Here is a 113439-nt window from a genome sequence, read left to right as displayed (position 1 = left end):
TCAGCGACGCTGAAGACCGCTGGCTGCGCGAAGCCTGCATCCTGTTCCTGCTCGACAAGCACCTCACCTGCCTGCCCGGTGTCGAGCTGGACGACGAGCAGCGCCTAATGCTGGCCGCCCAGGCACAGTTACCGCTGCTTCACCTGGGTGAGCTGAACTGGTACCAAGGCTTCCACGAAATCATCCTGTACCCCGACGACTTCAAGAGCCCCCAGCGCCACCGCGATGCCAGTGGCGTGGAGCATGTGTGGGACGGCGAACACAGCGGCGAAGCCTGGCAACAGGGGCCGATCATCCTGGCCTGGAACGGCGTGCAGGCCAGTGGTGGCTGGGAGGCTTACAACCTGGTCATCCATGAGCTGGCGCACAAGCTCGACATGCTCAACGGCGATGCCAACGGCCTGCCACCGCTGCACAGCGGCATGCCCGTTGATGAGTGGGCGAGCGCCATGCAGCAGGCGTACGACGACCTCAACCAGCAACTGGACGCCAACCCCGACGCCGAAACTGCCATCGACCCCTATGCTGCGGAAAACCCGGCAGAGTTCTTTGCCGTTACCAGCGAGTACTTCTTTAGTGCCCCTGACCTGCTTCATCAGGCTTATCCAAAGGTCTACCACCAGTTGTCGCTGTTCTACCGGCAAGACCCGCTGGCGCGCCTGTGCCGGCTGCAGGCGGAACACCCCGAGTACCGCGAAAGCCACGCCTGACGGGCCCGCACATCAGGCCAAGCGTGGCGTGCCCCGGCAGAATGTGCCTATAATCGCCGCCACTTTTTGGTCAAACACGGGGGCACTGCCCAATGAGCTACAGCAAGATTCCGGCGGGCAAAGACCTGCCGAACGACATCTACGTCGCCATCGAGATCCCGGCCAACCACGCGCCGATCAAATACGAAATCGACAAGGACAGCGACACGCTGTTCGTCGACCGTTTCATGGCTACCCCAATGTTCTACCCAGCCAACTATGGCTTCATCCCGAACACCCTGGCTGACGACGGTGACCCGCTGGACGTGCTGGTGGTTACCCCTTACCCAGTGGCCCCAGGCTCGGTTATCCGCGCCCGTCCGGTTGGCGTGCTGAACATGACCGACGACGGTGGCGGCGACGCCAAGGTCATCGCTGTTCCTCACGACAAGCTGTCGCAGCTGTACGTTGACGTCAAGGAATACACCGACCTGCCAGCCCTGCTGATCCAGCAGATCGAGCACTTCTTTGCCAACTACAAAGATCTCGAGAAGGGCAAGTGGGTCAAGATCGAAGGCTGGGAAGGCGCCGACGCCGCCCGTGCCGCGATCACCAAATCGGTCGCTGCCTACAAGGGCTGATTTCGACTGCAGGGAAACCCCGCTTTGGCGGGGTTTTTCATGCCTGAATGGAACGCGCTCACTGCTGGGAACAAATCCTACACAGTCCTACACCAGCATCCTACAAACAGCCTCTTTTCGTACAAATCCCGTCAACACCCGGTTCATTTCCTTACTGGCAACCCGCCGCTACACTCGCCGCCATGAACACTTCCGGCGACCGCCTCAGAGCCCTGCTCCACGAATGTGGCCTGACCCCTTCCGATTTCGCCGCCCAGCGCAGCGTCACAGCACAGCACGTCAACAACTGGTTCAAACGCGGTGTGCCTTTGGCCCGACTGGACGAACTGGCCGATCTGTTCTGTGTGCACCGGCGTTGGCTGCGCACCGGTGAAGGCCCCAAACACCCCAATCCACTCCTGCGCAACGGCCGTCCACGGCCAGCGCCCGCCAACCCGCTTACCCCGCTGTCGGAACATCGTGGCCGGGTATTGAAGGTGCCCTACTACGAAGTGCGCAACGGCTTGCTGTCGCCGGTGGGCAGCAAGCACCTGCGCTTGCCGGCAAAAGCCCTGAAGGGCTTGGGTGTGCAAGCCGGCAACGCAATCTGCCTGGCAATGCCGGCCAGCAACATGCTCCCGCTGATTCCGCTGCAAGCTACCCTGGCCATCGACCTGGGCATGACCCAGGTGGTCGAGGGCGAAACCTATGCCCTGCTGCAAAACGGCATGCTCAGGGTAAACAACCTCAGTCTTGGCCCGCACGACACCCTGTACCTGCACAGCCATGACCGGCGCAACTACACGGTCGAACGCTACACCGCTGCTCAGCGTCAGGCGCAGGGCCTGGAAATTCTTGGCTGGGTGTTCCACTGGTCACATTTCCGCCAGCAGCGGCCCAGTTGAAGCACTCTGGGCAATTTTTTGCTGGGCATCCTGCGCCCGCCCTTGTATGCTACGCCGCACATTAAGCCCCGACCGGCGCGAGCCGCGTTCCAGAGGGCTCGGCGATATCCCACACGGGCATCTGCCATCTCTTTCAGGCCCTTGATGGCCACACAGTTAAGGCGATTGCGGCTTACCATAAATTAGTCGGAAGCGTCCCCGAGAAGCCGGCCACAAGCCGGCTTTTTAATGCTCTACTGAAAGCCATTCTCATCCACTAAAACCCTCTGCAACCTTGCTAGATCAAGGGTTTCAGCCTATTTTTGTTCCAGCGACTTCTTTTTTAATCCACCGGCTTCCACGACAAAGTGGGGGATCAAATGGGGGATTGGAGAGCGAAAATCATGGGAAAGCTGACCGCAAAACTAGTCGAAAATTTGGCTGAACCCGGCACCTATGAAGACGGTGATGGATTACGCCTGGTCGTGACCTCCACTGGCCGGAAAAATTGGGTGCTGAGATTTCAGCTCCACGGCAAACGCAGGGAGATGGGCCTTGGCGGGTATCCTAGTCTCGATCTGAAAAAAGCACGTGCTGCGGCATTCGAAAATCGCATTCAGGTCCTGAAAGGCGATGACCCACTCGCCAAGCGACAAGCTGAGCAGGCCGCCCAGAAAGAAGCTGAACGCCGTGAACAAGCGAAGCAGATTACCTTCGAAACACTAGCCAACGACTACCGTGATGCCCACGGCTCAAGTTGGTCGGAGAAGTGGCGCAAAGGCTGGCTTCGCAAGTTGGAACTCTATGCCTTTCCCTATTTAGGGAAACTTTCAGCTGATGACATCGAGACCAAGCAGGTTCTCAAAACTTTGCAGCCGATCTGGTCGACCAAAACACGCACGGCAGATGAGGTGCGCGGGCAGATTGAACAGATTCTAGATGCCGCCAGATCGAGAGGGCTGCGGGTCGGTGAAAATCCGGCTCGCTGGCGTGGCCATCTGGAAAATCTGCTGAGCCGCCAGGAAAAGAAGAAAGCTCGCAAGCGTATTCACCACCCTGCCCTCGCATGGCAGGATCTACCAGAACTCATGCAGGCACTACGTAACCTCCCCTCCGCCGTATCGATAGCCGCTCAATTCTTAATCCTTACCGGCGCCCGTAGCCACATGGTGAGATTTGCTCAATGGGACGAGTTCGATCTGGAATCAGGCCGATGGTCCTTGCCCGCAGAGCGGATGAAAACGCGCGAGCCATTCGCTATCCCCCTCGCCCCTGAGGTCGTCGTGCTGGTGAAAACCCTGCCGCGAATTCGAGTACGAAGCCCCTACCTCTTTCCTGGTAACGGCCGTAGCGGCGTGATGCACGCTAACGGCATTCGCAGTCTGCTGCACGAATTGGGCTATGAGCACATCACTCGCCATGGTTTCCGCTCGACATTTCGAGACTGGGCCGGAGAGACAACGGCCTTCCCACGCGAGATCTGTGAACTTGCCCTCGCTCACGACGAACGAGGGGAAACTGAAAGCGCGTATTCCCGATCAGACTATTTCGACAAGCGAAGAGAGTTGATGAACGCTTGGGCGAAATATGCCACATCGCAGCCCAAGCAAAAGCCAGGCGATGCTGACACTTGAGTGTTTGGTGAGCTAATCGGTTTGGATAGCCACATCCGCCCTGCTGGCGACAGCGGCGACACCGGCGACAACCCGCGTAACAAAAGGCCTGCAGCATGGCGACAGAGGTGGCGACTGTCGCCATTGCAGGCTTCGCTCTTGGAGTTTTTTCGGCCAAGCCCATGCGAGCGGGAAGGCTCCGCATTCCCACTCGTATGGGCTCACATTAAAAACCGACGAACGACCACCCGGCCATGGAAAACCACCGGCCTCCAAGGTCTTCCAACGCTACCGATTGGCGCAAGACCCGCCCCCAAAATACGGTTGACCGCGATCAGAGCAAGCGTTACACCAGAGCCTTACAAGCGCTGTCCTCGACAGCACCCAGGTAGCCAGAACCTTTGAGGCTACGCCATTAACATGGTGGTTCTCTCCAGTGCGGTTAGCGTCCGTCGACTCGCACGATCACTACCCATGTGATGGATGCCCACTTCTCCCAGAGTGCCCATTGCGGCAACTCATACCCGTTCATTGCTGTTCTTCTGCAGCAACCTATCCGCTTGGCCATTTCACTGCGCCAACCTGCGCCCGTCTCTTTCCCCCCCGAAAGAGACGGGCGCATCTCACACCGCTGCAGCCCTATTCGTACGGGCCTTTGCGGCTTTCCCCCTCGTGACAATCGGCGTGACAAACACCGAATGCTCACTCGCCACAGCGATGCCGATGATGGTGCCGCAGCCCACTGAATGGACTGCACCTGACTGACAGTCAGGCATGCCCTGGTCATCGCATCGCTGCCTTCACCCGACTCAGGATCTCGCGGCACCGGTCTCGTCAGCCAGTGCAGCTTCCACCCGCCCACCGCTATCGGTGTTCAGGAGGCCAGATCATGAGATGCCCAAGCTCTCGGTCGTAAGGAGCCGTCAGTCCCGCGTCAATGGACACCCCTCACAGGTCGCAGGGGCCTTGATCCCTGATAACACTCAGCATTCTTGGCGGGATGACGTGAGGAAGGTTTTAAAAGTTTTGGTTTCGAGAAAAGTTCGATCATGGCATTGGTCGGTAGACGGGATGGGCGCAATTTTGGCTATGGCCGGCAATTGAGCTATGCCGGGCCGCAAGCGCTGAAAGATCTGTTTGGCGGAGGGCATTACGGGACGGTCATAGCGCACAGTGATCGCTGGCAGGCGTTTGTTCAGTGGTGTCGGTCGGAGGATGGACCAGGATTTAACGATGCGCGGAAGATTAATTGGCAGACCTTGCTGGACTACGCCGGACATCTGCGCCAACAAGTTGAACGAGGTGAACTGGCCATCGCGACTGCGCAAAACCGGTTGTCCAGTGTAAATCGGACCATGGCCGCGCTTCGCGGTGATCAGTATGTGAAAGCGCCGAGCCCGAGTAAGGCGCTAGGAATGCAGCGCACCAGTGTTCGTCGCTCGGTGCCGCAAGGCCAAGACCGCGAACACGTGAAGCGGGTCGTAGACGTGCTCTCCGGACATCAGCAGTCGCGTGCGGCGGCCATCGCGCAGTTGGCACGCGCCTGCGCGAGGCGATCCTGGCTGACCTGCCACGCCTAAAACGCGAAGCTGAACACCAAGAACTGGCTGTGTAATGGACTGAAAAACAAAACCCCGGAGGTTGGCCCGGCCGGGGGTTTTATAGATGCCTGACATTGGATAAAGGTAAGAAAGCTCCCCCCTAGTGCTGGCTATGAAAGGCCGAATCCGACTGCGTAAGACGATAAAGTCCAGACTTATTTCTGGCCAGCGGTGGCAAGGTAGTCGAGGCACGTGTCTACCGTTTCCACATCGGCAAACTTGGCGTCGATGTCAAACAGGTTCCAGGCCACGGCACCCGGTACACGGTCACCAATGCATTCTTTTACCGCGATGGTGCGGAACCCTTCCGCCAGGCCGTCGCACAATGTTGTCCGAACACAAGCCGAAGCGGTCACACCGGTGACCAGGATAGTGTCGACACCAGCCGAACGCAGATAGCCAGCCAGCGAGGTACCGCTGAAAGAGCTGGCGCGCTTTTTCAGCAGGACGAATTCGCCATCGATCGGCGCGATGCGCGAGTCGATGGCCCAGAGATTCTCATCACTCTGATTAACCACATCCACCGGGATCTTGTTGTGCCATTGGCCCATGTCGGTGTTGGGGTCATTGCGATCGGTATTCTGGTAGCAGGTGGTCACATGCACGATTGGAAACTTGTTGGCGCGGAACGCTTTCATCAGGCGCTGCACGCCAGGGATGATTTCGTCATCGATTTTGTCACAGGTGAACGGGTTACCCGGACGGGTCCATGCGTTTGCCAGATCGACGTTGATCAGTGCCGGGCGTTTGCCAAAACCGATACGGCGCTGAAAGCCTCTCTCCTTGTACAGCTTGGTGGATTCTTCAAAAGCGCGCTCAAGCATGGCCATCAGTTCTTGCGACATAAGTAAGTCTCTCCGCTGCTTTAGGAAAAAGGTCGGCATTTAAGGTTTGCCTTGACCTGGGACTCACGATAATCTGCGGCATAAATTACATCCAATTCATTATTTGGCATTATTGATACCAATATGAGCATTAATGTCCGTTTCGATCTTAAGCAGATGAAAGCCTTCGTAGCGGTCGCGGAACACCTGCATTTCAAACGTGCGGCGGACGTGTTGTTCATCACTCAACCGGCGTTGAGCCGCCTGATCAAAGGGCTGGAAGAAGAGTTGGGCGCGGAGTTGTTCAAACGCACCACCCGGCAGGTAGCGCTCACGGAAGCGGGTCGTCTGTTCCTGCAGGAATGCAATCAGGCGTTCCGGCATATCGAACGTGGTGTCGATTTAGCACACAGCGCAGCGGCTGGTGACATTGGCCAACTGACAGTCGCCTACAACGATTTTGCAATCAATGGCGCTTTACCCGGCATTCTTGAGCGCTTCAAGGAGCTGCATCCGGACGTCACCGTAGAGTTGCTCTACATGCCGTCCCACGAGCAGTACAAAGCCATAAATGACTTACTGATCGACGTCGGTTTCCTGTTGGGCCCGGTGTCCGTGGCAGGGATTGACTCGCTGCCCGTGGCCGAAGAAAGAATGGTGGTCATTCTTCCTGCACGGCACCCGTTGGCCGGACATGCCAGCCTGCGGGTCGAACAACTCAAGGACGAGCGTTTTATTTTCGGTGCGCAAAGCGGCTGGAGCCTGTTCCGCGAACAGTCATTCCAACTGTGCCAGCGCTTTGGATTTACGCCGAACATCATCCAGGAAGCGACCACCAGCATCGGCATCTTTGGCCTGGTCGCCGCCAACATGGGAGTGTCCATTTACTCGGAATGCGCCTACAAAATCCAGCGCGAAGGCGTGATCATCGTCCCGTTGGCGAATGACCACCCGCGGGTGCAAACCATCGCAGCCTGGAACGAGGATTACGAAACCCCGACGGCACGACGGTTCAAGGCATTACTGCGAGACGTGACCGCCTAGGCGGCTGGACTTTGCGATCCCGACACGCCGGTCTCAGTCGGGTTGTTGACCGCCGTGCGGTGAAAGCTGTCGGTGTGCCGATCATAGCTCCAGTTCATCCCGACGCTGGTCGCCAGCAGATCATCACTGTCGGGCCTGAGCAATTCGAGTTGCGGATAGCGCTTGACCACCCAGTACTTCATTAACACGGCGTAAATCACCAAGCCGCCGATAAAGCCAGTCACAAACGCCCAATCCCCGGAAAAAAACGCTAATGCGCTGGAAATGCCCCATGCCAGCAACCCTGCCGGATTGAAGCCGCGCCAGTAGAAAAACTGCCCCTGCACTTCATAGAGTGCAGGAACGTTCAGGCGCCTGCATCTCAGCAAATAGTAGTCAGCGATCATGATGCCACCGATCGCCGATAGAAATGATCCATAGGAAAACAGGAAGGCAAACAGATTATCTAGGATGGCCCAAGGCATGGAAAGCGTGCCAATGATGCCGGCGATCACCACGGCCACGGGGTATTTCACATACGGCGCGCCCGCGTTGACGAAGGTCAGTGCCGCCGGAATCAGATTGGCCGCCGTGTTGGTTGACCACTGTGCCAAAACGACCAGCAGCATCAGTACGATCAGACTGATACCCGTGCTTTGCGCCTGGATAACATTGATCGGGTTCCAGTCGCCAGCCGCGATGAACGATACCGCGCCGATCAGGGCAATCCAGGTCTGGGTCAATGGCAACGCGAGCAACTGGGCGAGCAGCACATGTTTATTGCGCTTGAAAAAACGCCGGGAATCCAAGGGTGTCTTGAGATAGCGCGTGATGTTCGGAATATCGATGGCCAGGGTTGACCAGAACGCCACGTTAGCCAGAAACAGCGTGGTCAATGTCAGTTGCCTGTCACCGACAAAGGTCCAGATATTCAAACCCTTGGTGGACGCGAGTACATCCAGGGTCAGGTACATCCATACCGAGATGGCGATGATCGCAGGCGCCGCAATCGAGGAAAGAAACTCCACGGCCTTGATACCCATCGCCGTGTTGATGATCTGCACCGTGGCAAAGATCACATACCAGAGAGGCCAATTGTCGAACCCCGTCAGGTATTCGATAATGCCGCTCAAGGCCAGCGCGCCGAGATAGGTCTGGATCCCGAACCAGATCGCCGCAATCACCCCTCTAAACAGCGAAGGGATATGCGTGCCGTAGATGCCGAAGGGTGCGCGTAAGTAAACCGCAAAGGACAGGCCATGCTCGGTGCCGATATCTGCCGTCAGCGTCATGAGCAAGGCCAGCATGAAGTTGGCCAGCAGAATGACCAGCACCACCTGGATCAGTGAGAGGCCGGAGACTCCAGTGGCGCCTAACTGAAAGGTCGCGATCATGAATGCGATACCGATCCATATCCAGGTGAACCCCAGCGTTCCGATCGAGCGTTGTTGCCGTTTGATCGGCAGAATCGCCGGCTCCAACAGGTTTTTGCGGGACACAGCAGCATGGCTGATCGGTGATGCCAAACCAGCCGCGGTTTCAGTTGCATTGGCGGTCATTGAAACTACCTCTCCGTGAGTTCTAGGCGCACAGCGGTGCTGGCCTCGTCGAAAGAGACCAGGCCGTGCAGGGGGTCTTCAGGGAAAACTGCGCTGGGTCCGTTCGACCTCGCCCGGGCCAACGGGTTACCGGGCGAGTCGGGCTCTAGCGCCTCAAGCCGTGCGAGCCATCAGCTGTGCGCGTCGCTGTAGCGTGGCGTCGAGATCCAGTTGCACGTGCTGGTCGAGCACCACTCCGTAGACTTCATAGGCCTGTTCCAAGCTGCAGAAGTCGTCCAGTACGTCTTCCACCACTTGGTGTGCGCTGCGCTCGAGCGGGTTGCCATAGCCGCCGCCGCAGGGCGAGTAGTACGCCATGACGTCACCCGCCCGTGAGGTATGGCCGGAAAATTTCGAGGGCATCGAGACAATGTGGTCCGGGGTCGCGACATTATAAATTTCGGTCTTCCCGACCACCCCATCGCAGCCGCCAAAAATCCCCCAGGGCACGTCGAAATGGCGTTCGCTTTCGTGGGTGATAAAGCCGTCGGTCAACACCCGCTGAGCTTTCACCACGCCGATGCCACCACGGTATTTACCGGCGCCGGGCATGACGTCATCGCGCAACTCGTAGCGGTCGCAGATCATCGGCAAGTGCATACCCAAGTCTTCAATCGGATTGTTGCGCGTGTTGGCCATCAGGTTGTCGATGGCATCCGGGCCATCGGATTTCGGCCGCCCCCCATAAGCCCCTTCGTTAACCTCCAGAAACACCCAGTAATCGCCTCCGGGCTTGATACCGGAGTACGCGGCAAACGATATCGACGCCGAACTGCCCGCGATAATTCGTTCTGGCAGTACCGGTGCCAATGCCTTGATGATCAGGTCGATCATGCGGTTGCACTGGGTAAAACGCGCCTCTGCCGCCGCCGGAAAAATCGGGTTGAATATGCTGCCTAGCGGTGCGACGACATTAATCGGGCGGAATGAACCTTCGTTAGACGGAACCGGACTTTGCGTCGTGTAGGCATCAAGCAGAATCTTGCGAAACGCGGCAAACGCCGCCACTTTGCACGAGCCTTCGAACGGTACGTTGTAGGCGGTCAGCGTCTGCGGCGCCGAGCCCGTCAGGTCAACGATGACCGAGTCGCCTTGCACCTTGACCGTCACCACCACTGGCAAGCGTTGATCGCGATGGCGACCGTCGTCATCGAGAAAACCCTCGGCGCGATATTCGCCGTCCGGAATCTCCTGGATCTTCTGACGCATGATCGTTTCGGAGTAATCAATCAACTGGTTGATCGCGTCAAAGCTGAAATCCTTGCCATAACGCTGGAGCAATTCCTTGAACCGTTTTACCCCCAGTTGCGCCGACGCGACCTGGGCTTCGATATCACGAATCAACTGCGTGGAGGCGCGGCTGTTGTACTTGAACATCTGCACCAGCGCTTCGTTGCGAACGCCCTTCTCGTACAGTTTCAGGCCCGCCATCAGCATGCCCTCGGCGTAGACATCGCCGACATCGATGATCAGGCCCGGCGTCGCTGCGCCAATATCGATGTGGTGCGCGGTATTACCGGAAAAGCCCACCAGTTCACCGTCATGGAAGATCGGAATGATGATGGCCAGGTCAGGGCTGTGGCTGGAGCCGTGATAGGGATGGTTGTGCACGACCACATCGCCTTCATACCAGGCGCCGCCCTGCAGCGTGGCTTCGATACCGCGCAAGTACGCGGGGATCGAGCCGATGTGCATCGGCGTCGACTCGGATTCGCAGATGGTCTGGTAACGGGTATCGAACAAACCAGCCCCCATGTCCTGGGACTCGCGAATGATCGATGAAAAGGACATGCGGTACAGCACGTGACCCATCTCTTCGGCGATGGTTTTCAACGCACCATTGATAACTTGCAGGGTAATGGGGTCAACCTTTTGCTGGCTCATGGCTTGCTCCTCAATGATTACGAACGGGAAATGATCAGGTTGCCGTATGCACTCACTTTGGCGATCCAGCCGGGGGGCACCAAGGACGTAGAGTCGTGCTGCATCAGCATCGCCGGGCCTTCGATGTATTGCCCCGCGCGCAACTTGCTGCGGTCATAGCGTGGCGTCGGCAGACGCTGGCCGTCATCGAAACAGGTCGTGCGCTCATAGAGGAAAGCCTGCCGGGTGTCGCTGTCCTGCGCCTGCGGCAACGGTTGCCACTCCAGTTTTCGCGAATGCGAATGGCCTATCACCCGCAAGCTGACGACCTCGACCGTGGCGTCTTTAAAGCAGTAGCCGTAGTCTTTTTCGTGCTCGCGATGGAACTGCGCCATGACCTCCTCGATCGCCCCACGGTCGACAGCGCCGCTGGGTACCCGCGAGCGCAACTCGAAGCCTTGCCCGTCATAACGGCACTCGGCGATGCGTATCAGCTGCATGTCGGACTCGTTGACGCCATCGTTTTCCAGCTGCTTGCGAATGTCGGTTTCAAGCCCCTGCAACGCCTTATCGATGCGGCCCATGTTCAGCTCGCTGATGTCGTTCAGGTTGCACAGCAGCGACCTTAGCGCCTCGTATTGCAGATCGGTGGTCAGCAGCCCCGCGGCGGCGGTGATGCCTGGCGCCGGAGGAATCAGTACCGACTTGGCATTGACCTCGTCGGCCAGCGCCGGGCCATGCACGGGACCGGCGCCACCGAAAGGCATCAACACGAAATCACGCGGGTCGATCCCTTTGGCTACCGAGTTGGAACGTATTGCCAGGGCCATGTTGTTGTTAACTATCTTGAGGATCCCCAGCGCGGCCTGGTACACGTCCATCCCCAGCGGCTTGGCGATTTTTTCTTCAATGGCCTTGTAGGAAAGCGCGGGATCGACCTGCAGGTCGCCGCCGAGCATCTGGTCGGAATCAAGCCGTCCGAGGACGATGTTAGCGTCGGTGACCGTCGGCTCCACGCCGCCACGGTTGTAACACGCAGGCCCCGGATTGGAGCCCGCCGAGCGCGGACCGACCTGAAAGCCGCCGGCGGCATCGATGAACGCCACCGATCCGCCGCCGGCACCGATGGTGATGAGGTCGATCATCGGCACCAGCACCGGGTGCCCGGAGACGTAGGAGTCGCGGGGGTTCATGATTTTGATCTGGCCATCGACCAGCGTCGAAATGTCCGCCGAGGTTCCGCCGATGTCGACGGTGATGATATTGCGTTCGCCATCGAGGCTGGCGAAGTAGTGACCGCCCATGACCCCGCCGGCAGGGCCGGACATCAGGATATTGACCGGCCGTTCGCAACAGCTTTCCACGGTGGCCACGCCGCCATTGGATTGCATGATGCGCAGATCCGCGTGGATACCGTTTTCGCGCACCTGAGTCGACAAGTGGGTCAGGTAACTCGACGTCCGGGGTCCCACGTAAGCGTTCATCGCCGTGGTGGAAAAGCGCTCGTACTCGCGCATGACATCCACCACTTCGCTGGAGCAGCAGACGAACGCTCCTGGCATGACCTCCTGAACGATGGCCTTGGCCCGTAGCTCGTGGCTACGGTCGAGAAACGAGTACATGAAACCGATGATCACCGCTTCGACACCACGGACCTTGAGCGTCAGTGCTGCGTTGCGCACTTCCTCGTCGTCCAGTGGGGTCTGGATCTCGCCGTGGGGTGGAAGCACCCGTTCGTTGATCGCGATGCGGTTGCGCCGACGCACCAGCGGTGCACTCTGCCAAGGAACATCGAAGTGCAGGGAAAAGTTGAACGGTCGCTTGTGCCGTCCAATGTGCAGAATGTCGCGAAATCCCTTGGTCGTCAGCATCCCGACATTCGCACCATTGTGCTCGATGGAAATATTGGTCGCGACCGTGGTGCCATGAACGATTTGCTTGATCTCATCAGTACCAATATTTGCCTTGGCGCACAGTTCCAGGATTCCGCGCATCACGGCGATCGATTGATCCTCCACCGTCGTCGGGACCTTATGGGAGAAAATTTTCCGGCCGATCGAGTCTTGCTCGGTGGTCTCAAGAATCAAGTCTGTGTTGGTGCCGCCGACATCTACGCCAATGCGTGCCATACCCTGCTGCTCCTGCCTTATCGCGAGTGCCTCGAGCGTAGCGCCCGTTGCTGGTTCGCCAGTTGGTTTTTTTATGTCGCAAGTTCTTCGATGAGGTGCCGTTCAGTGCGCTGGCTTGAATCGGGCCCGTTGCTGCGTGGCATTCTCTTGCAGTGAACACCCGCAGGTTTCCGGCAGGGCAAGACCACCGGCCAAGGCGAAGATCGCAATACCGGCCAGGTAAAAAGCCGGTGCCATGGGGTTGCCGGACAGTTCGATCAGCCAGGTCGCCATGAACGGTGCCGTACCGCCAAACAGCGTGTAAGCCATGTTGTACGTGACGGCCGAGGCCGTGTAGCGGGCGTGCGTCGGGAACACTTCGGACAACAGCACGGCCGTGACGACACCGCACAACACCGCGCCTACCGCCAACAGCAGTGCACCCGCCAGCGCTGACGCAAAGAATCCTGAACCGGCGAGCAGGAAGGCTGGATAGATCGTCACCAGCAGCCATACGGCGGCGGTCAGCATGGTGCTGCGGCGGCCGACACGATCAGAATAGGCACCGGCGAACGGACACAGCGCAGCGGCGAATATCAGCGTGAGCACCGAAATCAACAGCGCTGTCGGCCGTGGCAGGTCGCCTTGCAGTTGCAGATAAGTGACGAAGTACGTGGTGCAAATATAGAAGGACAGCGCCGTCAGCGAGATGAACGCCCCCAGGCAGCCCATGGCGCCCGCCTGCTGGCGCAGCGTTTCTTTTAACGGTGCATGAACGCCGCGCTCGGTGGCGGCAATGGCCTTGAAGGCAGGTGTTTCGTCGAGTTGCCAGCGCAGGTACAGGCCCACCAGACCCAGTGGTGCAGCGATCAGAAAAGGAAGCCGCCAGCCCCAGCTCGCCATTTCTTCAGCGCTTAACAAGGTATTGAGCGCATATGTGACGATAGCGGCCGCCGCAAAGGAGGCAAAGGTCGACACTAGCGCCGCGCTGCCGTATTTGGCACGTTTGTCGGCGGGTGCGTGTTCGATCAGGTAAATGCATGCACCGGCATACTCTCCCCCGGCAGAAAAACCCTGAACGCAACGAATCAGGGTCAACAGCACCGGCGCCAATAAGCCAATGCTGGCGTAGGTGGGCAACAGGCCAATCAGGGTCGTCGCGCCCGCCATCAGCAAAATCGTCAATGACAACACTCGCCGCCGCCCAAGCCGGTCGCCCAGCATGCCGAAGACCAGGCCACCCAATGGCCGAAAGGCGAAGGCCACGGCGAATACCGCGAAGGTCTTTAACAGCGCGGTTGTGCTGTCGCCACTGGGGAAAAACACTTGCGCAATCGTGGTGGCGAGAAAGCCGTAGATTGCGAAGTCAAACCATTCGACAAAGTTGCCGATCGACGCGGCCCACACCACTTTTTTCAATGCCACCGGCGGCTGCGGCGTACAGGTATTAGTTGTCATATCCACCTCACTGTCAGTTGTTTAAACAAGCGATCGGCAGTTGCTAACTAAACAAAAAAGAGCTGGGTAAAGTCGGCCTCTGGCGGGCCGTAGTTGCCTTCAATCGGTGACATAAAGCAAATGCACGCGACGCTTTTCGTCCGGACCGGGTACGAACCAGGTCAAACCGGTGACGCGTCGAGCGCACGCTTGCTGAAAATCAGGCTGGCGTTTGCTCCGCCAAAGCCAAAACTGTTACTCATGACGCAGTTCACTGGCTGGTTCAAGCGCGTGTGGCGGATGATCGGCAATGCCTCGACTTCAGGGTCGAGTTGCTCAATGTTATGAGAGGCCGCCATAAACCCGTGCTGCATCATCAACAGCGAGTAAATGGCCTCATGCACACCCGCCGCACCGAGCGCATGCCCGGTCAACGACTTGGTCGAACTGAACGCAGGCAAGTGTCCATGGAAAGCGAGCGCAGCGGCACGCAGTTCGACCAGGTCGCCCGCCTGGGTGCTTGTCCCGTGGGTGTTTAGGTAATCGACCGACTCCGCGCAGGTGCTCAGCGCCGCCTGCATTGCCCTGAGCGCGCCGTCACCGCTGGGAGAAACCATGTCCTGACCATCGGATGCCGTGCCATAGCCAATCACTTCGGCGTAGATCGTCGCCCCTCGTTCGAGCGCATGGTCGAGTTCTTCGAGGACCAGCACGCCGCCACCGCCGCTGATAACAAAGCCATCGCGCGCGACATCGTAAGGGCGGCTGGCTTGGGTCGGAACATCGTTGTAGCTCGTGGAAAAAGCCCCCATCGCATCGAACATGCAACTCTGGCTGACATGCTCGGCCTCGGCCCCGCCGGCAAACACGACGTCCTGTTTGCCAAACTGAATCTGCTCAAACGCATGGCCGATGCAATGGGCGCTGGTTGCGCAGGCCGATGCGATGGAATAGTTGAGACCCTTGATCGCAAAGAAACTGGCCATGCACGCCGAGACGGTACTGGTCATGGTGCGAGGTACCCGGTAAGGACCGACTTTGCGAATGCTTTGGCCAAGCAGTTGGTTGGCTTCGACGATGTCCTGGCTGGACCCTCCTCCCGATCCCATTACACAACCCGTCCGAGGATTTGACACCTGCGAGGCGTCCAGCCCTGCGTCGGCAATGGCATCGCGCATCGCCAGGTAGGCGTAAGCAGCGGCATCACCCATGAAGCGGCGCTGGCGGCGGTCTATTTGCTCCAAATCCACGTCCAATCGGCCGCTGACATGGCTGCGCAGACCCGCTTGCGCATAGTCCGGATTGAAGCCGATCCCGGAGCGTCCTTCGCGCAACGCTTGCAAAACGTCCACCTGAGAGTTTCCCAGGCAGGAAACGATACCCATCCCGGTCACTACGACCCGACGTAACCCTGTGGTGTGCCTGGAGGCTTTATCAATCTGCAAGGCGTATCTCCCTTCTCTTTTCACCGCGTGAACAACGCTGTGATGTGCTCGAGTCTAATCGTGATGTTTAATTCTGATAATTCGTATGTCTGACAGCTTTATTACCAAAATAAGTATCAATACAACTTCGCTACCGCCCCGCTGCTTACAGCCTTGAACATCAGGGCTCGGGCATTGCCGATAGCAGCGCACGGGCATGGAAAGGGGGCCGCATGGCCCCCTCGAAAAACTGAATCCGGCCTGTTGCGCGTTGGCTTAACCGACAAACCGCTCCACACGTGCAGGACTGCGCTGCATCAGCACTTTGCCGTTTCGGATCGACATTAATACCTGGCCCTGGCTACGAATCATCTCGTAGTCGTCCGGCGCTGAAAGAATCAGCAAGTTGGCCGGGCGCCCTACTTCCAGACCGTAGCGCTCGCCCAGGTGCAAGGTTCGGGCGCTGTTGTCCGTAATCAGGTCCAGGGAACGCTTGAGGTCGTCGTAGCCGAGCATATGGCAAATGTGCAGGCCGGCTTCGAGGATGCGCAGGATGTTGCCATTACCCAGTGGATACCAAGGGTCGACGATGGAGTCCTGACCGAAGCAGATGTTCATCCCCGCCCGATCGATTTCAGCGACTCGGGTCAAGCCCCGGCGCTTGGGATAGCCGTCGAAACGACCTTGCAAATGAATGCTTTCAGTCGGGCACGAAATGAAATTGATCCGCGACCGTTTAAGCAGGCGGAACAGCTTGTAGCAATAGGCGTTGTCGTACGAGCCCATGGCCACGGTATGGCTGGCGGTGACCCGTTCGCCCATGCCGCGCACCCGCGCTTCTTCGGCAAGCACTTCGAGAAAGCGCGACTGCGGGTCATCGGTTTCGTCGCAATGCACGTCCACCAGGCAGCCCGTTCGTTCGGCCAGGTCCATCAGAAACTTCACCGAGGACTCGCCCTGCTCCCGGGTGTTCTCAAAGTGCGGAATGCCGCCCACGACGTCGGCACCCATGGCCACCGCCTCGGTCATCAAGGCGCGGCCGTCCTTGAAGGATTCAATGCCCTCCTGGGGAAAGGCGACAATCTGCAAGTCGATCAGGTGCCGGGTTTCCTCGCGAACCTCCAGCATGGACTTGAGCGCCGCCAGGGTCGGGTCGGTGATGTCGACATGGGTACGCACGTGCTGAATACCGTTATCGACCAGCATGTCGATGGTTTTGCGCGCACGAACCTTGGTGTCTTCGTGGGTGACCAACGCCTTGCGCTCGGCCCAGCGCTCAATGCCTTCGAACAGCGTGCCGCTCAGGTTCCAGTTCGGCTCGCCAGCCGTGAGCGCGGCATCCAGGTGAATGTGCGGCTCAACGAAGGGCGCCGTCACCAGGTTCTGCCCCGCGTCCAGATCCGTCGCATGGGTGGCTTGCATCACCTGCGTCTGGGCGACGATTGCCGCAATCTTCGGGCCATTGAGTTCGATGTGATACAAGCCGGTTTTACCACGCAGACGCGCGTTGATGATGTTCATGTTGACTCCTTGCTGGGGACTTCGGTCATGCGCCATACCAGCAGCGCGACCGATGCATTCATTCGAAAAAGGGGATCGTTCAGCGACTGTCCGCTCTGCTGTTCGATACGCTGGATACGTTGATTGATGGTGTTGCGATGGATGGCCAGGCGATTGGCCGCCCTGAGGGCATTGCCGTTTTCCTGGAGCAGCGCGTCGAGGGTTTCCAGCAGCGTGAACGGCTGCTTGCGGGACGGCTCGATCAAGGGGCCGAGCGTTTGCGTCACAAAGTGATCGATCACCGAACGGTCGCCGATGCCTTGCAACAGGAGCAACACCCCCAGCTCGCTGAAATCGCAAAAACCGCTCGCCGGGTGCAGGCTTTCCGCGACGTCCAAGGCCTGCCGTGCTTCATTCAAGGCCTGGCGGTAGTGCCCGCAATTCTCCACGCGGTTTGCCATGCCCATGTACAACGTCATGTCGCCGATCAGTGCGGTGAGTTCCCGGTACAGCCCCTGGAGATCGGCACGCAGGGTTTCCTGATCAGGCAACAGCATGATGAACAGGTCGCCCTGAAGGATCACCGGTAGCGTTTCTGACCTGATACGGCTCCATGCCTCCAGGTGGTCCTGACAGGCTTGGCGAGTGTGCTGCAACAGACGCTCAGCTTCGGTCGGCGGATGGCGCTCGAACAACACGCTCACCGAAGACAGACGCAGGGCTACCAGACGCCGCGGTCCATCGATCGGCAGTTGAACATGCTCGGCGCGCTGCTGCGCGATGGCCAGGCTGGGGTAGTCGCCGGTGAGCAACTGGCTGAGGATATCGTGCCGTGTACGCCTGGCCTGCGCCATATGCACCAGCGCCGTACCGATGGCATGGGTGACGATGACCATCTTCAGCAGGTAAGGCTGCTCGATCAACGGCAAGCCGTGGTGCTCTGCCCGTTCGATGACGGTCTGGGGGATGCGCTGGATGAACGCCCCCCCGGTGAGGATCACCAGACCGGCAATCCCCATGGCAATACCGTCCTCAATGACGCTCAGCAAGTTGGCCTCATCTCGCGCGTGATTGACGCCAGTGACAAACACCAGTTCGCCGCCCATGATCCACTCGGCGATACCCTCGTTCTCCGCCACGTATGGCCAGCGCACGGTGCGTTGCAGGTGCAGGTGACCGGCACGCACAATCAGTCCTTCCAGGCCCGGCAGCTTGAGGACTTCTCCGACCGTCAGACTCACAGTTCCCCCGGCGTGGTGCTGACCGCAGCGCGGCGACCGCTGAATTGAAGCAAACCGACGTAGCAAACGGCGGACACGACGATTCCCACCAGTGGGGCAACCCAGGGCGAGCAATAGGCAACCACCGCGCCGATGGCATAGGCCGAAAGACCGACGAAGTTGTAGCGCGGCAACCTGGCGCTGGCGAGCAGCGGGTATTGGCCACGATGGCGATACCAGAAATCGGCCATGATCACGCCGCCGACGGGAGGGATGATAGAGCCCAGCAGCACCAGAAATGGGATCAGCATCTCGTACATGCCACCGATGGCAAGCAGCACCCCGACGCCGGCAGCAGCCAGCGTCATCGTCCGGCGGCGCTCACTGCGCAGTAAGTGACACGCGGCAGCGGAGACGTTGTAGATCGTCGGCCCCTGAATCGTCCAGAGGTTCAGGCAGAGCATGATCACCGCTGCGAACGACAGGCCTTGCAGGATCATTACTTCGACGATATCGGCCTGTTGATAGACGATCGCACACCAGGCGCCCGCAACCACCATCAAGCCGTTGCCGAGCAAAAAGCTGACCACGCTCGCGATAATTGCCACACGGCCGGTACGCGATAGTCGTGTCCAGTTGGTGGCCTGAGTGGCACCGCTGGCGAAGGTACCAAACACCATCGTCACCGCCGCCGAAAACGTCATGGTTTCATGGGGGATGACGGCCGCGAGCGCCTGAAACCCGCCCACATCATGGGTGGCGATGTACATGGAGATCACCAGCAGGACGAACATCAACGGCACGGAAATCCGCGAGAGCAGGTCCAGGCCTTTGAAGCCGATGATGGCGGTGAGGCTGAAGCCAAAGCCGAACAGGATCATCAGCGGAATCGTCAGTCCGCCTGCCAGACCGAGCATCTTCACCAGCACGATCGCCACTGTTGCTGTCCCCCAGGCATACCAGCCCAGTTCGGCGAACCCCAATAGAAAATCGGAAAGTCGGCTGCCCACTTCGCCAAAGCAGAACCGTCCCATTAGCACGGTATTGAGGCCGCTACGGGAGGCGATAAAGGCAAGCGCCGCGGCGTAGAGTGCCAGCAAGCTGTTGCCGATGGCGGCGATCCATAACATGTCGACGAAGTTGAAAGCCAGCCCCAGCTTGCCACCGGCAAACATGGTGCCAGTGAAAAAAGTAAAACTGAACAGCACCATGGAAATGGACAATAACCCCTTGCGCGCTTCGCGCGGGGCTTCGGTCAACGGATAGTCGCCAGTTGCACTCATATGTTTTTCTCCAAATCGATAGCGGGTTGGCTAGGCTCACTTGTGTCAGAGCAATTACCAGGCCCGTTTTGGCGCCGCTTTGAAATTAAGAAAAAAGGGTGCGCGAACGACATAGGAGTATGTGCAGTAAGCACATTTTTATAGAGAATCTGGAGGATTTTGTGTGCCAGGCGCCCTGTTCTGTGGCGCCTGTGCACTATTCAGGTACGTAGATTAGGGGGACGTTGGGCGCTCGCTTGGACGTCAATGGCTGTCGTGCCGGAAGGGATACAGTCTGTTGCTGTCAACTGCCTATGCCCGCCTTCGTTAGAATTGCGTCTGGCAGCATTCGGCTGCTGCCGTGCTCATAGGGTATCGAAAGAATTTGCATAAAATACGGGCTTTATTAGGGATAATCGTGGGATATAAATTTTAGAAATCAGCATGATTTCATCATAAAACAGGCGCTTACTTTTCTATTGAGTCCAGGTCGTTGGAGCCATACAAGGTTCCAGAGAAGGCTTCTAAAATCTCTGAAACGCCCGAAAAACCCGCCTTATGGCGGGTTTTTTCGTTTTGGCGTAAAGGTCACTTCGATAAAAGGGAGTACCCTTATGTCGCGCACCACTGCTCCACTCTCCGATTCCGCTTGCCGTTCGGCCAAGCCCACAGACCGCGCCTACAAGCTTTTCGACGGCGACGGCCTTTACCTTCTAGTCCAACCCAATGGCCGCAAAGGCTGGCGGCTCAGATACGTCAAACCTGATGGACGCGAGGACCTCATTCGGTAACTACCCTGTCGTTGGCCTTGCCGATGTGCGCCGCAAGCGCTTGGAGGTCAAGCGAATGCTGGCGGATGGCATTGATCCCATAGGAGCCAAGAACCAAGCCAAGACGGAAGCCCTGATCAAAGGCCGCACCTTTGAAAGCGTTGCGCTGGACTGGCACACGGAAATGTCAGCCAAGTGGGCACCAGACTATTCCAAGACAGTGATGAGTCGCCTCAAAACCCACCTCTTCCCGCTGATCGGTGCCCGTGCCATTGTCGACCTAGACACCCACGACCTTATGCAGCCCTTGGAAGCGATCAAGAAGCGCGGAACGATAGACGTTGCTTTAAGGGTACAAAACTACCTGCAGAGCATCATGCGCAAGGCAAAGCGCCTCCGGCTTATCACCGTAAACCCTGCTTACGACCTCGAAGGCGCGATCAAAGCCCCGCGGGTCGTCCACCGCCCCGCTTTACCCTTATCGCGCTTGCCTGAATTGCAAGAACGGATCGACACCTATAACGGCCGCGCACTTACCCGGCTGACGGTCATGCTATCTCTGCATGTGTTTGTACGCTCCAGCGAGCTGCGCTTCGCCCGCTGGAGCGAGTTCGACCTCAAGCGTGGCGCCTGGGAGATACCCGACACGCGGCCAGCGCTGGAAGGCGTATCCTTTTCCACAAGGGGTACGAAGATGGCAGGTGATATCCATCTTGTACCCTTATCGCCGCAAGCGGTCGCCCTGCTTGAGCAGATCCGCGAAATCACAGGCAAATTTGACTTGGTCTTCGCAGGCGACACCAATTCTTGGAAACCGATGTCCGAAAACACTGTGAACAGCGCGCTTCGGAAGATGGGGTACGAGTCGGGCTTGTGGACGGATGCAGCCATCGAGCGGCAGATGAGCCACAAGGAACGCAACAACGTCCGAGCGGCCTACATCCACAAGGCCGAGTTCATCGAGGAGCGCAGGCTGATCATGAACTGGTGGAGTCGGTACCTTGAGGCTAATCAGCAGGAGCATGTCAGCCCACGCGAATTCGCCAATCAGACGGGTGCGAACGTCACTCGACTAAAAGCAAAACATGGCGCAACTGAGTAAGCGCTCGGTCTTCATATCTCGGTGATCCGCTTGTCCACGCGGGTCCATCCAAACAGGGCTGCAAAGCCGCCCTGCTTGGATGGACCTCACTTAAAAAATCTCAAAGCCCACGCAACCGTCTGCAGAAAACCACGGACTTCCAGAGGTGGATAATTTCATCCGCAGCCGCAGTGCTCTCGCAAATTCGAGCCTTGACCCTACCTATCCGCAGGCGTAGAAAAGATCGTGCAAGCGCTGTCGTTGACAGCAACCCAGGTAGCCAGAACCTTTAAGGCTACGCCACACCGTGGTGGTTCTCCCCCCAGTGCGATTAGCGTCCGGCAGCTCGCACGGTCATTACCCATGTGATGGATGCCTACTTCTTCGCTTTGCCTACCTGCGGCAAAACCCACCCTACCCAGCTGTCCTGCAGCAACCTATACGCTTGGCCATTTCACTGCGCCAACCTGCGCCCGTCTCTTCCCCCCCCGAACGGGCGCATCTCACACCGCTGCAGCCCTATTCGTACGGGCCTTTGCGGCTTTCCCCCTCGTGACAATCGGCGTGACAAACACCGAATGCTCACTCGCCACAGCGATGCCGATGATGGTGCCGCAGCCCACTGAATGGACTGCACCTGACTGACAGTCAGGCATGCCCTGGTCATCGCATCGCTGCCTTCACCCGACTCAGGATCTCGCGGCACCGGTCTCGTCAGCCAGTGCAGCTTCCACCCGCCCACGGCTATCGGTGTTCAGGAGGCCAGATCATGAGATGCCCAAGCTCTCGGTCGTAAAGAGCCGTCAGTCCCGCGTCAGTGGACACCCCTCACAGGTCGCAGGGGCCTTGATCCCTGATAACACTCAACAACCGTGGCGGGATGAGTGAGGACGAAATTGATTATTCCAGGAGAATATTGATGCAACTGTGCGAAGCATTCGAGCCACCACAACCATTGCTGGAATACCAGCAGGCGCCACTGCCCTACCCGGTCCAAGCACTGGGGGATCTGTTGGGCCCTGCGGTCGAGCGACTGGCCGAGGTGATCGGTGTGCCCCGCGCCATGGCGGCACAATCGGTGCTGGCTACTGCTGCTCTGGTGAGCCAGGGTCATGCCAATGTCCAACTTGACGGTCGAACCTATCCGTTGTCCCTTTACCTACTGACGGTGGCGTCCTCCGGCGATCGCAAAAGCGCGGTCGACCAATTGGCCCTGAAGGCGGCGCGCGACTGGGAGCGGCAGCAGTGGACCCTGTATGCGGAAAAGCTCAAAGCCTCTCGCGCAGCGACCAACATCATGGCCAAACCCAAAACCTCAAAGAGACACGCGGAGGCGAAAGGCGGTGAGCTGTCCGAGCCAGTACCGCCGAGACTGATCATTGCCGAGCCCACCATTGAGGCCTTGGTCAAAAGCCTGTGCCATGGCTTGCCCAGCATGGGCTTGTTCAATGATGAAGGTGGCCAGTTCTTGGGCAGCAGCACCATGAGCAAACAGAACCTGCTCAAGGCGATCACCACCTTGTCGACACTGTGGGATGGCAGCCCAATCGACCGGGCGCGCTCCATGGCCGGGGAAAGCCTGCGTGCCTATGACCGCCGTCTCAGCCTGCACCTGATGCTGCAGCCCTACTTGGCCAACCAGCTGTTCAAAGACCCGGTGATCAATGGCCAAGGCATCCTCGGCCGTTGCCTGATCAGCTGGCCCGAGCGCCTGGCCGGCCAGCGACTCTACAAGGCGATCGACCTGACCCGAGATGCCAAAGTCCAGCGCTACCAACAGCGGATCACCGCCCTGCTGCAAAAGCCCTGGTCGCTTCACCAGGATGGGTCACTCAATCCCGCCACGCTGGAGCTGACTGCCCGTGCCCGCCGGGCTTGGATTGATATCCACGACACCATCGAGTGCCAGTCTGGCGAGTTCGGCGAGCTAGCCGGCGTCCAGCCTGTCGCGAGCAAGGCCGCGGCGAATGTACTGCGTATCGCGGGCGTGCTGGCCATGGTTGAAGAGGCCAGTGCGTTGGACGAAGCACACATCCAGCGCGCCTCCACGCTAATGGATTACTACCTGGCCGAGATTCAACGCCTGACCGAACAGGCGCCGGTCAATAGCCGACGCGAGGAAGCGGATCGGCTACTGCGCTGGCTGGTGCAGAAAGGCTGGACCCAGTTCACCATCCGCGACGTCAATCGCAACGGCCCGCGTTTTGCCCGCAAGAGCGCTGACCATACCGCCTCTCTATTGGTCGTGTTGATCACGCATCGCTGGCTGAACAGCCGCGACGGGAAAATTTTCGAGGTGCGCCATGTTTCGCCTCAATGACGCGGTGCGCCGCTACCTGGCGCAACATCAACCGCAGCCAGAATCACGGTGTGTCGCCACTGCTGTCGCCACCCTGTCGCCACGCGCCAGGCCAGCAACGACGCGGGTTGTCGCCACTGTCGCCGCTGTCGCCACACCACCCCTAGAGCCTACCCAGCTGGCCCTGCTGATCGAGCAACTGCGTGAGGAAGGGGCACTACTGCAACACCAGGAGAACGCCCTCCTGATCCGCCCGACACACTGGCGGCAGGTGGACAGGCTCAGCCCTCACTGGAAAGCCCTGCTGCTCTTTCTGCAAACAAACGAAAACGGTGATGACGATGACCTTGGTCGGTCGGCGTGATGGTCGCAACTTTGGCTTTGGCCGCCAGCTGAGCTATGCCGGCTCACAAGCACTCAAGGATATGTTTGCCGGCGGCCACTTCGCCACGGTCAAAGCGCATAGCGATCGCTGGCAAGCGTTCGTGCGTTGGTGTCGGTCAGAGGACGGCCCCGGTTACAACGATGCGCGCCAGATCGATCGACGGACACTGCACGACTACGCCGCTTACCTGCGCCACCAGATCCAGCAAGGTGAACTCTGCATCGCCACCGCGCAGAACCGCCTGAGCAGCGTTAACCGCACCCTCGCTGCGCTGCGCGGTGATCAGGACGTGAGGATCGCCAGCCCGAGTCAGGCGTTAGGACAGAAGCGCTCGAACGTACGCGCCCGTGCACCGGATGGCCAAGACCGCCAACAGCTGCGGCGAGTGCTAAAGGTGCTTGGCGAACGGCAACACGAGCGGGTGGCGGTGATTGTCCTGTTGGCCCGAGAAACCGGCATGCGCCTGCGCGAAGCGATCCTGGCTGACCTGCCACGACTGCAACGCGAAGCCGAACACTTAGGCCGCATCAACATCCAGGACGGCACCAAAGGCGGCCGTTCAGGGGCATCAGCGCCGCGATGGGTTGTGGCTAATGAAGAGGTGAAGGCGGCGCTGCAGTTGGCTCGTCATGCGTCGCCGCCCCATAGTCGCAACCTGCTGGCCCGAGACGAAAGCTACGCGGCGTTCCTGCAACAGACCGTGCTCCCCGCCCGCGACACGCTACATGAACACGGGCTGAAGGGCTTTCATGAACTGCGAGCAGCCTACGCCTGCGAGCGTTACGAACAGCTCACTGGCCACGCCGCACCGGTCAATGGTGGCCACTGCTATCGCCTTGACCGTGACCTTGATCAACAGGCGCGGAAACAGATCAGCCTTGAACTCGGGCATAACCGGATCGATGTAGTTTCGGCCTACATTGGAGGCAGAGCGTGAGTAAGCCCTTCGATATGGCGCTGTTCCTGAGCGGCGTACTGAATGGCTCAAAGGTCACGCAGCAACGCCATCTACGGCAAGCTCGGATCATGCAAGCGGCCATTCAGCAACGATGGCAACGAGACAATCCCTGGAGCTGGCAGCTCAAGCATGTGCGCTGGTTTCTCACTCAGCACCTGAAAGACCATTCCGACGCCACCCGGTATTACTATCGACTCACCGCCCTATTGGTCTGGAGGCGATTAGGGAATGACTGTTGGCGCCGACGCCGAATTGAGTTATTGCCAACGCAAGACTGACCCAACTCCAAACGGCAGAAGTCCAGCATAGGAAATGGTTCGCAAGGAATCAGGCTGGATCAGTGGCATCTCGGTAACTGGGTCAATTCAGCGTCGGCGCCAACAGACTGCAATCAACTGCAAGTGTTACGACCAAGAAATCACCCAAGGCTCGGCCGCATGGCAGCTGTGCCATGTTTAATTTAACCGGGAGGGCGACTTTCTTCGACCCTGTATGCGGAACGCCACTACGGAATAAGTCATTGTTCCGCTATCGGGTTTTCTCTCGTATACCCCTACAAGATTGCGAAGGTGGTCGCTTCCCCCGCCCCGATCTACCAGATCTAGGACCATGAGAATGCAAAAAGTCACATTGACGCGTTGATAGGCTGTCGCTTGCAATCCAAATTGCTCGACCAAGCCATCTAGTGAAACGTCGTCATCCGTCTTTTTCAGTTCGGCTACGGTCTTAATTCCATCGCGCGCGAAGTGAACGTCGACCCTACCGTTGGCAACATCGTTCACCTCTCGTTGAGCAAGCTCTCTCAGCGGCGTAGCTTGAAGGAACCCATAGTAATCTTTGTGCAAATCGGCCTCGAGGGGGGGCTGATCAACACTGCGATTGAACAGGTAGTCAATCCCTGTAACCGCAGTGCGGGTGAGGCTCTCGCGCGAAGCTACAAATGAGATCGTGTGATAGAGGACCTGAATGAAAAACTCCTGCGCGTGACCGTGGTAGTCCTGGTTACTTACAAGTTTATTGTGGATCTGCTCAAATACCTCGGTAGCTATAGGCTCAATTCGCTGGAGCTGCACCGCTGCCATAGCTGCCTCAAGTACTACTCCTGCACTCAGCGCGATCGCATCAGGGATGTCGGCCTTCTGAATTATCGCGGCAGCAGTGACCGGTGCCACTACCGCGTCATGAGAGTTTCGGTGAAGGCTCGCTGCCATAGCCACGTCGATTTCATCGCGCATCGCGCCCGCAGCAGTTGCGGATAATGAGCTCTTGTTCTCGGTCAACCACTCGTCGAGCACTGCCAACTGAAAAGTATTCGCTTGGATAGTGCCAACAATACGAGGCCTTACGAGCGCCTCTATACCTCCTGCCTGATCACGCTGAAAAATGGACATACTCGCTTGGTAGACACGGAGGAGCTCCTCTTCGATCACACGAGCTGCATGCAGCCATGCGCTCTTGAGCAAGCTCGTGTCGAGCGTCGCGAGTCGCGTCCCAAGTTCTGCCCAACGCAGAGCTTCAATCGACGCAGCACCAAGCCAACTACTACGATCGAGAGGACGATCCGACGGCATCAACACCGCAGAGTAGCCGAAAGCATCTTTGCGAATCTCGGCCAACCTAGCCGGAAGTTGCTCATGGAGACTACCTGTTTGGAAATCAAGAAGAACGCAGATACAGTGGTAATAGAGTTCTGCGTCCTGACGCTCCTCGCTCATTGCTAGAGCATGCGCCATGAAGTCACGCGCTCGATGGAATGCTTCCACTGCTGTTTCATGATCTTGCGCATCTAAGCCGTCCGACAGTGCAAGCAACCCCAGAGCAAACGAAGCCTCATCTTCTGCCTCCGGAACGTTGGCGAGGTCACGCAGCGCTATCAATAGGTCATTATCGGGAACGTGAGCTAGGATCAAACCATTCACTTTGGCAACATGCCGCAGGTAGCTACCATCGTCACTATGTTCGACTTCCAGGAGATGTGCTTGAAGCTTGCGCAGAAGAGCAGGACGTCCCTGAGAGAGATACAATGCGCCCAATAAAGACTGGACTCGAGTGCCCGGATAAAGCTCCTGCCGGCCGGTATGATCAAGAAAGGCCCTCTGCAAGTCGCGCACAAATTTTTCATCCATACCGGCCAGGGAAGCCGAACGCCGCACGATCTCAATCAGCACACCTGGATCGCAGGCCTCGCGGATCAAATCGAATGCAGTAGCCCTTGCGCTTGGAGTTCCAGCGTCGACAAGCTCATAGAAATATGCCGCGCTTTCTGGAGTATCCGCGAGCGCGACTGATATCTCACGAAGCTCGAGTTCAGACAGCTCATTCAGCTCGACCGGTTGCTCCCTGCGCAACGCATCAATGATGCTTCGTGACTGATCGTTCATCCCTTAGTCCCTAGAAGAGCGTATCGCTGCCGATGGCCACTCTGCGTCTATCCAAAGGTATAACTGAATCAAGCTCTGGGCGTGCAAGGGCACCGACAATGACTTGGATGCCAGGTATCTCTTCCACGGTTTTACTCACCGCCTCAATTAAAGCAGCGAAATCTGCAACGCTCATTTCCGATGCTGCTGGCGAGTCCAATACAAGAAGCCCCGGATGCCTGCCATAACCGCGCGATCGAGCAACCTGAAGAGTGGCCAGTGCTGCCGCGACACGTATGCGAAGATTTTCCCCCGCATTCAAGCCGGTGAATGTGACATTAACGCCACCCTGACGCAGATCCATTCGATGAGCCTTGAATGAAAACTCCTCCAGGTTGCGAACACCAAACCGCTCGGCCAGGTTAAAGATCTGATCGCCGACCTCTTTCATAATTTCTGCTTGAAGCGACTCCATTGCGCATTTGGTCACCGCCTCTGCTGCACTGAGCATGCGCAAAGTTTCGTCTTCATCGAAGGTTGTCTCCGCAGGCCCAGCAAGCATGGCCCCTAACTCCTCGATTCGCGCTTCAAGTCCGACGATTTCGCGCGATAGTTGGTCGGATTCATCGCTGGCTGAGAGCGTTGCTGATATCTCGGACAGGCGTTGATGAACAGAATCACGACTGCCTTCTGCATTTCGAAGCGTGGATTGTACGTGTTGCAACGCTTGCTCCGCACTATCACGCACTTGGCCTGAATCTGCCACGGCCGCTTCCAAATGAGTCAGGCCATCCATGTCGGACGAGTCGTGGTCAGTATCGACATCCCCACATAAGCCACAGGCTCGAGTGTTTGCTTCAGTAAATCGCCCTGGTTTGAAAGAGGCTTCACAGGCAGGACAGCAGAATGGTTGCAGCTTTCTGAAAACGTACCCCGCAGCAAGGTCGTCTTTGGCTTGCTGCAAAAGACGGCGAGCGTTGAGGTGCGCAACCGAGGATTCATTGGCCAAGGTTTGCGCAATATTCAGCTCGGTTCGACGCGCAACGACAGTGGCTTGCGATGCGGCCAGTTGCTGATCCAATATATTGATTTGAGTCCGCATCTCGTGCCGACTGGGCAGCGCCGCAAGTCGGGTCTGCTTATCCTTCTTCTGACCCTCGAGCTCAGCCAGTCGGGTTCGAATCTTAAGCGTCTCGGTCGCATTGGTACCTTTTGCCTTTTCATGCTCACTCTTCAAACGCTTGTGCGCTGTCGAGATGGCCGTGTAGGTCGATACCCAAGGCAGACCGATGAACATTTGGATGAGGCGTATAGGCAGTCCATCCTCAGTGTGATCACCGAAAACGGCTGATCCAGGCCCAGCGATGAATAGCGCAGAGGACATAGAGGACCAGCCGTGTTCAACCACAGTCGCTTTTGCTGATCGGAAAGCTTGAAAACGATCAAAGCCGAGTTCATCCATGAATACGGCCTCAATGGCTTCGCTCAGTTTCTCACCCGCAAGGCCCTCGTAGAGGGAAAGCTCGGTGCCGTCACTCCGTCGAACCAGTGATGCTTGTGCGACGGTTTCGTCTGTCTCGCCTACATGCTTGCGTAGCGAAGTGATGTAGGGAACACCGTCGATCTCAAACTCCACTCGAAGGCCTTCTATCCAGCTCCAGACATCACGCTTGATCTTCCCCGGGAAGCGCCCTTGCAAAGCAGCCCTGACCACTGCAAGTGTGCTCGATTTTCCTTTCGAGTTCCCTTCTGAGAGAAGTGCCCAAAGGCCGCCACTGAGGCCAGACCAATCGAAAGTAAAGGGCGTTTGCTGCTCTTTCTCATGCTTGACGCCTTCCATGCGAACTGACACTAGGTTCAGCGTCCGTACCCGAGGGAGGACAGGCTTGGGGCGAATGTTCAAATTGTCGAGTGCAGTCGCTATTGCTTCTGGCGTAGATTTGGCCTTTTGGGCTATGGCCTGATGCCACTCACCAACGGTCATGCCATCTTTCTTGTCGGTCATACGCTTTGCTTTTCAAGAATGCCGCTCATGCGTTGTAGCACACGGCTTTTGATGGAGGGGATGACCGCACCATAAGGAGTAGAGGCATAGTCATCGTCTGCGTAGTGAATATCTTTCAGCGCGGTACCGCTCTTATCTTGGGCAACCAGTAACGCAAGGTTGGTTTGCGTTTCATACCAAGAAAGTGCGGGTTGATCTGAGAGTGCTTGCTGAAGAAATTCGCGGGCCAGCGGTCCGGTCAGATATTCGTACTGGTACTTACCGTTCGCGAGCTTACGCTTCATAGACTTGGCAAGGCCACGATATCCAAGGATGGACAAAGATTGCTGGAGATCATCGTAGGCGCCACGCCGCCAACGAATCATCTTGACGATGCGGACATCCGGCTCATCTGAGTCGAAGATATGACGGGCAGCATCCAGTAAGGCAGTGTCCTGTGTGCGTGCGTAGAGACTCAGTAGCTGGTCGGCAAGGTAGTCTGGATAGCGGATCCAGAAGTCAATTGCCAGTGCTCTTTTCTCACCATAGAACGCGCGGTCCCAGCCATCGCTGGCCGGTGTGATGGAAGCACTGCCTCGCACAAGGATGAACAATAAGCGCAAAGCGTCGCGGTAGGCATGCCCCGTCTGACTCGACACGTCCTGCTGCCCAGCGCTTGAACCGAGCTCAATCATGGCTCCACTTCCTCTTCTCTGTCCCTGAAAAACCCTTCAATGGGTGAGATCAATCCACCTCGATATGTAGCGGGCTTGGCGCTGATCACTATTTCCCAGTGCTGGATGATGGCAGTTCAGTATGAATGAAAAGGAGCTAAGCAGCGAGGGATAGGGTTCCTCAAGGTGAGGCGGGCGCGGCTGACGCTGATAGACACGAGATCTCAAGCGACTCGCTGATCGATTGAACGAGTCCGCTCTGGATCCAGGCTGTGTAAAAACACAGACGTCGCTTTTAAGGAATCTCCGAACAAGTCTTCAAATGTGCTGAAATACGCCTGACCACCTGATCCGAGCCGCCCATGAGCCAGATGAGCTTTTCCGATTTCGAATATGCCGGCAAGCGCAAGCAGACACGCCGCGAACGCTTCCTCGCTGAGATGGATCAGGTCGTACCCTGGACAGATCTGTTGGGCCTAATCGAGCCGTTCTACCCCAAGGCCGGTGGTGGTAGAAAACCCTACCCGCTGGAAACCATGCTGCGGATTCATCTGTTGCAGAACTGGTTCTCCCTGAGCGATCCGGCAATGGAAGAAGCGCTCTACGAAATTACCCCCATGCGCCAGTTTGCACGCCTGACGTTGAGTGCACCGATCCCGGAGGACACCACGATCATGAACTTCCGGCACCTGCTGGAGAAGCATCAACTGGCGCCTGCAATTCTCGCGATCATCAACGGTTATTTGCAGGACAAAGGCCTGTCGCTGCGCCAAGGCACCATCGTCGACGCTACCATTATTCATGCCCCCAGCTCGACCAAGAACAAAGACGGCAAGCGCGATCCCGAAATGCATCAGACAAAGAAAGGGAACCAGTATTTCTTCGGTATGAAGGCGCATATCGGCGCTGACTCTGAGTCTGGACTGGTTCATCACGTCCATGGCACCGCCGCCAACATTGCCGATGTCACGCAAGTCGCCGAACTGCTCCACGGGGAAGAAAACGCGGTTTATGCGGACGCTGGCTACACCGGTGTCGAGAAGCGTGATGAGCATGAAAAACGTAACGTGATCTGGCAAATCGCGGCTCGGCGCAGCACGTATTCCAAGCTGAACAAACGCAGCCTGCTGTACAAAACCAAGCGCAAGATCGAGTACTGCAAAGCGCAGACACGCGCCAAGGTTGAGCATCCGTTTCGGGTCATCAAACGCCAGTTTGGTTACGTGAAAGTACGCTTTCGTGGGCTGATGAAAAACACGGCTCAGTTGACCACGCTGTTTGCCCTGTCGAACCTGTGGATGGCTCGAAAACAACTGATGGGTATGGGTGAGTTGCGCGCTTAATACGGGAAACGTGGCGAAAAACGCTCTCAACTCACGCTGCATCACGCCGTTTTCAGGAAATAGCGCCGTGTGCTGACAAATTACGGTTTTCCACCGCCGCTCGCCAAGTTGATCGGAGCATCCTTAAGTCCTCGCTTCTACGTTAAATCGGCAGGCATTCGGTTAGTCATCTGACCTGGATTTTACGTAGGGACGTGATTTTCGCGCCTATTTTGATTGCTGCATTTGCACGAAAGTGTTTTTACACAGCCTCGATCGAGAGCCGCCGGACGCGATAGCAGCATCTATTGCTGGAGTAGATACCAGCCTAACGTTTCGACGGAGTAACGCATACGATCCTCAGCCCACAGCAGTACGCTTTGCCCGCCGAGGGGTATTCCTATTGGATACCATCCAAAAAAAAATACCCTTCAAAAACAATAGGCTAGATTATCAGTTCAAATTGCCCCAGCAAAAAACGGTTCGATTGAGGCGAACGGAATGTTTGAACGCACCTGACTAGATTGATGTCGCGCAAGCGCGCGACATCAATCTAGTCATCGCTATACCTCATCAGTGCCTTTAGCTGACCAGGCGAGCCGAGTGGGGATCGTAAACCACATCGGTAACCGACCCATCCCGAATGCGCTCAACCGCTTCGTCAATTACATGTAGGGGTACTAGAAACCACTCCCTCGGTTTGACCGGATGGCCGAAGCGATCTTCGATGGTCAAGTCGAGTTGAGCCCCACCGAACAGACGGTGGAAGATGTTTTCCAGCCTAGTGCGGTTCAGATTATGCAGCTTGTAGGTGGCGACAACCTCCACGTCGGCAAGCAGATAGGTCGCATCTTTTTCCGCGCCAGCAATGCGCGCCTCCACTTTACCGCCGGTCACGCCGATCTTGTGGATCAGCTCGCGGTGCTCGGCCACGAATGGGTGGCTAGACAGGCTCCGCAGTACATAGATAGTCCCGCTCTCCATGTCGTCGGGCTCTGGAGCATTGCCAAACAACGGTCCCATGTCCGGATCGGTTACTCGCCGACCGGTGTCATCTTTGTAAAGCGCCCGTTGGAGCGAACGACGCAACAAGTTGCTTTCCGTACCGTTGGCGTAAATGACGCGCAGGCGCGCATCGCTTTCACCATTGGGTGCCTTGATGGTTTCGCCGATTTCTGCCACGTAGGCTAACTGCCCGCCAACGATGAAGTAGTTCCCAGCTTCAATGCTGGCATCGCGACCAAAGCGCAGAGTTTTGCGAACGTCAGATTTCAGATCCCTCTCAGCCTGCTCGAACAGCGGTTGGAACTTGTCAAAATCCGCACATGGCGTACGGTCGGCGATTTCCTCAGCTGCACGTTTTTCAGTGCTGGAGCGTACAAGACGCAGCACGGTGATGTCGTCCTGGTCTGCGGGTTCACCGCCAACACCCAGCTCGGCCAGCAAGGCGTCCTCGTCTAGGTCATCCACATCCAGCGCTACAGTGCCGGACAGCAGGTCGGGGCCATCTAGCTCAGCCAGTAGGGTTTGCGCTTCCGGCAATTTGCGCAGCTGATCCAGGCGTACGGCGTACAAACGCTCGAAAATATCGCGGTCTTCACCATGCAGTGGCGCGCGACCGTGTGCCTGATAAAAGCGCAGAATATCCTCGAAGCCGGTGATGATGCGCTCTTCGCGTGGGGTTCGATTGGCTGTCTTGAGCGAGGGGACTTCTACCCCCAGCGCGTCCAGCAGATCGTCATCGTTCATATCAGCCATTGGCGGACTCTCCCTGCGCCGCTTTGGCTTGGGCGCGGTAGCGTGCCAGCGCGGTAACACCTTCAGCCATGCGTTTTTCCCAGGCATCTGCGGAGTTGATGTCAGGCAGGCGACCACGTTCGATTTTGAACTGCAGAGCACGCTTTGCCAGCTCACGAGCTTCGTCTTCGGGAATGCTTACCTTCTTGGCCGCAATGCTGGCTTGCACCTGGCGCAAGGATTTCTCATCCATCGCTTTCGCCAGCACCGCATAGGCGGCATCGAATGGATTGATGCGGTCGATCAGGTCAATGTCCAGTTCGCGTACATTGACAAACTTGCGCACGCCATCTAGCAGCGCTGTACTGCCTTGTACTGTGTCACCACCGTTTGCATCGGCCTGCCCCAAGGCCAACTTGGCCTGTTGGGTAATGTTCATGGCCGCGATGGCGTGCTGGCGGATAGCTTCCTGATCGACGTCGCTCAAGTCTGGGTAGCGCTCGCGTACGATCTTGCCCATGCGCAGTTGGGTCAGCTCTTCGGGCAGGGTGTTTTCCTTGTCGAAAAGGCCGCGTTCCAGCACGGTTTTGTCCTGCAGGAAGTTGGTCACCACTTCGTTCAAATCTTCCTTGCAGATGCGCGTAGCTTCTGCGCTTTGCGGCGTGATCAGCCCGTTGATCTCGACATGATACTGGCCTGTGGTTTCATTCACACCCAAGTTGGTGCCGCCTGGTTGATAACCATCAGGCCCATAAGTGAAACCCTCTTTCGGCCCTGTATCTTTCGGGGTGAACTCATAGCGCGGGGCCAGCACCTGTTCCATCAGCAAGCTGGCGGAAATGGCCTTGAGCATATCGTTCACCGCCTCAGCAACAGCGGCTTGATCGGCAGTGGGTTCGGCGATCAGGTTGGTGAAGCGTGAGCGTTCCTTACCCTCAGCATCACGCGTTGCGCGGCCAATGATCTGCACGATTTCGGTCAGGCTACTGCGGTAGCCAATGGTCAGTGCATGTTCACACCAGATCCAGTCAAAGCCTTCCTTCGCCATGCCCAGTGCGATGATCACATCCACGTTGTCGCGGTTGTTCTTCTGCGCAGGGTCTTTCAGTGCACTAAGCACTTTGGAGCGCCTGGACGCGTCGCTGTCATCCACCAGGTCTGCCACTTTCAGCGTGCGACCGTCCTTGGTTTTGATGAGGTGGAAGCCGGTGGTCGGGTCAACGCCCTGCCATTCGCCAAGCGCGCTCATGATCTCGTTAACCTCGCGCTCCTTGTCTTTGAGGCTTTCGCGGGCATTCACATTGGGAATATGGATGATGGTTTTCAGTGCTGGGTCCAGCACCTTGGCGACGGCATCCACATACTTGCCGGTATAGAAGAAGTACCCGATGTCCAGCGACTTGAGCCAGCGGTAGCCGTTGAGCTGCTCGTAGTAGGTGTAAGTCACCGTCTCGAACCTGGCTTCTTCCGCCGGGGCCAGCACGGCCTCGCTGTCGCCACGGAAATAAGAGCCCGTCATGGCCACCAAATGCACTTTATCGCGGCCGATAAACGCGCTTAGCTGGCCGCCCAACTTGTTGTCCGGGTTGGCGGAAACGTGGTAGAATTCGTCGATGGCGATCAGGCGGTTGTCGAAGGCTTCGATACCTAGGTCTTCCACGGCAAAGCGGAAGGTGGCATGGGTGCAGACCAGTGTCTTGTCAGTGCTTTTCAGGAAAGCGCGTACGGCTTCCACCTTGGATTTGGCCACTCGCGGTTCATCGATGCCAGGAGCATTGCATAGGTTCCACTGTGGAGCCACTTGCCAGTCCCAGTAAAAACCAAACTTGCTCAGCTGCTCATCGGCGAAGCTGCCTCCAATGGAACGCTCCGGCACCACGACAATTGCCTGTTGCAGGCCCTGGTTATGCAGCTTGTCCAGGGCGATAAACATCAGTGCGCGGGACTTGCCCGATGCCGGGGGCGATTTGATCAGCAGGTACTGTTCGCCGCGCTTGGTATAGGCGCGCTCCTGCATGGTACGCATGCCCAACTCATTGGCTTTGCTGGAAGCCCCGGTGTGCGCCGTGGTGATGGATACCGATGGCACCGTGTAAGTGTTGGTTGGGTTGTGGTTCTGTTCGGTCATTGCGAGTCGTCGTCCATGGATGCGTCATCACTTGCCAGTTCGCGCTCGATCTGTTCGATGCTGGGCAGGCTGGTTTGCAGCTCTGCCGGCAGGGACTCCACCAATTGGTATTCGGCCACACCGATGGGGCGGGCGTTATCACGCAGGGCGTATTCGGCCACTACCTTGTTCTTGCTCTTGCACAGCAGCAGGCCGATGGTGGGGCCGTCCTGTGGGTGCTTGAGCTGGGCATCCACTGCGGTGAGGTAAAAACTCAACTGGCCCAGGTGCTCGGGCTTGAACTTGCCGGCCTTGAGTTCGATCACCACATAGCAGCGCAGCTTGAGGTGATAGAACAGTAGGTCGATGAAGAACTCGTCACCGCCCACATCCAGTAGCACTTGCTGGCCAACGAAGGCAAAGCCTGCGCCCAGTTCCAGCAGGAACTCGGTGACATGCTTGACCAGAGCGTTTTCGATCTCACGCTCCTGTGCATCAAAAGTCAGGCCGAGGAAGTCGAAGCGGTAAGGATCTTTCAGCGACTCGCGGGCCAGGTCGGACTGCGGTTTGGGCAGGTGGCTCTCGAAGTTACTGACTGCCTTGCCACTGCGCTCCAATAGACGAGTCTCGATCTGCATCACCAGAATGTTGCGCGACCAGTTGTGCTCGATTGCCTTGGCGGCATACCAGCGGCGGGTTTCGGGGCCGGGCAACTTGTCCAGCAGCACCAGATTGTGACCCCAAGGCAATTGTGCAGCAGCCTGCTGCACAAATTCCGCGTTCGGCCACGCCTCGGCAAAGGCACGCATGTACTTGAGGTTGCGTGGCGAAAACCCTTTCATATCGGGAAAGGCTGCGCGCAAATCCTGCGCCAAGCGCTCGATTACCTTGGCGCCCCAGCCCTGTTGTGCTTGCCGGGTCAAAATATCGTGACCGATCTGCCAGTAGAGCAGCACCAGTTCGCGGTTCACCGCCAGCGTGGCGCGCTGCTGAGCATTATGGATGCGGCCTTTAAGGTCGGCCAGCCAGTCGCCGTAGCCTTCGGGCGGCGTGGCTAGGCTAGCAGGAGTGTCGCTCATGCCTTTTTCCCTCGTGGCTTTTTCGGTACTACCTTCGCAGGGGCTGCTGCCATCTTGGTGTAGAGGTCAAACAGTTTTTCCAAGCGTTCAGTGTCGTTCTTGAAGCGGCGACCGATATAGATACGCTCCAGAACTTCATCGTTGCGCTCGTGGGCGCGACGCAGGTTCTCAGGCATGGTGGCTGGGTCATACAGATCGGCGATGGTGGCTGGGAAGTGTGCTTCGCGGGCCAGCAGAATGTCTTCAGCGCAGCGGGTCAGGTCGGCCTTGTTTTGCTCTGTTAGCCTCGGCACGGGGAAAGTGTTCCAGCCAAGAGTGTTGGAGTAGCGGAAGTCCGTTTTCATTTTTCCGCAGACAGTGCCAATCCAAACGAGGTGCAGGCGGGAGGCGATGAGGGCCATGTTCCACAGTGGGGCGTCGTAGAGGGCAAGCGCAAGATTTGAGACGCGCACGTCACTCGTCAGCAAACCGCAAGGGAGATAAGCGCGGCGCTCCGACGAGACGCTTGGAATGATGATGGTGTGATCGTTTCCGATGATAGTGCGTTCAAACTTGTAGGGTGTATCGAGGCCGGCACGGCCACGTTCACTGCCATACAGACGATATTCCCGTATACGGTCAAGCCTCGCCATGATGGGCGGAATTGAACAGGCGATCTGCGCTTGTTCGTCAGTTATCCAGAGGCAGTATCGCTTCAGGCCATTGATGAACTCTTTGGAGCCAAGGATCGGCTTTATAAGAGGCGCCGCCTCAGGATAAGAGGCCATCAAATCCCTTGCCTCATCGGGCGTGAGCAACAGATTCCCCTGATCTCTCGGGATGTTCCCACCAAACATGGTTGATACACCTGAGATGGGGTCATTCGCCCGCTCGACGATGATATTTTTGCCGGGCGCAAGATATAAGTTGATGCTTTCAACTTCTTTTCGCTCTTCACCGTCGAAGATGTATTTCTGTTTGACGCCTGCATTGGCCACGCCAACAATTATGCAGGTAACTTGCGCGTTCCTGGCAGCGTTGTTGCCCCAGAGAAAATCTTTGTGGCCAAAGAAAATCTCCTGCCCAACCGCGACTATTCTCGGCCACACCAGCGGAACTTGAACACCTTGGCAGATAGAGTTCCTAGAAACGAAGGCGAATCGGCCTCCGTTGCGAATGTAGTCTGATGCCTTCCAAAGCCACCCAGCAATGTAATCGACAGCGCGCACGTCTTTTTTGGTAAGACTTTTTATGTCGCTCTTCTGCTCTTTCGATTGATATTTGTCGCCAATATACGGCGGGTTACCGCAGATGTACGTCTCGCCACCTTCGTTCTCGAAGGCGATTTCAGATTGATCCAACGGAACGTCGAATAAATCGTCCGCCGCCAGCTTCACGACGGTTCCCGTCGGCGGACACACCGCCAACCAATCCAACCGCAGCGAATTGCCACACACAATCCAGTTCTGTGAGTCCAGCGGCAAAAACTCGGCCAGCGCATCCTGCTGCCCGCGATACAGTACGTCGCATTGAAACTCGGCAATGATCAAAGCGAGGCGGGCGATCTCTGCCGGAAAGTCACGCAGTTCGATACCGCGAAAATTGGTCAGCGGGATTTCGGACTTGTTGTTGGCCTCGCCCCGACGACAATTGATTTCCGCCTCGATCTTGCGCATCTGCTTGTAGGCGATGACCAGGAAGTTGCCGGAACCGCACGCTGGGTCGAATACGCGGATGCGTGCCATACGCTTGCGCAGATTAAGCAGCTTGACCCTGTTGTCGCCAGCCGCATCCAGTTGCGCACACAGATCATCAAGGAAGAGTGGGTTCAATACCTTGAGGATATTGGGCACGCTGGTGTAGTGCATGCCCAGTGTGCCGCGCTCTTCATCATCGGCTACGGCCTGGATCATGCTGCCGAAGATGTCTGGGTTAATTTTTTGCCAGTTTAGGTTGCCGGCGTGCAGCAGGTAAGTGCGTGCCATGCGTGTAAAGCGCGGCACTTCAGTGCTGCCAGAGAACAAACCGCCATTCACATAGGGAAAGCTGTTGGCCCAGCTAGGCAAGCGGGGCTGAACAGTGGCGCGTTCGGCAAGCTTGATGTTCATGGCACGGAAGATTTCGGAAAGCACCTGATGGGTGTTGCTGCCGTCGCGTTCGCTGTACTGCTCAACCGTCTTGGTGAACAGGCCATCGCCATTAAAGATATCGGTGTCTTCAGCAAAAAAACAAAACACCAGTCGAGACATAAAGTGGTTCATGTCATGGCGGCGCTCGGCCTTGGCCCAGTCCAGGTTCTCGTTCAGCAGCTCGACGTACAGCTTGTTCAGGCGGCTGGTGGCGCGCACGTCGATGGGGTTGTCCTTGATCTCCTTAATGGTGGAGATACCGGCCAAGGGCAACAGGAAGCCGAAGTGGTTGGGGAGGTCCGGGTAATCGCAGGTGATGGTTTCACCCGTGATTAGCTCTTCGGCCTCCAGCGTTTGCCCGTCGGTGGCAAGGATGAACTTGGCTTTGGCTTTTGTGGTGGCCGGGCTGGCGCGCAATGCCTTGAGCGTTTCGCCCACGCTACCAAATTCGCATGCGGCGATATGAATATTGCTGCGCAGTAGCACGCCGCCAGGCACGTCGGAAGCGTTGTTGTTGCCGGCACGCAAGCGTTTGAGAGCTGTTTCCTTATTGCCAAAAGCGGCCAGGAAGAGAAACGGAAACTCCGCAGCGTCAAAGCGCTCAAGGGTCAGGTCCGATATAGCGGACTCAATTTCTACTGCATTCATGATTTACCACTATCCAGATCGCGTATGCACGAGTACGGCGAATTTAGCCGCTAATTTTGCGGATGATGGCTAGACCACTTGAGGGCCTCAACCTTCGTGCCGGCCACGGTCTGACATGATAACCCCGATAGCCTCGAACAAGGTCGTATCGCGTGTGGCGACAGCGGAGCTACTGGGGTGGCGATGGCTGCATTGCAGCTGGATCGCAGCAGTGACAGAAGAAAAACTTAACCCAATTCTGGAGGAGGCAGTACATTTGGGCTGGGCGCAGAGAGAATCAAGGGTTTGGTACGACTCCCAGCCCTCGAGGGCGAGGACTCAGTCCCCTTTAACCGTTTGAAGCGGACGGGCCTTCGCCAAAAAGGTAGGGACGCTTCTATCCCTACCTCCCGACGCCACGCGAGGTGGCAGCTTATGGATCATCGCTGAAGATTCGGTTGAGCGGGTAGACCGTATCCACCCCAACCATGGCTTGGAAGGGGATTATATTGACGTGAATCTCGGACCGGACACTAATGACCCGCGGATCGAATGTCATTATTCAGGGTTCTGCCCGACGAAAAAACCGTCAGTTCAACCACAAAAAAAGCCGGTCATATGCCGTGTAAAAACCACAAAAATGTGGGGGATCAAATGGGGGATCAGAGCGTTTTTAAAAACACCTAACTCATTGTTTTTCAAAAACATAGATCGATAAAAAGCTAACCACAAGCCGGCTTTTTAATTTGGCAATGCCCCGTCCTGCATAAGGTTGACACCTCCCGTTGTGCTCAGCCCCCCCCGCTGTTCACGTTCAGCCCGCAAGCGATTCTGGGGTGTCGGCTTCTTCTCGTCGCGCATATAGAAATCAAGTTGATATTTCGAAATCTTCCAATGGAGGTTTTTTTCTGAAGGTGAGCGTTTCGCGCCAGACTATAATAAAACGATCAGATGTGCGCTGACACGTGCGGCCATCCTTGGAGATTGCTTATTACTTATATTTAATCTGTAACGGTTTGATGTAGTGATGAGGACTTAGCATGAACGCCTTATTGAAAGAGCTGCACGCCTATCATCATGAGGTGGCTACCAAAATTACTCAGATCAAAGAATTACTGGAGAGGATAAGACACGGCTCTGCGGGTGCCGATGACTGCAAGCTGTTGTTTAAGCAACTGGAAGCCTTGCATGGTGATGCAGAGCGGCACCACCATGAAAATGAAGAGCTTATTCGGCTGGCCTTGCTGACAACCGACGCACCGATTCACCAACGGGTCATGGCCATTGAGCAAGATCATAAAGCCTTCACGCGAATTGCAGGACAGCTCAAGATGTTGGAGCAGTCAACGCAAGAGGCCAGAGTAATTGCCGACACGATCGAAGACTTCATCAAGAAATATTATGACCATATGGATGCCGAGGAGAATATTTTCTTTCCGGTAGCAGACAAGTGGTTGTCAGACACCCAATGGCAAGAAATAAAGCATCAATGGCACTCGGAGACTTCTTGAATTAAAACCAAGCGCCTGATTAACACTTACTCTCACAACTTTATTGCACTGATACCCGATAGTGCAGATACACTTCTAGATTTCTCATGATTCAGCATCAAGGCCGCGCCCTTTGCAGGCACGGCCTTGTGTCGCGGTGCACCTAGCGGCAACAGACCCCGTCAGAAGTCATACCGCGCTCCAACCATCATGCTGCGCGACGGCCCGTAGAAGTTGAACGTGGAGGTCGAGCCCACCCGCGACAGGTAATCCCGGTCGAACAGGTTATTGACGTTGAAGGTGGCGGTCAGCTTCGAAGTCACCGGGTACGACAGCATCGCGTCCACCGTCGCGTAGCCCGGCGCGTCGATACGCACGCCGCCGTTTTCGGAGTAGAAGTTGCTCATCGCGGAAATTCCGCCACCAATCGCCAGGCCGGTCAGCGGCCCTTGGCTGATGGTGTACTTGCTCCAAAGCGAAGCCTGGTTGCGCGGCATGATGAAGAACGTGGTTTCGGCGTCACCCTTGACGGTTTCGGTCTCCATCCAGGTGTAACCGGCCAGCAGTTCCCAATTCGGCGTCAGCTTGCCGCTCACTTCCACTTCCGCGCCCTTCACGCGCGTCTTGCCGGATGCAACGGAATCGGTAGTGGCCACACCATCGGCATCGTACAGGGTGGTAGCGCGGTTCTTGTCGGTCAGGCGGAACACCGAGAAGCGCGTATTCAAATCGCCGCCAAAGTAGCTGCTCTTGAGGCCGAACTCGTACTGCTCGCCTTCACGCGGTTTCAACACCCGGCCACTGCTGTCGGTGTCGGATTGAGGCTTGAAAACCTGCGAGTAGCTAGCGTACAGCGCGTGGTTCTCGGTCAAGTCATAGACCAGGCCCCCGTACGGGGTGAAGTGGCCGTCCACACGCTTGCTGTCATTGGTCGTAGCACCGCTGCTCAGGGTGGTGGTGTAGAAATCACCGCGGTACCAACTGAAACGGCCACCGGCAATCAGCGCAAGTCGCTCGATCGGGCGGAAGGTGACCTTGGAATAAAGGCCGTATTCCTCTTCCTGCATGCCGGTCTCGGTACTGTAGTTGGGCGACGGTTTGGCGAACTGTTTAGGCGAGTAGGTGTTGACGTTGATGGCGCCCAGGTTGGTGGTGCCGTTGAGATACTCGGTGTCGTAGTTCTTGTAGTCGCTGCCCACCACGAACTCGCTGACCTGGCCGAAGGTTTCGAACGGCTGGCTGTAACTGGCGTCCAGCGAGTAGGTGTCTTGAGTGAAATCACGGGCGCTGGCGCGCTCGGAGTTGGCGCCTGTGGTGGCATTGGTTGCAGTGAAGGCGTACAGGTAGTTGGTGTCGCGGTGCGAGCCACGGGCCGCGACACGGCCGTAACCACCATTGTCGAAGCGGTGGGTCAGCTCGGCGACCAGGTCGGTGGTCTTGCCGTCGAAGTAGTTCCAGTCGGCGCCCAGGAAACGCGAATGGCTGAAGTCGGGCACCTCGCCGGACAACGTGGCCGGGTAGCCGTTGTGCGGGGTGATGTTCTTCACTTCGTGCATCAGGCCGAACGACAGCGTAGTGGCGTCGTCCAGGTCGATATCCAGCGCACCGTAATAGCTGTTGCTGGTGTTGGCGTTGTAGTCCACTTCGCCATTGGTGTCGTCACGGGATGCAATGAAGCGCCCGCGCACGCGACCGGCGGCGTCCAGCGGGCCGCTCAGGTCGATTTCTTCATGGTTGGTGTCCCAGGTGCCGTAGCTGCCTTCGATGTGGCCCTGAAACTCGGCGGTCGGGCGCTTGCGTACCATGTTGACGATACCGCCCAGTTCGCTGGTGCTGCTGAACAATCCGGCCGGGCCGCGCATGATTTCGACACGGTCGAACGCGGCCAGCGACGGTACGGTGCCAAAGATGCTGGCCATGGGGGCCGGCAGGCCATCGATGTTGAATTCGCTGTACTCGTAGCCACGGGCGTAGATCGACGAACGGCCGCTGTCGTTGGTCAGGGTGCGCAGGCCGGCGGTGTACTTGGCCAGGTCATCCAGATGTACGAACTGGCGATCCTTGACGTAGTCCTGGGTGTAGACGGTGATCGACTGCGGGATGTCCTTGAGCGCTGCCGGCGTCTTGGTGCCCACGGTAGCGGCATCGACGCTGTAACCGCCGGTTTCCTCCGAAGGCAGCATGTCGTACAGGCGGTTGCCTTCGATGGTCAATGCAGGCAGATCAAGCGAGTTGTCTTCAGCCGCCGCCTGGGCCGCTACCGTTTCGGCCACTGCCGATAAAGAAAACGGTGCCAGCAACCCCAGCGCCAGCCATCCCCGAACCCGTTGCAAGCTGCCCACACTTTTGAAACCGGTCATGACACACCCTTCGCCCAAATGATATTGAATCGCAAACGAAACAAGTTGCTTTTTGCGAACGATACCGGAGCGAAAACCAGGGTGCAGCATGATTAACCTTCTTAACACATCAAGGCGTTGCCCTTTCCCTGCAGCCAGTGGGATGATTCGCAACTGATAAAAATTCTCATCAAGGCTCGCCGTGCCCACCTCACTTCTCCTTGCCGAAGACGACCCACGCCTGCTTCAGGACCTGGACCGCCATTTCCGCAACCGCGGTTTCCTGGTGCACGCCTGCGCCAGCGGCACCCAGGCCCTGAATGCCATACAGCAATCTCAGTTCGAACTGGTGCTGCTGGACATCATGCTGCCAGGCATCGACGGCCTCAGCCTGCTCGACGCCCTGCGCCGCCAGCAGGCAGTGCCGGTCATGCTGATGTCGGCACTAGGGGCCGAGCAGGACCGCATCAGCGGCTTCACCCGTGGTGCAGACGACTACCTGCCCAAGCCCTTCAGCCTGGCGGAGCTGGACGCACGGGTGGATGCCTTGCTGCGTCGCGTGGCATTCGATCGTGGTACGGCGCTGCGTGCCGACGTGGGGGAGGTGATGCTGGACCACGACCGCCAGGACGTTATCCACAACGGCAACGCCGCTGGCCTTACCGCTTCCGAATTCCGCTTGCTGGTCACGCTGCTGGCCCACCCCGACGAAGCGTTGAGCAAGCCCTTCCTGTACCAGACCGTGCTGCACAGGGCCTATACCCGACTGGACCGAGGCCTGGATGTGCATGTGTGCAACCTGCGCCGCAAACTGGCCGACATCAATGCCCAGCACCTGCAGATCCAGGCCGTGCGTGGCCAAGGGTACATCCTGGTCGACACGGAGCAGGCCTGATGCGTCGCCACCCGTTGCTGTGGAAACTGGCCTTGCTGCAAGTCAGCTTCTGCCTGTTGCTGATCTGGCTCATCTGGACCTGGGGCCTTTCGGTGGAACGCAGTACCTATTTTCTGTCCCAGGCTGACCAGGACTACCTGGCGCGTTATGCTCAACAGGCCGAACAGGCGTGGGAGCAGGACGGCGCAGCCGGCACCGAGGCCTGGCGCAAGCATGTGGCACGGGCCGAGGACACCTGGGTGGCCGTGATAGGTCCACACCTTCAGAGCCTTGGCACCACGCCGCTGAGCGCCGAGGAAGCCAGCCACCTGACATTCATGCGCAAGCTCGACTGGCCGATGAGCCGGCGCCTGCAGGATGAACTGCCCTACGTCAGCATCGAATTTCCGCAACACCCCGAGCATGGCCGCCTGGTGCTGCAACTGCCCGAACGGCTGCTACCGACAGGCCTGACACCCTGGACCCATGTGGTCACGCATGGCGTTGCCCCCGCACTGCTGGCCCTGCTGCTAGGCCTTGCGCTATACCGGCATCTTGTCGTGCCGCTGAACCGCCTGCGCGACCGCGCCGACGCCCTGCGGGCCGATGATCTGGACAGCCCCGCCCTGCCCCTGCAGGAGCGGCGTGATGAGCTGGGTGAGCTGGCTCAGGCCTTCGAGCACATGGCCGGGCGCCTGCGCCAGAGCCTTGAGCAACAGCGCCTGCTGTTGCGCACGCTGTCTCACGAATTGCGCACGCCGCTGGCGCGGCTGCGCATCGCCCATGACAGCGACTTGCCACCGCCGCAGCTGCGCGAGCGCCTGGACCGTGAGGTAGCCGACATGCAGAAGCTGCTGGAAAACACCCTCGACCTGGCCTGGATGGACACCGAACAGCCCAGCCTGGTGACCGAGCCGGTATTGGTGCTTTCCGTGTGGGAAGCCTTGTGCGAGGACGTCTGTTTCGAAAGCGGCTGGGACCGTGCGCGCCTGCCGTGCTCACTTGGCACCGACTGCCTGGTGCAGGCCCATCTGGACAGCCTGGCCCAGGCCCTGGAAAACCTGTTGCGCAATGCCATTCGCCACTCGCCGACCGAAGGCCGGGTCAGCCTTGATGGCTGGCGTGAGGGCGCATGCTGGCACCTGCGCCTGAGCGACCAAGGGCCAGGCGTACCGGATACCGACCTTGAGCGCATTTTCAAGCCCTACCAGCGCCTGGCCGAGAGTGGCGCAGGCTTCGGCCTGGGCCTTGCTATCGCCCGTCGCGCCATCGAACTGCAAGGCGGCCGGTTGTGGGCCAGCAATGGGCACCCGGGTCTGTGCCTGCACATGACCTTGCCTGCGGCCTGAGACTGTTTAGAAAGTTAATGCGCTTTACGCTTGATAGGGACTGGTTATCATCTGGGCGCTCAAGCCTTGCGCTCCATGCAAAGCCCTGACGAGACGCCTGATGAGCAAGAAGAACCTGATGCTGGCCTTGGCACTTGCCCTGGCGGCCCCTCTTGTCCTGGCCCAGCCCGAGCATGACCAGAAGATGGACACGTCGGTGTTACAGCGCCAGGACCTGGCCTATCACTTCACCCAGCTTGATCTGGACTCGGCCGATGGCCTGCGTCACTACCGCCTGTGGGTTGGCAAGCCGAATCGTCCAGCGCCAGCATCGGGGTACCCGGTGCTGTGGATGCTCGATGGGAATGCTGCGCTGGGGACGCTGGATCAGCAGCAACTGGACAGGCTCGCCGTGGGCCAGGCGCCCCTGCTGGTGGCGGTGGGTTACCGGACCGAACTGCGCATCGACAGGGCCGGCCGCACGCTGGACTACACCCCGGCGCTGCCGGAGCAGGTGCAGCAGCGTGATCCGCTGACCGGCCAGCCCAGCGGCGGGGTCGATGCGTTCCTGAAGCTTCTGACCGGGCGCATGCGCACGATGGTGTCGGCTGTGGCGCCGATCGACCCGCAACGACAGACGCTGTGGGGGCACTCCTATGGTGGCCTGGCCGTGCTTCACGCACTGTTTACCCGCCCCGGCGCATTCAGCCTTTACGCTGCTGCCAGCCCGTCACTGTGGTGGCGCGATGGTGTGATTGTCCGCGAGGCGCAAGGGCTTCCCTCACGCCTTGGCGAGGCGCGCCCGCATCTGTTGCTGATGCGCGGCGGGCAGGAGCCCGCCAGCCCGCATGGTTCGCCGCACGAGAACGACGAGTTGCCTGCGCGCCAACTGGCGGCAGATCTGGCCGCGATCAAAGGCCTCGACGTGCGCTTTGAGCGCTTCGAGGGTCTGGGGCATGGGCCCATGCTGGGCGCCTCCCTGCGCAGGGTGATCGAAGGCATGTCTGGCCAGTGATCAGCCCTGCCCCTGTCCGACTCAAGGTTGCGCGTACTTGAGCACGTACAGGCACAGCTCGCGGTAGACATCCACAGGCAGCTGCGACATCAGCTTCTGAGCCTGGCCGAGGGTTTTGCAATTGAGTTCGGCCATCGTCCGACGGTGTTTCGAACCCAGCAGGCCGGCATGCACCACCTGCGCATACTGAATATAGGAACAGGGGAAATCGGCCTGGGGACTGCGCTGGACCTTGAAGTCGATCTTCAGGTCTGCCCCGCGGAAGAATTCCCTGCCCTGGTAGGTCTGCTGGGGCACGAGGCGCCCTTTTTCAGGACAGGTGCTGTGACAGACCGGCAGGCTATTCCTGTCCGTCTCCAGGCCACGTCGATAGATCACGATTTCGGAACCCGGTACCTCGATACAGGCGTTTTCGAAAGCATCGATGATGGACCTGCCATTGATTTGCGCCTCTTCGATCTGCGTCAGGCTGACCACACGCTCGAGCTCATGATTGCCAACACTGTTGACCACACGGTCCAGGGTCGACCAGTGGCTGAATTCTTTCTGACACGCAATCAGATGGACCTCGCTCTGATAGCCCTTCAGGGCGGCATCAGGTGGAAAATCAGCGAAATGAGGGCTGTCGAGCGCGGTCTCCATGATGATGTTGTATTTGTTTTCCATCGCATACGTGCAAATCATTGCCCCCAGGCGCCAGATGAACGGCTCGGTATGCTCATAGACATGCAGCACGCCTTTGTCTTCCATCGCCCGATAATGAGGGTGCAGTTCACGAAAATGGGTTTCGTAAAGGCGAACATAATTGTCGTAGCGCCCGCTCTTCAGCAGCGTTTTTTCCAGCAAGTACGTCTTACCCGAGCCTTGTGCACCGGCAATGATGAGCATTTTGGGCTTGAGCACGCCGTCGACGTAGTCGCGCTTCTTGTCGAACAAAGTGTCGACGACCTTTCTGAATGCGAGATGGAGATCGGTATCGGTAAAAGGATAGAGAGAGGACATGACGGTTCGTTTCCTTGGTTTGCCAATGTGACCGTCACGAAGGTAAGCGCTGCGGCAAGTGCAAAGGGGTAGATGGTTACTGCTGCAAGTCTCGCCGAAGGTAGTAGAACCGCGGGTTGCCACTGGGGTGGCACTGTGCTGTATGCTGGGTCGGTCTTCAGGGCGGGGTGTAAGTCCCCACCGGCGGTAAATCGAAAGATGAGCCCGCGAGCGCCCCGACCATGTCGGGGGTCAGCAGATCTGGTGCAACTCCAGAGCCGACGGTCATAGTCCGGATGAAAGAAGGCGTCATGCAGGGGCCATCCGGGCGCCCTTGCGCGCGCATTTTGTTCGCCCCGAGACGTTCATCGATCATTCACGAGGAGCGTTTCATGTTCACCCAGCACCACGCGCAATTCCCCAATGTTTCCGCCGCCATCGCCGCCTTCCAGGCCGGGCGCCCAGTACTGTTGCTCGACGATGACGACCGCGAGGACGAAGCGGACATCATTGCCGCCGCCGAGAACATTACGCTGCAGACCATGGCCATGATGATTCGCGATTGCAGCGGCATCGTCTGCCTGTGCCTGGACGAAGCCACCGTCGACGAACTGCAGCTGGCACCCATGGTGCAGAACAACCAGGCCCGCCACGGCACCGGTTTCACCGTCACCATCGAGGCGGCCGAAGGTATCACCACCGGGGTTAGCGCCCAGGACCGCATCACCACCATTGACGCAGCACTGCGTTCCAGCGCCGAACAGCGCCATATCGTCAGCCCGGGGCATGTTTTTCCGCTGCGCGCCCGCAATGGCGGGGTGCTGACACGCCGTGGGCATACCGAAGGTTCGGTGGACCTGGCGCGCCTGGCCGGCCTGCGCCCGGCAGCGGTCTTGTGCGAGCTGATGAATCCCGATGGCAGCATGGCCCGTGGTGAGCAGGTGGCGGTATATGCACGGCAGTACAATTTGCCGGTGCTGACCATCGAGGAGCTGGCGCGGTACCGTGAGGCAATGCTGGAACGGGAGGCAGAGCCGGCCTGATCCACCGAACCGGGACGCTTTGCGGTCCTTGTGCGAGCGGCCCTTTCGCGACACAGGGCCGCTCCTCCATCGGTCTGCATCAGCCGATGCAGCTGCCGGAAGTTTGCTCCCCCCGCCCCGCTCTGCTAGTGTCGCGCCGTTCTGAATGCCACCGAGACAGTCGCCATGGCCCGCAAAAAAGCCTCCCTCGATTTCGAGCAATCCCTCGCAGACCTGCAAGCACTGGTCGAGCGCCTGGAGAACGGCGAGTTGTCGCTGGAAGAGTCGCTGGCCGCCTTTGAACAAGGCATCGCCCTGACCCGTGACTGCCAGGGCGCCCTGGCCCAGGCCGAACAGAAGGTGCAAATTCTGCTGGAGCGCGACGGCGAACTGGCTGCCCAACCCTTCGACGCGGAGCCGGAAGCATGATTGGCACCTACCAGGCCAGTTGCCAGGCGCGCGTCGACGCAGCCCTCGAACCGCTGTTCATCGCCCCGAGCAAAGAGCTGGAACGCCTTTACGCCGCCATGCGCTACAGCGTGATGAACGGCGGCAAACGCGTGCGCCCGTTGCTGGCCTACGCGGCCTGCGAAGCCTTGGGCGCCCCGGCCGAACAGGCCAACGGTGCAGCCTGCGCGGTCGAGCTGATCCATGCTTACTCGCTGGTGCATGACGACCTCCCGGCCATGGACGACGACGACCTGCGTCGCGGCCAGCCGACCACCCACAAGGCGTTTGACGAAGCGTGCGCCATCCTTGCTGGCGACGGTTTGCAGAGCCTGGCTTTCAGTGCCCTGCTCGACCCTTGCCTGAGCCCTCAGATCGACAGCATTCGCCTGGCCATGGTTCAGGTGCTGGCCAAAGCTGCCGGCCCGGCCGGCATGGTTGGCGGCCAGGCCATCGATCTCGGTTCGGTGGGCCAGAAGCTGGACCAGCAGGCGCTGGAGTTCATGCACCGGCACAAGACCGGCGCGCTGATCGAAGCCAGCGTACGCCTCGGCGCCCTGGCAAGTGCCCGTGCCGAACCGGTGCAGCTGGATGCCCTGCAAACTTATGCACAGGCCATTGGCCTGGCATTCCAGGTGCAGGACGACATCCTCGACGTGGAAAGCGACACTGCTACCTTGGGCAAACGCCAAGGTGCAGACATAGCGCGTGACAAACCGACCTACCCGGCCCTGCTGGGCCTGGAAGCCGCCAAAGCCTATGCAATCGAACTGCGCGACCAGGCGCTGGCCGCACTGCAAGGGTTCGGCGAAAAGGCCGAGCCGCTGCGGGCCTTGGCGCGTTATATTGTCGAACGCCGTAACTAAACAGCTTCACCTATCCCTGTAGGATCGGGTTTACCCGCGAATGCGATCTTGAATTTGCCGACGCATTCGCGGGTAAACCCGATCCTACAGGGGGCCGCGTAACCTGTGGTCGAATGGGCACTTTTCCCACAATGGGGTAAACTGCCGCGTCTTCACACACCTATAACGACTCGCCTGATGCCCACGACGTTTCAAGAGATCCCCCGCGAACGCCCGGTCACGCCGTTGCTCGACCGCGCTGACACGCCTGCCGGCCTGCGCCGGTTGGCCGAAGCCGACCTGGAAACGCTGGCCGACGAACTGCGCCAGGAATTGCTCTACACCGTTGGGCAGACCGGTGGGCATTTTGGTGCCGGTCTGGGCGTCATCGAGCTGACCATCGCCCTGCACTACGTGTTCGACACCCCGGACGACCGGTTGGTGTGGGACGTGGGGCACCAGGCCTACCCGCACAAGATCCTCACCGGGCGCCGTAACCGCATGCTCAGCCTGCGCCAGAAGGACGGTATCGCGGCCTTCCCGCGCCGCAGCGAAAGCGAGTACGACACCTTTGGCGTTGGCCACTCCAGCACCTCGATCAGCGCCGCGCTGGGCATGGCCATTGCTGCCCGCTTGCAGAACAGCGCACGCAAGTCGATCGCGGTGATCGGTGATGGCGCGCTGACCGCCGGCATGGCATTCGAGGCGTTGAACCACGCCCAGGAAGTCAATGCCGACATGCTGGTGATCCTCAACGACAACGACATGTCGATTTCGCGCAATGTCGGCGGCCTGTCCAACTACCTGGCCAAGATCCTCTCCAGCCGCACCTACGCGAGCATGCGCGAAGGCAGCAAGAAAGTGCTGTCGCGGTTGCCAGGCGCCTGGGAAATTGCCCGTCGCACCGAGGAATACGCCAAGGGCATGCTGGTGCCAGGCACGCTGTTCGAAGAGCTGGGCTGGAACTACATCGGCCCGATCGACGGCCACGACCTGCCCACCATGATCGCCACCCTGCGCAACATGCGTGACCTGAAAGGCCCGCAGTTCCTGCATGTGGTGACCAAGAAGGGCAAAGGCTTCGCCCCTGCCGAGATTGACCCGATCGGCTACCACGCCATCACCAAGCTGGAGCCGGCCGACAAGCCCGCCGCGCCGAAGAAAGCCAGCGGCCCGAAATACTCCGCGGTGTTCGGCCAGTGGCTGTGCGACATGGCCGCCGCCGACAACCGCCTGGTGGGCATTACCCCGGCAATGAAGGAAGGCTCGGACCTGGTCGACTTCAGCGAGCGCTACCCTGAGCGCTACTTTGACGTTGCGATCGCAGAGCAGCATGCCGTGACCTTGGCGGCCGGCATGGCCTGCGAGGGCAGCAAGCCGGTGGTGGCGATCTACTCCACCTTCCTGCAGCGTGCCTACGACCAGCTGATCCACGACGTGGCGGTGCAGAACCTCGACGTGCTGTTCGCCATCGATCGCGCCGGCCTGGTCGGCGAGGACGGCCCGACCCACGCCGGCAGCTACGACCTGTCGTACCTGCGCTGCATCCCGGGCATGCTGGTGATGACCCCCAGCGACGAGAACGAACTGCGCAAGATGCTCAGCACCGGCCACCTGTACAACGGCCCGGCCGCTGTACGGTACCCGCGTGGTACCGGCCCGAATGCGCCGATCAGCGGAGACCTGCAACCACTGGAGATCGGCAAGGGCGTGGTCCGCCGCCAGGGCGAAAAAGTGGCCCTGCTGGTGTTCGGCGTACAACTGGCCGAGGCCATGCAAGTGGCCGAACAGATCAACGCCACGGTGGTCGACATGCGCTTCGTCAAGCCGCTGGACGAGGCGCTGGTGCTAGAGCTGGCAGGCAGCCATGAGCTGCTGGTAACCATCGAAGAGAACGCCATCATGGGTGGCGCGGGCGCTGCGGTGGGTGAGTTCCTTGCCAGCCAGGCAGTGCTCAAGCCGCTTCTGCACCTGGGGCTGCCGGATATCTATGTCGAGCATGCCAAGCCTGCGCAAATGCTGGCTGAGTGCGGGCTGGATGCGGCCGGGATCGAGGCTTCGGTGAAGGCCCGCATGGCCAGGCTCGGGCTCTAGGGTCCTTTCGCGGGTGAACCCGCTCCTACGACGGCCTGCGCCCGATCACCGACGTGTGCCCACTGTAGGAGCGGGTTTACCCGCGAATACGGTAGCGGCGGCAACGGTGAACGACTGGTGAGAAATGGCCAGCAGGCCCGGCCCTTTCGCGGGTAAACCCGCTCCTACGGGGACAGCACAGTGCTGTGGAAACCCTTTGGAACTGCCCATGAAAAAATTAGCCTGTACCACGATTCTCTGTGCCCCTACATTCCTTCTGGCCGCTGAGCGCGACGACGCCCTCAAACTCCCCGACGTGCTGATCAGCGCCAGCCGCCAGGTCGAATCGCGTACCGCCACCAGTGCAGCCAACACGGTTTTCACCCGCACCGACATCGACCGCCTGCAACCCTCCAGCGTCACCGACTTGCTCTCCCGCGTGCCGGGCGTGCAAGTGGCACCTACCGGTGGCCGTGGCAGCCTGCCGGGCATCTTTATCCGAGGCACCAAAGCCGCGCAAAGCCTGGTGCTGGTCGATGGCGTGCGCATCGCCAATGCCACTTCGGGCGACAGCGGCCTGCAGTTTCTGGACATCGACCAGATCGAGCGCATCGAAGTCCTGCGCGGCTCGCGCTCAGCGGTATACGGAAGCGATGCCATTGGCGGGGTGATCCAGATCTTCACCCGACGCAGCAATGGCCCCGGCCTGCAGCCACGCCTGCGCATGGCCGCCGGCAGCAACCAGACATTCCAACGCAGCCTGGGGCTTTCTGGCGGCAACGACTCGACCCGCTTCAACCTTGGCGCCAGCCTGGATGAAACTGCCGGTATCGACTCGACCGGGCCATCCTTCGCCAGCGATGGTGACCACGACGCCTACCGCAACAAGGCGTTGAACCTGAGCCTGAGCCACACCTTCAGTGAGCGCTTCGAGGCCGGCTTGAACCTGCTCGACAGCCGTGGTCGCCGCGAATTTGACGAGCCGCGCGGTGCAAGCCCTCAGGTGCCGTATTCGAACTTCGCTGTCAGCAGCATCGGCAGCTACTTGGATGCCCAGGTCACCGAGCAGTGGAGCACTCGGTTTGAGCTGGCCCACAGCGAAAACCGCGATGAAAGCCGAGACAAGCTCAGCCACTCAAGCGCACCTTTCAATACCTACCGCGACCAAGCAACTTGGCAGAACAACCTAGCCCTGGGTGAACACAACAGCCTGCTGTTGGGTAGCGACTGGTACGAAGACCGTGTCCATGCGAGTGAGGACTTCACGGAAGACAGCCGCTGGAATCATGCGCTGTTCGTCCAGCATCGCTTTCATGACGAATACTTTTCCACCGAGCTTGGCCTGCGCCACGACAAGAATCAACAGTTTGGTGGGCAGACCACCTGGAGCGGCAGCCTGACGCTACCGCTGAACGAGGCCAATGATGTGTTGCTGTCGTACAGCGAAGGTTTCCGCGCCCCCACCTTCAACGACCTTTACTTCCCCGGCTACAACAACCCGGAGCTCAAGCCCGAACACTCGAAAAGTTATGAGTTGCAATGGCGCAGCCAACTGAGCAAAAACAGCAAACTGGAGGCCTCGCTATACCGCACCGACCTGCGTGACGCGATCGAATACAGCGAACGACCCGAGAATGTCGGCACCGCGCGCATCGACGGTTTCGAGATAGCCCTGAGCCAAGAATGGAACAGTTGGACGTCTCAACTGGGCCTGGCACTGATCGACCCGCGCAACAGGGAGAATGGCCATACCCTACCTCGCCGAGCACGGCGCACCTTGAACCTGGACGTAGACCGCCAGTTCGACCGCTTCGCTGTTGGCGCTACCTGGCAGGCAGTCAGCAGCAGTTACAACGATGAAGGCAATAGTGACCCCATTGCAGGCTACGGCATCGTGGGCCTGCGCGGAAGCTGGGTAGCAAGCCGCGAGCTTACGCTCGACCTGAAGCTGGACAACCTGCTGGGAAAGCAGTACAGCCGCGTCCACTACAACCACCAGGGCAACGACTACGGCTATCGCGAAGAAAGACGCACTTGGCTCTTGAGCATCACCTGGACACCGGCGCTTTAGCGTCCAGCAACGCACACAAGCGGGCGGTGGCTTCGATCATCTGCCCGCTGGGGCGCTCCAGCCCTTTGTCCGGCACCACCAGCAGACGCCCATCAGCCACCGCCCGAATCTGCGGCCAGGCCTTCCAGCTGGCCAGTTGCGCCTCATCAGCGGCCAGGATGACCTGCGGATTACGCAGCAGCACGGACTCTACATTCACCTGTGGCGCCGGCTGGCCAAGGTCGGCGAACACATTGCGCGCCCCGCACACGGCCAGGGCGTCGGTCACCACCTGGCGGCCACCGAGCGTGTACAACGGCCGATCCCAGACTTGATAAAACACCTGCAAGGGTTCGTCACGCCGATACTGCTGGCGCAGCTGCTGCAGCCGCTCACGCAGGGCTCGCGCGTATGAATGACCCTGCTTGGCACGCCCGACACGCTCGGCAATGGCCTCGATCTGCTCGATCAGCTGGCTGATGTCATGGGGTTCGGCGCTGAAGGTGGCGATACCCAGGCGCTTGAGTTGGTCGCGCTGGGCCGGCGGCACACTGCCTGGCCACAGCAGCAACAGGTCGGGGCGCAGGCTGAGCAGGCGCTCCATGTCCAGTTGCCCTTGGCGCCCGACCGAAGGCAAGTGGCGCAGTGCAGCCGGCCGTTCGCCGCCATCGAGCACGCCCACCAGCAGGTCGTCGGCCTGCAGCTCAAGCATGATCTCGCTCATCGAGGGGGCCAGACTGACGACACGTAGCGGTTCTGCAGCCAGTACGGTGCAGGCGAACAACGCCAGCAGGCCAGGTAGCAGTCGCATCAACCCAGCTGGCGCGGAATGCGATAGAGGTACAGCACTACAACGGTAGACACTGCGAGGAGGATCTGCGGCACTGCCTCCAGGCCGACCAGCACCGACAATGCGGCGACCCAAGCCGGGAAGCAGGCATATAGCATGGCCATGCGCCGCACCCGCGCCAGTTCGATCCAGGCAGTGGCTTCTTCGCCCGTACCGAGCACCTTTGAGGTGGCAATAAGTGCGCGCTTGTAGGCACCGAAACGCGGCAGGCTGAGGAACATGGTGGCCGCACCGGCGATGAACAGTGGCATGGCCAACACCGGGATCAGTTCATCACCGCCCCCAAAGGCCCAAGCCATGACTGGCAGCGGCACCAGGCCCACCGCCAGGTACTGCCACCAGGCCAGCGCCAGGCGCCGCTTGACCTCGGCGCGGGTCACGCCTGGGGCACCTCGCCCTGGTGTTCGTTGCCCAGCATGTGGCCCAACTTGCCGGCCTTGGTCGCCAGGTAGTAGCGGTTGTGCGGGTTATGCCCGGTGTGCAGCGGCACACGCTCGGCAACCACGATGTTCATGTCGGTCAGGGCTTTGACCTTGCGCGGATTGTTGGTCATCAGGCGCAGCGACTTGACGCCCAGGTGCTCGAGCATCGGCAGGCATATGGCGTAGTCACGCTGGTCGGCAGCGAAGCCCAGGCGCTCGTTGGCTTCGACGGTGTCGGCGCCGCCATCCTGCAGCTCGTAGGCGCGGATCTTGTTCAGCAGGCCGATGCCACGGCCTTCCTGACGCAGGTACAACAACACCCCACGGCCTTCGCGGGCGATGGCCTGCAGCGCGGCTTCCAACTGCGAGCCGCAGTCGCAGCGCTGGCTGAACAGTGCATCGCCGGTCAGGCACTCGGAATGCAGGCGCCCCAGTACCGGCTGGCCGTCCGCGATATCACCCAGGCTGAGCACCACATGCTCACGGCCTGTGGCTTCGTCGAGAAAGCCATGCATGGTGAAGGTCGCGAAGGGCGTCGGGAGTTTTGAGGCGGCAACAAAGACGACGGGCACGTTGTGCTCCTGGAGTAAGTAGGAAATTTCTCGTGGGCCGATTGTATCAGCAGGTTGGGGAATGTGGGCTGGCTGTATACAGTGGCTTAAGATCGAAAAGTTCGATACTTATTAAAAGCCATCGCTCAACCCCAAGCCCGCAGCCCAAGAGGGCCGCGATATACCTTGGTGTATTCGGCTTCAGTGTGGGTGACTGTCCGCGCTGAACGGATAGGGCTGTTTCCAGTGCTCGAAAATCGGCTTCAGTTCGCCGCTACGTATCAGCTCCTTCATGCGCTTGTCGAACAGCTCGCACAGAGCCTTGGCCTGGTCGTTACGGGCAAAGGCCAGGTACAACGGCAACTCGGCCACATGGGTACGGCGGAAACGCTCCGGGTGAGAGGTTTGCCCGAGCACGTAGTCGACCTCGGTCAGTGCGTCGATGTAGTAGTCCACCCGGTCATGTTCGAGCATCGGCAGAATGCCCTCGCGACGCTGGATTTCGCGAAATTCGCGCACATTGGGCAAGTAGCTGCCGTAATCATAACCACGCACCCAGGCCAACCGGTACTTGCCGATGGTCTCCAGGGTAGGCACAGGTTTGCTGGCCAGCCCCAGGGCATAGATATGGTCCATGTCGAAGTGCCAGCGCGGGTACAGGTTGTCGTCGTTCTCTTCCTTGTACGAGCCAACCCAGGCATCAGCCTCGCCGCGCTTGACCAGGCCAACCGCCCGGCTGTAGGGCGCGCTCTGGGTAACCACCTTGACTCCGGCCGGCTCGAACACTTTGCGCAGCACATCCCAGGCCACCCCGGTACCGTCGGCGTTGGTGTAGTCGAGCCACTCCTCGCTAACCAGATGGATCTGTTTCGGCATGCCCTCGGCAGCCGTCACCCACGGGGCAATACTCAGCAGCATTGCCAGCAGTACAGTCCTTAAGGCCATTCACGCACTCCCTGTTTCAGGCAACCGCCCACACCAGAACCTGCATGCCCAGCCAGGCAAACACACCGGCCAGGATATCGTCGAGCATGATGCCGACGCCCCCGTGCACATGGCGGTCGATCCAGCGAATCGGCCACGGTTTGAGGATGTCGAAGAAGCGGAACATCAGGAACCCTGCCAACAGCCACTGCCAGCCCTCCGGCACCAGCCAGAGGGTGATCCACATGCCGACAATCTCGTCCCAGACAATGCCTTCATGGTCGTGTACGCGCAAATCATTGGCAACTTTGCCGCACAACCAGAAGCCAAACAGCATGCTCACGCCGAGTAACAACCAGTAGCCCCAGTCGGGCAGCAGCTGCCACAAGGGGATGAACGGTATGGCGACCAGCGAGCCCCAGGTACCCGGGGCCTTGGGCAGAGTGCCGGAACCGAAGCCAAAGGCGATGAAGTGCCACGGATTGCGCCAGACCGAAGGCGGAACGAACTCCGCAGGCACCTGGTTGGGGTGATCGGTCACGGTCTCTCCCTAAAGTGTTGATAGCCCCGCTGGACGGGGGTTATGTCCTGGCCCTGTGAGTCGCGCAAGGTCACACCCTGCCCTTCGAGCACACGACCAATGATATGTACCTCGATGCAACCGAGGCCAGCCAGGGGCGCCAGCGCTTCGGGCGGCAAGGTGAAGGCCAGTACATAGTCGTCGCCACCGGTGAGTGCTGCCTGCAACGCCGCTTCGCGCCCGAGGAATGCCTCTAAGGCAGGAGACACTGGCACCTGCGCCAGGTTCACCTCCAGCGCCACGCCGGAGGCCTTGGCGATATGCCCGCAGTCAGCGAGCAGGCCATCGGAAATGTCCAGGGCCGCAGTGGCCTTGCCACGCAGCAGAGCCCCGAGGGTGAGCTGCGGCATCGGTGACCAGTAATGAGCCAGCAGCGGCTCGGCCTGCGCGGCAGGCGCCTCGCGCTCACCCAGCACCAGCGGCAAGGCACCGGCGGCCTTGCCCAGCGAACCACCGACACACAACAGATCACCCGGCCTTGCACCGCTGCGGCGCAAGGCCTGGCCAGCCGGCACGCGGCCGAACACGGTCACGGTGATGCTCAACGGGCCGCGCGTGGTGTCACCACCGATCAGGCTCATGCGGCAACGGTGGGCCATGCGACCAAGGCCGTCGGCATAGGCCGCCAGCCAGTCAGGGCCAACGTCAGGCAGGGTCAGTGCGAGGGTGAAGCCGATTGCAGTCGCGCCCATGGCTGCCAGGTCACTGGCCGCCACAGCCAACGAACGCTGGCCAAGCAGCAACGGATCGCAAACAGCAGGAAAGTGCACCCCGGCGACCAGGGTGTCGGTCGACACCGCCAGTTGCTCACCGGGGGGAAGGTCCAGCAGGGCGCAGTCGTCGCCGATACCCAGCGCCACGCCCTCGCCGCCCTGCGCACAGGGCGCTGCGGCGAAGTAATGGTTGATCAGCTCGAACTCACCCATGGCCAGGCAGCGCCAGGATCAGCGCTTGTTCGCCTTGACTTCTGCTTCACGCAGCGCAGGTGCAAGCTTGTCCAGTACGCCGTTGACGAACTTGTGGCCGTCAGTGGCGCCGAAGACCTTGGCCAGTTCCACACCTTCGTTGATCACGACGCGGTAAGGCACGTCGACGCGTTTGATCAGCTCCCAGGTGGACAGGCGCAGCACAGCCAGCTCGACTGGGTCGAGCTCTTCCAGTGCGATGGTCATGCAAGGCACCAGCGCTTTGTCGATTTCGCCCTTGATTGCCGGGACCCCATGCAGGATCTCGCGGAAATAGGCACCGTCGACATCGGTGAAATCGTTATCCACCCGGAATTGCGCTTCGATCTCGTTCAGCGAATGCTGGGCCATGTGCCACTGGTAGAGGGCCTGGGTCGCGAGCTTGCGGGCTTCGCGGCGCTTGGCGCTCTTGGAGGGCTTGCCGGCATCCGCAGGTTTTGGATCGCGCGGGTTGAAACGATCGCTTTCGTCGCTAATCACTTGGCCTCCAACTGCGCCAGCAGGCTGACCATTTCCAGTGCGGACAGGGCAGCTTCAGCACCTTTGTTACCGGCTTTGGTGCCAGAACGCTCGATGGCTTGCTCGATGGAGTCGACGGTCAGTACGCCGAAGGCCACCGGAACACCGAACTCCATGGACACCTGGGCCAGGCCCTTGGTGCACTCGCCCGCCACGTATTCGAAGTGCGGGGTACCGCCACGGATCACGGCGCCCAGGGCGATGATCGCGTCGTAGGCGCCTTGCTGGGCGACCTTCTGTGCCACCAGCGGGATCTCGAATGCACCCGGGGCACGGATGATGGTGATGTCGCTTTCGCTGACACCGTGGCGTACCAGGGCATCAACGGCACCGCTTACCAGGCTTTCGACAACGAAGCTGTTGAAGCGGCCAACCACCAAAGCATAGCGACCTTTGGGGGCGATGAAGGTACCTTCGATGGTCTTCAGGGTCATTCCGATATTCTCATCTTCAAGAGCGAGGCCGCATACAAGCGGCCTCGACAGGGGTCTGGACTCGAGCAGAGGGCGTCAATGCCGCCTCAAGTCACTCGGAGGGCACGTATTCTACAACTTCCAGATCGAATCCGGATATCGCGTTGAACTTCATCGGCGAACTCATCAGGCGCATCTTGCGCACACCGAGGTCACGCAGGATCTGCGAACCGGCACCCACAGTGCTGTAGGTGGTCGGTGCCTTGGCCGGCGCATCGCCCGCGCTTTCGCGGATGTGCGCCAGCAGCACGTCGCCGTCCAGCGGGTGCCCCAGCAGCAACACCACACCACTGCCGGCCTCGGCCACTGCGGCCATGGCCGCGCGCAGGCTCCAGCGGCCTGGCTGCTTGACCAGCAGCAGGTCGCGCAGCGGGTCCATGTTGTGCACGCGCACCAGGGTCGGTTCTTCCGCGCAGATCTTGCCCAGGGTCAAGGCCATGTGCACGTCGCCTTCGACCGCATCACGGTAGGTGACCAGGTTGAACTCACCCAGCTCGCTCTCCACCGATTGCTCGGAAACACGCTGCACGGTGCGCTCGTGGATCATGCGGTAGTGGATCAGGTCGGCAATGGTGCCGATCTTCAGGCCGTGCTCGGCGGCGAACACTTCCAGTTCGGCGCGGCGCGACATGGTGCCGTCGTCGTTCATCACTTCGCAGATCACGCCGCTTGGCTCGAAACCGGCCATGCGCGCCAGGTCACAGGCGGCTTCGGTGTGGCCGGCACGCGCCAGCGTACCGCCTGGCTGGGCCATCAGCGGGAAGATGTGACCAGGGCTGACAATGTCTTCGGCCTTGGCGTCCTTGGCAGCAGCAGCCTGCACAGTGCGTGCGCGGTCGGCGGCGGAAATACCGGTGGTGACGCCCTCGGCGGCCTCGATCGACACGGTGAACTTGGTGCCGAAGCCCGAGCCGTTGCGCGGCGCCATCAACGGCAGCTTCAGCGTTTCGCAACGCTCGCGGGTCATCGGCATGCAGATCAGGCCACGGGCGTGCTTGGCCATGAAGTTGATGTGCTCCGGCTGGCAGCATTCGGCCGCCATGATGATGTCGCCTTCGTTCTCGCGATCTTCGTCATCCATCAGGATGACCATTTTGCCCTGGCGGATGTCTTCGACCAGTTCTTCGATGCTGTTGAGCGCCACGCGGCACCCCCTTCTCAATCAGGATTTCAAGAAGCCATTGGCGGCCAGGAAGCTTTCGGTAATGCCACTGCCCTTGCTCGGTTCGGCGGCCTTGTCACCCAGCAGCAAGCGCTCCAGGTAACGGGCCAGCAGGTCGACCTCAAGGTTTACCCGACGCCCTGCACGGTAATCGGCCATGATGGTTTCGGACAGAGTGTGCGGGACAATGGTCAGCTCGAATTCGGCGCCATTGACCTCATTGACCGTCAGGCTGGTGCCGTCGACGGTGATCGAACCCTTGTGGGCGATGTACTTGGCCAGTTCCTTCGGTGCACGCACGCGGAACTGGATGGCGCGGGCGTTATCGCTGCGCGAAATGATTTCGCCAACCCCGTCGACGTGGCCGCTGACCAGGTGCCCGCCCAGGCGGGTAGTGGGGGTCAGGGCTTTTTCCAGGTTGACCTTGCTGCCGCTCTTGAGGTCGATGAAGGCGGTGCGCTTGAGGGTTTCGACGCTGACATCGGCCCAGAAGCCGTCGCCCGGCAGTTCTACGGCCGTGAGGCATACACCGTTGACGGCGATGCTGTCGCCGAGCTTGACGTCCCCCAGGTCGAGCTTGCCGGTTTCTACGTAGACGCGCACGTCACCACCCTTGGGGGTCAGGCTGCGGATGGTGCCAATGGATTCGATGATGCCGGTGAACATGGGGTCTTCCTCAAAAACGGTTTGCGCGGGGCAAGCCCGGCATTATACGCCGGGCGCTGGCAGGGGGATGGCCGTGACCCGCCAGTCATCGCCCACTGCGCGCATTTCGGTAATTTTCAGCCGTGGTGCTTCGCTCATCTTGTCCATCGGCCAGTCCAGTAGCGGCCGGGCCTGGGAGCCGAGGAAGGTGCCAGCGACGAACAGCTGGTATTCGTCGACCAGGCCTTGCCGTGCGAAGGCACCGACCAGGCCGGCACCGGCTTCCAGCAGGATTTCGTTGACGCCGCGGGCGGCCAGAGCGTGAAGCAGCGCCCCCAGGTCGACCTGGCCATTGTCGCCCGGCAAGCTGAGCAATTCGTGGCCGGCAGCGGCATAGCGCGGGTCATCTGCGACAGCAGTCACCACCAGAGCCGGGCCGGCCTGGAAGAACGGCGCCGCCAGGGGCAGGCGCAGACGGCCATCGACCAGCACCCGCAAGGGTGTGCGGCTAAGAGCCAGGGCAGTAGTTTCGGCATCCAGGCCCAGCTCGGCACCACGCACGGTCATGCGTGCGTTGTCTGCCAGCACGCTGGCGGCGCTGGTCAGCACCACGCTGGAGCGGGCGCGCAAGCGCTGCACGGCTGAGCGGGCGGCCGGGCCGGTGATCCACTGGCTTTCACCACTGGCCATGGCGGTGCGGCCGTCCAGGCTCATGGCCAGCTTGGCGCGAACGAACGGCAGGCCGTGCTCCATACGCTTGAGGAAGCCTGGGTTGAGGGCGCGGGCCTCGGCTTCGAGCACCCCGCTGGCCACTTCGATTCCGGCTTCGGCCAGGCGCCGCAGGCCCTGTCCCGCCACTTGCGGGTTAGGGTCCTGCATGGCTGCGACTACACGCGCCACACCGGCCTTGACCAGCGCTTCGGCACACGGCGGCGTACGGCCATGGTGGCTGCATGGTTCCAGGGTGACATAGGCACAAGCACCTCGGGCAAGTTCACCGGCCTGACGCAGGGCATGCACTTCGGCATGGGGCTCGCCGGCGCGAACGTGCCAGCCTTCGCCAACCACTTCGCCATCACGCACGATCACGCAGCCTACGCGCGGGTTCGGGTGGGTGGTGTACAGGCCTTTACGCGCCAGCTCCAGCGCACGGGCCATGTAGTGGGCGTCAAGGATGGCGGCTTGGCTGGGCATGTTCACTCTTTAGCTGGCTCACGGGCCAGGCGGTCGATTTCTTCGCGGAACTCGTCGAGGTCCTGGAAGCGCCGGTACACCGAGGCAAAGCGGATATAGGCCACTTCATCGAGTTTGCGCAACTCGGCCATGACCATTTCACCGACCACCAGCGATTTGACTTCGCGCTCGCCCGTCGCACGCAGCCGGCTCTTGATGTGCGCCAGCGCAGCTTCCAGGCGCTCGACGCTGACCGGACGCTTTTCCAGGGCCCGTTGCATGCCAGCGCGCAGCTTTTCTTCGTCGAAGGGCTGGCGCGTGCCGTCCTGCTTGATCAGCCGGGGCAGCACCAGCTCGGCGGTTTCGAAGGTGGTGAAGCGCTCGCCGCAGGCCACGCATTCACGGCGGCGGCGCACCTGCTCGCCCTCGGCGACGAGGCGAGAGTCGATGACCTTGGTGTCGTTGGCACCGCAAAAGGGACAGTGCATGGTGGCAGGCAACAAAAAAAGGGAGGGCCATGGTAGCGCATTGCACTGGCAAGACAAGCCAAAGGGGTTAACATCCATGGGAAATATGCCCGTGAAGGACTCCCCCATGCACTACCGAGCGCTCGTCGTGCTGTGCTGCGCCGCTTTGCTTGCCGCCTGCGGCAGCGACAGGCCAAAGACCGACAACCCGGCGCCCGCGCCAGCCCCCTCGGCCAAGGCCGAAGTACCGGGCCCGTTGCCGGCCTACCAGCGCGAGCTGAGCGGCACCTTGCTGGAAATCCCGGCGGGTGCCGAGGTGGAACTGGCCTTGCTGGTGATCGACGAACGCGACCGCCCGCAGCGCCTGCTGGCCAGCAGCAACCTGACCGGTACCGGCCAGGCGCTGCCCTACCACCTGCGTTTCAACCCCGAAGCCTTCCCGCCCGGTGCCCGGGTCGAACTGCGTGGCCGCGCCAGCAACTCCGGCCAGCTGATCATGCACCTGCCCCCGGTGCGCATTACCCAGGCACAAACCCAGGCCACCGGCCCGCTGCGTTTCGAAAAGGCGCCTTAAGTGATGCCGCTGGCCCTGCAACAGGCCCTCAGCGGCCTGATCGGCGAAGCACGCCTGATCGTCAGCGAACTGCCCGACTGTGACCTGAAGCTATGGCTGATCGACGATCAGAACATGGATCGCGCCTTCAGCAGCGAAGAAACCCGGCGCATTCTTGAAGAACCTCCCTATTGGAGCTTCTGCTGGGCCAGTGGGCTGGCAATGGCCCGCTACCTGGCCGAACGCCCGGAATGGGTGGCAGGCAAGCGCGTGCTGGACTTTGGCGCCGGCTCTGGTATCGCCGGCATTGCTGCTGCACGCGCCGGTGCACGGGAAGTGGTGGCCTGCGACCTCGACCCGCTGGCCCTCGCTGCCTGCCGTGCGAATGCAGCACTGAACGGGGTGACACTAAGCTACAGCAGCGATTTTTTTGCCGAGGAAGACCGTTTCGACCTGATCCTGGTTGCCGATGTGCTGTACGACCGCGCCAACCTGCCGCTGCTGGATGCCTTCCTGAGCCGCGGTCGGCAGGCCTTGGTGGCCGACTCGCGGGTACGCGACTTTAGCCACCCGTTGTACCAGCAATTGGGCGTGCTCGAAGCACTGACCCTGCCGGACCTGGCCGAGCCACACGAATTCCGCCGGGTCAGCCTGTACCACGCCAGCCGCGACACCTTATAGTGGAGCCATACACGAGTTTGCGAGAGTCGCGATGACCCAAGACACGCCTTACATTTTCGACGCCACCGATACCAACTTCCAGCAACTGGTGATCGAGAACTCCTTCCACAAGCCGGTGCTGGTGGACTTCTGGGCCGAGTGGTGCGCGCCGTGCAAGGCGCTGATGCCTTTGCTGGCAAAGATTGCCGAGGGTTACCAGGGCGAACTGCTGCTGGCCAAGATCAACTGCGACGTGGAGCAACAGGTGGTTGCCCAGTTCGGCATCCGTAGCCTGCCGACAGTGGTGCTGTTCAAGGACGGCCAGCCGGTGGACGGTTTTGCCGGGGCACAACCGGAATCGGCGATCCGCGCCATGCTCGAGCCGCATGTACAAATGCCCGCCGCGCCCACCGCCGCGCCACTGGAGCAGGCAAAGGCACTGTTTGCCGAAAGCCGTTTTGCCGAAACCGAAACGCTGCTACAGGCGCTGCTGGGTGAGGACAACAGCAATGCCGAGGCGCTGATCCTGTATGCCCGCTGCCTGGCCGAGCGTGGCGAGCTGGGCGAAGCGCAAGTGGTGCTGGATGCAGTCAAGACTGACGAACACAAAGCTGCGCTGGCCGGTGCCAAGGCCCAGCTGACCTTCCTGCGCCAGGCTGCCAGCCTGCCGGAAGTGGCTGACCTTAAAAGCCGTCTGGCGCAGAACCCGCAAGACGACGAGGCGGCTTATCAGCTGAGCATTCAGCAACTGGCTCGCCAGCAGTACGAGGCGGCGCTGGAAGGTCTGCTGAAGCTGTTCCAGCGTAACCGTGGCTACGAGAACGGGCTGCCGCAGAAGGCGCTGTTGCAGGTGTTCGAGTTGCTGGGTGGCGATCACCCGCTGGTTGGTGTTTATCGTCGCAAGCTGTCGGCGGCGATGTTCTGAGTGACCTTGAAGCCTGCGCTGGACCTGTTGGAGCGGGCATGCCCGCGAAGAAACCAACACAGTGGATGGCACCGGCTCTGCCGGTGTTCGCGGGTAAACCCGCTCCTACGGGTGACCGCGCAGGCGTTTCAATTTTCAAGCAAGACAGCGCTCACCCTACCCAGTGATAAACGGGCGCATCCACGCCACTCTCCACCTTGACCTCACTGCTGTGCCGCAAGCGCACCAGCAGCCGCTTGCCCGCCGCCGTACTCCCTGCCAGCCCTTCCAGGCGGTCCAGCAATTCCGGCCCGCTCATCTGTCCTGCCAGACGCAACACATCACGCGCCGCAGCCCACTGAGCGTCATTTTGGCGCGGCCCGGCCACCGCAGCGGTCGCCGCAGCCTGGGCTACCACCGGCACCTCGGTCTGTCGCCCCAGTTGCGCCCACTCTTCAGGCGTAAGCTCGATGGTCAGGTCCACCGGCCAGTCACCAATCTGTCCACGAATTCTCATGATGCATTCCTTGAACCCACGTCAATGCAGCCATGCTACCGCAACATGAAAGATGCGCCACGCAGGCTGGCGGCGCGCCGAAATCTTGTTATAACATAACCCTATCTTTCAGCCCGCTCCGGAGTCGTCCATGTGTCGCCTGCTGCTCGCCCTGCCCTTCGCTTTGCTGCCACTGGCCGTGGCCCATGCTCACGATGACCATGATCATGACCACGCCCACGGCTCCCTCGGCGCCCACGAGCATGGCGTAGCCAAGCTCAACGCAGTACTCGATGGCAATACCCTGGAACTGGAGCTGGACAGCCCGGCAATGAACCTGGTCGGCTTCGAGCATGCCGCCAGCAGCGATGCCGACAAGGCCAAAGTCGCCGCTGTGCGCCAGCAGCTTGAACAACCCCTGAAGCTGTTCGGCCTTTCTGCTGCCGCGGACTGCAAGGAAGAGCAGCAGGCGCTGGAAAGCCCTCTGTTCGGTGACGCAGCGAAGGCCGACGACGATGGTGACGAGCACGAACATGAACACGACCATCAGCACAGCGACATCGGCGCCCACTATCAGCTGACTTGCGCCAACCCCGACAAACTCACACAGCTGGACCTGGCGCCGCTGTTCAAGGCCTTCCCCGCCACCCAGAAAATCAACGTGCAACTGATCGGCCCCAATGGCCAGAAAGGCGTGGAAACCACGCCAACCAAGGCAGCGGTCGCCTTCTGAATGAACCAGCCGTTGATCGATCTGCATGACCTGGTGTTCGCCTGGCCAGGTCACCCGCCGCTGCTGGATATTCCGGCATTGCGCCTGGACGCTGGTGAAGCACTGTTCCTCAAGGGCCCCAGCGGCAGTGGCAAGACGACCTTGCTGGGCCTGCTGGGCGGGGTGAACGTGCCGGTCCAGGGCCGCATCCAGTTGCTCGGTCAGGACCTCGGCAGCCTGAGCCAGGGCGCCCGCGACCGCTTTCGGGTCGATCACACAGGGTATATCTTCCAGCAGTTCAACCTGCTGCCGTTCCTCTCGGTACGTGAAAACGTCGAACTGCCCTGCCGCTTCTCGCGCAGCCGCAAGGCACGCGCCGAGCAGCGCCATGGCAGTGTTGACCAGGCGGCCAGCACGCTGCTGACCCACCTGGGCCTGGGCGACCCTGCCATGCTCGCCCGCCGCGCCGACAGCCTGTCGATCGGCCAGCAGCAGCGGGTCGCCGCCGCCCGCGCACTGATCGGCCAGCCTGAACTGGTGATCGCCGACGAACCGACCTCGGCACTGGATGCGGACACGCGCGAAGCATTCATCCGCCTGCTGTTCGATGAGTGCCGCGCCGCCGGTGCCAGCCTGCTGTTCGTCAGCCACGACCAGAGCCTGGCGCCGCTGTTCGACCGCCACCTGTCGCTTGCCGAACTGAACCGCGCCGCCAAGCCCCGGGAGGCCTGATGTACCTGCTCCGCCTTGCCTTGGCCAGCCTGGCCAACCGCCGATTCACTGCGTTTCTGACCGCCTTTGCCATTGCCCTGTCGGTGTGCCTGCTGCTGGCTGTTGAGCGGGTCCGTACCGAAGCCCGTGCCAGCTTCGCCAGCACCATCAGCGGCACCGACCTGATAGTCGGTGCACGCTCCGGCTCGGTGAACCTGCTGCTGTATTCGGTGTTCCGCATTGGCAACGCGACCAATAACATCCGCTGGGACAGCTTCCAGCACTATGCACAGGACCCACGGGTGAAGTGGGCAATCCCGATCTCGCTGGGCGACTCGCACCGCGGCTACAGAGTGATGGGCACCACCACGGATTACTTCAGCCATTATCAGTACGGCCGCCGCCAGCATCTGCAACTGAGCCAGGGGCGTGAGTTTGCCAACGACCCGTTCGAGGTAGTGCTCGGCGCTGAAGTGGCCGAGGCATTGCACTACAAGCTGGGTGACAAGCTGGTGCTGGCCCACGGCGTGGCCGCAATCAGTCTGGTCAAGCACGACGACAAGCCGTTTACCGTGGTCGGCGTACTCAAGCGCACCGGCACCCCCGTCGACCGCACCCTGCATATCAGCCTGGGCGGAATGGAGGCGATCCATATCGACTGGCACAACGGCGTACCCGCCCGTGGCGCCGGGCGCATCAGCGCCGAACAGGCCCGTACCATGGACCTGCAACCTGCCGCCATCACTGCGTTCATGCTTGGCCTGAACAGCAAGATCGCAACCTTCAGTTTGCAGCGAGAGATCAACGAGTACCGCAGCGAGCCGTTGCTGGCGATCCTACCTGGGGTCGCCCTGCAGGAACTGTGGAGCCTGATGGGCACTGCGGAACAGGCATTGTTCGTGGTGTCGCTATTCGTGGTGCTGACCGGTTTGATCGGCATGCTCACGGCGATTCTCACCAGCCTCAACGAACGCCGCCGGGAAATGGCGATCTTGCGTTCGGTCGGGGCCCGGCCTTGGCATATTGCGGGGTTGCTGGTACTGGAAGCACTGTCACTGGCCTCGGTCGGGATCGTGGCCGGGCTTGGCTTGCTATATGCGGGTATCGCCCTGGCACAGGGATATGTGCAGGCCAACTATGGTTTGTACTTGCCACTGGCTCTGCCGAGTACCCATGAATGGACCTTGCTGGCTATCATCCTGGGGGCCGCGTTGCTGATGGGCAGCGTGCCGGCGTGGCGGGCTTACCGGCAATCGCTGGCTGACGGCCTGTCCATACACCTCTGAGTGCGCGTAATGATCAAACACCTCACCGCCTGCTTCGCGGGCACGCCCGCTCCCACAGGGAGCCCCGCAGGCTTTGGAGCTTGTGCAGTACCTGTGGGAGCGGGCATGCCCGCGAAGAGGCCGGCAATGCACATGCTGCTGGCCTTGCTGTTGCTGGTAGCGATGCCTCTATGGGCCGCCGAACCCAAGGAGCTGGACTGGCCCGCACTGATCCCTGAAGGTGCCCCGGTCATCCCGCCACAACTGGCGCCGCTGCACGACATGTCACAGCTCAGCAACGCGCTGTCTGCCGAGTCCGCACCTCCCGCGCGCCAGCAGGCGCCCGACGCGCCAGTGGTAAAAAGCCTCGACGGCCAACAGGTCAAACTTCCCGGCTACATCGTGCCACTGGAGGTCAGCGAAGAAGGCCGCACCACCGAATTCCTGCTGGTCCCTTACTATGGCGCGTGCATCCACGTGCCGCCGCCACCGCCGAACCAGATCGTGCATATTTTCAGCGAGATGGGCGTGCGCGTCGAAGACCTCTACCAGCCCTATTGGATAGAGGGAAAGATGCAGGTCAAAGCTTCCAGCAGCGAGCTGGCCGACGCCGGCTACCAGATGGAAGCCGAGAAAATCTACGCTTATGAGCTGAGATGAGAACTGTTTCGAATTCGTGAAGACGCTTCGTTGAGCTGGGTCAAACTTTCCGTTTAACCAGCTCCGTACCATTGGACTACTCGATTAATAACGTCCTTTGGGAGCTTCCATGAACAAGTCCTTGCTGGGTGCCTCGCTTGTGGCCCTTGCGCTCGCCGCCCCTGCCGCCCACGCCTATCAGGCGGGGGACATGATCCTGCGCGCAGGCGCCATCACCACCGCCCCGAACGAGAGCAGCGGCGACCTCAAGTTCGACGGCAACAAGGTGTCGGGCACCAAGGCGACCCTGGACAGCGATACCCAGTTGGGCCTGACCTTTGCCTACATGCTCACCGACCACATCGGCCTGGAGCTGCTGGCAGCTACCCCGTTCAAGCACACCGTCGGCGTAAAAGGTCTGGGCGGCGGGCTGGACGGCAAGCTGGCGGACATCAAGCAACTGCCGCCAACGCTGTCGCTGCAGTACTACCCAATGGAGCCAAATTCGCGCTTCCAGCCGTACGCTGGCGTCGGTATCAACTACACCCTGTTCTTTGACGAAGACTTGAGCAGCGCACGCAAGGAACAAGGCTTCAGCAACCTCAAGCTGCAGGATTCGGTAGGTATCGCCGGCCAACTGGGCATGGACTACATGCTGACCGACAACCTGCTGGTAAACGCCTCGGTCTGGTACGTCGACATCGACACCAAGGCCAGCGTCAACGGCCCGACCGCCCTTGGCTACAGCAAGACCAAGGTCGACGTCGACGTCGACCCGTGGGTATACATGGTCGGTCTTGGCTACAAGTTCTGACCTGAACATTGCAGGGCGGCCTCGGCCGCCCTCGCGCGTTGCAGCCATAGCCAGTAGCACAGTGCGGCGGCACTGATGCCCATGCCAAGCCCACACACCGCAACCCAGCCCCAGTGTGCAAACACCCAGCTCGCCAACACCGCCCCCAAACCGCTGCCCAGCGAATAGCAACACATGTAGGCGCCGATCAAACGGCTAGCCATCGCACCACGTCCGGCCAGCAACAGGCTCTGGTTGGTGACATGCACTGCCTGCACGGCAAAGTCCAGCATCAGCACACCCAGCACGAAGGCCAGCAAAGAATGTTCGACGAACGCTGTTGGCAGCCACGATAGCGTCAGCAGGGCCAACGACACTCCGGTCGTACACTCACCGCGCCCAAGGTCAGCCAGACGACCAGCATGCGAAGCCGCCAGCGTGCCCGCCACACCTGCCAGGCCAAACAGGCCGATCTCGGTATGGCTCAGTGTCAGCGGCGCAGCGCTGAGTGGCATGACCATGGCACTCCACAGCACGCTGAATGCGGCGAAGATCAACACACCGAACACACCGCGCTGGCGCAGCAACCGGTCGTGCCGATACAAGCTGAACTGGGCCACGATCAGCGCCCGGTAACCCGGCCGGATCCCCATCGGCTGCCCGCCGGGCAGACTGCGCCACAGCACCAGCGCCAGCAACATCAACAGCCCTGCGGAAGCCAGGTACACACTCCGCCAACCGGCCAGGTCGGCCAGCCCGCCCGAAGCCAGCCGTGCCAGCAGAATACCCAGCACCACACCACTGGTGACGGTGCCTACCGCCTGCCCTTGCTGGCCAGGTGAGGCCAGGCTCGCAGCATGAGCCACCATCACCTGCACCATGACTGCCATCAACCCGGTGATCGCCAGAGCCAGCAGCAATATTGCCCAGTTCGGCGCCATGCCAACGCCGACCAGCGCAAGCGCCGCGAACAGCAACTGGCCAAGCAACAAGCGTTTACGGTCGACCAAGTCCCCGAGCGGCACAATCAGTAGCAGCCCCAGGGCGTAGCCCGCCTGGGTCGCGCCGACTACCCAGCCAATCTGCTGCTGCGCCACTCCCAACTCAGCAGCCATCGACTCAAGCAGCGGTTGAGCGAAGTACACCGTCGCCACCGCCATTGCGCTGGTGGTGGCAAGCAACAGGGTTATCCAGCGTGTCAGCGAAGGTGTCATCGGGCAAACCTCTGGAATCTGGTTTCAATTTGAAACCACACGCTGGCTATTTAGCAAATGTGGTTTTAATCTGCAACCAGATAATCAAGACAGGCTTGCCCCATGCTCGATGAAAACAATGCGCAGTGCCCCGTAGCCCGGGCTCTGGAGGTACTGGGTGACCGTTGGGCGCTGATGATCCTGCGTGATGCCTTCGACGGCCTACGGCGTTTCAGTGAATTTCAGAAGAACCTGGGGTTGGCGAAGAACATCCTCACCTCGCGGCTAAAGCTGTTGGTGGAAAGTGGGTTGCTGATGACACAGCCGGCGTCGGATGGCAGTGCCTATAAAGAATATGTGCTGACCGATAAAGGGCGGTCGGTGTTTCCAGTGGTGGTTGGTTTGAGGCAGTGGGGGGAGCGGTTTCTGTTCGAGGCGGGAGAAGCGCGTTCGGAACTGGTGGACGGCGTGACGGGGCAGGCGCTTGAAATATTGCAGGTCCGTGGCCAGGATGGGCGGGTCTTACATCCCGAAGATTGCCAGCGCAGAAGGGTGCGGCATGGGTGATGTCAGGGCTGCTGAGCAGCCCCGCGGGGCTCAGCCTTTACCGAGAAGCTTTGTCAGGCCTTCAACCATCGGCGTCACCTGCGCAAACTCGAACCGCGCCAACAGCCGCTGGTTATCTGCTCGCGAATGGCGGATATCACCCGATCGCGCCGCCGCATAGCTGATCGCTGGCAAGCTCCCCACAACCTTCTCCAGCGCGGCCAGCAACTGGTTCAGTGAGGTCGCCTGGTTCAGCCCGATGTTCACCGCCCCCTCCTCGACCTGCGGCTGCTCCAGTGCCTGCACCATCACCTGCACCAGGTCGCCCACATAAAGGAAGTCCCGGGTCTGTTCGCCGTCACCGAACACTGTAATCGGCAAGCCCTGCACAGCACGCTCGCAGAAGATGCTGATCACCCCGGAATACGGTGAGGAAGGGTCCTGCCGTGGCCCGAAGATGTTGAAGAAGCGAAACACCACCGGCTCCAGACCATGCTGGCGACGGTAGAAGTCCAGGTACTGCTCACTGGCCAGCTTGTCCACGGCATAAGGGGTCAACGGCGCCTTTGGCGTGTCTTCGGAAATCGATTCCCCTTCACCATTGTTGCCGTACACCGCTGCGCTGGAGGCGAAGAGCACCCGGCGCACGCCATGCACGCGCATGGCTTCGCAAACGTTGAGGGTACCGATGAAGTTACTCTGGTGGGTACGCACCGGGTCTTCGACCGATGCCTGAACCGACGCTACCGCCGCCAGATGCACCACAGCACGGCAGCCAGCCGCAGCCTGAGTGACCAGCCCTGCATCGGCAACATCACCTTCGATCAGTTCCAGCCGTGGGTGATCGACCTGCAGATTGCTTCGCCGGCCGGTGGAGAAGTCGTCGAGAATGCGTACGGCGTAGCCTTTGTCCAACAACGCATCGCACAGGTGGGAGCCAATGAAGCCGGCACCGCCGGTGATCAGGATGGGGGCGTCAGCCATGGCGGTAGAACCGGTCCAGTAGAGGTGGCAAGCCAGCGCGCCAGGCACGCGGCTTGATACCGAAGGTATGAAGGATTTTCTTGCAGGCCAGTACCGCGTGCTGTGGCTCTTCGCTGGCATCCGGGCGCGCGGCATGGGCCTGCGGCGTGGGGGCCTGAACGGCCAGCTGGCGGTATTGGCCGGCCTCGGCGAGGATCGCCTGGCCCAGCGCCAGCGGCGTGGTCGCCTCATTGCCGGCGTAATGGTAGGTGCCCCACAGCGGCGCATTGCAATCCAGTTGCTTGAGCACCGACAGGATCACTCGGGCGGCATCATCGACCGGCGTCGGGTTGCCACGTCGATCATCGGCCAGCAGCAGCTCCTGTGGTTGCTCGGCACGGGTCAGGAAGCGGCCCAATGCGCCATCGATGCTCTCGTCCAGCAACCAGCCAAAGCGCAGCAACACATGCTGCGGGCAGGCCGCACGCACGCTCTGCTCGATGCGCCATAGGGCCTGGCCACGCAAGCCCAGCGGCACTGGCTCGTCCTTTTCGCTATAGGCCGTGGCCCGCGAACCATCGAACACACGGTAGCTGGAGGGCTGCACCAAGGTGATCTGATGGTGCTGGCACAGCTCTGCCAACCGCTCCACCGCCCGCTCCTGTTGAGCCAGGCGCTGCTCGCTGACCGACTCGGCCTGGAACCAGTCGAAGTAATAGGCCAGGTTGACCAGCGCGTCGGGGCGATGGTCATCGAGCAGCTGAGTGAGGCTTGAGGGCGCCCAGCCGTTCTCGGGCGGGCGCGGTGCCAGGAAAGCGATGTCCTCCTCGGCCCCAAGACGAATCAGCGCTTGCCCGAGGGCATTGCCACCACCCAACAGCATTAGGCGCATACGCATAGAGTCAGCAGATCCGGAGAGGTTGATGAGAAAAAAGAGTCATTTTGCGGTTTCCTGCCCGGGAAGTCCAACACCGGACCCGTTCGATGCCACAGGGCGTGATTCCACAGTTTCACCGCTCAATACCGCCACAGACAGAAATTTCCTACGACATACGAGGAATGGGCTGACTACCACGTCACGGCATAACTGCATTGAATAGTCGACTCCCCACTTGCCAGCCAGGGAGTTTCACACAAAAACGACAAGGAACGTTCAATGCCTCATTCGGAAGCTGCCTACCTGGATTTCTACCCAAAGCAAAGCCAGGCCATAGCCTTTGCAAGCCAAACCCTTGCTGATTTGGGTGGACCGGAGGCTAAAGGAGTAGCACTTCAGGCTCGTATATTCGCCGATCAACTCGAGAAAGGTGCTCGCTGAAGACCCGCTGCTGGTACGTGGTTGAGCACAGGAAAATACTCCATGATCGAAATCGACTTGACGTTTGTTCTGCTACTCGCACTGGTTGCACTGATGGCCGGCTTTTTTGATGCTATTGCCGGGGGCGGTGGCCTTATCACGCTCCCGGTGTTGTTTATTGCCGGTGTAGAACCCTTGGCAGCTATCGCCACTAACAAGTTCCAGGCAGCTTCGGCTACGGTTTCGGCTACGTGCGCCTTCGCCCGCAAAGGCATGATCGACTGGAGACGAGGCAGTCCCATGGCTGTCATGGCGTTTATCGGTGGGGCGCTGGGGGCCTTGTCGATAACTTTGTCCCCAAAAACGTTTTGCAGGCGTGCGTCCCACCACTGCTGATCCTGATCGCCGCCTACTTTGCCTTCAGTCCAAAGCCGAATGAACAAGCGCGCAAGGCAAAGGTATCGACCAGCCTATTCTGCGTGACGGCTGCACCCATCATTGGCTTTTATGACGGCATCTTCGGCCCCGGAGTCGGCTCGTTCTTCATGCTGGCCTGCGTGGTCCTCTTGGGCCAGCACCTCATTCAAGCCGTATGCACCAGCAAGCTTTTGAACGCGGCCTGTAACCTGGGCGCACTATCCGTCTTTTCTCTCAGCGGGGCGATCATCTGGCCGCTGGCGCTGGCAATGGCGCTCGCCGCCTTTCTGGGCGCACAATTGGGGGCTCGCTGCGCAGTTCGCTTCGGCTCGCGCCTCATAAAACCGCTGCTGGTCAGCGTCTGCTGCATCATGGCACTCAAACTGCTGCTCGATACCGGCAACCCGCTCGGCGAATGGCTCAACCAGTTCTTCTAGAGAGCACCATGCACATTCAAATGGCTTCCCCGCAGCGCGTGAAGTGGCAGTTTGACGAGCCCGCCCCGGGCAAAGAGCTGTTCATCAATGAAGTCTTTGGAAACTACCAGCAACAGGCGCGATTGCTGGTACCTGATATCGAGCGCGCAGCTCCCGCATTCGTCTTGGGGGGCGCGCGTTCCGACTTTACCCGGCTCAACCCCCTGCTTTATCGCCTGCAAGCCGCGGGCATTGGTTCACTCACTGGCAATCTGTCAGGTCACAGCCTCGCCAGCGAGCCAGGCGCAATGGCGCCGTCACTGGCGACGAACCTTGATGAAGCACAGCGTTTCCACGCGCATATCGCGCCTCGATGCCGAACGCTCATAGGCCATAGCCTTGGCGGGGCAATTACGCTTAAGCTTGCAGCACAGTTGCCACAAGTGGACAGCATCGTATTGATCTGTCCCGCAGTTTATCCAGACCATGCCCACCAAGCGCCGTTCGGCCCGGCATTCACTGCGGCCATCAACAAGCCTTTCGGTTTTCTGGAGAGCGATAGCTATACCTTCCTCAACCAGTTTCGTGGAAGAGTATTAATGGTGATCGGCGAGTACGACGGGCTCAACTCCCAGAGATTCGGCAAAGGCCCCGGCACCAGCGCTGGCAACCTGTGGCTTGCCGGCACTGAACGCTATAGCCCGATTCCTGAAGAAGTTAACCTCGCCTTGATGCGAGCAGTTCCAGCGTCGCGTTTGCAATGCCTGTTTCTTACCGACTGCGACCATGGCATCGCGGCACATTTGCGCAGTACTCCGGCAATAGCGGACCAGGTTGCCGACACGGTCGCAACGTTCATCCTCGACAATGCTTAAGGCGTTTAGCATTACTCGATCTCGAACAGACCATTGCGCAATGGCGCCACGCTCAATCGCTCACGCACATCGTCATCTATGCGCGGATCATCCGGCCGGTACAGTTTCACCTGCCGATACGCATTGATGCGATTGATCTCCTCGCCCAGGTATTCCCACACCACCCGGGTACAGGCTGGGTTGCGCCGGTCGCCGCTGGATACGCCGGCCTTCAAGCCATTCAGCCGGGTAATGCGGCTTTTGAAGCTGGGGATGAGGATGGTCTGGCTCATTTCGTTGAACGTCAGCGACTCGTAGTCGATGAGGAACATCCGGTCCTGCAGCTGGAACGCCGCCCCCAGGTAGCGGCAGCGTACCTCGGCATGCTGATCGGTGGCGCTGGAGCGCTCCTGCCGTTCCTGGCGCTCGAACAGAAAACGGCCGCGTTCTTCCCACAGGTGCACCAGCGACACGAGGGTCGTGCCCGGCACCGACATGCAGTTGGAGTACTCGAAGTAGTAACCGCAATAGCGCGAAAGGTTGCCGCCATGTTCGTGCAACGGGCGGAACAACTCGCTGATCGGGTCACTGGGTTGCTGGGCCTGGGGCGATACCCGCGCACCGATCAGACGGGCGAACTGCTCGGCGGGCAGGTTCAGTTCGTAATCCTCGACACCGAAGAAGTCGCCGATACGCTTCAGGTTGAAAGCCGTCGGACGGCTTTGCCCGCTCAGGTACTTGTTGAACTGCGCGCGGTTGATCGACAGCTGGCGGCAAACTTCGGAAATAGAGCGGTAGTGACTGCAGGCAAGTTTGAGGTTTGTAGCGAAGTGATCGCTCATATGCGGAATCCAGGTGACGCGAATGACGCCATTGTAGCATCAAGTCGCATCAAGTCAGAGCAATCCGCGAAATTGTAACCACTCTTGTCATAGCCAACCATGCGCCCCAACGAATAGCGGTGCGCCTGCCGTCCGCTGGTCTTTCCACACGAAGAATAAGAATCGAGGTCATTTTCCAATGCTCGAAGTAATCAACGATTTCCTTTCGGGGAAACTCCTCATCGTGCTGATCGTCGGGCTGGGTAGCTACTTCACCATCCGCTCCCGGTTCGTCCAGTTCCGCCACTTCACCCATATGTTCAGCGTGTTCAAGGAATCGCTGCGTGGCCAGGCAGGCCAGCTGAGCTCCTTCCAGGCCCTGATGCTGAGCCTGGCCGGCCGCGTGGGCGCCGGCAACATCGCCGGTGTCGGTATCGCAGTGACCCTGGGTGGCCCTGGTGCCGTGTTCTGGATGTGGGTTACCGCACTGGTGGGCATGTCCAGCAGCTTCTTCGAATGCACCCTGGCCCAGGTGTACAAGCGCGCTGATGGCGACGGCCTGTACCGTGGCGGCCCAGCCTACTACATCCAGCACGGGCTGAAGCGCAAGAGCATGGCCATCGTGTTCTCGATCTTGCTGCTGGTCACCTACGGCTTCGCCTTCATCGGCCTGCAGTCGTACACCGTCACCCACTCGCTGCAGAATGCCTTTGCCTTCGACCCAAGCCACACCGGTATTGTGCTGGCCGTACTGCTGGCCATCACCTTCATCGGCGGCATCAAGCGCATCGCGGCGGTGTCGGACCTGCTGGTACCCGTCAAGACCTTGGCCTACATCGGCGTGACCCTGTACGTGATCGGCACCCAGATCGAACACGTGCCAGCCATGCTGGAAACCATCTTCAAGAGCGCCTTCGGCCTCGACCCGGCGTTTGCCGGCCTGCTCGGCAGCGCCATCGTCATGGGCGTGAAACGTGGCGTGTTCGCCAACGAAGCAGGCCTGGGCAGCGCGCCGAACGTCGCCGCCGTGGCCGCGGTGAAACACCCGGGCGCACAGGGCGTGGTCCAGGCCTTCAGCGTGTTCCTCGACACCTTCGTGATCTGCACCTGCACCGCCTTGCTGATCTTGCTGTCGGGCTTCTACACCCCGGGCTTCGAAGGTGACGGCATCGTCCTGACCCAGAACTCGCTGGCCGCCGTAGTCGGTGACTGGGGGCGCGTGTTCGTCAGCGTGGCGCTGTCGCTGTTCGTCTTCACCTGCATCCTCTACAACTACTACCTCGGCGAGAACAGCCTGCAATTCCTCAGCCGTAACCGCGTAGTGTTGATGGTGTTCCGTGGCCTGGTGCTGGCACTGGTCGTGTGGGGTTCGATGCAAGACCTGTCGACCGTGTTCGCCTTCGCCGACATCACCATGACCTGCCTGGCCTTCGTCAACCTGGTGGCCCTGGCCCTGCTGTTCAAGGTCGGCCTGCGGGTCATGCGCGACTACGACGACCAGCGCAAGGCCGGTGTAAAGCAGCCTGTGTTCGACTCGTCCAAGTTTGCCGACCTGGACCTGGACCGCAATGCCTGGCCTGCCAATCCGCAGGTGGAAACAGCCACTGACAAAGCAGTCGGCCAAGTTCAGACGCAGCGCTGATATCCTCCCCTGCCCAGCCGCCCCTTCCGCGGGCGGCTTTTCTTTGTCCGCTCACCGCTACGGATGCTTTCCATGCGCGCAGTAAAGAATCTTCTCGTTCTCTATACCGGTGGCACCATCGGCATGCTCGAAACCCCGGAAGGCCTGGCACCGGCCGGTGGTTTTGAAGCACGGATGCGTGAACACTTTGCCCAGATGGCCAATGCACCCCAGGTGCAATGGACACTGCACGAGCTGAACCCGCTGCTCGACAGCGCCAATATGCAACAGCACAACTGGCTGGCGATGCGCGATGCCATCGTCGCGGCGGTGGATGTCGCGGGCCACGATGGCGTGTTGGTGCTGCACGGTACCGACAGCATGGCCTACAGCGCTGCTGCGTTGTCGTTCCTGTTGCTGGACCTGCCAGCACCAGTAGTGCTGACCGGCTCGATGCTGCCGGCAGGTGTCCCGGACAGCGATGCCTGGGACAACCTGTGCGGCGCATTGCGCCAGTTCGAACACGGCCTGGAAGATGGCGTGCAGCTGTACTTCCACGGGCAGCTGCTGCATGGCTGTCGGGCGTCGAAGCTACGCAGCGAAGCGTTCGATGCCTTTGCTGCGCTGCCACGCCACCGTGACGCTGAGCGGGCCGATACGATCCCTGCCGAACTGGGCTACAAGCAGCCGCGCAAGCCGGTCAACCTGGCGGTTGTGCCAGTATTCCCGGGGCTTCAGGCCGGGCATTTGCAGGCCTTGATAGACAGCGGTGTGCAGGGTTTGCTGCTGGAGTGCTACGGCAGCGGGACCGGGCCATCTGATGACCAGGCGCTGCTGAATGTGCTGAGCACAGCGCGCCAGCGCGGCGTGATGCTGGCGGCTATCAGCCAGTGCCCGGAAGGCTCGGTGGTGTTCGACACCTATGCAGCGGGCAACCGCTTGCGCGGAGCCGGGCTGGTCAGTGGCGGTGGCATGACCCGTGAAGCAGCCCTGGGCAAGATGGTGGCGCTACTGGGCGCAGGGTTGGATGCTGACGCAGCAGACCGCTGGTTTGTCCTGGATTTGTGTGGCGAGCGGGCTTGATCAGCGCCCTTGAGGGCCTCTTCGCGGGTAAACCCGCGCCTACGACGATTGCGTTTCCTGTGTAGGAGCGGGTTCACCCGCGAAGAGCCCCTAAAGGGTGAAAAAATGGCGGAAGGCAGCGGGAGTCGAACCTGCCCGGGAACGGCTGCCGTCCCCAACCGGGTTTGAAGCCCGGCCGCGCCACCGGGCGCGATTGCCTTCCTTGAACTCAGTGCCTGGCGTGCTGTTGAGCCAGGGCGCTGTCGGCGCGGATGTGACGCTGGTCGGCCACCCTCCGGGTCAGGCCGATGCGGTCGAAGTATTCCAGAATCTGCACACTGCGCTTGCGACCGATGCCCAACATATCGCGAAACGCGGCAACCTGCACTATCTGCGTTTCGCTGGCCTGCCCCAGCATCAACGCTGCCATGCGCTGCAGCGTCGCCTCGGGGTAGAACAAGTCGCGCACCACCTGATGCACCAGGCCCAGCCGGGCCAACTTGCGCAGTAACAGGCGCACATCGGCTTCGGCACAGTTCTCCTCACTCGCCAGCGTCCTGACCCAGGGTGGGTCAAATTGCCCTGCGATCAACTTCGGCTGCAGACGTGCCCACAATGCACTGTCGGCTTCGCTCAACTGTACCTTGTGATCGGGCAGATGCAGCCATGGCCCGCTGCTGGCGATGGCGCTGTCGTCGAGCAGTTCATCCAGCAAACTGACGAATGCCGGCCGTTCCAGAGGCAAGGCTACAAAGCGCCGCAAGCGATCACGGTCAGGGCCAAGCTGGTCGGGCTCTTGCTCGTGAAAGCGCGCCAACTGCTCCAGGACCTGCTGCTTGAGCGCCTGCCATTGAGCGTTGGCGAACAGCAGTTGGCCCTGCCGGGTGGCCACCACCCGCACATCATCCGGTAACTGCCAGGTTTCCCGCAGGCGGTTGAACTGCCGCTCGAGTCGCTGCGGGCTAATGCCGCCCGGTGCACTGGCGAGCAGTGCTGGCAGTGCCTGCTCCAGATCCGCTGCATCGCGCAGCACCTGCAACTGCTGCAGACGGGCATCGCTGCGGCGTTGGCGGCTTGGGGCGAACGGGTCGAGCACCTTGCCGCCGCCCAGTGTGCGTTGGGCGCGCTGATCGCGCAGCACCAGGCGGTCGCCGTGCACGGCCTGCAACGGCGCGTTGAGCAACAACTGGGCAAACATGCGTTGGCCGGCAGCCAGGCTTTCGCCTTCGAGCAAGGCGACCCGGGCCGTTACATCCTGGGTGCCGAGGTGCACATGCACGGCGCTGAAATGTTCGAAAGCACGCTTCTCGTCCGGTAACAGGTACAGCTCGATATCCACCCGAACACTGGGCGCATGCAACCATTCGGGCACCAGCCAGTCGCCCCGGTGCACCTGCTCCACGGCCAGGCGCTCGGCAGCGATGTTCAGCGCCACCCGTTGGCCTGCTTCTGCCACCAACGCGGCCTGGTTCTGCGCATGCAGACCACGCACGCGCACCACCTTGCCGGCCTTGCCCAGCAACAACGTATCACCCGCACTGACCCGCCCGGCCAGTGCCGTGCCGGTGACCACCACACCGGCGCCGGTAACCGCAAACGCACGGTCGACGGCCAGGCGAAAACCACCGACGACACTACGCTGCCGTGTACCTGCTTCGGCCTCCAGCAGGGCCTGACGCAACGCGTCCACGCCCTCCCCGCTGATGCTCGACAGCGGAAACTGCCGCGCACCGGCATAGGGCCCAGGCGCCAGCAATTCACTGACTTGCATCTGCACCTCGGCCAGACGCGACGGCTCGACCCGGTCGCATTTGCTGATCGCCACCAAGGCCTGGGGAATGCCCAGCAGCTCGATGATCGCCAGGTGCTCACGGGTCTGCGGCATGACCCCGTCGTCGGCCGCCACTACCAACAGCACCAGGTCGATGCCATGGGCGCCGGCCAGCATGTTGTGGATAAAGCGCTCGTGGCCCGGCACATCGATGAAGCCGGTCAGCGGCGCGCCTTCGCTCAGCGCCGCATAGCGGTAGCCAAGGTCGATGGTCATGCCGCGGGCGCGCTCTTCTTGCCGCTGGTCGCCGGCCTGGCCGGTCAGCGCCAGCAGCAGTGCGGTCTTGCCGTGGTCGATGTGGCCAGCGGTACCAACGATCACTGCACCGGCCCCAGCTGCAGGGCTGGCAACTGGGCCAGCCACTGGGCTTCGTCATCCAGCTGGCGCAGGTCCAGCCACAGGGCATCGTCGTCAATGCGGCCCAGCACCGGCACCGGCAGGTCGCGCAGGGCGCGCTCCAACACATGCAGGCTGCGCCCGCGCAACTTCTTCGACACTTGCGGGCGCAGGCACAGAGCGGCACTGGGCAAGCGCGCAACCGGCTGGCTGCCACTGCCGATCATGCCCAACGCGGGCTCTACGCTGATTGCCCATTGCTCACCGAGACGCGCCTGGAGCTCAGGCGCCAGGCGCTCGGCCTGGGCCTGGATCTCGGCCTGGCTGCGGGTCAGCAGGCGCAGGCTGGGCAGGCGCTCGGCCAGGCGATCGGGGTTGCGGTACAGCGCCAGCACCGCTTCGAGTGCAGCAAGGGTGATCTTGTCGACGCGCAACGCACGCTTGAGCGGATTTTTCTTGATCCTGGTGATCAAGTCCTTGTGGCCGACGATGATCCCGGCTTGCGGCCCCCCCAGCAGTTTGTCGCCACTGAAGGTGACGATATCGGCACCATCGGCCAGGGCCTGGCGTACCGTGGGTTCGGCGGGCAGGCCCCAGCGGGTAAGGTCGAGCAGGCTGCCGCTGCCCAGGTCTTCAAGCAGTGGTAATTCATGTTGGTGGGCGATACGTGCCAGCTCGGCAGTAGGCACTTGGGTGGTGAAGCCCTGGATGCTGTAATTGCTGCAATGCACCCGCATCAGCAGGCCAGTGCGCGGGCCGATGGCGGCCTCGTAGTCGCGGGCGTGAGTACGGTTGGTGGTGCCAACCTCGTGCAGCTTGACGCCGGCACGGGCCATGATGTCGGGAATACGGAACGCACCACCGATCTCGATCAGCTCGCCGCGAGAGATGATGCCTTCCTTGCGCGCGCCCAGGCTGTTGAGCGCTAGCAGCACGGCGGCGGCATTGTTGTTGACCACGGTGACGGCTTCGGCACCGGTCAGCTCGCGGATCAGGCCTTCGATCAGGTCATCACGGTCGCCACGTTTGCCGGTGGCCAGGTCGAACTCCAGGTTGAGCGGGTAACGAGCGGCGGTCTGCATGGCCTCGATGGCTTCATCCGGCAGCAAGGCGCGGCCCAGGTTGGTGTGCAGCACGGTGCCAGTGAGATTGAACACGCGGCGAACCTGGCTGCGTTGCTGGAGGGCGAGGCGTTCGCCGCTGCGGCCAAGGAGGATTTCCGGAGCCAGTTCGGCGCTGCCGAGTTCGCCATTACGGGCGGGCTCGCGCAGGTCGTCGAGCAGCTGGCGCAGGGTATTCAGCACGGCGTCACGGCCGTGGCGATCGATCAGAGGGAGGCAAGCCGGGTGGCGAAGGAGGGTATCGATGGACGGCAGGCGTGGGGTGTCGCTGGCAAGGCTGTTGGACATGCGGTACTACCTTGGACTGATCCGTTGTCTGTGCTGGCCCATTCGCGGGTGAACCCGCTCCTACAAGTACAGCGGGTTGGCGCAATTACCTGTAGGCAGGGGTTTGACCGCGAAGAAGGCAAGTCGATCTTTCAGTGTAGACACTCACCCGCCACCGGGCGCGAGCATCAGGTTGGGCGCCAGGCGATGGAAGCCCTCCCCGTCCAGACGTATATCCAGGGCCAGGCTGGCCAGGTCATCGGCCAGCGGCTCGGCCGCCGCATCGTTCTCCAGGTAGTTCTGCTTCAGGTAGCTGTCGCACCCGGGGCAGCATTCCGCGCGCAGCGGCGCTTTGCCTGGCGCATGGCGATCATCCTCAAGGCTGGTGTAACGCAAATCCTTGCTCGACTCGCAGTACACACACTTGACCCGCACCACATGCCACTCACAGGCACACAACGAACAGGCCAGGTAACGCAAGCCGTTGTGCTTTCCACGGTTGCGCACCACCCCGGCCATCGCCGGCGAACCACAAGCCGGACATTGGGCCAGGCTACCGGCAGGCTTGAGCTGGTGTGCGGGCAGCGCCAGCAACCAGCTGGACCAGGCCGCCTGCAACGCGGCCCCGAGAAACGGCACCAGTGCTGCAGGCACACCATCGTACTGGCCTGCCAGCAAAGCAATGCCCCAGCCCTTGCGCTGATTGTCATCACTGCCTCGTAGCACCTGCAGGGCCTCACCCATCGGGCCACGGGTTTCGCCGCTGAGGTGCTCTAGCAGTGCCTGCAACCAGACCAGCCATGGCCCTTCACGCACCAGGCTGTCAGCCGCCAGCGGCGGCAAACCATGATCCATGCACAGGCGCTGACGCGCCTCGGCCACCGGCATGCCGCCGGGCGGGTTATCCACAAGCTGCTGCTGGATGCGGCATAACCGCGCAATCAACCTCAGGTAGTCGCCAAGCGCGTTGCCCTCTGCCAGTTGCTCCAGGCGCGCGGCACGCAGTTCAAACAGGTTGGCGGCGGGCAGGTGCAGAAATGGCGGCGTGACTGCCGACGCTTCGATCTGCCCGGGTTCAAGTATGATGCTCAAGCGCTCATCCTTCTTTTCGTCCGTGATCACCCGGCGTCTTGTCGCCGGTCACTTCGCGGTACCACAACTCATGATGCTTGCGGGCCCAGGCGCGGCTGACCCAGCCATGCAGCATGGCGCCGATCGAGCCCTTGATCCAGATGCCGGCGTAGATGTGCACGATGATGCTGAGAATCAGCACGAAGGCCGCCAGCGCATGCAGCAGCGCAGACAAGCGAATGGCATCGATGCCAAACCAATGGCTGAAGTATGCGCGCCAGATCACCACGCCACTGACCAGCAGCACCAGCATGCACACCAGCAGGGTCCAGAACAGCAGCTTCTGCCCGGCATTGTACTTGCCGATCGGCGGTACGCCCTCCTCCTCGTTGCGCATTACCCGGTCCACCCGGCGCAGCCACAGGCGGTCATTGGCGGTGATGAAGTTGGCCCGCCAGAAGCGTAATACCAGGCCGAGGAAAAACACGAACATCGCCACCCCGATGAAGGGATGCAGAATGCGCGTCCACGGCCCGCCGCCGAACAGGTTGCTGAGCCAGAATAGCGCCGGATGGAACAGCGCAAGCCCCGACAGCCCAGCCAGGATGAACAGGATCGCCACCGCCCAGTGGTTGCTACGCTCGTTGGCGTTGTAGCGCAGGATGGGTTTGTTGTCGTTCATGGCCGCTGCTCCCCTTGCCCACCGGGCTGCTTCGGATCATAGACATGGACCGACGGGTCCACTTGATGCACGCTTTCGTCCGGCGGTGTCGGGTGTTCATCCTCCTCGACACGCTGTGGGCCGATCCGCACATAGTGGAAGAACCCCGCCAGCACCGCCGCGCCCATGGCCAACAGCGCCAGCGGCTTGGTGAAGCCCTTCCACAACCCTACCAACGGGCTGATCACTGGCTGGTCCGGCAGGCCGGCATACAGCTTCGGCGTGTCGGCATGGTGCAGCACGTACATCACGTGGGTACCACCGACGCCGTCCGGGTCGTACAGCCCGGCCTTGTCGTAGCCCCGCGACTTCAGATCGACGATGCGCTCGGCCGCATGCACTTTCATCTCGTCCTTGCTGCCGAACACGATCGCCCCGGTCGGGCAGGTTTTCACGCATGCCGGCTCCAGCCCCACGCTCACGCGATCGGAACACAGGGTGCACTTGTACGCCTTGTGGTCTTTCTGCGAGATACGCGGGATGTTGAACGGGCAGCCGGTGATGCAGTAGCCGCAGCCGATGCAGTGGTCCTGGTTGAAGTCGACGATACCGTTGGCGTGCTTGATGATCGCGCCCGGGCTCGGGCATGCCTTCAGGCAACCTGGGTCGGCACAGTGCATGCAACCGTCCTTGCGGATCAGCCACTCCAGGTTGCCGTCGTCGCGCTCATGCTCGGTAAAGCGCATCAGTGTCCAGGTCTCGGCAGTGAGGTCCTGGGGGTTGTCGTAGGTGCCGTGGTTGTGGCCAACCTCGTCACGCAGTTCATTCCACTCCGAGCACGCCACCTGGCAGGCCTTGCAGCCGATGCACTTGGTAGTGTCGATCAGCTTGGCGACCTCCTCCTGCTGACGCACCGAGGGCGGCACGGTAGTGGTGGCCGAGCGGGCGATGATGTCTTGGCTGGCCATCAGAGTTTCTCCACTTTCACGAGGAACGACTTGGACTCTGGCGTCTGCGTGTTGCCGTCACCGAGGAACGGCACCAAGGTATTGGTCAGGTAGCCATGCCGGGTAGCGCCGGTGAAGCCCCAGTGCAGCGGAATGCCGATCTGGTGCACGGTCTGATTGTTGACCTGCAGCGGGCGAATCCGCTTGGTCACCACCGCCACCGCATCGATATGCCCACGCTTGCTCGACACCCGTACCCGGTCGCCGGCCTTGATGCCTTTCTCGTTGGCCAGCACCTCGCCTATTTCGACGAACTGCTCGGGCTGGGCAATGGCGTTGAGCCGGCAATGCTTGCTCCAGAAGTGGAAGTGCTCGGTCAGCCGGTAGGTGGTCGCCGCATAAGGGAACTCGCCGTGCGTGCCGAGGGTGTCCCACACAGAATCGAAGATGCGCCCGGCCGGGTTGCTGGTGGCCTTCTTGTTCTGCGGGTGCAGCGGGTTGATGCCGATCGGTGTTTCGAAGGGCTCGTAGTGCTCGGGGAACGGGCCTTCGGCCATCTTGTCGATGGCGAAGAAACGCGCCACGCCTTCGGGGTTCATGATGAAAGGGTTCATCCCCGCCTCGGGCGGCGAGTCGACCTTGAAGTCCGGCACGTCGGTGCCGGTCCAGGCCTTGCCGTTCCACCATACCAGGCGCTTTTTCTCCGGGTCCCACGGCTTGCCTTGCGGGTCGCTGGAGGCACGGTTGTAAAGGATGCGGCGGTTGGCCGGCCAGGCCCAGGCCCAGTTCTGCACCTGGTGCATGCCATACGGGTCGCTGTTGTCGCGGCGAGCCATCTGGTTGCCTTGTTCGGTCCAGCTACCGGCAAAGATCCAGCAGCCAGACGCGGTGCTGCCATCGTCCTTGAGCTGGCCGAAGCCCGCCAGTTGCTGGCCCGCCTTGATCACCGCGCCAGTCGGGTCGGTGACATCGGCCACCGCCCAGCCGTTCATCTCCTTGGCCAGCTCCTCCGGGGAGGGCTCCTCAGGGATCTTGTACGGCCAGCTGATATTCATTATCGCGTCAGGATAGGCCCCCCTTCGGCCTGGTAACGTTGGCGCAGGCGCAGGAACAGCTCGCTCATGATCTGCACGTCGGTACGCGTCTCGCCCGGGCCGTCTGCGCCCTTCCAGTGCCATTGCAGCCAGCGGCTGCTGTTGACCAGCGAGCCGTCTTCCTCGGCGAAGCAGGTCGTGGGCAAGCGGATCACTTCGGTCTGGATAGAGGCCGTGTCGACATCGTTGAACGGCCCGGCGTTGCGCCAGAATTCCGAGGTCTCGGTGGCCAATGGGTCCATGATCACCAGCCACTTGAGCTTGCCCAGTGCTGCAGTGACGCGGTTTTTGTCCGGCAGCGCGGCGATCGGGTTGAAGCCCTGGCACATATAACCATTGACTTTGCCCTGGCCCATCATCTCGAACATGCGCAGCACGTCGTAGGCCGGTACATCGAGTTTGGGCAGCCAGTCATAACCCCAGTTGTTTTCCGCCGTGGCATTGGCGCCGTACCAGGCCTTCATCAGGCTGACGTGGAACTTGCCGTAGTTCTGCCAGTACGACAACTGCCCAGGCCGCAGCGGCTTGGAAGCGCGCTTGTCGATGTAGGCGGCGTAGTCCTGCTCGGCGTCACCGGCCAGGGTCAGGTAGCCCGGCAGCGAGTTGGACAGCAGGCCGAGGTCGGTCAGGCCCTGGATGTTGGAGTGCCCGCGCAGGGCATTGACCCCGCCACCGGGCATGCCGACGTTGCCGAGCAACAGCTGGACCATGGCCGCACTGCGGATAATCTGCGCACCGATCGAATGCTGCGTCCAACCTAGCGCATAAAGGATCGTCATGGTCTTGCCCGGAACCGAGCAGGAGGCGATCTCTTCCCAGACCTTCATCATGGCGTCCTGTGGCATGCCACAGGTCATGCTCGCCAGTTCCGGGGTATAGCGGCTGTAATGCTGCTTCATCAGCTGGAACACGCAGCGAGGGTGCTGCAGTGTCGGGTCGACCTTGGCATAGCCGTCCTCACCCAGCTCGTAACCCCAGCCGGACTTGTCGGCGTACACACGCTTGGCCTCGTCGTAGCCGCTGAACAGGCCATCCTCGAAGCCATAGTTCTCTTTGACGATGAACGACACGTCAGTGTAGTTGCGCACGTACTCGTGCTGGATCTTGTCGTTGCTGAGCAGGTAGTTGATCAGCCCGCCCATGAAGGCGATGTCGGTGCCGGTGCGGATCGGCGCGTAGTAGTCCGCCACCGAAGCGGTACGGGTAAACCGCGGGTCGACCACAATCAGCCGCGCCTTGTTGTGCGCTTTGGCCTCGGTCACCCACTTGAAGCCGCACGGATGCGCTTCTGCTGCGTTGCCACCCATCACCAGGACCAGATTCGCGTTGGCGATATCGGACCAGTGGTTGGTCATGGCGCCACGGCCGTACGTCGGGGCAAGACTTGCCACCGTCGGGCCATGTCAGACACGTGCCTGGTTATCGAACCCCAGCATGCCTGTTGCGCGGATGACCTTGTGGGTCAGGTAGCCAGCCTCGCTGGAAGCAGCGGAAGCGGCAAGAAAACCGGTGGTGAGCCAGCGGTTGACCGTTTGGCCTTGGGCGTTCTTCTCGATGAAGTTGGCATCGCGGTCCTGCTTCATCAGGTCGGCGACGCGGTCCAGCGCCTCGTCCCAGCTGACCCGCACCCACTCTTTGCTGCCCGGCTTGCGAACCTCGGGGTACTGCAGGCGGCTCGGGCTGTGGATAAAGTCCAGCAAGCCGGCGCCTTTCGGGCAAAGTGTGCCGCGGTTGACCGGGTGGTCGGCGTCCCCTTCGATATGGATGATGTTCTGTTTGACGTTCTTCCCCGCATCGCCCTGGCTGTACAGGATCAGGCCGCAGCCGACCGAACAGTAGGGGCAGGTGTTACGGGTTTCTTTGGTATGCGCCAGCTTGAAGTGACGCACCTGCTCGGCGAATGCCGGCGTTGGGGCCATGCCCAACGCCGCAAGGCTCGAGCCTCCAAGGCCGACGGCGGCGACCTTGAAGAACTGCCGACGGTTCAGGTCCATCGTGCACTCCTGATCAGGTGGTGGACGCGCGGAACATTGCCGGCGCCTCTTGGTAGTCACGGTGGCGGCCAATTGATGGCCGCCAAAGGTTAAGACTAGTCAAGAATCCAGAAGGTGCGATGACCTGGGTCAGTGGTGCGGCCCCGATCAGGCACGTGGCAGGTTGCGCACCACATTCAGCGCCGCACTGCTCTGCGCCACAGGCATGATCTCGATGGTATTGATATTCACGTGCGCCGGCTGCTCGGCAACCCAGGCTACCGTTGCTGCGATGTCCTCCGGCAGAAGGGCCTCTACATCCCGATACAAGGCCTGCACGGCGTCCATGTCGCCATTGAGGCGCACCACCGAGAAGTCCGTGCCTGAGCACAGCCCCGGCTCGATGTTGCTCACCCGCACCCGGGTGCCAGCCAGGTCGGCACGCAGGTTGAGGCTGAACTGGCGGACGAACGCCTTGCTGGCGCCATACACGTTACCGCCCGGGTAGGGGTAAGTGCCGGCGATCGAGCCGATGTTGATGATCATGCCGCTATCGGCTTCCACCATCTGCGGCAGGATCTTGTGGGTGACCATGGCCAGGCCGGTGATGTTGGTGTCGATCATCTGCTGCCAGTTTGCGGCACTGCTGGTTTGGGCACGGTCCACGCCCAGCGCCAGTCCCGCGTTGTTGACCAGCAGATCGATCTGCAGCGACGCCTCACGCATCTGCTCGACCGCCTTATCGAGCGACACTGAATCAGTGACATCCAGCGCCAGCGGAATGAAATTTACGCCCAGTTCGGCCTCCAGTGCTTTCAGTTTGTCCATGCGCCTGGCTCCACCGATCACACGGTAGCCTTTGCCGATCAGGGTGCAGCAGATGGCGCGGCCAAAGCCTGAGGAAGCACCGGTTACAAATGCGGTTTTCATTCGTTGTCTCCTATCAATGGGTCAGGTCAGGTACTTCACGCCCAGGCTGGTGAACAGGCAGAGCATCGAGAACACCAACGCCTTGCGCACCACGTCGTTGCCTTTACGCAAGGCCAGGGAACTGCCCAGGTGGTTACCGAGGATGTTGCAGGCCACAAGTGGCAATGCCAGCAGGTAGACGACCTTGCCTGCGCTGACGAACGCCACCAAAGCACCGATGTTGGAAGCGAAGTTGAAGGTTTTGGAGTTGGCCGAACTGGAGACCAGGTCCATGCGCAGCAGGTAATGGAAAGCGATGATGAACATGCTGCCGGTACCGGGGCCGAAGAAGCCGTCATAGAAGCCAATGGCCAGGCAGGTCAGCGGGACCACGGTGAACAGCATGCGCGATGACAGTTCGCGCTCCTCGACCGGGCGGTCCTTGGGGGTAAGGAAAATGAGAATACCGAGCGGGATCAGTGCCAGGATGATCTTGCCCACAGTTTCCTGCGAGATCGACACGATCAGGTGAGCCCCCAGGTAGGCGCCTAGCAGCGAAAACGGCACCCCGACCAACGCTACCTGCCAGACCATCTTGCTGTTGGCCAGGAAGTTGCGGATAGCCGCCAGCGTGCCGAGGGTACTGACCAGTTTTTCCTGGCCCAGTGCCACCTGGGGCGGCATGCCCACCAGCAGAAAACCCGGCACCAGAAACAAACCTCCACCACCGGCAATGCTGTCGACGAAGCCCGCAACGAAGGCGATCGCGCCAAGTATGAGGACTGCCAGCAACCAGTGCTCCGCCCAGTAAGAACCCAACATTTCCATAGCGATGTCCATCCAGTGGAGCGTTATGCCAGGCGCAGCCCGAGTGCGGCCGGCCTGATCGGTGCGATGATTGTAATTTCAAAAATTGAGTCGATTCAATCTAAAATAAATTCAACTCAATTTAGCCAATTACCATCATTACCTGCATCCGAGCTTTCATGCTAGGCTTTCGCGCTCTTGCAAAACCTGGTGCCATCTCCATGTGGGTCCCCCAATACAGCCATCAAACACAGCCGGTTTACCTGATGATCGCTGATGCCCTTGAACAGGACATCGAAAGTGGTCGGCTTGCAGAAGGCGATCGCTTACCCACGCTCAAGGACCTGGCCGAGGCGCTGAATGTAACCCCCGGCACGGTTGGCAGGGCCTACGACGAAGCAGCCAAGCGTGGTCTGGTGGCTGGCGAGGTAGGCCGAGGCACATTTGTCAGGCAGCTGCGGCAGCCATTACCCGCCCCGTCGGTGCCCACACCCGTTGCCGGCGAGAGTAGCCAGATCGACCTCTCGATCATCAAGCCCAACGACGCTCACATGAGCGAGTGGCTAGGCACGGCTATCAGCGAACTGGCCGCCTCATCGGACTTGGGGCAGGTACTCGACTATGTGACAGAGGGTGGTCACACGTCCCACAAACAAGCCGGTGCGACCTGGATACAGCGCTGGCTGCCTGATGCTCGCTGGCAGCAGGTAGTACTGACCGCTGGCGCCCAACATGGGCTGCTGGTGGCCATCAGCAGCCTGTCGAAGAGTGACGATGTGGTGCTGTGCGAGTCGCTCTGCTACCCGGGCATCATATCCCTGGCCCACAGCCTGGGCCGGCGCCTGCGCGGCGTCGCCATGGACGAACACGGGCTCATCCCGGAGGCATTGCGCGCGGCCTGCCTGGAACACCGCCCTTCCCTGCTGGTGTGCGTCACCACGCACCAAAACCCGACCAACTCGATCATGCCCCCAGCAAGGCGCCAGGCTATCGCCGAGATCGCCCGTGAGTTCGACCTGTTCATCGTGGATGACGATATCTACGGTTTTCTCGAGCCCAGCCCGGACTACAAGCCGCTTGCAGCGTATGCGCCTGAACGCTCGGTATACCTCACCAGCCTGTCCAAAAGCGTGCTGCCGGCGCTGCGCATCGGCTACCTGTACGCCCCGCCGCAAACCCTGTCGCGGTTATCATCGATGGTACGCAGCAGCGTGTGGATGCCATCGCCTCTGATGGCGCAATTGGCCAGTAACCTGATCAACAGCGGCAAGGCCGACCAGTTGGTGCGTATGCAGCAGCAGGAGGCGGCCGCGCGCCAGCACATGGCCCGGGAGATTCTTGGCCAATACAAGATCCGCAGTCAGCCCCACAGCTTCCATATCTGGCTGGAGCTGCCAGAACCGTGGACCAGCGACGAGTTTGCCAACCTGGCGCGTGACAACGGCGTAACGGTGGTCAGCGGCAGCCAGTTCCTGCCTGAACGCAGCCACGCCACCAGCGGTGTGCGCATCGCCCTGATGGCACCCAGCCGCCAAGAACTGGGCTTTGCCCTGACCAAGCTGGCAAGCCTGCTGGATTCGCCGGAGCCCCGGTTGTTCTACTGAAAGCGATGCCTGATACGCGGTGCTGCCCATAAAAAAACCCAGGGCAACTGCCCTGGGTTTCTGGTCTTGCTGAACGCCCTACCGCTCTGATCAGAACGGAATATCGTCATCGAAGCTGTCGAAGTCAGCCGCCGGCTGCGGCGCAGGCTGTTGCGGCGCTGGGCGCTGAGGGGCCTGTTGCGGGCGCTGGGCCTGCTGGCGTGGCGGTGCCTGGTTGTACTGTTGCTGCTGGCCACCACCATAATTGCCGCCACCTTGGTTGTACGGGTCGCCGCCCTGCTGCTGGCCCTGCGGACGACCGCCGAGCAGCTGCATGGTGCCGTTGATATCGACGATGATCTCGGTGGTGTAGCGCTTGATGCCGTCTTTTTCCCACTCGCGGGTCTGCAGCTTGCCTTCGATGTAGCACTGCGAACCCTTGCGCAGGTATTCGCCAGCGATTTCGGCAACCTTGCCGAACAGCGACACACGGTGCCACTCGGTACGCTCGACCTTCTGGCCCGACTGCTTGTCAGTCCACTGCTCGCTGGTGGCCAGGCTCAGGTTGGTCACGGCGTTACCGTTGGGCAGGTAGCGGACTTCGGGATCCTGGCCACAGGTACCGACCAGAATGACTTTGTTAACCCCACGGGCCATAACGTTCTCCTAGGCTTCGCACGCCGAAGAGGCTGGATTCACCAGTCGCTCGAGGGTCGCACGGTCCAAAATTTTCGTATCCAGTTTGATATAGATGGCGGCTTCTTCTTCCACCACCACAGCGTCGGTCACACCCGGCACGGCCATCAGGCGCTCGGTCAGGCCGGCTTCCCGGACCGCCTCAGGCGTCAAGGGCATGCGCAGGCTGGTCACATATGGCGGCTCGTTCATGCGCAAGGCGACGATCAGCCAGATAGCACACAGCACCGCGCTACCGAGGAACACCGTGTTCAGCCCGCCGTGCTGGAACAGCCAGCCGCCAAGAATCCCGCCTAACGCTGCACCGAGGAACTGGCTGGTGGAATACACCCCCATTGCCGTCCCCTTGCCACCGGCAGGCGACACCTTGCTCACCAGAGAAGGCAGCGAAGCCTCCAGCAGGTTGAATGCGGTAAAGAATACCACGGTGCCAATCACCAGTCCGCGCAAACCGTCAGCCCACTCCCAGAAGTATATCTCCGTCAGCAGCAGGACACTGACCGCGCCGGCCAACACACGTTTCATCTTGCGCTTTTTTTCGCCATAGATGATGAACGGGACCATTGCAAAAAATGAGATGAACAGCGCGGTCAGGTACACCCACCAATGCTGCTCCTTGGGCAGGCCGCCACGCTCGACGAACGCCAGCGGCAGCGCAACGAAGCTGGCCATGAGGACGGCGTGCAGGATGAAAATGCTGACGTCCAGGCGCAGAAGGTCCGGATGGCGCAGGGTCGGGCCGATGGCCTGGCGCGCCACACCCGACTCGCGGTGCTGCAAAATGCTGTGGGTGCTGGGCACGACAAACGCGATCAACAGAATGCCGACCAGGGCAAGCCCAGCCGTGACCAGGAACAAACCTGACAAACCAAAGGCACTTGTCAGCAATGGACCGACGACCATGGCGACAGCAAACGACAGGCCGATGCTCATGCCGATCATGGCCATGGCCTTGGTCCGGTGTTGTTCGCGGGTGAGGTCCGACAGCAGTGCCATGACCGCAGCAGAAATTGCCCCCGCGCCCTGCAGGATGCGCCCGGCAATCACGCCCCAGATAGAGTCGGCCTGGGCCGCCAGTACACTGCCCAGGGCGAAGATCACCAGCCCCAGATAAATCACCGGCCGGCGACCGATGCGGTCGGAAATCATCCCGAACGGGATCTGCAATACCGCCTGGGTCAGGCCATAGGCACCAATGGCCAGGCCGATCAGGGCAGGCGTGGCGCCAGCCAGGTCCATGCCGTAGGTGGCCAGTACCGGCAAGACCATGAACATGCCCAGCATACGAAAGGCAAAGACCAAGGCAAGGCCGCCAGCGGCGCGGGTTTCGCCGCCACTCATGCGCTCGTTGTGGGTGTCGTGCATGGATTAACCTCGTGTGAACCGGCGGCGATTCTATCAGTCCGACAGCTTGACGGCATCTACGCGACGCTTTGCCGCGTCATACTGGCGCGCCGTATACTTCCTTGTTTATGCCCGCCAAGCGAGGCCGCAGTGGACAAGATCCTGATTCGTGGGGCACGTACCCACAACCTGAAGAACATCGACCTGACCCTGCCCCGGGACAAGTTGATCGTGATCACCGGCCTGTCCGGTTCCGGCAAGTCGTCCCTGGCGTTCGATACCTTGTACGCCGAAGGCCAGCGCCGCTATGTGGAATCGCTGTCGGCCTACGCCCGGCAGTTCCTGTCGATGATGGAAAAGCCCGACGTCGACACCATCGAAGGCCTGTCGCCGGCGATTTCGATCGAGCAGAAGTCGACCTCGCACAACCCGCGCTCCACGGTCGGCACCATCACCGAAATCTACGACTATCTGCGCCTGCTGTACGCCCGCGTCGGTACTCCACGCTGCCCGGACCACGATATCCCGCTGGAGGCGCAAACGATCAGCCAGATGGTCGACCTGGTGCTGGAGCGCCCGGAAGGCAGCAAGCTGATGCTGCTCGCGCCAGTGGTGCGCGAGCGCAAGGGCGAGCACCTGGCGGTGTTTGACGAGCTTCGCGCCCAGGGCTTCGTGCGGGCCAGGGTCAACGGCAAGCTCTACGAACTCGATGAGTTGCCCAAGCTGGACAAACAGAAGAAGCACAGCATCGATGTGGTGGTGGACCGCTTCAAAGTCCGCGCCGACCTGCAACAACGCTTGGCCGAATCGTTCGAGACCGCGTTGAAGCTGGCCGACGGTATTGCCCTGGTGGCACCGATGGACGACGAACAAGGCGAAGAGACGATCTTCTCCGCGCGCTTCGCCTGTCCGGTGTGCGGCCACGCGATCAGCGAGCTGGAACCGAAGCTGTTTTCCTTCAACAACCCGGCTGGCGCCTGCCCGACCTGCGACGGCCTGGGGGTCAAGCAGTTCTTCGACACCAAACGCCTGGTCAACACCGAACTGACCTTGGCCGAAGGCGCGATCCGCGGCTGGGACCGGCGTAACGTGTACTACTTCCAGATGCTCGGTTCGTTGGCTGCGCACTACGGCTTCAGCCTGGAGGAGCCTTTCGGCGAGCTGTCAGCCGAACACCAGAAAGTGATCCTGCAGGGCAGCGGCAAGCAGAGTGTCGATTTCAAGTACCTCAACGACCGAGGCGACATCGTCAAGCGATCGCACCCGTTCGAAGGCATTGTGCCGAACCTTGAGCGCCGCTACCGCGAAACCGAATCGGCCACCGTGCGTGAAGAACTGGCCAAATTCCTTGGCACGCAACCGTGCCCGGATTGCCGGGGTACGCGCCTGCGCCGCGAGGCGCGCCATGTGTGGGTGGGCGAGAAAACCCTGCCGGCGGTAACCAATTTGCCGATCGGTGAAGCCAGCAACTACTTTGGTCAACTGACCCTTACTGGCCGGCGTGGCGAAATCGCGGCAAAAATCCTCAAGGAAATCTGCGAACGACTTCAGTTCCTGGTCAATGTCGGTCTCGACTACCTGACCCTGGATCGTAGCGCCGACACCCTGTCCGGCGGTGAAGCGCAACGTATCCGACTCGCCAGCCAGATCGGCGCTGGTCTGGTGGGGGTGATGTACATCCTCGATGAACCGTCCATCGGCCTTCATCAACGCGACAACGACCGCCTGTTGGCCACCCTCAACCATTTGCGCGACCTGGGCAACACGGTGATCGTGGTGGAACACGACGAGGACGCCATTCGGCTGGCCGACTACGTGGTCGATATCGGCCCGGGCGCCGGTGTTCACGGTGGGCAGATTGTCGCCGAGGGCTCGCCCCAGGAGGTCATGGACCATCCCGATTCGCTGACTGGCAAGTACCTGTCCGGGCGCAAGAAGATCGTCGTGCCGGCCAAGCGCACGCCGCGCAACAAGAAGCTGCAGCTCAAGCTCAAGGGCGCACGTGGCAACAACCTGCAGAACGTCGACCTGGAAGTACCGATCGGCCTGCTGACCTGCGTGACTGGTGTATCCGGCTCGGGTAAATCGACGCTGATCAACAATACCCTTTACCCCTTGGCCGCCACCGCCCTCAATGGCGCAAGCAGCCTGGAAGCCGCACCGCACAGCAGCATGGACGGCCTGCAGCACCTGGACAAGGTGGTGGATATCGACCAGAGCCCGATCGGCCGCACACCACGCTCCAACCCGGCCACCTACACCGGCATCTTCACGCCGATCCGCGAGCTGTTCTCCGGTGTCCCGGAGTCACGCTCGCGTGGTTATGGCCCGGGGCGTTTCTCGTTCAACGTCAAGGGTGGCCGTTGCGAGGCCTGCCAGGGCGATGGCCTGATCAAGGTGGAAATGCACTTCCTGCCGGACATCTACGTGCCGTGTGACGTGTGCAAGAGCAAGCGCTACAACCGCGAAACCCTGGAGATCAAGTACAAGGGCAAGAACATCCACGAGGTGCTGGAAATGACCATCGAGGATGCCCGCGAGTTCTTCGATGCGGTGCCGGCGCTGGCGCGCAAGCTGCAAACATTGATGGATGTGGGCCTGTCGTACATCAAACTGGGGCAATCAGCGACCACGTTGTCCGGCGGTGAGGCGCAGCGGGTAAAGCTGTCGCGCGAACTGTCCAAGCGCGATACCGGCAAGACCTTGTACATCCTCGACGAACCTACCACCGGCCTGCACTTTGCCGATATCCAGCAACTGCTGGACGTATTGCATCGCCTGCGCGACCACGGCAATACCGTGGTGGTGATCGAGCATAACCTGGATGTGATCAAGACTGCCGACTGGCTGGTTGACCTGGGGCCTGAGGGCGGTTCCAAGGGTGGGCAGATCATTGCCTGCGGTACACCAGAAGAGCTGAGCGAGATGAAGCAGTCATATACCGGCCATTACCTGAAACCATTGCTGGAGCGGGATAGGGCCTGAGTATTGCCGGCGCAATGAAAAAGCCCCTGGTACCGATGGTGCCAGGGGCTTTTACTTGAGTCTGTGGATAACTTACATCTGCGACTGCAGGTAGTTTTCCAGCCCGATGGCCTTGATCAGGCCCTGCTGCTTCTCAAGCCAGTAGGTGTGATCTTCTTCGGTGTCGGCCAGCTGCGCACGCAGGATGTCACGACTGACGTAGTCCTTGTGCAGTTCGCACAGCTCGATGCCTTTGCAAAGCGCACCGCGCACCTTGTATTCGAGCTTGAGGTCCGCCTCGATCATTTCCGGCACGGTGCTACCAACCTCCAGGTCATCCGCACGCATGTCAGGGGTGCCTTCGAGCATGAGGATACGACGCATCAGGGCATCGGCGTGCTGCGTCTCTTCCTCCATCTCGTGGTTGATGCGCTCGTAGAGCTTGGACAGGCCCCAGTCTTCGTACATGCGCGAATGAATGAAGTACTGGTCGCGTGCCGCCAGTTCGCCCTTCAGCAGCGTGACGAGATAGTTGATTACATCCGGGTGGCCTTGCATCGCCCTGATTCTCCATGTGAAAACGTCTATGCCACATAGTGTGAACCAGCTTTTGTCTATGGTCACTGAAAAACGCGCAATCAGACGCAAAAAATCGGTTAAACAGTAGTGATATTCATTGAAAAACCGCCCAAATGAGGGCGGTTCTTCTTATCACTTCGACTTAGGCGAGATTGATGCCCAAAGCCTTTGCAATCCCTTCGCCGTAAGCCGGATCCGCCTTGAAGAAGTACTGTAGCTGACGCTGAATGACATCTTCGCTGACGCCCGCCATGGTACCGGCGATGTTACTGATCAGCAGGGCCTTCTGCTCATCGTTCATCAAACGGAACAAAGCGCCGGCATGGCTGAAGTAGTCGGTATCCTCGCGGTGATCGTAGCGATCAGCCGAACCATTCATGGCCAATGCTGGCTCAGCATGACGTGGCGACTGTTTCGGGGCATCGCTGTAGCTGTTTGGCTCGTAGTTCGGTGCACTACCGTAACTGCCGGTGGCCATCGAGCCATCACGCTGGTAGCTGTTCACCGGGCAGCGTGGCGCGTTGACTGGCAATTGCTGGTGGTTGGTCCCCACGCGATAGCGGTGCGCGTCGGCGTAGGCGAATACACGGCCTTGCAGCATGCGGTCCGGCGAAAGACCGACGCCGGGCACCATATTGCTCGGCCCGAACGCGGCCTGCTCGACCTCCGCAAAATAGTTGAGCGGGTTACGGTTGAGCTCCAGCACACCCACCTCGATGAGTGGATAATCCTTCTGCGACCAGGTCTTGGTCACGTCGAATGGGTTCTCGTCGCGGCTGGCAGCCTCGGCTTCGCTCATCACCTGAATGCAGACAGTCCAGCGCGGGTAGTCGCCACGCTCGATGGCCTCGAAGAGGTCGCGCTGAGCGTAGTCCGGGTCGGTACCTGCCAGGCGTGCAGCGTCTGCCGGGGTGAGGTTCTTGATGCCTTGCTGGGTCTTGAAGTGCCACTTGACCCAAGTGCGCTCACCCTTTGCATTGATCAGGCTGTAGGTGTGGCTGCCAAAGCCATGCATGTGACGGTAGCCGTCCGGAATGCCACGATCGGAAAACAGGATGGTGACCTGATGCAGCGCTTCTGGAGAGTGCGACCAGAAGTCCCACATCATCTGAGCATTCTTCAGGTTGGACTGCGGGTGGCGCTTCTGGGTGTGGATAAAGTCCGGGAACTTAAGTGGGTCGCGAATGAAGAATACTGGAGTGTTGTTACCGACAATGTCCCAGTTGCCTTCCTCGGTGTAGAACTTCACCGCGAAGCCGCGCGGGTCACGCTCGGTATCAGCCGAACCGCGCTCACCACCAACGGTGGAGAAGCGTAAGAAAGTCTCGGTTTGTTTACCGACCTCTTCGAACAGCTTGGCGCTGGTATAGCCGGTGATATCGTGAGTAACGGTAAAGGTACCGTAGGCGCCCGAGCCTTTGGCATGGACGCGGCGCTCAGGAATGTTCTCGCGGTTGAAATGGGCGAGCTTCTCGATCAGGTGGAAGTCGTCGAGCAGCAGCGGACCGCGCGGGCCGGCGGAGCGGGAGTTCTGGTTGTCGGCTACAGGTGCACCGCTAGCGGTGGTGAGAATCTTGCTCATGGGCTCTCCATTTCGGTCTTCAAGGGCCGGCTAATCGGCTGTAGAGAGAGTATTGACGAGCAAGATTACAGGGACAAATTCATTACATGACTTACATCAATAGAAATAAACAATAGATGTATAAACAAAAAACCGGGCACTAGGCCCGGTTTTCTGTAGCAGACAGAACGTCTTACTCAGCAGCTTCTACAGCACCGCCGACCGGACGATCAACCAGCTCGACATACGCCATAGGCGCGTTGTCGCCAGCGCGGAAACCGCACTTCAGGATGCGCAGGTAGCCGCCCTGACGGGTGGCGTAACGCTTGCCCAGGTCGTTGAACAGTTTGCCAACAGCGGACTTCGAACGGGTACGGTCGAAGGCCAGACGACGGTTAGCAACGCTGTCTTCCTTGGCCAGGGTGATCAGCGGCTCGGCAACGCGGCGCAGTTCCTTGGCTTTCGGCAGGGTGGTTTTGATCAGCTCGTGCTCGATCAGCGACACTGCCATGTTCTGGAACATAGCCTTGCGGTGAGAGCTGGTACGGCTCAGGTGACGTCCACTTTTACGATGACGCATGATTCATTCCTTACCAAACACTACGTTCGGTGATTACGACGATCAGGCGGTCGCCTTGTCGTCTTTCTTAAGACTTGCAGGCGGCCAGTTGTCGAGGCGCATGCCGAGAGACAGACCACGAGAGGCCAGAACGTCCTTGATTTCAGTCAGGGACTTCTTACCCAGGTTAGGAGTCTTCAACAGCTCTACTTCGGTACGCTGAATCAGGTCGCCGATGTAGTAGATGTTCTCCGCCTTGAGGCAGTTGGCCGAACGTACAGTCAGTTCCAGGTCGTCAACCGGACGCAGCAGGATCGGATCGATCTCGTCTTCCTGCTCGACTACGACAGGCTCGCTGTCACCTTTGAGGTCGACGAACGCGGCCAACTGCTGTTGCAGAATGGTCGCAGCGCGGCGGATAGCCTCTTCAGGATCCAGGGTGCCGTTGGTTTCCAGATCAATGACCAGTTTGTCCAGGTTGGTACGCTGTTCAACACGGGCGTTCTCGACCACATAGGCGATACGACGCACCGGGCTGAAGGAGGCGTCCAACTGCAGACGGCCAATGCTACGGCTTTCGTCTTCGTCGGTTTGACGGGAGTCGGCCGGCTCGTAACCACGACCACGAGCTACAGTGAGCTTCATGTTCAGAGCGCCGTTCGACGCCAGGTTCGCGATTACGTGATCGGGGTTGACGATCTCGACATCGTGATCCAGCTGAATATCGGCAGCGGTAACCACCCCCGAACCCTTTTTCGACAAGGTCAGCGTAACTTCGTCACGACCATGCAGTTTGATAGCGAGACCTTTCAGGTTCAACAGGATTTCAATTACGTCTTCCTGAACACCTTCGATCGCGGAGTACTCATGGAGTACGCCATCGATCTCGGCCTCGACTACTGCACAGCCAGGCATGGAGGACAACAGGATGCGGCGCAGCGCGTTGCCCAGGGTATGGCCGAAACCACGCTCGAGAGGCTCGAGCGTAATTTTGGCGCGGGTCGGACTGACTACCTGCACATCAATGTGGCGGGGAGTCAGGAACTCATTTACCGAAATCTGCATGGATGCACCTATTTTCTAGCCCTTACTTGGAGTAGAGCTCGACAATCAGGTTTTCGTTGATGTCGGCAGACAGGTCGCTGCGAGCAGGAACGTTCTTGAAAACGCCCGACTTTTTAGCAGCATCCACGTCAACCCACTCAACGCGGCCACGCTGGGCGCACAGTTCAAGGGCTTGAACAATGCGCAACTGGCCCAGCGATTTCTCGCGGACTGCGACCACGTCACCCGGACGAACTTGGTAGGATGGAATGTTTACAGTCTTACCGTTGACGCTGATCGCTTTGTGCGAAACCAGCTGACGGGACTCGGAACGAGTCGAGCCGAAGCCCATACGGTAAACGACGTTATCCAGACGGCACTCGAGCAGTTGCAGCAGGTTCTCACCGGTTGCGCCTTTTTTCGAGGCAGCAGCTTGGTAGTAACCGCGGAACTGACGCTCCAGAACACCGTAGATACGACGGACTTTTTGTTTCTCACGCAGCTGGGTGCCGTAGTCGGACTGACGGCCACGGCGCTGGCCGTGGATACCTGGGGCTGCTTCGATATTGCACTTCGATTCCAGAGCGCGAACGCCGCTCTTCAGGAACAGATCAGTGCCTTCACGACGAGACAGTTTGCATTTTGGACCAATGTAACGTGCCATTCTTCTGTCTCCTGATTACACGCGACGCTTCTTCGGCGGACGGCACCCGTTGTGCGGGATTGGCGTCACGTCGGTGATGCTGGCGATCTTGTAGCCGCAGCTGTTCAATGCACGAACGGCGGACTCACGACCTGGACCTGGACCCTTGACGTTAACGTCGAGGTTCTTCAGACCGTATTCCAGCGCAGCTTGACCAGCACGCTCAGCAGCGATCTGAGCTGCGAACGGGGTGGATTTGCGCGAACCACGGAAACCCGAACCACCGGAGGTCGCCCAGGACAAAGCATTGCCCTGACGGTCGGTGATGGTCACGATGGTGTTGTTGAAAGAAGCATGGATGTGGGCGATGCCATCAACCACTGTCTTTTTGACTTTCTTACGAGGACGAGCAGCAGGTTTTGCCATGTCTATATTCCTGGGCGATTACTTGCGGATCGGCTTACGCGGGCCCTTACGGGTGCGTGCGTTGGTCTTGGTGCGCTGACCGCGAACCGGCAGACCTTTACGATGACGCAGGCCGCGGTAGCAACCCAGGTCCATCAAGCGCTTGATCTTCATGTTGATGTCACGACGCAGGTCACCTTCGGTGGTGAACTTCGCGACTTCGCCACGCAGGGTTTCGATTTGCTCGTCGCTCAGATCCTTGATCTTAGCGGCTGGGTTTACACCAGCGTCTGCACAAATCTTCTGTGCAGTTGTGCGACCGACACCATAGATGTAGGTCAGCGAGATAACAGTATGCTTGTTATCTGGAATGTTGACGCCTGCAATACGGGCCATTCAGTGGGACTCCAATTGACAGCTACCTACGCCCCGGAAGCCAAGAAATAGGGCGCGAGATAATATCGCTGTAGAAACGAATAATCAACCCAGCAGCACACTAGCTGCTGGGTTTGAAGCGCAGATCACACTCAGCCTTGGCGCTGTTTGTGACGCGGTTCCGCGCTGCAGATCACTCGTACGACGCCTTCGCGACGGATGATCTTGCAGTTACGGCACAGCTTTTTCACCGATGCACGAACTTTCATTACCGACTCCTCGAACCTTAGGGGCGTATCAGCGCAGCAAACCGCTGCCACCGTAGCCTTTCAGGTTGGCTTTCTTCATCAGGGATTCGTACTGGTGCGAAACGAGGTGCGATTGTACTTGGGACATGAAGTCCATCACAACCACTACCACAATCAGCAACGAGGTCCCGCCAAGGTAGAACGGCACATTTGCTGCCACCACCAGGAACTGGGGCAGAAGGCAGACGGCCATCATGTAAAGAGCACCGAACATGGTCAAACGGGTCAGAACGCCATCAATGTAGCGTGCCGACTGCTCACCAGGACGGATACCCGGAATAAAGGCACCGGACTTCTTCAGGTTTTCCGCTACGTCTTTCGGGTTGAACATCAACGCTGTGTAGAAGAAGCAGAAGAAAATGATCCCTGCACTAAACAGCAGAATGTTCAACGGCTGACCAGGAGCGATCGACTGCGAGATGTCCTGCAGCCAGCCCATACCTTCGGACTGACCAAACCAGGCACCCAGCGAAGCCGGGAACAGCAGAATGCTGCTCGCGAAAATAGCCGGGATAACCCCCGCCATGTTCACTTTCAGCGGCAAGTGGCTAGTCTGCGCAGCGAAGACCTTACGGCCCTGCTGACGCTTGGCGTAATGAACGGCGATACGACGCTGACCACGCTCAATGAACACCACAAAACCGATAATCGCTACTGCCAGCAGACCGATGGCGACCAGGGCGAAAATGTTGATATCGCCTGTGCGTGCAGACTCGAAAGACTGCCCGATTGCTCTCGGAAGACCGGCAACGATACCCGCGAAAATCAACATCGAGATACCGTTGCCCACACCGCGCTCGGTGATCTGCTCGCCCAGCCACATCATGAACATCGCGCCTGCCACGAAAGTGGAAACAGCGACGATATGGAAGCCCAGGCCTACAGAAAACGCCACGCCCTGGTTGGCCAGGCCAATGGACATGCCAATGGCTTGGACCAGTGCCAGGATAACGGTGCCGTAGCGGGTGTACTGGCTGATCTTGCGACGGCCAGCTTCACCTTCCTTCTTCAACTGCTCCAGTTGCGGGCTGACCGCCGTCATCAACTGCATGATGATCGATGCCGAAATGTACGGCATGATCCCCAGTGCAAAGATGCTCATGCGCTCGAGCGCGCCACCGGAAAACATGTTGAACAAGCTAAGAATGGTCCCCTCATTCTGCCGAAACAGATCCGCCAGACGGTCCGGATTGATGCCGGGAACCGGGATATGCGCACCTATCCGATAGACGATGATCGCCATGAACAGAAAGCGCAGACGAGCCCAGAGTTCCGACATCCCGCCCTTACCGAGCGAAGAGAGAGCACCTTGCTTAGCCATTTATTCCTCGAATTTGCCGCCAGCTGCTTCGATAGCCGCACGCGCACCCTTGGTGGCTGCGATACCCTTGATGGTGACTGCGCGAGTAACTTCGCCAGACAGCATGATTTTCACACGCTGAATGTGCTGGTTGATCACGTTGGCATCCTTCAGGGATTGCACGGAGATCACGTCGCCTTCGACTTTGGCCAGCTCGGACAGACGCACTTCAGCGCGGTCCATGGCTTTCAGGGAAACGAAGCCGAACTTCGGCAGGCGACGGTGCAGCGGCTGTTGACCGCCTTCGAAGCCAGGAGCGATCGAACCACCCGAACGGGAAGTCTGACCTTTGTGGCCACGGCCGCCGGTCTTACCCAGACCGCTACCGATACCACGACCTGGACGATGCTTCTCGCGACGGGAACCCGGCGCTGGACTCAGATCATTGAGTTTCATCGATTAGCCCTCGACCTTCAGCATGTAGTAAGCCTTGTTGATCATCCCGCGGTTCTCGGGAGTATCCTGGACTTCTACAGTGTGACCGATGCGACGCAGACCCAGGCCTTTAACACACAGCTTGTGGTTAGGCAGACGGCCCGAGACGCTCTTGATCAGCGTTACTTTTACGGTTGCCATGATCAGAAGATCTCCTCGACGCTCTTGCCACGCTTGGCGGCAATGGATTCAGGAGATTGCATGGCTTTCAGACCCTTGAAGGTGGCGTAAACCACGTTCACTGGGTTGGTCGAACCGTAGCACTTGGCCAGAACGTTCTGAACACCAGCAACTTCCAGGACAGCACGCATTGCGCCACCGGCGATGATACCGGTACCTTCCGAGGCAGGCTGCATGTAAACCTTCGAGGCGCCGTGGGCAGCCTTGGTGGCGTACTGCAGGGTGGTGCCCTTCAGGTCAACCTGGATCATGTTGCGGCGAGCAGCTTCCATGGCTTTCTGGATCGCGGCTGGTACTTCGCGCGACTTGCCACGGCCGAAGCCAACACGACCTTTACCATCACCAACCACGGTCAGCGCGGTGAAGGTGAAGATACGGCCGCCTTTTACGGTTTTGGCAACGCGGTTAACTTGAACCAGCTTCTCGATGTAGCCTTCGTCGCGCTTTTGATCGTTATTTGCCATAACTTAGAACTCCAGCCCGCCTTCACGAGCAGCATCAGCCAGCGCTTTGACGCGGCCATGGTACTTGAAGCCGGAACGGTCAAAGGCAACTTGAGATACACCGGCGGCTTTCGCACGCTCAGCTACCAGCTTGCCAACCTTAGTGGCCGCGTCGATGTTGCCAGTGGCGCCATCACGCAGGTCTTTGTCCAAGGTCGAGGCGCTTGCCAGAACCTTGCTGCCGTCGGCCGAAATGACCTGGGCGTAGATGTGCTGCGAGGAGCGGAACACGCACAGGCGCACTACTTCGAGTTCGTGCATCTTGAGACGTGCTTTGCGAGCGCGACGCAGTCGAATAACTTTTTTGTCGGTCATTTACTAGGCCCTACTTCTTCTTGGCTTCTTTACGACGGACTACTTCGTCCGCGTAACGCACACCTTTACCTTTGTAAGGCTCTGGCGGACGGAAGTCGCGGATTTCAGCGGCCACCTGACCTACCAGCTGCTTGTCGATACCCTTGATCAGGATGTCGGTCTGGCTAGGTGTTTCAGCGGTGATACCGGCTGGCAGTTCGTAGTCCACTGGGTGAGAGAAGCCCAGGGCCAGGTTCAGGACGGTGCCTTTAGCCTGTGCCTTGTAACCAACACCGACCAGCTGGAGCTTGCGCTCGAAGCCTTGGCTTACGCCTTGGACCATGTTGTTGACCAGAGCGCGGGTGGTACCGGCCATGGCACGAGCTTGCTGGTCACCATTGCGAGCGACGAAACGCAGCTCACCAGACTCTTCGGTAACTTCAACAGACGAGTGAACGTTCAGTTCGAGAGTACCTTTGGCACCCTTCACCGAAAGCTGCTGACCGGCGAATTTGACTTCGACACCGGATGGCAGCTTAACGGGGTTCTTAGCGACGCGAGACATGTCTATCCCCCCTTAGAACACTGTGCACAGAACTTCGCCGCCGACACCGGCAGCGCGCGCAGCGCGATCAGTCATCACACCTTTGTTGGTGGAGACGATAGACACGCCCAGACCGCCACGTACTTTCGGCAGATCGGTGACGGCCTTGTACTGGCGCAGGCCTGGACGGCTGGAGCGCTTCAGTTCCTCGATGACCGGACGGCCTTCGAAGTACTTCAGTTCGATCGACAGGGAAGGCTTGGCCTCACCAGTTACCTGGTAGCCAGCGATGTAACCTTCGTCCTTCAGAACTTTGGCAACCGCGACCTTCAGGGTAGAGGAAGGCATGCTTACGACGGACTTTTCAGCCATCTGGGCATTACGGATGCGAGTTAGCATGTCCGCTAACGGGTCCTGCATACTCATGGGCTAGATGCTCCTGATACAAGAATTATTAGCCTTGCGGCTATGACAACCACCCGAACCGTTTGGGCAAAAACCCAGGCTCAGGTGAGCCGGTCATTCTAGACACAAGGCAGAAACGAAACAAGCCCCATATAGGGGCTTGTTTGTTGGCAAGGTCACCGGCGGTCGGAAGATTGCTCCCCTTCCACCCGCGCCTTGCCTGCAGCGATTACCAGGAGGCCTTGACCAGACCTGGTACGTCACCGCGCATTGCAGCTTGACGCAGCATGTTACGGCCCAGGCCGAACTTACGGTATACACCGTGAGGACGACCGGTCAGGCGGCAACGGTTGCGCAGGCGCGAGGCGCTAGCGTCGCGTGGCTGCTTCTGCAGAGCGACAACGGCAGCGAAACGCTCTTCTGGAGAGGCGTTCAGGTTGACGATGGTCGCTTTCAGCTCAGCACGCTTCTTAGCGAACTTTGCTACCGTGAGCTGACGCTTCAGCTCGCGGTTTTTCATGCTCTTCTTGGCCATTTTCCTACTCCAATCAGTTGCGGAACGGGAACTTGAAAGCACGCAGCAGAGCGCGGCCTTCGTCGTCCGAACGAGCAGTGGTGGTCAGGGTGATGTCCAAACCGCGCAGAGCATCGATCTTGTCGTAGTCGATTTCCGGGAAGATGATCTGCTCTTTCACGCCCATGCTGTAGTTGCCACGACCATCGAAGGACTTGGCATTCAGGCCGCGGAAGTCGCGAACCCGAGGCAGGGAGATCGCCAGCAGGCGGTCCAGGAATTCGTACATCTTGTCGCTACGCAGGGTCACCTTGACGCCGATCGGCCAGCCTTCGCGGACTTTGAAGCCAGCGATGGATTTGCGAGCGAAAGTCACGACCGGCTTTTGACCGGTGATCTTTTCCAGGTCAGCAACAGCGTGCTCGATGACTTTCTTGTCGCCGATCGCTTCGCCCAGACCCATGTTCAGGGTGATCTTGGTAACGCGCGGAACTTCCATCACGTTCGACAGCTTAAGTTCTTCCTTAAGCTTAGGAGCGATTTCGTTCCGGTAAATCTCTTTCAGTCGTGCCATGGTCTTCTACCTAGCAGTGTTCAAGCATCAACCGCTTTTTGGGTCGACTTGAAGACACGAATTTTTTTACCGTCTTCTACTTTGAAACCAACGCGGTCAGCCTTGTTGGTTTCACCGTTGAAGATGGCAACGTTGGAAGCGTGCAGAGGCGCTTCTTTCTCGACGATACCGCCCTGTACGCCCGCCATCGGGTTAGGCTTGGTATGACGCTTGACCAGGTTCACGCCACCGATAACCAGACGGTCATCAGCCAGAACCTTCAGCACCTTACCGCGCTTACCTTTGTCTTTGCCGGCGATCACGATGATCTCGTCGTCACGACGAATCTTTTGCATGTCGGATCTCCTTACAGCACTTCAGGGGCGAGCGAGACGATCTTCATGAACTTCTCAGTACGAAGTTCACGGGTCACTGGCCCGAAGATGCGAGTGCCGATCGGCTCTTGCTTGTTGTTCAGCAGAACAGCAGCGTTGCCGTCGAAACGAATGATGGAACCGTCAGCGCGACGAACACCGTGACGGGTACGTACGACGACAGCGGTCATCACTTGGCCTTTTTTGACCTTACCGCGCGGAATTGCTTCCTTGACGGTTACTTTGATGATGTCACCGATACCGGCGTAACGGCGGTGCGAACCGCCGAGTACCTTGATGCACATGACGCGACGAGCGCCGCTGTTATCGGCCACATCGAGCATGGATTGAGTCTGAATCATAAAATTTCTCCGACCCTTAGCCCTTAGACTTCAACAGCGCGTTCGAGGACTTCAACCAGTGCCCAGGACTTGGTCTTGGCCAGCGGACGGGTTTCACGGATGGAAACCTTGTCGCCGATCTTGCACTGGTTGGCTTCGTCGTGCGCGTGCAGCTTAGTCGAACGCTTAACGTATTTACCGTAGATCGGGTGCTTTACGCGACGCTCGATCAGAACGGTGATGGTCTTGTCCATTTTGTCGCTGACGACACGGCCAGTCAGCGTACGGACGGTTTTTTCAGCTTCAGCCATGATCACTTACCTGCCTGCTGGTTGAGCACAGTTTTCACGCGAGCGATGTCACGCTTAACTTGCGAGAGCAGGTGCGACTGCCCCAACTGGCCAGTTGCTTTCTGCATACGCAGATTGAACTGGTCGCGCAGCAAGCCGAGCAGTTGCTCGTTCAGTTGCTGTGCCGATTTTTCACGAAGTTCATTCGCTTTCATCACATCACCGTCCGCTTAACAAAGGAGGTGGCGAGAGGCAGCTTTGCAGCAGCCAGGGCGAAAGCTTCGCGCGCCAGCTCTTCAGAAACACCCTCGATCTCGTACAGGACTTTGCCTGGCTGAATCTGGGCAACCCAGTATTCCACGGAGCCCTTACCTTTACCCATACGAACCTCAAGAGGTTTTTTGGAGATCGGCTTGTCCGGGAACACACGGATCCAGATCTTACCGCCACGCTTAACGTGACGGGTCAGCGCACGACGTGCGGACTCGATCTGGCGAGCGGTGAGGCGACCGCGAGCAACAGCTTTCAGGGCGAATTCGCCGAAGCTGACTTTGCTACCGCGCAGTGCCAGACCACGGTTGTGGCCAGTCATCTGCTTGCGGAATTTTGTACGCTTTGGTTGCAACATTTGGCGTACCCCTTACTTAGCAGCTTTTTTACGAGGCGCTGGTGCTTGTGGTTTCAGTTCTTCTTGGCGACCACCAATAACTTCGCCTTTGAAGATCCAAACCTTCACACCGATCACACCGTAAGTGGTGTGAGCTTCGTAGGTGTTGTAGTCGATATCGGCACGCAGGGTGTGCAGAGGCACACGACCTTCGCGATACCACTCGGTACGAGCAATCTCAGCACCGCCGAGACGACCGCTCACCTGGATCTTGATGCCCTTGGCACCAATACGCATGGCGTTCTGTACCGCACGCTTCATGGCGCGACGGAACATTACACGGCGTTCCAGCTGCTGAGCTACGCTCTGCGCAACCAGCATAGCGTCGAGTTCCGGCTTGCGGATCTCTTCGATGTTGATGTGCACAGGCACACCCATCTGCTTGGTCAGGTCCTGACGCAGCTTCTCGACATCTTCACCTTTCTTACCGATAACGATACCGGGACGAGCGGTGTGGATGGTGATGCGTGCAGTTTGAGCCGGACGATGAATATCGATACGGCTTACGGACGCGCTTTTTAGTTTGTCTTGGAGGTACTCACGCGTTTTCAGATCCTTCAACAGGTAATCTGCGTAAGTAGCACCGTCTGCGTACCAGACGGAGGTGTGCTCCTTGACGATTCCCAGGCGAATGCCAGTGGGATGTACTTTCTGACCCATCTGATCGACTCCGTTACTTGTCCGCAACCTTGACAGTGATATGGCAAGACCGCTTGACGATGCGATCAGCACGGCCTTTGGCACGTGGCATGATGCGCTTCAGCGAACGCCCTTCGTTGACGAAGACGGTGGAGACCTTCAGGTCATCAACGTCTGCGCCTTCGTTGTGTTCGGCGTTGGCTACGGCCGACTCGAGGACTTTCTTCATGATTTCAGCGGCTTTTTTGCTGCTGAAGGCCAACAGGTTGAGCGCTTCGCCCACCTTCTTCCCGCGGATCTGGTCGGCGACCAAGCGGGCTTTCTGGGCGGAGATGCGAGCGCCCGACAACTTAGCGGCTACTTCCATTTCCTTACCCCTTAACGCTTGGCTTTCTTGTCAGCCACGTGCCCGCGATAGGTGCGGGTACCGGCGAACTCGCCCAGTTTGTGGCCGACCATGTCTTCGTTCACGAGAACTGGAACATGCTGGCGACCGTTGTGAACCGCGATGGTCAGACCGACCATTTGTGGCAGGATCATCGAACGGCGCGACCAGGTTTTAACTGGCTTGCGATCGTTCTTCTCCACCGCCACTTCGACCTTCTTCAACAGGTGAAGATCGATAAAAGGACCTTTTTTCAGAGAACGTGGCACTGTCGTATCCCTCTAGTTACTTGCGACGACGGACGATCATGTTGTCGGTACGCTTATTACCACGGGTTTTAGCACCCTTGGTTGGGAAGCCCCATGGCGATACCGGATGACGACCACCGGAGGTACGACCTTCACCACCACCGTGTGGGTGGTCAACCGGGTTCATGGCAACACCACGAACGGTTGGGCGAACGCCGCGCCAGCGTTTGGCACCAGCTTTACCCAGCGAACGCAGGCTGTGCTCGGAGTTCGAGACTTCGCCCAGGGTCGCACGGCACTCAGCCAGGACTTTACGCATTTCACCAGAGCGCAGACGCAGGGTCACGTAGACACCTTCGCGAGCGATCAGCTGAGCCGAAGCACCAGCGGAACGAGCGATCTGAGCACCTTTACCCGGCTTCAGTTCGATGCCGTGAATGGTGCTACCTACTGGAATGTTGCGCAGCTGCAGGGAGTTACCGGCCTTGATTGGGGCCAGGGCACCTGCGATCAGCTGGTCGCCAGCGCTCACGCCTTTAGGCGCGATGATGTAGCGACGCTCACCGTCTGCGTAGCACAGCAGGGCGATGTGAGCAGTACGGTTTGGATCGTATTCGATACGCTCGACAGTGGCTGGAATGCCATCTTTGTCGTTGCGACGGAAGTCGACCAGACGGTAATGCTGCTTGTGACCACCACCAACGTGACGAGTGGTAATGCGGCCATTGTTGTTACGACCACCAGACTTCGATTTTTTCTCGATCAGCGGTGCGTGAGGAGCGCCTTTGTGCAGCTCCTTGTTGACCACCTTGACCACGAAACGGCGGCCAGGGGAAGTCGGTTTGCATTTAACGATTGCCATGATGCACCCCTTCCTTACTCAGCACTGCTGCTGAAATCGAGATCTTGGCCTGGCTGAAGGGAGACGATCGCCTTCTTCCAGTCATTACGCTTGCCCAGACCACGTGCGGTACGCTTGGTTTTACCCAGAACGTTAACAGTCGACACGTTTTCAACTTTTACGTTGAACAGGCCTTCGACAGCTTTCTTGATTTCCAGCTTGGTTGCATCAGTAGCAACCTTGAATACGAACTGGCCTTTTTTCTCAGCCAGAACGGTAGCCTTCTCGGAAACGTGCGGGCCAAGGAGGACTTTGAATACGCGTTCCTGGTTCATCCCAGCAGCTCCTCGAATTTCTTCACGGCCGAGACAGTGATCAACACTTTCTCGTATGCGATCAGACTGACCGGGTCGGAACCTTGGACGTCACGTACGTCGACGTGCGGCAGGTTACGAGCAGCCAGGTACAGGTTCTGATCAACAGCGTCGGAAACGATCAGTACATCGCTCAGACCCATGCCGTTCAGCTTGTTCAGCAGATCTTTGGTTTTCGGTGCTTCAACAGCGAAGTCCTGAACCACGACCAGACGGTCGCTACGCACCAGCTCAGCGAGGATGGAGCGCAGAGCTGCGCGATACATCTTCTTGTTGAGCTTTTGCGAGTGATCTTGAGGGCGAGCTGCGAAGGTTACACCACCGCCACGCCAGATCGGACCACGAGTGGTACCAGCACGAGCACGGCCAGTACCCTTCTGACGCCATGGGCGCTTACCGCCACCAGCCACGTCGGAACGGGTCTTCTGCTGCTTGGTGCCCTGACGGCCGCCGGCCATGTAGGCCACGACTGCTTGGTGAACCAGCGTCTCGTTGAATTCGCCACCGAAAGTCAGTTCGGAAACTTCGATCGCCTGAGCGTCATTTACATTAAGTTGCATGTCAGTTTCCCCTTAACCGCGAGCCTTGACAGCTGGACGTACAACCACGTCGCCGCCAGTAGCGCCAGGTACGGCACCCTTGATCAGCAGCAGGTTGCGTTCAGCGTCTACGCGAACTACTTCCAGGGACTGAACAGTCACGCGCTCGGCGCCCATGTGACCGGACATTTTCTTGCCCTTGAACACACGACCAGGAGTCTGGCACTGGCCGATGGAACCAGGAACACGGTGCGACACGGAGTTACCGTGGGTGTTGTCCTGACCACGGAAGTTCCAGCGCTTGATGGTACCGGCGAAGCCTTTACCTTTGGACTGACCAGTAACGTCTACCAGCTGGCCTGCAGTGAAGAGTTCAGCTTTGATCAGATCGCCAGCCTGGAAATCGCCTTCTTCAAGACGGAACTCCCAAACACCGCGACCAGCGGCAACGTTGGCCTTGGCGAAGTGGCCTGCCTGAGCGGCAGTCACACGCGAAGCACGACGCTCGCCGACAGTGACTTGCACTGCACGGTAGCCATCGGTTTCTTCAGTTTTGAACTGGGTGACGCGATTCGGCTCGATCTCAATGACCGTGACCGGAATGGAGACACCTTCTTCGGTGAAAATGCGGGTCATACCGCACTTGCGACCGATTACACCAATAGTCATGTTGTAAACCTCATGAGTGTACGGGGCTTTCACCCGCTATGGCCGCCCATTTCAGAGCGTTACACGACTAGACCGAAGTCTTAGCCGAGGCTGATCTGTACTTCCACACCTGCCGCCAGATCAAGCTTCATCAGCGCGTCAACGGTTTTATCCGTTGGCTGGACGATGTCCAGAACACGCTTATGAGTGCGAATCTCGTACTGGTCACGCGCGTCTTTGTTGACGTGCGGGGAGACCAGAACGGTGAAACGCTCTTTGCGGGTAGGCAGTGGAATTGGACCACGCACTTGTGCACCAGTACGTTTCGCGGTTTCCACGATTTCCTGGGTGGATTGGTCGATCAGGCGATGGTCGAAAGCCTTCAACCTGATACGGATTTGCTGATTTTGCATTGGATTTCAGACTCCAGGCTGTTCCCAACGGACGCACTACGCCCGCTAAAAGGAGGCGTGATTCTATAGACGCCCCCAATTAGTGTCAACCCAATAAAAAAAACCCCCGCTGAGCGGGGGTTTTTTCAATCGGTCGAGTGATTACTCGATGATTTTGGCCACAACGCCGGCGCCGACGGTACGACCGCCTTCACGGATAGCGAAGCGCAGACCGTCTTCCATTGCGATGGTCTTGATCAGGGTAACAGTCATCTGAATGTTGTCACCTGGCATTACCATTTCAACGCCTTCCGGCAGTTCGCAGTTACCGGTCACGTCAGTGGTACGGAAGTAGAACTGTGGACGGTAGCCTTTGAAGAACGGAGTGTGACGGCCGCCTTCTTCCTTCGACAGGACGTAGACTTCTGCGGTGAACTTGGTGTGCGGCTTGACCGAACCTGGCTTGACCAGAACCTGGCCACGCTCAACGTCGTCACGCTTGGTACCACGCAGCAGAACGCCGCAGTTCTCGCCAGCACGACCTTCGTCCAGCAGCTTGCGGAACATCTCAACACCGGTGCAGGTGGTGGTGGTGGTGTCACGCAGACCAACGATTTCCAGCGGATCCTGAACGCGGACGATGCCACGCTCGATACGACCGGTAACAACGGTACCACGACCCGAGATCGAGAACACGTCTTCGATCGGCATCAGGAACGGCTGGTCGATGGCACGAACTGGCTCAGGGATGTAGGCATCCAGAGTTTCTACCAGCTTCTTGACAGCGGTAGTGCCCATTTCGTTGTCGTCTTTGCCTTCCAGGGCCATACGAGCGGAACCGATGATGATCGGAGTGTCGTCGCCTGGGAAGTCGTAGGTGGACAGCAGGTCGCGAACTTCCATCTCGACCAGTTCCAGCAGCTCAGCGTCGTCTACCAGGTCGGCCTTGTTCAGGAAGACCACGATGTACGGAACGCCTACCTGACGGGACAGCAGGATGTGCTCACGGGTTTGCGGCATCGGACCATCGGCGGCCGAGCAAACCAGGATCGCGCCGTCCATCTGGGCAGCACCGGTGATCATGTTCTTCACGTAGTCAGCGTGACCTGGGCAGTCAACGTGAGCGTAGTGACGAATGTTCGAGTTGTACTCGACGTGAGCGGTGTTGATGGTGATACCGCGCGCTTTTTCTTCCGGAGCCGAGTCGATCTTGTCGAACTCAACGACTGCCGAACCGAAAACTTCGGAGCAGACGCGAGTCAGAGCTGCGGTCAGAGTGGTCTTACCGTGGTCAACGTGGCCGATGGTGCCGACGTTAACGTGGGGAAGGGAACGATCAAATTTTTCTTTAGCCACGACAGTGAACCTCTTGCCTAAAGGGGATTAGCCTTGTTTTTTAACGAGTGCTTCGACGATGTTCGACGGAGCTTCGGCGTATTTGGAGAATTCCATGGAGTAGCTTGCGCGACCCTGAGACATGGAACGAACGTCGGTTGCGTAACCGAACATCTCTCCGAGCGGTACTTCAGCACGGACGACACGGCCAGAGACCGACTCATC

Annotated in this window: 110 protein-coding genes, 1 tRNA gene, 4 pseudogenes and 1 riboswitch (2 of these 116 running past the window's edge); of the genes and pseudogenes, 37 read left to right on the top strand and 78 right to left on the bottom strand. The window is 59.7% G+C overall.

From position 1 onward, the window contains the following. From LU682_RS02870 to LU682_RS02850, 5 genes and pseudogenes are all read left to right on the top strand, one after another. Positions 1–710: the 3' portion of a M90 family metallopeptidase gene (locus LU682_RS02870; protein ID WP_010951819.1), read on the top strand. Its footprint begins 106 nt before the window's first position; 710 of the gene's 816 nt are visible here — the last part of the coding sequence; its start codon lies off the left edge, out of view; the stop codon is at positions 708–710. A 92-nt stretch (positions 711–802) separates the two neighbouring features. Next, entirely contained in the window at positions 803–1330 is a 528-nt protein-coding gene (ppa, locus tag LU682_RS02865; RefSeq protein WP_003255365.1) for an inorganic diphosphatase, read from the top strand. Between the two features lie 182 nt (positions 1331–1512). Further along, on the top strand, positions 1513–2214 hold the full coding sequence (locus LU682_RS02860; protein WP_049587189.1) for a LexA family transcriptional regulator: 702 nt from the start codon (positions 1513–1515) through the stop codon (positions 2212–2214). 383 nt (positions 2215–2597) lie between these two features. Next, positions 2598–3827, top strand: a complete 1230-nt coding sequence (locus LU682_RS02855; protein WP_203479766.1) for a tyrosine-type recombinase/integrase — start codon at positions 2598–2600, stop codon at positions 3825–3827. Positions 3828–4855: 1028 nt separating this feature from the next. After that, positions 4856–5400 (top strand): annotated as a pseudogene (locus LU682_RS02850) (integrase domain-containing protein); the annotation flags it as partial. A gap of 162 nt (positions 5401–5562) precedes the next feature. Here LU682_RS02850 and LU682_RS02845 read toward each other — a convergent pair. Beyond that, complete coding sequence (locus tag LU682_RS02845; protein WP_032903729.1) at positions 5563–6252, bottom strand: isochorismatase family protein; 690 nt, start codon at positions 6250–6252, stop codon at positions 5563–5565. A 123-nt stretch (positions 6253–6375) separates the two neighbouring features. Between LU682_RS02845 and LU682_RS02840 the strand changes: the two genes are divergently transcribed. Further along, a complete protein-coding gene (locus LU682_RS02840; RefSeq protein WP_203479765.1) occupies positions 6376–7275 on the top strand; it encodes a LysR family transcriptional regulator in 900 nt (299 codons plus the stop codon). On the opposite strand, the gene LU682_RS02835 is transcribed toward LU682_RS02840, so the two are convergent. From LU682_RS02835 to codB, 8 genes are all read right to left on the bottom strand, one after another. Beyond that, complete coding sequence (locus tag LU682_RS02835) at positions 7272–8813, bottom strand: NCS1 family transporter (protein WP_232857445.1); 1542 nt, start codon at positions 8811–8813, stop codon at positions 7272–7274. The two genes, LU682_RS02840 and LU682_RS02835, sit on opposite strands and share 4 nt — an antisense overlap. 153 nt (positions 8814–8966) lie before the next feature. After that, entirely contained in the window at positions 8967–10736 is a 1770-nt protein-coding gene (locus tag LU682_RS02830) for a hydantoinase B/oxoprolinase family protein (RefSeq protein ID WP_203479764.1), read from the bottom strand. 17 nt (positions 10737–10753) lie between these two features. Beyond that, complete coding sequence (locus LU682_RS02825; RefSeq protein WP_203479763.1) at positions 10754–12844, bottom strand: hydantoinase/oxoprolinase family protein; 2091 nt, start codon at positions 12842–12844, stop codon at positions 10754–10756. Between the two features lie 102 nt (positions 12845–12946). Further along, positions 12947–14281, bottom strand: coding sequence for an MFS transporter (locus LU682_RS02820; protein WP_203479762.1), 1335 nt, complete (start codon positions 14279–14281; stop codon positions 12947–12949). Positions 14282–14442: 161 nt separating this feature from the next. Beyond that, positions 14443–15645 (bottom strand): beta-ketoacyl synthase N-terminal-like domain-containing protein, encoded by a 1203-nt coding sequence (locus LU682_RS02815; protein WP_232857448.1) that lies wholly within the window; start codon positions 15643–15645, stop codon positions 14443–14445. A gap of 315 nt (positions 15646–15960) precedes the next feature. Continuing rightward, complete coding sequence (gene codA, locus LU682_RS02810; RefSeq protein ID WP_232857446.1) at positions 15961–17205, bottom strand: cytosine deaminase; 1245 nt, start codon at positions 17203–17205, stop codon at positions 15961–15963. Further along, positions 17202–18425: a PucR family transcriptional regulator gene (locus LU682_RS02805; RefSeq protein WP_203479759.1), complete on the bottom strand. Its 1224-nt coding sequence runs from the start codon at positions 18423–18425 to the stop codon at positions 17202–17204. Before LU682_RS02805 ends, codA begins: the two co-directional genes overlap by 4 nt. Then, positions 18422–19687: a cytosine permease gene (codB, locus tag LU682_RS02800; RefSeq protein ID WP_203479758.1), complete on the bottom strand. Its 1266-nt coding sequence runs from the start codon at positions 19685–19687 to the stop codon at positions 18422–18424. Before codB ends, LU682_RS02805 begins: the two co-directional genes overlap by 4 nt. 593 nt (positions 19688–20280) lie before the next feature. On the opposite strand from codB, the pseudogene LU682_RS02795 reads away from it, so the two are divergent. The 5 genes and pseudogenes from LU682_RS02795 (at position 20281) to LU682_RS02775 (ending at position 25437) form a co-directional block, all read left to right on the top strand. Further along, a pseudogene (locus LU682_RS02795) lies at positions 20281–21538 on the top strand (tyrosine-type recombinase/integrase). Positions 21539–22436: 898 nt separating this feature from the next. After that, entirely contained in the window at positions 22437–23837 is a 1401-nt protein-coding gene (locus tag LU682_RS02790) for a YfjI family protein (RefSeq protein ID WP_203479757.1), read from the top strand. Continuing rightward, positions 23821–24180 (top strand): hypothetical protein, encoded by a 360-nt coding sequence (locus LU682_RS02785; RefSeq protein WP_232857640.1) that lies wholly within the window; start codon positions 23821–23823, stop codon positions 24178–24180. Before LU682_RS02790 ends, LU682_RS02785 begins: the two co-directional genes overlap by 17 nt. Further along, entirely contained in the window at positions 24158–25138 is a 981-nt protein-coding gene (locus tag LU682_RS02780) for an integrase domain-containing protein (protein ID WP_203479816.1), read from the top strand. The genes LU682_RS02785 and LU682_RS02780 overlap by 23 nt, the downstream gene beginning before the upstream one ends. Next, complete coding sequence (locus LU682_RS02775) at positions 25135–25437, top strand: hypothetical protein (protein WP_203479755.1); 303 nt, start codon at positions 25135–25137, stop codon at positions 25435–25437. Before LU682_RS02780 ends, LU682_RS02775 begins: the two co-directional genes overlap by 4 nt. A gap of 177 nt (positions 25438–25614) precedes the next feature. Here the strand turns inward: LU682_RS02775 and LU682_RS02770 are convergent, their stop codons facing one another. From LU682_RS02770 to LU682_RS02760, 3 genes are read right to left on the bottom strand one after another with little or no spacing between them, the layout of a single operon-like run. Next, the gene (locus LU682_RS02770; RefSeq protein WP_232857641.1) at positions 25615–27540 is read right to left on the bottom strand and encodes a hypothetical protein; all 1926 of its coding nucleotides are present in this window, start codon (positions 27538–27540) and stop codon (positions 25615–25617) included. Between the two features lie 10 nt (positions 27541–27550). Beyond that, positions 27551–29524 carry a hypothetical protein gene (locus LU682_RS02765; protein WP_232857642.1) on the bottom strand — a complete coding sequence of 658 codons (1974 nt, stop codon included), beginning with the start codon at positions 29522–29524 and terminating at the stop codon, positions 27551–27553. After that, positions 29521–30198: a hypothetical protein gene (locus tag LU682_RS02760; protein ID WP_232857643.1), complete on the bottom strand. Its 678-nt coding sequence runs from the start codon at positions 30196–30198 to the stop codon at positions 29521–29523. Before LU682_RS02760 ends, LU682_RS02765 begins: the two co-directional genes overlap by 4 nt. Positions 30199–30539: 341 nt before the next feature. Between LU682_RS02760 and LU682_RS02755 the strand changes: the two genes are divergently transcribed. After that, on the top strand, positions 30540–31520 hold the full coding sequence (locus tag LU682_RS02755) for an IS5 family transposase (RefSeq protein ID WP_232857675.1): 981 nt from the start codon (positions 30540–30542) through the stop codon (positions 31518–31520). 561 nt (positions 31521–32081) lie between these two features. On the opposite strand, the gene LU682_RS02750 is transcribed toward LU682_RS02755, so the two are convergent. The 4 genes from LU682_RS02750 to LU682_RS02735 are packed head-to-tail and all read right to left on the bottom strand — an operon-like array spanning position 32082 to position 39178. Continuing rightward, positions 32082–33257: a GIY-YIG nuclease family protein gene (locus LU682_RS02750; RefSeq protein WP_232857431.1), complete on the bottom strand. Its 1176-nt coding sequence runs from the start codon at positions 33255–33257 to the stop codon at positions 32082–32084. Then, positions 33250–35364: a DEAD/DEAH box helicase gene (locus LU682_RS02745; RefSeq protein ID WP_232857430.1), complete on the bottom strand. Its 2115-nt coding sequence runs from the start codon at positions 35362–35364 to the stop codon at positions 33250–33252. Before LU682_RS02745 ends, LU682_RS02750 begins: the two co-directional genes overlap by 8 nt. Further along, positions 35361–36422 (bottom strand): PDDEXK nuclease domain-containing protein, encoded by a 1062-nt coding sequence (locus LU682_RS02740; RefSeq protein ID WP_203479754.1) that lies wholly within the window; start codon positions 36420–36422, stop codon positions 35361–35363. Before LU682_RS02740 ends, LU682_RS02745 begins: the two co-directional genes overlap by 4 nt. Next, positions 36419–39178 (bottom strand): class I SAM-dependent DNA methyltransferase, encoded by a 2760-nt coding sequence (locus LU682_RS02735; RefSeq protein WP_232857428.1) that lies wholly within the window; start codon positions 39176–39178, stop codon positions 36419–36421. The genes LU682_RS02740 and LU682_RS02735 overlap by 4 nt, the downstream gene beginning before the upstream one ends. A 1019-nt stretch (positions 39179–40197) precedes the next feature. Here LU682_RS02735 and LU682_RS02730 point away from each other — a divergent pair. Then, positions 40198–40668 carry a hemerythrin domain-containing protein gene (locus LU682_RS02730; RefSeq protein ID WP_010951817.1) on the top strand — a complete coding sequence of 157 codons (471 nt, stop codon included), beginning with the start codon at positions 40198–40200 and terminating at the stop codon, positions 40666–40668. Positions 40669–40829: 161 nt separating this feature from the next. Here the strand turns inward: LU682_RS02730 and LU682_RS02725 are convergent, their stop codons facing one another. Continuing rightward, the gene (locus LU682_RS02725; protein ID WP_010951816.1) at positions 40830–43007 is read right to left on the bottom strand and encodes a TonB-dependent siderophore receptor; all 2178 of its coding nucleotides are present in this window, start codon (positions 43005–43007) and stop codon (positions 40830–40832) included. 181 nt (positions 43008–43188) lie between these two features. Here LU682_RS02725 and LU682_RS02720 point away from each other — a divergent pair, with 181 nt between their 5' ends. The 3 genes from LU682_RS02720 to LU682_RS02710 all read left to right on the top strand — a co-directional run bounded on the left by LU682_RS02720 (position 43189) and on the right by LU682_RS02710 (position 46203). Further along, positions 43189–43881 carry a response regulator transcription factor gene (locus tag LU682_RS02720; RefSeq protein ID WP_010951815.1) on the top strand — a complete coding sequence of 231 codons (693 nt, stop codon included), beginning with the start codon at positions 43189–43191 and terminating at the stop codon, positions 43879–43881. Beyond that, positions 43881–45209, top strand: a complete 1329-nt coding sequence (locus tag LU682_RS02715) for a HAMP domain-containing sensor histidine kinase (protein ID WP_010951814.1) — start codon at positions 43881–43883, stop codon at positions 45207–45209. Before LU682_RS02720 ends, LU682_RS02715 begins: the two co-directional genes overlap by 1 nt. Before the next feature lie 100 nt (positions 45210–45309). Next, positions 45310–46203, top strand: coding sequence for an alpha/beta hydrolase (locus LU682_RS02710; RefSeq protein ID WP_010951813.1), 894 nt, complete (start codon positions 45310–45312; stop codon positions 46201–46203). Between the two features lie 21 nt (positions 46204–46224). Here LU682_RS02710 and LU682_RS02705 read toward each other — a convergent pair whose 3' ends face one another. Then, positions 46225–47205, bottom strand: a complete 981-nt coding sequence (locus LU682_RS02705; protein ID WP_049587186.1) for a zeta toxin family protein — start codon at positions 47203–47205, stop codon at positions 46225–46227. Positions 47206–47354: 149 nt separating this feature from the next. Continuing rightward, positions 47355–47496: riboswitch (FMN riboswitch) on the top strand. A gap of 80 nt (positions 47497–47576) precedes the next feature. Here LU682_RS02705 and ribB point away from each other — a divergent pair. The 5 genes from ribB (at position 47577) to LU682_RS02680 (ending at position 53642) form a co-directional block, all read left to right on the top strand. Continuing rightward, positions 47577–48227: a 3,4-dihydroxy-2-butanone-4-phosphate synthase gene (ribB, locus tag LU682_RS02700; RefSeq protein ID WP_010951811.1), complete on the top strand. Its 651-nt coding sequence runs from the start codon at positions 47577–47579 to the stop codon at positions 48225–48227. A 165-nt stretch (positions 48228–48392) separates the two neighbouring features. Next, a complete protein-coding gene (locus LU682_RS02695) occupies positions 48393–48635 on the top strand; it encodes an exodeoxyribonuclease VII small subunit (protein ID WP_003255380.1) in 243 nt (80 codons plus the stop codon). After that, the gene (gene ispA, locus LU682_RS02690; protein ID WP_010951810.1) at positions 48632–49519 is read left to right on the top strand and encodes a (2E,6E)-farnesyl diphosphate synthase; all 888 of its coding nucleotides are present in this window, start codon (positions 48632–48634) and stop codon (positions 49517–49519) included. The genes LU682_RS02695 and ispA overlap by 4 nt, the downstream gene beginning before the upstream one ends. A 177-nt stretch (positions 49520–49696) precedes the next feature. Continuing rightward, the gene (gene dxs / locus LU682_RS02685; protein WP_010951809.1) at positions 49697–51592 is read left to right on the top strand and encodes a 1-deoxy-D-xylulose-5-phosphate synthase; all 1896 of its coding nucleotides are present in this window, start codon (positions 49697–49699) and stop codon (positions 51590–51592) included. 208 nt (positions 51593–51800) lie between these two features. Beyond that, positions 51801–53642 carry a TonB-dependent receptor domain-containing protein gene (locus LU682_RS02680; protein ID WP_060489216.1) on the top strand — a complete coding sequence of 614 codons (1842 nt, stop codon included), beginning with the start codon at positions 51801–51803 and terminating at the stop codon, positions 53640–53642. On the opposite strand, the gene LU682_RS02675 is transcribed toward LU682_RS02680, so the two are convergent. The 12 genes from LU682_RS02675 to nrdR form a co-directional block, all read right to left on the bottom strand. After that, complete coding sequence (locus tag LU682_RS02675; protein ID WP_010951806.1) at positions 53620–54432, bottom strand: cobalamin-binding protein; 813 nt, start codon at positions 54430–54432, stop codon at positions 53620–53622. The genes LU682_RS02680 and LU682_RS02675 overlap by 23 nt on opposite strands. Continuing rightward, on the bottom strand, positions 54432–54851 hold the full coding sequence (locus LU682_RS02670; protein ID WP_010951805.1) for a hypothetical protein: 420 nt from the start codon (positions 54849–54851) through the stop codon (positions 54432–54434). The genes LU682_RS02675 and LU682_RS02670 overlap by 1 nt, the downstream gene beginning before the upstream one ends. Beyond that, complete coding sequence (gene ribA / locus LU682_RS02665) at positions 54848–55465, bottom strand: GTP cyclohydrolase II (RefSeq protein ID WP_003255389.1); 618 nt, start codon at positions 55463–55465, stop codon at positions 54848–54850. The genes LU682_RS02670 and ribA overlap by 4 nt, the downstream gene beginning before the upstream one ends. Before the next feature lie 180 nt (positions 55466–55645). Next, a complete protein-coding gene (locus tag LU682_RS02660) occupies positions 55646–56389 on the bottom strand; it encodes a substrate-binding periplasmic protein (RefSeq protein WP_010951804.1) in 744 nt (247 codons plus the stop codon). A 16-nt stretch (positions 56390–56405) separates the two neighbouring features. Further along, positions 56406–56909 (bottom strand): phosphatidylglycerophosphatase A family protein, encoded by a 504-nt coding sequence (locus LU682_RS02655; RefSeq protein ID WP_010951803.1) that lies wholly within the window; start codon positions 56907–56909, stop codon positions 56406–56408. Then, positions 56906–57874, bottom strand: a complete 969-nt coding sequence (gene thiL, locus LU682_RS02650; protein ID WP_010951802.1) for a thiamine-phosphate kinase — start codon at positions 57872–57874, stop codon at positions 56906–56908. Before thiL ends, LU682_RS02655 begins: the two co-directional genes overlap by 4 nt. 18 nt (positions 57875–57892) lie before the next feature. Continuing rightward, positions 57893–58393, bottom strand: a complete 501-nt coding sequence (gene nusB, locus LU682_RS02645; protein WP_003255393.1) for a transcription antitermination factor NusB — start codon at positions 58391–58393, stop codon at positions 57893–57895. Beyond that, the gene (ribH, locus tag LU682_RS02640) at positions 58390–58866 is read right to left on the bottom strand and encodes a 6,7-dimethyl-8-ribityllumazine synthase (RefSeq protein WP_003255395.1); all 477 of its coding nucleotides are present in this window, start codon (positions 58864–58866) and stop codon (positions 58390–58392) included. Before ribH ends, nusB begins: the two co-directional genes overlap by 4 nt. 91 nt (positions 58867–58957) lie before the next feature. Beyond that, positions 58958–60049, bottom strand: a complete 1092-nt coding sequence (ribBA, locus tag LU682_RS02635) for a bifunctional 3,4-dihydroxy-2-butanone-4-phosphate synthase/GTP cyclohydrolase II (RefSeq protein ID WP_003255398.1) — start codon at positions 60047–60049, stop codon at positions 58958–58960. Between the two features lie 18 nt (positions 60050–60067). Further along, entirely contained in the window at positions 60068–60733 is a 666-nt protein-coding gene (locus LU682_RS02630) for a riboflavin synthase (RefSeq protein ID WP_003255399.1), read from the bottom strand. Positions 60734–60775: 42 nt separating this feature from the next. Then, positions 60776–61906: a bifunctional diaminohydroxyphosphoribosylaminopyrimidine deaminase/5-amino-6-(5-phosphoribosylamino)uracil reductase RibD gene (ribD, locus tag LU682_RS02625; RefSeq protein WP_049588007.1), complete on the bottom strand. Its 1131-nt coding sequence runs from the start codon at positions 61904–61906 to the stop codon at positions 60776–60778. 2 nt (positions 61907–61908) lie between these two features. Next, positions 61909–62373 (bottom strand): transcriptional regulator NrdR, encoded by a 465-nt coding sequence (nrdR, locus tag LU682_RS02620; RefSeq protein ID WP_003255402.1) that lies wholly within the window; start codon positions 62371–62373, stop codon positions 61909–61911. A 106-nt stretch (positions 62374–62479) separates the two neighbouring features. On the opposite strand from nrdR, the gene LU682_RS02615 reads away from it, so the two are divergent. From LU682_RS02615 to trxA, 3 genes are read left to right on the top strand one after another with little or no spacing between them, the layout of a single operon-like run. Continuing rightward, positions 62480–62926, top strand: a complete 447-nt coding sequence (locus LU682_RS02615) for a YbaY family lipoprotein (RefSeq protein WP_020191400.1) — start codon at positions 62480–62482, stop codon at positions 62924–62926. 3 nt (positions 62927–62929) lie between these two features. Next, positions 62930–63586 (top strand): class I SAM-dependent methyltransferase, encoded by a 657-nt coding sequence (locus LU682_RS02610; RefSeq protein WP_049588009.1) that lies wholly within the window; start codon positions 62930–62932, stop codon positions 63584–63586. A 31-nt stretch (positions 63587–63617) separates the two neighbouring features. Next, positions 63618–64490: a thioredoxin gene (gene trxA / locus LU682_RS02605; RefSeq protein ID WP_010951799.1), complete on the top strand. Its 873-nt coding sequence runs from the start codon at positions 63618–63620 to the stop codon at positions 64488–64490. Between the two features lie 151 nt (positions 64491–64641). Here trxA and LU682_RS02600 read toward each other — a convergent pair whose 3' ends face one another. Beyond that, positions 64642–64986 carry a hypothetical protein gene (locus tag LU682_RS02600; protein WP_010951798.1) on the bottom strand — a complete coding sequence of 115 codons (345 nt, stop codon included), beginning with the start codon at positions 64984–64986 and terminating at the stop codon, positions 64642–64644. Positions 64987–65116: 130 nt separating this feature from the next. On the opposite strand from LU682_RS02600, the gene LU682_RS02595 reads away from it, so the two are divergent. The 5 genes from LU682_RS02595 to LU682_RS02575 all read left to right on the top strand — a co-directional run bounded on the left by LU682_RS02595 (position 65117) and on the right by LU682_RS02575 (position 69106). After that, positions 65117–65698, top strand: coding sequence for a DUF2796 domain-containing protein (locus LU682_RS02595; protein ID WP_010951797.1), 582 nt, complete (start codon positions 65117–65119; stop codon positions 65696–65698). Continuing rightward, entirely contained in the window at positions 65699–66409 is a 711-nt protein-coding gene (locus tag LU682_RS02590; protein ID WP_010951796.1) for an ABC transporter ATP-binding protein, read from the top strand. Next, positions 66409–67674 (top strand): ABC transporter permease, encoded by a 1266-nt coding sequence (locus LU682_RS02585; RefSeq protein ID WP_010951795.1) that lies wholly within the window; start codon positions 66409–66411, stop codon positions 67672–67674. Before LU682_RS02590 ends, LU682_RS02585 begins: the two co-directional genes overlap by 1 nt. A gap of 126 nt (positions 67675–67800) precedes the next feature. Further along, on the top strand, positions 67801–68313 hold the full coding sequence (locus LU682_RS02580) for a DUF3299 domain-containing protein (protein WP_020191397.1): 513 nt from the start codon (positions 67801–67803) through the stop codon (positions 68311–68313). A 109-nt stretch (positions 68314–68422) separates the two neighbouring features. Next, positions 68423–69106, top strand: a complete 684-nt coding sequence (locus LU682_RS02575; protein ID WP_010951793.1) for an OmpW/AlkL family protein — start codon at positions 68423–68425, stop codon at positions 69104–69106. Here the strand turns inward: LU682_RS02575 and LU682_RS02570 are convergent. Then, positions 69094–70299 (bottom strand): MFS transporter, encoded by a 1206-nt coding sequence (locus LU682_RS02570; RefSeq protein ID WP_010951792.1) that lies wholly within the window; start codon positions 70297–70299, stop codon positions 69094–69096. The two genes, LU682_RS02575 and LU682_RS02570, sit on opposite strands and share 13 nt — an antisense overlap. A gap of 102 nt (positions 70300–70401) precedes the next feature. On the opposite strand from LU682_RS02570, the gene LU682_RS02565 reads away from it, so the two are divergent. After that, the gene (locus LU682_RS02565) at positions 70402–70845 is read left to right on the top strand and encodes a winged helix-turn-helix transcriptional regulator (protein WP_010951791.1); all 444 of its coding nucleotides are present in this window, start codon (positions 70402–70404) and stop codon (positions 70843–70845) included. 30 nt (positions 70846–70875) lie between these two features. Here LU682_RS02565 and LU682_RS02560 read toward each other — a convergent pair whose 3' ends face one another. Then, complete coding sequence (locus tag LU682_RS02560; protein ID WP_010951790.1) at positions 70876–71808, bottom strand: NAD-dependent epimerase/dehydratase family protein; 933 nt, start codon at positions 71806–71808, stop codon at positions 70876–70878. Beyond that, entirely contained in the window at positions 71801–72685 is an 885-nt protein-coding gene (locus tag LU682_RS02555; protein WP_003255419.1) for a sugar nucleotide-binding protein, read from the bottom strand. The genes LU682_RS02560 and LU682_RS02555 overlap by 8 nt, the downstream gene beginning before the upstream one ends. A 258-nt stretch (positions 72686–72943) precedes the next feature. Between LU682_RS02555 and LU682_RS02550 the strand changes: the two genes are divergently transcribed. From LU682_RS02550 to LU682_RS02540, 3 genes and pseudogenes are all read left to right on the top strand, one after another. Further along, the gene (locus tag LU682_RS02550; RefSeq protein ID WP_154070664.1) at positions 72944–73105 is read left to right on the top strand and encodes a hypothetical protein; all 162 of its coding nucleotides are present in this window, start codon (positions 72944–72946) and stop codon (positions 73103–73105) included. 42 nt (positions 73106–73147) lie between these two features. Continuing rightward, positions 73148–73938, top strand: a pseudogene (locus LU682_RS02545) (TSUP family transporter). Positions 73939–73946: 8 nt separating this feature from the next. After that, positions 73947–74792 (top strand): alpha/beta hydrolase, encoded by an 846-nt coding sequence (locus LU682_RS02540; protein ID WP_049588011.1) that lies wholly within the window; start codon positions 73947–73949, stop codon positions 74790–74792. A gap of 11 nt (positions 74793–74803) precedes the next feature. Here the strand turns inward: LU682_RS02540 and LU682_RS02535 are convergent, their stop codons facing one another. Then, on the bottom strand, positions 74804–75613 hold the full coding sequence (locus LU682_RS02535) for a helix-turn-helix domain-containing protein (RefSeq protein ID WP_003255426.1): 810 nt from the start codon (positions 75611–75613) through the stop codon (positions 74804–74806). 178 nt (positions 75614–75791) lie between these two features. Between LU682_RS02535 and LU682_RS02530 the strand changes: the two genes are divergently transcribed. Both LU682_RS02530 and LU682_RS02525 read left to right on the top strand, forming a co-directional pair. After that, positions 75792–77234 (top strand): alanine/glycine:cation symporter family protein, encoded by a 1443-nt coding sequence (locus tag LU682_RS02530; protein WP_010951788.1) that lies wholly within the window; start codon positions 75792–75794, stop codon positions 77232–77234. Positions 77235–77297: 63 nt separating this feature from the next. After that, complete coding sequence (locus LU682_RS02525; protein ID WP_079732569.1) at positions 77298–78296, top strand: asparaginase; 999 nt, start codon at positions 77298–77300, stop codon at positions 78294–78296. Positions 78297–78402: 106 nt separating this feature from the next. On the opposite strand, the gene LU682_RS02520 is transcribed toward LU682_RS02525, so the two are convergent. The 9 genes and pseudogenes from LU682_RS02520 to LU682_RS02480 form a co-directional block, all read right to left on the bottom strand. Then, a tRNA-Sec gene (locus LU682_RS02520) sits at positions 78403–78498 on the bottom strand. 6 nt (positions 78499–78504) lie between these two features. Next, on the bottom strand, positions 78505–80427 hold the full coding sequence (selB, locus tag LU682_RS02515; RefSeq protein WP_010951786.1) for a selenocysteine-specific translation elongation factor: 1923 nt from the start codon (positions 80425–80427) through the stop codon (positions 78505–78507). Continuing rightward, positions 80424–81851: an L-seryl-tRNA(Sec) selenium transferase gene (gene selA, locus LU682_RS02510; RefSeq protein ID WP_010951785.1), complete on the bottom strand. Its 1428-nt coding sequence runs from the start codon at positions 81849–81851 to the stop codon at positions 80424–80426. The genes selB and selA overlap by 4 nt, the downstream gene beginning before the upstream one ends. A gap of 144 nt (positions 81852–81995) precedes the next feature. After that, on the bottom strand, positions 81996–82922 hold the full coding sequence (gene fdhE / locus LU682_RS02505) for a formate dehydrogenase accessory protein FdhE (RefSeq protein ID WP_047605320.1): 927 nt from the start codon (positions 82920–82922) through the stop codon (positions 81996–81998). Between the two features lie 4 nt (positions 82923–82926). After that, positions 82927–83583 (bottom strand): formate dehydrogenase subunit gamma, encoded by a 657-nt coding sequence (locus LU682_RS02500; protein WP_010951783.1) that lies wholly within the window; start codon positions 83581–83583, stop codon positions 82927–82929. Next, positions 83580–84530, bottom strand: coding sequence for a formate dehydrogenase subunit beta (gene fdxH / locus LU682_RS02495; protein WP_003255436.1), 951 nt, complete (start codon positions 84528–84530; stop codon positions 83580–83582). Before fdxH ends, LU682_RS02500 begins: the two co-directional genes overlap by 4 nt. Continuing rightward, a pseudogene (gene fdnG, locus LU682_RS02490) lies at positions 84530–87597 on the bottom strand (formate dehydrogenase-N subunit alpha). Before fdnG ends, fdxH begins: the two are co-directional and overlap by 1 nt. A gap of 147 nt (positions 87598–87744) precedes the next feature. Continuing rightward, positions 87745–88506 (bottom strand): SDR family NAD(P)-dependent oxidoreductase, encoded by a 762-nt coding sequence (locus LU682_RS02485; RefSeq protein WP_010951782.1) that lies wholly within the window; start codon positions 88504–88506, stop codon positions 87745–87747. 21 nt (positions 88507–88527) lie between these two features. Further along, positions 88528–89313: a sulfite exporter TauE/SafE family protein gene (locus LU682_RS02480; protein WP_049588015.1), complete on the bottom strand. Its 786-nt coding sequence runs from the start codon at positions 89311–89313 to the stop codon at positions 88528–88530. Between the two features lie 200 nt (positions 89314–89513). On the opposite strand from LU682_RS02480, the gene LU682_RS02475 reads away from it, so the two are divergent. Further along, positions 89514–90896, top strand: a complete 1383-nt coding sequence (locus LU682_RS02475; protein WP_020192246.1) for an aminotransferase-like domain-containing protein — start codon at positions 89514–89516, stop codon at positions 90894–90896. A 90-nt stretch (positions 90897–90986) separates the two neighbouring features. Here the strand turns inward: LU682_RS02475 and LU682_RS02470 are convergent, their stop codons facing one another. Together LU682_RS02470 and LU682_RS02465 are read right to left on the bottom strand one after the other, a co-directional pair. Continuing rightward, a complete protein-coding gene (locus LU682_RS02470; protein WP_003255446.1) occupies positions 90987–91532 on the bottom strand; it encodes a single-stranded DNA-binding protein in 546 nt (181 codons plus the stop codon). A gap of 9 nt (positions 91533–91541) precedes the next feature. Then, positions 91542–92936 carry an MFS transporter gene (locus LU682_RS02465; protein ID WP_010951779.1) on the bottom strand — a complete coding sequence of 465 codons (1395 nt, stop codon included), beginning with the start codon at positions 92934–92936 and terminating at the stop codon, positions 91542–91544. A gap of 129 nt (positions 92937–93065) precedes the next feature. Here LU682_RS02465 and uvrA point away from each other — a divergent pair, with 129 nt between their 5' ends. Further along, a complete protein-coding gene (gene uvrA, locus LU682_RS02460; protein ID WP_010951778.1) occupies positions 93066–95900 on the top strand; it encodes an excinuclease ABC subunit UvrA in 2835 nt (944 codons plus the stop codon). Positions 95901–95972: 72 nt separating this feature from the next. Here uvrA and bfr read toward each other — a convergent pair whose 3' ends face one another. The 32 genes from bfr to fusA all read right to left on the bottom strand — a co-directional run. Beyond that, positions 95973–96437 (bottom strand): bacterioferritin, encoded by a 465-nt coding sequence (bfr, locus tag LU682_RS02455; RefSeq protein ID WP_003255449.1) that lies wholly within the window; start codon positions 96435–96437, stop codon positions 95973–95975. A 163-nt stretch (positions 96438–96600) separates the two neighbouring features. Next, positions 96601–98040, bottom strand: a complete 1440-nt coding sequence (locus tag LU682_RS02450; RefSeq protein ID WP_010951777.1) for a catalase — start codon at positions 98038–98040, stop codon at positions 96601–96603. A 172-nt stretch (positions 98041–98212) separates the two neighbouring features. Beyond that, the gene (gene rplQ / locus LU682_RS02445) at positions 98213–98599 is read right to left on the bottom strand and encodes a 50S ribosomal protein L17 (protein ID WP_003255451.1); all 387 of its coding nucleotides are present in this window, start codon (positions 98597–98599) and stop codon (positions 98213–98215) included. A 42-nt stretch (positions 98600–98641) separates the two neighbouring features. Further along, positions 98642–99643 (bottom strand): DNA-directed RNA polymerase subunit alpha, encoded by a 1002-nt coding sequence (locus tag LU682_RS02440; RefSeq protein ID WP_003255452.1) that lies wholly within the window; start codon positions 99641–99643, stop codon positions 98642–98644. A 22-nt stretch (positions 99644–99665) separates the two neighbouring features. Then, positions 99666–100286 carry a 30S ribosomal protein S4 gene (gene rpsD, locus LU682_RS02435; RefSeq protein ID WP_003255453.1) on the bottom strand — a complete coding sequence of 207 codons (621 nt, stop codon included), beginning with the start codon at positions 100284–100286 and terminating at the stop codon, positions 99666–99668. A gap of 15 nt (positions 100287–100301) precedes the next feature. Next, on the bottom strand, positions 100302–100691 hold the full coding sequence (rpsK, locus tag LU682_RS02430; RefSeq protein WP_003255454.1) for a 30S ribosomal protein S11: 390 nt from the start codon (positions 100689–100691) through the stop codon (positions 100302–100304). Positions 100692–100709: 18 nt separating this feature from the next. Then, the gene (gene rpsM / locus LU682_RS02425) at positions 100710–101066 is read right to left on the bottom strand and encodes a 30S ribosomal protein S13 (RefSeq protein ID WP_003255457.1); all 357 of its coding nucleotides are present in this window, start codon (positions 101064–101066) and stop codon (positions 100710–100712) included. Positions 101067–101197: 131 nt separating this feature from the next. After that, complete coding sequence (gene rpmJ, locus LU682_RS02420) at positions 101198–101314, bottom strand: 50S ribosomal protein L36 (protein WP_002555468.1); 117 nt, start codon at positions 101312–101314, stop codon at positions 101198–101200. Positions 101315–101342: 28 nt separating this feature from the next. Continuing rightward, positions 101343–102674: a preprotein translocase subunit SecY gene (gene secY / locus LU682_RS02415; protein WP_010951776.1), complete on the bottom strand. Its 1332-nt coding sequence runs from the start codon at positions 102672–102674 to the stop codon at positions 101343–101345. Then, on the bottom strand, positions 102675–103109 hold the full coding sequence (rplO, locus tag LU682_RS02410) for a 50S ribosomal protein L15 (protein WP_003255461.1): 435 nt from the start codon (positions 103107–103109) through the stop codon (positions 102675–102677). It abuts the gene before it with no gap. 3 nt (positions 103110–103112) lie between these two features. Further along, positions 103113–103289 (bottom strand): 50S ribosomal protein L30, encoded by a 177-nt coding sequence (rpmD, locus tag LU682_RS02405; RefSeq protein ID WP_003255463.1) that lies wholly within the window; start codon positions 103287–103289, stop codon positions 103113–103115. Between the two features lie 2 nt (positions 103290–103291). Continuing rightward, positions 103292–103792 (bottom strand): 30S ribosomal protein S5, encoded by a 501-nt coding sequence (gene rpsE / locus LU682_RS02400; protein ID WP_003255465.1) that lies wholly within the window; start codon positions 103790–103792, stop codon positions 103292–103294. 3 nt (positions 103793–103795) lie between these two features. Next, positions 103796–104146 (bottom strand): 50S ribosomal protein L18, encoded by a 351-nt coding sequence (gene rplR / locus LU682_RS02395; RefSeq protein ID WP_003255467.1) that lies wholly within the window; start codon positions 104144–104146, stop codon positions 103796–103798. Positions 104147–104156: 10 nt separating this feature from the next. Further along, on the bottom strand, positions 104157–104690 hold the full coding sequence (gene rplF, locus LU682_RS02390; protein WP_003255469.1) for a 50S ribosomal protein L6: 534 nt from the start codon (positions 104688–104690) through the stop codon (positions 104157–104159). A gap of 12 nt (positions 104691–104702) precedes the next feature. Beyond that, positions 104703–105095 carry a 30S ribosomal protein S8 gene (gene rpsH / locus LU682_RS02385; RefSeq protein WP_003255471.1) on the bottom strand — a complete coding sequence of 131 codons (393 nt, stop codon included), beginning with the start codon at positions 105093–105095 and terminating at the stop codon, positions 104703–104705. Between the two features lie 208 nt (positions 105096–105303). Beyond that, positions 105304–105609: a 30S ribosomal protein S14 gene (gene rpsN / locus LU682_RS02380; protein WP_003255472.1), complete on the bottom strand. Its 306-nt coding sequence runs from the start codon at positions 105607–105609 to the stop codon at positions 105304–105306. 13 nt (positions 105610–105622) lie between these two features. Further along, positions 105623–106162, bottom strand: coding sequence for a 50S ribosomal protein L5 (gene rplE, locus LU682_RS02375; protein WP_003255474.1), 540 nt, complete (start codon positions 106160–106162; stop codon positions 105623–105625). Positions 106163–106182: 20 nt separating this feature from the next. After that, positions 106183–106497 carry a 50S ribosomal protein L24 gene (rplX, locus tag LU682_RS02370; RefSeq protein WP_003255476.1) on the bottom strand — a complete coding sequence of 105 codons (315 nt, stop codon included), beginning with the start codon at positions 106495–106497 and terminating at the stop codon, positions 106183–106185. Between the two features lie 11 nt (positions 106498–106508). Continuing rightward, complete coding sequence (gene rplN, locus LU682_RS02365; RefSeq protein WP_002555479.1) at positions 106509–106877, bottom strand: 50S ribosomal protein L14; 369 nt, start codon at positions 106875–106877, stop codon at positions 106509–106511. A gap of 23 nt (positions 106878–106900) precedes the next feature. Continuing rightward, on the bottom strand, positions 106901–107167 hold the full coding sequence (gene rpsQ / locus LU682_RS02360) for a 30S ribosomal protein S17 (protein ID WP_003255478.1): 267 nt from the start codon (positions 107165–107167) through the stop codon (positions 106901–106903). 2 nt (positions 107168–107169) lie between these two features. Beyond that, on the bottom strand, positions 107170–107361 hold the full coding sequence (gene rpmC / locus LU682_RS02355) for a 50S ribosomal protein L29 (RefSeq protein WP_002555481.1): 192 nt from the start codon (positions 107359–107361) through the stop codon (positions 107170–107172). Continuing rightward, complete coding sequence (gene rplP, locus LU682_RS02350; protein ID WP_003255479.1) at positions 107361–107774, bottom strand: 50S ribosomal protein L16; 414 nt, start codon at positions 107772–107774, stop codon at positions 107361–107363. Before rplP ends, rpmC begins: the two co-directional genes overlap by 1 nt. Positions 107775–107786: 12 nt before the next feature. Continuing rightward, the gene (rpsC, locus tag LU682_RS02345; protein WP_003255481.1) at positions 107787–108473 is read right to left on the bottom strand and encodes a 30S ribosomal protein S3; all 687 of its coding nucleotides are present in this window, start codon (positions 108471–108473) and stop codon (positions 107787–107789) included. Positions 108474–108486: 13 nt separating this feature from the next. Beyond that, on the bottom strand, positions 108487–108819 hold the full coding sequence (gene rplV, locus LU682_RS02340; protein WP_003103908.1) for a 50S ribosomal protein L22: 333 nt from the start codon (positions 108817–108819) through the stop codon (positions 108487–108489). Positions 108820–108830: 11 nt separating this feature from the next. Continuing rightward, positions 108831–109106, bottom strand: a complete 276-nt coding sequence (gene rpsS / locus LU682_RS02335) for a 30S ribosomal protein S19 (protein ID WP_003255482.1) — start codon at positions 109104–109106, stop codon at positions 108831–108833. A 16-nt stretch (positions 109107–109122) separates the two neighbouring features. Next, entirely contained in the window at positions 109123–109947 is an 825-nt protein-coding gene (gene rplB, locus LU682_RS02330; protein ID WP_003255483.1) for a 50S ribosomal protein L2, read from the bottom strand. Positions 109948–109961: 14 nt separating this feature from the next. Continuing rightward, positions 109962–110261 carry a 50S ribosomal protein L23 gene (gene rplW / locus LU682_RS02325; RefSeq protein ID WP_003255484.1) on the bottom strand — a complete coding sequence of 100 codons (300 nt, stop codon included), beginning with the start codon at positions 110259–110261 and terminating at the stop codon, positions 109962–109964. Continuing rightward, positions 110258–110860: a 50S ribosomal protein L4 gene (rplD, locus tag LU682_RS02320; RefSeq protein WP_003255485.1), complete on the bottom strand. Its 603-nt coding sequence runs from the start codon at positions 110858–110860 to the stop codon at positions 110258–110260. Before rplD ends, rplW begins: the two co-directional genes overlap by 4 nt. Positions 110861–110872: 12 nt before the next feature. Next, positions 110873–111508 (bottom strand): 50S ribosomal protein L3, encoded by a 636-nt coding sequence (rplC, locus tag LU682_RS02315; RefSeq protein ID WP_003255486.1) that lies wholly within the window; start codon positions 111506–111508, stop codon positions 110873–110875. A gap of 80 nt (positions 111509–111588) precedes the next feature. Further along, entirely contained in the window at positions 111589–111900 is a 312-nt protein-coding gene (gene rpsJ / locus LU682_RS02310) for a 30S ribosomal protein S10 (protein WP_003186070.1), read from the bottom strand. 141 nt (positions 111901–112041) lie between these two features. Further along, positions 112042–113235: an elongation factor Tu gene (tuf, locus tag LU682_RS02305; RefSeq protein ID WP_010951775.1), complete on the bottom strand. Its 1194-nt coding sequence runs from the start codon at positions 113233–113235 to the stop codon at positions 112042–112044. 27 nt (positions 113236–113262) lie between these two features. Then, positions 113263–113439 carry the end of an elongation factor G gene (fusA, locus tag LU682_RS02300; protein WP_003255490.1) on the bottom strand. 1971 nt of this gene lie beyond the right edge of the window, so only the last 177 of its 2148 coding nucleotides appear in the window; its start codon lies beyond the right edge, outside the window; it ends in the stop codon at positions 113263–113265.

It is taken from the genome of Pseudomonas alloputida (assembly GCF_021283545.2).
Taxonomy (GTDB): domain Bacteria; phylum Pseudomonadota; class Gammaproteobacteria; order Pseudomonadales; family Pseudomonadaceae; genus Aquipseudomonas; species Aquipseudomonas alloputida.
The sequence above is the reverse complement of the archived record's forward strand: the minus strand, read 5'-3'. Positions and strand labels throughout refer to the sequence as shown.

What these genes read in the sequence shown, in the direction of transcription:
- ppa (WP_003255365.1), top strand. Translation starts at nt 803, where the DNA reads ATGAGCTACAGCAAGATTCCGGCGGGCAAAGACCTGCCGAACGACATC.
- LU682_RS02860 (WP_049587189.1), top strand. Translation starts at nt 1,513, where the DNA reads ATGAACACTTCCGGCGACCGCCTCAGAGCCCTGCTCCACGAATGTGGC.
- LU682_RS02855 (WP_203479766.1), top strand. Translation starts at nt 2,598, where the DNA reads ATGGGAAAGCTGACCGCAAAACTAGTCGAAAATTTGGCTGAACCCGGC.
- LU682_RS02845 (WP_032903729.1), bottom strand. Translation starts at nt 6,252, where the DNA reads ATGTCGCAAGAACTGATGGCCATGCTTGAGCGCGCTTTTGAAGAATCC.
- LU682_RS02840 (WP_203479765.1), top strand. Translation starts at nt 6,376, where the DNA reads ATGAGCATTAATGTCCGTTTCGATCTTAAGCAGATGAAAGCCTTCGTA.
- LU682_RS02835 (WP_232857445.1), bottom strand. Translation starts at nt 8,813, where the DNA reads ATGACCGCCAATGCAACTGAAACCGCGGCTGGTTTGGCATCACCGATC.
- LU682_RS02830 (WP_203479764.1), bottom strand. Translation starts at nt 10,736, where the DNA reads ATGAGCCAGCAAAAGGTTGACCCCATTACCCTGCAAGTTATCAATGGT.
- LU682_RS02825 (WP_203479763.1), bottom strand. Translation starts at nt 12,844, where the DNA reads ATGGCACGCATTGGCGTAGATGTCGGCGGCACCAACACAGACTTGATT.
- LU682_RS02820 (WP_203479762.1), bottom strand. Translation starts at nt 14,281, where the DNA reads ATGACAACTAATACCTGTACGCCGCAGCCGCCGGTGGCATTGAAAAAA.
- LU682_RS02815 (WP_232857448.1), bottom strand. Translation starts at nt 15,645, where the DNA reads ATGGGTATCGTTTCCTGCCTGGGAAACTCTCAGGTGGACGTTTTGCAA.
- codA (WP_232857446.1), bottom strand. Translation starts at nt 17,205, where the DNA reads ATGAACATCATCAACGCGCGTCTGCGTGGTAAAACCGGCTTGTATCAC.
- codB (WP_203479758.1), bottom strand. Translation starts at nt 19,687, where the DNA reads ATGAGTGCAACTGGCGACTATCCGTTGACCGAAGCCCCGCGCGAAGCG.
- LU682_RS02790 (WP_203479757.1), top strand. Translation starts at nt 22,437, where the DNA reads ATGCAACTGTGCGAAGCATTCGAGCCACCACAACCATTGCTGGAATAC.
- LU682_RS02785 (WP_232857640.1), top strand. Translation starts at nt 23,821, where the DNA reads ATGTTTCGCCTCAATGACGCGGTGCGCCGCTACCTGGCGCAACATCAA.
- LU682_RS02780 (WP_203479816.1), top strand. Translation starts at nt 24,158, where the DNA reads ATGACCTTGGTCGGTCGGCGTGATGGTCGCAACTTTGGCTTTGGCCGC.
- LU682_RS02770 (WP_232857641.1), bottom strand. Translation starts at nt 27,540, where the DNA reads ATGAACGATCAGTCACGAAGCATCATTGATGCGTTGCGCAGGGAGCAA.
- LU682_RS02765 (WP_232857642.1), bottom strand. Translation starts at nt 29,524, where the DNA reads ATGACCGACAAGAAAGATGGCATGACCGTTGGTGAGTGGCATCAGGCC.
- LU682_RS02760 (WP_232857643.1), bottom strand. Translation starts at nt 30,198, where the DNA reads ATGATTGAGCTCGGTTCAAGCGCTGGGCAGCAGGACGTGTCGAGTCAG.
- LU682_RS02755 (WP_232857675.1), top strand. Translation starts at nt 30,540, where the DNA reads ATGAGCCAGATGAGCTTTTCCGATTTCGAATATGCCGGCAAGCGCAAG.
- LU682_RS02750 (WP_232857431.1), bottom strand. Translation starts at nt 33,257, where the DNA reads ATGGCTGATATGAACGATGACGATCTGCTGGACGCGCTGGGGGTAGAA.
- LU682_RS02745 (WP_232857430.1), bottom strand. Translation starts at nt 35,364, where the DNA reads ATGACCGAACAGAACCACAACCCAACCAACACTTACACGGTGCCATCG.
- LU682_RS02740 (WP_203479754.1), bottom strand. Translation starts at nt 36,422, where the DNA reads ATGAGCGACACTCCTGCTAGCCTAGCCACGCCGCCCGAAGGCTACGGC.
- LU682_RS02735 (WP_232857428.1), bottom strand. Translation starts at nt 39,178, where the DNA reads ATGAATGCAGTAGAAATTGAGTCCGCTATATCGGACCTGACCCTTGAG.
- LU682_RS02730 (WP_010951817.1), top strand. Translation starts at nt 40,198, where the DNA reads ATGAACGCCTTATTGAAAGAGCTGCACGCCTATCATCATGAGGTGGCT.
- LU682_RS02725 (WP_010951816.1), bottom strand. Translation starts at nt 43,007, where the DNA reads ATGACCGGTTTCAAAAGTGTGGGCAGCTTGCAACGGGTTCGGGGATGG.
- LU682_RS02715 (WP_010951814.1), top strand. Translation starts at nt 43,881, where the DNA reads ATGCGTCGCCACCCGTTGCTGTGGAAACTGGCCTTGCTGCAAGTCAGC.
- LU682_RS02710 (WP_010951813.1), top strand. Translation starts at nt 45,310, where the DNA reads ATGAGCAAGAAGAACCTGATGCTGGCCTTGGCACTTGCCCTGGCGGCC.
- LU682_RS02705 (WP_049587186.1), bottom strand. Translation starts at nt 47,205, where the DNA reads ATGTCCTCTCTCTATCCTTTTACCGATACCGATCTCCATCTCGCATTC.
- ribB (WP_010951811.1), top strand. Translation starts at nt 47,577, where the DNA reads ATGTTCACCCAGCACCACGCGCAATTCCCCAATGTTTCCGCCGCCATC.
- LU682_RS02695 (WP_003255380.1), top strand. Translation starts at nt 48,393, where the DNA reads ATGGCCCGCAAAAAAGCCTCCCTCGATTTCGAGCAATCCCTCGCAGAC.
- ispA (WP_010951810.1), top strand. Translation starts at nt 48,632, where the DNA reads ATGATTGGCACCTACCAGGCCAGTTGCCAGGCGCGCGTCGACGCAGCC.
- dxs (WP_010951809.1), top strand. Translation starts at nt 49,697, where the DNA reads ATGCCCACGACGTTTCAAGAGATCCCCCGCGAACGCCCGGTCACGCCG.
- LU682_RS02680 (WP_060489216.1), top strand. Translation starts at nt 51,801, where the DNA reads ATGAAAAAATTAGCCTGTACCACGATTCTCTGTGCCCCTACATTCCTT.
- LU682_RS02675 (WP_010951806.1), bottom strand. Translation starts at nt 54,432, where the DNA reads ATGCGACTGCTACCTGGCCTGCTGGCGTTGTTCGCCTGCACCGTACTG.
- LU682_RS02660 (WP_010951804.1), bottom strand. Translation starts at nt 56,389, where the DNA reads ATGGCCTTAAGGACTGTACTGCTGGCAATGCTGCTGAGTATTGCCCCG.
- thiL (WP_010951802.1), bottom strand. Translation starts at nt 57,874, where the DNA reads ATGGGTGAGTTCGAGCTGATCAACCATTACTTCGCCGCAGCGCCCTGT.
- ribH (WP_003255395.1), bottom strand. Translation starts at nt 58,866, where the DNA reads ATGACCCTGAAGACCATCGAAGGTACCTTCATCGCCCCCAAAGGTCGC.
- LU682_RS02630 (WP_003255399.1), bottom strand. Translation starts at nt 60,733, where the DNA reads ATGTTCACCGGCATCATCGAATCCATTGGCACCATCCGCAGCCTGACC.
- ribD (WP_049588007.1), bottom strand. Translation starts at nt 61,906, where the DNA reads ATGCCCAGCCAAGCCGCCATCCTTGACGCCCACTACATGGCCCGTGCG.
- nrdR (WP_003255402.1), bottom strand. Translation starts at nt 62,373, where the DNA reads ATGCACTGTCCCTTTTGCGGTGCCAACGACACCAAGGTCATCGACTCT.
- LU682_RS02615 (WP_020191400.1), top strand. Translation starts at nt 62,480, where the DNA reads ATGCACTACCGAGCGCTCGTCGTGCTGTGCTGCGCCGCTTTGCTTGCC.
- LU682_RS02610 (WP_049588009.1), top strand. Translation starts at nt 62,930, where the DNA reads ATGCCGCTGGCCCTGCAACAGGCCCTCAGCGGCCTGATCGGCGAAGCA.
- trxA (WP_010951799.1), top strand. Translation starts at nt 63,618, where the DNA reads ATGACCCAAGACACGCCTTACATTTTCGACGCCACCGATACCAACTTC.
- LU682_RS02600 (WP_010951798.1), bottom strand. Translation starts at nt 64,986, where the DNA reads ATGAGAATTCGTGGACAGATTGGTGACTGGCCGGTGGACCTGACCATC.
- LU682_RS02595 (WP_010951797.1), top strand. Translation starts at nt 65,117, where the DNA reads ATGTGTCGCCTGCTGCTCGCCCTGCCCTTCGCTTTGCTGCCACTGGCC.
- LU682_RS02590 (WP_010951796.1), top strand. Translation starts at nt 65,699, where the DNA reads ATGAACCAGCCGTTGATCGATCTGCATGACCTGGTGTTCGCCTGGCCA.
- LU682_RS02585 (WP_010951795.1), top strand. Translation starts at nt 66,409, where the DNA reads ATGTACCTGCTCCGCCTTGCCTTGGCCAGCCTGGCCAACCGCCGATTC.
- LU682_RS02580 (WP_020191397.1), top strand. Translation starts at nt 67,801, where the DNA reads ATGCACATGCTGCTGGCCTTGCTGTTGCTGGTAGCGATGCCTCTATGG.
- LU682_RS02575 (WP_010951793.1), top strand. Translation starts at nt 68,423, where the DNA reads ATGAACAAGTCCTTGCTGGGTGCCTCGCTTGTGGCCCTTGCGCTCGCC.
- LU682_RS02570 (WP_010951792.1), bottom strand. Translation starts at nt 70,299, where the DNA reads ATGACACCTTCGCTGACACGCTGGATAACCCTGTTGCTTGCCACCACC.
- LU682_RS02565 (WP_010951791.1), top strand. Translation starts at nt 70,402, where the DNA reads ATGCTCGATGAAAACAATGCGCAGTGCCCCGTAGCCCGGGCTCTGGAG.
- LU682_RS02560 (WP_010951790.1), bottom strand. Translation starts at nt 71,808, where the DNA reads ATGGCTGACGCCCCCATCCTGATCACCGGCGGTGCCGGCTTCATTGGC.
- LU682_RS02555 (WP_003255419.1), bottom strand. Translation starts at nt 72,685, where the DNA reads ATGCGTATGCGCCTAATGCTGTTGGGTGGTGGCAATGCCCTCGGGCAA.
- LU682_RS02550 (WP_154070664.1), top strand. Translation starts at nt 72,944, where the DNA reads ATGCCTCATTCGGAAGCTGCCTACCTGGATTTCTACCCAAAGCAAAGC.
- LU682_RS02540 (WP_049588011.1), top strand. Translation starts at nt 73,947, where the DNA reads ATGCACATTCAAATGGCTTCCCCGCAGCGCGTGAAGTGGCAGTTTGAC.
- LU682_RS02535 (WP_003255426.1), bottom strand. Translation starts at nt 75,613, where the DNA reads ATGAGCGATCACTTCGCTACAAACCTCAAACTTGCCTGCAGTCACTAC.
- LU682_RS02530 (WP_010951788.1), top strand. Translation starts at nt 75,792, where the DNA reads ATGCTCGAAGTAATCAACGATTTCCTTTCGGGGAAACTCCTCATCGTG.
- LU682_RS02525 (WP_079732569.1), top strand. Translation starts at nt 77,298, where the DNA reads ATGCTTTCCATGCGCGCAGTAAAGAATCTTCTCGTTCTCTATACCGGT.
- selA (WP_010951785.1), bottom strand. Translation starts at nt 81,851, where the DNA reads ATGTCCAACAGCCTTGCCAGCGACACCCCACGCCTGCCGTCCATCGAT.
- LU682_RS02500 (WP_010951783.1), bottom strand. Translation starts at nt 83,583, where the DNA reads ATGAACGACAACAAACCCATCCTGCGCTACAACGCCAACGAGCGTAGC.
- fdxH (WP_003255436.1), bottom strand. Translation starts at nt 84,530, where the DNA reads ATGGCCAGCCAAGACATCATCGCCCGCTCGGCCACCACTACCGTGCCG.
- LU682_RS02485 (WP_010951782.1), bottom strand. Translation starts at nt 88,506, where the DNA reads ATGAAAACCGCATTTGTAACCGGTGCTTCCTCAGGCTTTGGCCGCGCC.
- LU682_RS02480 (WP_049588015.1), bottom strand. Translation starts at nt 89,313, where the DNA reads ATGGAAATGTTGGGTTCTTACTGGGCGGAGCACTGGTTGCTGGCAGTC.
- LU682_RS02475 (WP_020192246.1), top strand. Translation starts at nt 89,514, where the DNA reads ATGTGGGTCCCCCAATACAGCCATCAAACACAGCCGGTTTACCTGATG.
- LU682_RS02470 (WP_003255446.1), bottom strand. Translation starts at nt 91,532, where the DNA reads ATGGCCCGTGGGGTTAACAAAGTCATTCTGGTCGGTACCTGTGGCCAG.
- LU682_RS02465 (WP_010951779.1), bottom strand. Translation starts at nt 92,936, where the DNA reads ATGCACGACACCCACAACGAGCGCATGAGTGGCGGCGAAACCCGCGCC.
- bfr (WP_003255449.1), bottom strand. Translation starts at nt 96,437, where the DNA reads ATGCAAGGCCACCCGGATGTAATCAACTATCTCGTCACGCTGCTGAAG.
- LU682_RS02450 (WP_010951777.1), bottom strand. Translation starts at nt 98,040, where the DNA reads ATGAGCAAGATTCTCACCACCGCTAGCGGTGCACCTGTAGCCGACAAC.
- rplQ (WP_003255451.1), bottom strand. Translation starts at nt 98,599, where the DNA reads ATGCGTCATCGTAAAAGTGGACGTCACCTGAGCCGTACCAGCTCTCAC.
- LU682_RS02440 (WP_003255452.1), bottom strand. Translation starts at nt 99,643, where the DNA reads ATGCAGATTTCGGTAAATGAGTTCCTGACTCCCCGCCACATTGATGTG.
- rpsD (WP_003255453.1), bottom strand. Translation starts at nt 100,286, where the DNA reads ATGGCACGTTACATTGGTCCAAAATGCAAACTGTCTCGTCGTGAAGGC.
- rpsK (WP_003255454.1), bottom strand. Translation starts at nt 100,691, where the DNA reads ATGGCAAAACCTGCTGCTCGTCCTCGTAAGAAAGTCAAAAAGACAGTG.
- rpsM (WP_003255457.1), bottom strand. Translation starts at nt 101,066, where the DNA reads ATGGCCCGTATTGCAGGCGTCAACATTCCAGATAACAAGCATACTGTT.
- rpmJ (WP_002555468.1), bottom strand. Translation starts at nt 101,314, where the DNA reads ATGAAAGTTCGTGCATCGGTGAAAAAGCTGTGCCGTAACTGCAAGATC.
- secY (WP_010951776.1), bottom strand. Translation starts at nt 102,674, where the DNA reads ATGGCTAAGCAAGGTGCTCTCTCTTCGCTCGGTAAGGGCGGGATGTCG.
- rplO (WP_003255461.1), bottom strand. Translation starts at nt 103,109, where the DNA reads ATGAAACTCAATGATCTGAGTCCAGCGCCGGGTTCCCGTCGCGAGAAG.
- rpmD (WP_003255463.1), bottom strand. Translation starts at nt 103,289, where the DNA reads ATGGCAACCGTAAAAGTAACGCTGATCAAGAGCGTCTCGGGCCGTCTG.
- rpsE (WP_003255465.1), bottom strand. Translation starts at nt 103,792, where the DNA reads ATGGCAAATAACGATCAAAAGCGCGACGAAGGCTACATCGAGAAGCTG.
- rplR (WP_003255467.1), bottom strand. Translation starts at nt 104,146, where the DNA reads ATGACCGACAAAAAAGTTATTCGACTGCGTCGCGCTCGCAAAGCACGT.
- rplF (WP_003255469.1), bottom strand. Translation starts at nt 104,690, where the DNA reads ATGTCTCGCGTCGCTAAGAACCCCGTTAAGCTGCCATCCGGTGTCGAA.
- rpsH (WP_003255471.1), bottom strand. Translation starts at nt 105,095, where the DNA reads ATGAGTATGCAGGACCCGTTAGCGGACATGCTAACTCGCATCCGTAAT.
- rpsN (WP_003255472.1), bottom strand. Translation starts at nt 105,609, where the DNA reads ATGGCCAAGAAGAGCATGAAAAACCGCGAGCTGAAGCGTCAGCTCACG.
- rplE (WP_003255474.1), bottom strand. Translation starts at nt 106,162, where the DNA reads ATGGCACGACTGAAAGAGATTTACCGGAACGAAATCGCTCCTAAGCTT.
- rplX (WP_003255476.1), bottom strand. Translation starts at nt 106,497, where the DNA reads ATGCAAAAGATTCGTCGTGACGACGAGATCATCGTGATCGCCGGCAAA.
- rplN (WP_002555479.1), bottom strand. Translation starts at nt 106,877, where the DNA reads ATGATTCAGACTCAATCCATGCTCGATGTGGCCGATAACAGCGGCGCT.
- rpsQ (WP_003255478.1), bottom strand. Translation starts at nt 107,167, where the DNA reads ATGGCTGAAGCTGAAAAAACCGTCCGTACGCTGACTGGCCGTGTCGTC.
- rpmC (WP_002555481.1), bottom strand. Translation starts at nt 107,361, where the DNA reads ATGAAAGCGAATGAACTTCGTGAAAAATCGGCACAGCAACTGAACGAG.
- rplP (WP_003255479.1), bottom strand. Translation starts at nt 107,774, where the DNA reads ATGTTGCAACCAAAGCGTACAAAATTCCGCAAGCAGATGACTGGCCAC.
- rpsC (WP_003255481.1), bottom strand. Translation starts at nt 108,473, where the DNA reads ATGGGTCAGAAAGTACATCCCACTGGCATTCGCCTGGGAATCGTCAAG.
- rplV (WP_003103908.1), bottom strand. Translation starts at nt 108,819, where the DNA reads ATGGAAGTAGCCGCTAAGTTGTCGGGCGCTCGCATCTCCGCCCAGAAA.
- rplB (WP_003255483.1), bottom strand. Translation starts at nt 109,947, where the DNA reads ATGGCAATCGTTAAATGCAAACCGACTTCCCCTGGCCGCCGTTTCGTG.
- rplW (WP_003255484.1), bottom strand. Translation starts at nt 110,261, where the DNA reads ATGAACCAGGAACGCGTATTCAAAGTCCTCCTTGGCCCGCACGTTTCC.
- rplD (WP_003255485.1), bottom strand. Translation starts at nt 110,860, where the DNA reads ATGCAACTTAATGTAAATGACGCTCAGGCGATCGAAGTTTCCGAACTG.
- rplC (WP_003255486.1), bottom strand. Translation starts at nt 111,508, where the DNA reads ATGACTATTGGTGTAATCGGTCGCAAGTGCGGTATGACCCGCATTTTC.
- rpsJ (WP_003186070.1), bottom strand. Translation starts at nt 111,900, where the DNA reads ATGCAAAATCAGCAAATCCGTATCAGGTTGAAGGCTTTCGACCATCGC.